Annotated in this window: 100 protein-coding genes, 2 tRNA genes and 1 other annotated feature (2 of these 103 running past the window's edge); of the genes, 75 read left to right on the forward strand and 27 right to left on the reverse strand. The window is 40.1% G+C overall.

Annotation, left to right across the window (positions count from 1 at the left end):
- Both tyrA and GW828_RS05240 read left to right on the forward strand, forming a co-directional pair.
- Nucleotides 1–775 carry the 3' portion of a bifunctional chorismate mutase/prephenate dehydrogenase gene (gene tyrA, locus GW828_RS05235; protein ID WP_182698334.1) on the forward strand. 365 nt of this gene lie to the left of the window's left edge, so 775 of the gene's 1140 nt are visible here — the last part of the coding sequence; its start codon lies off the left edge, out of view; it ends in the stop codon at nt 773–775.
- A gap of 293 nt (nt 776–1068) precedes the next feature.
- Nucleotides 1069–1413: a hypothetical protein gene (locus GW828_RS05240; RefSeq protein ID WP_124017124.1), complete on the forward strand. Its 345-nt coding sequence runs from the start codon at nt 1069–1071 to the stop codon at nt 1411–1413.
- Between the two features lie 119 nt (nt 1414–1532).
- Here GW828_RS05240 and pheA read toward each other — a convergent pair whose 3' ends face one another.
- Together pheA and hpf are read right to left on the reverse strand one after the other, a co-directional pair.
- Nucleotides 1533–3479, reverse strand: a complete 1947-nt coding sequence (pheA, locus tag GW828_RS05245; protein ID WP_182743164.1) for a prephenate dehydratase — start codon at nt 3477–3479, stop codon at nt 1533–1535.
- 58 nt (nt 3480–3537) lie between these two features.
- Nucleotides 3538–3659: a sequence feature (Phe leader region), on the reverse strand.
- A 124-nt stretch (nt 3660–3783) separates the two neighbouring features.
- Nucleotides 3784–4137: a ribosome hibernation-promoting factor, HPF/YfiA family gene (gene hpf, locus GW828_RS05250; protein ID WP_124017126.1), complete on the reverse strand. Its 354-nt coding sequence runs from the start codon at nt 4135–4137 to the stop codon at nt 3784–3786.
- A gap of 394 nt (nt 4138–4531) precedes the next feature.
- On the opposite strand from hpf, the gene GW828_RS05255 reads away from it, so the two are divergent.
- Nucleotides 4532–5197, forward strand: a complete 666-nt coding sequence (locus tag GW828_RS05255) for a cytochrome b/b6 domain-containing protein (RefSeq protein WP_182742464.1) — start codon at nt 4532–4534, stop codon at nt 5195–5197.
- 390 nt (nt 5198–5587) lie between these two features.
- On the opposite strand, the gene GW828_RS05260 is transcribed toward GW828_RS05255, so the two are convergent.
- Entirely contained in the window at nt 5588–6037 is a 450-nt protein-coding gene (locus GW828_RS05260; RefSeq protein WP_124017128.1) for a c-type cytochrome, read from the reverse strand.
- A 267-nt stretch (nt 6038–6304) separates the two neighbouring features.
- Here GW828_RS05260 and trpR point away from each other — a divergent pair, with 267 nt between their 5' ends.
- On the forward strand, nt 6305–6583 hold the full coding sequence (trpR, locus tag GW828_RS05265; protein ID WP_124017129.1) for a trp operon repressor: 279 nt from the start codon (nt 6305–6307) through the stop codon (nt 6581–6583).
- A 297-nt stretch (nt 6584–6880) separates the two neighbouring features.
- Here the strand turns inward: trpR and GW828_RS05270 are convergent, their stop codons facing one another.
- Together GW828_RS05270 and slyD are read right to left on the reverse strand one after the other, a co-directional pair.
- Nucleotides 6881–7258: a hypothetical protein gene (locus tag GW828_RS05270; RefSeq protein WP_182742466.1), complete on the reverse strand. Its 378-nt coding sequence runs from the start codon at nt 7256–7258 to the stop codon at nt 6881–6883.
- 268 nt (nt 7259–7526) lie between these two features.
- The gene (gene slyD / locus GW828_RS05275; protein ID WP_182742467.1) at nt 7527–8093 is read right to left on the reverse strand and encodes a peptidylprolyl isomerase; all 567 of its coding nucleotides are present in this window, start codon (nt 8091–8093) and stop codon (nt 7527–7529) included.
- 727 nt (nt 8094–8820) lie between these two features.
- Here slyD and thrA point away from each other — a divergent pair.
- The 4 genes from thrA (at nt 8821) to GW828_RS05295 (ending at nt 14299) form a co-directional block, all read left to right on the forward strand.
- Entirely contained in the window at nt 8821–11289 is a 2469-nt protein-coding gene (thrA, locus tag GW828_RS05280; RefSeq protein WP_273057691.1) for a bifunctional aspartate kinase/homoserine dehydrogenase I, read from the forward strand.
- On the forward strand, nt 11286–12245 hold the full coding sequence (gene thrB / locus GW828_RS05285) for a homoserine kinase (RefSeq protein ID WP_273057692.1): 960 nt from the start codon (nt 11286–11288) through the stop codon (nt 12243–12245). Before thrA ends, thrB begins: the two co-directional genes overlap by 4 nt.
- Before the next feature lie 48 nt (nt 12246–12293).
- Nucleotides 12294–13577 carry a threonine synthase gene (gene thrC, locus GW828_RS05290; protein ID WP_273057693.1) on the forward strand — a complete coding sequence of 428 codons (1284 nt, stop codon included), beginning with the start codon at nt 12294–12296 and terminating at the stop codon, nt 13575–13577.
- A 179-nt stretch (nt 13578–13756) separates the two neighbouring features.
- Nucleotides 13757–14299 (forward strand): hemerythrin domain-containing protein, encoded by a 543-nt coding sequence (locus GW828_RS05295; protein ID WP_124017135.1) that lies wholly within the window; start codon nt 13757–13759, stop codon nt 14297–14299.
- 134 nt (nt 14300–14433) lie between these two features.
- Here GW828_RS05295 and GW828_RS05300 read toward each other — a convergent pair whose 3' ends face one another.
- The 5 genes from GW828_RS05300 to GW828_RS05320 form a co-directional block, all read right to left on the reverse strand.
- Nucleotides 14434–14619: a DUF3545 family protein gene (locus GW828_RS05300; protein WP_124017136.1), complete on the reverse strand. Its 186-nt coding sequence runs from the start codon at nt 14617–14619 to the stop codon at nt 14434–14436.
- Between the two features lie 254 nt (nt 14620–14873).
- On the reverse strand, nt 14874–16511 hold the full coding sequence (gene pgi / locus GW828_RS05305) for a glucose-6-phosphate isomerase (RefSeq protein ID WP_124017137.1): 1638 nt from the start codon (nt 16509–16511) through the stop codon (nt 14874–14876).
- 15 nt (nt 16512–16526) lie between these two features.
- Nucleotides 16527–17480, reverse strand: coding sequence for a transaldolase (gene tal, locus GW828_RS05310; protein WP_182742471.1), 954 nt, complete (start codon nt 17478–17480; stop codon nt 16527–16529).
- Nucleotides 17481–17776: 296 nt separating this feature from the next.
- Nucleotides 17777–18895, reverse strand: coding sequence for an OmpA family protein (locus GW828_RS05315; RefSeq protein ID WP_165870136.1), 1119 nt, complete (start codon nt 18893–18895; stop codon nt 17777–17779).
- A gap of 394 nt (nt 18896–19289) precedes the next feature.
- Nucleotides 19290–21656: a phosphoketolase family protein gene (locus GW828_RS05320; RefSeq protein WP_273057694.1), complete on the reverse strand. Its 2367-nt coding sequence runs from the start codon at nt 21654–21656 to the stop codon at nt 19290–19292.
- Nucleotides 21657–22177: 521 nt separating this feature from the next.
- On the opposite strand from GW828_RS05320, the gene GW828_RS05325 reads away from it, so the two are divergent.
- Both GW828_RS05325 and yaaA read left to right on the forward strand, forming a co-directional pair.
- Nucleotides 22178–23614, forward strand: coding sequence for an alanine/glycine:cation symporter family protein (locus GW828_RS05325; protein ID WP_124017221.1), 1437 nt, complete (start codon nt 22178–22180; stop codon nt 23612–23614).
- Nucleotides 23615–23730: 116 nt separating this feature from the next.
- Entirely contained in the window at nt 23731–24507 is a 777-nt protein-coding gene (yaaA, locus tag GW828_RS05330; RefSeq protein WP_273057695.1) for a peroxide stress protein YaaA, read from the forward strand.
- A 101-nt stretch (nt 24508–24608) separates the two neighbouring features.
- On the opposite strand, the gene GW828_RS05335 is transcribed toward yaaA, so the two are convergent.
- Nucleotides 24609–26054: a M28 family metallopeptidase gene (locus GW828_RS05335; protein ID WP_273057696.1), complete on the reverse strand. Its 1446-nt coding sequence runs from the start codon at nt 26052–26054 to the stop codon at nt 24609–24611.
- A gap of 133 nt (nt 26055–26187) precedes the next feature.
- Between GW828_RS05335 and GW828_RS05340 the strand changes: the two genes are divergently transcribed.
- Complete coding sequence (locus GW828_RS05340; RefSeq protein ID WP_124017143.1) at nt 26188–26484, forward strand: ArsR/SmtB family transcription factor; 297 nt, start codon at nt 26188–26190, stop codon at nt 26482–26484.
- A gap of 519 nt (nt 26485–27003) precedes the next feature.
- Here the strand turns inward: GW828_RS05340 and rpsT are convergent.
- Nucleotides 27004–27270: a 30S ribosomal protein S20 gene (gene rpsT, locus GW828_RS05345; RefSeq protein WP_124017144.1), complete on the reverse strand. Its 267-nt coding sequence runs from the start codon at nt 27268–27270 to the stop codon at nt 27004–27006.
- 258 nt (nt 27271–27528) lie between these two features.
- Here rpsT and murJ point away from each other — a divergent pair, with 258 nt between their 5' ends.
- The 12 genes from murJ to GW828_RS05405 all read left to right on the forward strand — a co-directional run bounded on the left by murJ (nt 27529) and on the right by GW828_RS05405 (nt 41481).
- Entirely contained in the window at nt 27529–29088 is a 1560-nt protein-coding gene (murJ, locus tag GW828_RS05350) for a murein biosynthesis integral membrane protein MurJ (RefSeq protein ID WP_124017145.1), read from the forward strand.
- A 136-nt stretch (nt 29089–29224) separates the two neighbouring features.
- On the forward strand, nt 29225–30160 hold the full coding sequence (gene ribF, locus GW828_RS05355; RefSeq protein WP_124017146.1) for a bifunctional riboflavin kinase/FAD synthetase: 936 nt from the start codon (nt 29225–29227) through the stop codon (nt 30158–30160).
- A 33-nt stretch (nt 30161–30193) separates the two neighbouring features.
- The gene (gene ileS, locus GW828_RS05360; RefSeq protein ID WP_273057697.1) at nt 30194–33016 is read left to right on the forward strand and encodes an isoleucine--tRNA ligase; all 2823 of its coding nucleotides are present in this window, start codon (nt 30194–30196) and stop codon (nt 33014–33016) included.
- A 21-nt stretch (nt 33017–33037) separates the two neighbouring features.
- The gene (lspA, locus tag GW828_RS05365) at nt 33038–33541 is read left to right on the forward strand and encodes a signal peptidase II (protein WP_182722571.1); all 504 of its coding nucleotides are present in this window, start codon (nt 33038–33040) and stop codon (nt 33539–33541) included.
- A 2-nt stretch (nt 33542–33543) separates the two neighbouring features.
- Nucleotides 33544–33987, forward strand: coding sequence for an FKBP-type peptidyl-prolyl cis-trans isomerase (fkpB, locus tag GW828_RS05370; RefSeq protein ID WP_124017148.1), 444 nt, complete (start codon nt 33544–33546; stop codon nt 33985–33987).
- Between the two features lie 41 nt (nt 33988–34028).
- Entirely contained in the window at nt 34029–34958 is a 930-nt protein-coding gene (gene ispH, locus GW828_RS05375) for a 4-hydroxy-3-methylbut-2-enyl diphosphate reductase (RefSeq protein WP_273057776.1), read from the forward strand.
- Nucleotides 34959–35241: 283 nt separating this feature from the next.
- A complete protein-coding gene (gene pilV / locus GW828_RS05380) occupies nt 35242–35799 on the forward strand; it encodes a type IV pilus modification protein PilV (protein ID WP_273057698.1) in 558 nt (185 codons plus the stop codon).
- Complete coding sequence (locus tag GW828_RS05385) at nt 35796–36740, forward strand: PilW family protein (protein ID WP_273057699.1); 945 nt, start codon at nt 35796–35798, stop codon at nt 36738–36740. Before pilV ends, GW828_RS05385 begins: the two co-directional genes overlap by 4 nt.
- Before the next feature lie 62 nt (nt 36741–36802).
- The gene (locus GW828_RS05390) at nt 36803–37237 is read left to right on the forward strand and encodes a pilus assembly PilX family protein (RefSeq protein WP_273057700.1); all 435 of its coding nucleotides are present in this window, start codon (nt 36803–36805) and stop codon (nt 37235–37237) included.
- Nucleotides 37238–37239: 2 nt separating this feature from the next.
- Nucleotides 37240–40758 (forward strand): pilus assembly protein, encoded by a 3519-nt coding sequence (locus GW828_RS05395; RefSeq protein WP_273057701.1) that lies wholly within the window; start codon nt 37240–37242, stop codon nt 40756–40758.
- 1 nt (nt 40759) lies between these two features.
- Nucleotides 40760–41164: a type IV pilin protein gene (locus GW828_RS05400; RefSeq protein ID WP_273057702.1), complete on the forward strand. Its 405-nt coding sequence runs from the start codon at nt 40760–40762 to the stop codon at nt 41162–41164.
- The gene (locus GW828_RS05405; protein ID WP_273057703.1) at nt 41164–41481 is read left to right on the forward strand and encodes a TapY2 family type IVa secretion system protein; all 318 of its coding nucleotides are present in this window, start codon (nt 41164–41166) and stop codon (nt 41479–41481) included. The genes GW828_RS05400 and GW828_RS05405 overlap by 1 nt, the downstream gene beginning before the upstream one ends.
- 42 nt (nt 41482–41523) lie before the next feature.
- Here GW828_RS05405 and GW828_RS05410 read toward each other — a convergent pair whose 3' ends face one another.
- Both GW828_RS05410 and GW828_RS05415 read right to left on the reverse strand, forming a co-directional pair.
- A complete protein-coding gene (locus tag GW828_RS05410; protein ID WP_273057704.1) occupies nt 41524–42048 on the reverse strand; it encodes a GspH/FimT family pseudopilin in 525 nt (174 codons plus the stop codon).
- Nucleotides 42049–42176: 128 nt separating this feature from the next.
- Nucleotides 42177–42698: a GspH/FimT family pseudopilin gene (locus GW828_RS05415; protein ID WP_273057705.1), complete on the reverse strand. Its 522-nt coding sequence runs from the start codon at nt 42696–42698 to the stop codon at nt 42177–42179.
- Between the two features lie 379 nt (nt 42699–43077).
- Between GW828_RS05415 and glnB the strand changes: the two genes are divergently transcribed.
- Together glnB and GW828_RS05425 are read left to right on the forward strand one after the other, a co-directional pair.
- On the forward strand, nt 43078–43416 hold the full coding sequence (gene glnB / locus GW828_RS05420) for a nitrogen regulatory protein P-II (protein WP_124017158.1): 339 nt from the start codon (nt 43078–43080) through the stop codon (nt 43414–43416).
- A gap of 76 nt (nt 43417–43492) precedes the next feature.
- Nucleotides 43493–44779 (forward strand): NAD(P)/FAD-dependent oxidoreductase, encoded by a 1287-nt coding sequence (locus GW828_RS05425; RefSeq protein WP_182698351.1) that lies wholly within the window; start codon nt 43493–43495, stop codon nt 44777–44779.
- A gap of 55 nt (nt 44780–44834) precedes the next feature.
- Here GW828_RS05425 and GW828_RS05430 read toward each other — a convergent pair whose 3' ends face one another.
- Entirely contained in the window at nt 44835–45848 is a 1014-nt protein-coding gene (locus GW828_RS05430; RefSeq protein WP_273057706.1) for a LacI family DNA-binding transcriptional regulator, read from the reverse strand.
- Between the two features lie 393 nt (nt 45849–46241).
- Between GW828_RS05430 and GW828_RS05435 the strand changes: the two genes are divergently transcribed.
- The 9 genes from GW828_RS05435 to nagP all read left to right on the forward strand — a co-directional run bounded on the left by GW828_RS05435 (nt 46242) and on the right by nagP (nt 61262).
- Nucleotides 46242–48854 (forward strand): TonB-dependent receptor, encoded by a 2613-nt coding sequence (locus GW828_RS05435; RefSeq protein WP_124017161.1) that lies wholly within the window; start codon nt 46242–46244, stop codon nt 48852–48854.
- A 72-nt stretch (nt 48855–48926) separates the two neighbouring features.
- Nucleotides 48927–50450 carry a tryptophan halogenase family protein gene (locus tag GW828_RS05440; RefSeq protein ID WP_182742111.1) on the forward strand — a complete coding sequence of 508 codons (1524 nt, stop codon included), beginning with the start codon at nt 48927–48929 and terminating at the stop codon, nt 50448–50450.
- Between the two features lie 194 nt (nt 50451–50644).
- Nucleotides 50645–51346, forward strand: coding sequence for a SapC family protein (locus GW828_RS05445; RefSeq protein ID WP_182742110.1), 702 nt, complete (start codon nt 50645–50647; stop codon nt 51344–51346).
- A gap of 1118 nt (nt 51347–52464) precedes the next feature.
- Nucleotides 52465–55155 carry a family 20 glycosylhydrolase gene (locus GW828_RS05450; RefSeq protein WP_273057707.1) on the forward strand — a complete coding sequence of 897 codons (2691 nt, stop codon included), beginning with the start codon at nt 52465–52467 and terminating at the stop codon, nt 55153–55155.
- A gap of 257 nt (nt 55156–55412) precedes the next feature.
- On the forward strand, nt 55413–56333 hold the full coding sequence (gene nagK / locus GW828_RS05455; protein WP_124017165.1) for an N-acetylglucosamine kinase: 921 nt from the start codon (nt 55413–55415) through the stop codon (nt 56331–56333).
- Between the two features lie 92 nt (nt 56334–56425).
- Nucleotides 56426–57427 (forward strand): glucosamine-6-phosphate deaminase NagB-II, encoded by a 1002-nt coding sequence (gene nagB-II, locus GW828_RS05460; protein WP_273057708.1) that lies wholly within the window; start codon nt 56426–56428, stop codon nt 57425–57427.
- Nucleotides 57428–57463: 36 nt separating this feature from the next.
- The gene (nagA, locus tag GW828_RS05465) at nt 57464–58615 is read left to right on the forward strand and encodes an N-acetylglucosamine-6-phosphate deacetylase (protein WP_273057709.1); all 1152 of its coding nucleotides are present in this window, start codon (nt 57464–57466) and stop codon (nt 58613–58615) included.
- Between the two features lie 39 nt (nt 58616–58654).
- Complete coding sequence (gene nagX, locus GW828_RS05470) at nt 58655–59815, forward strand: transmembrane glucosamine N-acetyltransferase NagX (RefSeq protein ID WP_273057710.1); 1161 nt, start codon at nt 58655–58657, stop codon at nt 59813–59815.
- 142 nt (nt 59816–59957) lie between these two features.
- Nucleotides 59958–61262 (forward strand): N-acetylglucosamine MFS transporter NagP, encoded by a 1305-nt coding sequence (gene nagP, locus GW828_RS05475; protein WP_371697520.1) that lies wholly within the window; start codon nt 59958–59960, stop codon nt 61260–61262.
- A gap of 308 nt (nt 61263–61570) precedes the next feature.
- On the opposite strand, the gene GW828_RS05480 is transcribed toward nagP, so the two are convergent.
- Nucleotides 61571–61646 (reverse strand) — tRNA-Thr (locus tag GW828_RS05480).
- Between the two features lie 6 nt (nt 61647–61652).
- Nucleotides 61653–61728 (reverse strand) — tRNA-Phe (locus GW828_RS05485).
- A gap of 932 nt (nt 61729–62660) precedes the next feature.
- Between GW828_RS05485 and GW828_RS05490 the strand changes: the two genes are divergently transcribed.
- The gene (locus GW828_RS05490; RefSeq protein ID WP_273057711.1) at nt 62661–63218 is read left to right on the forward strand and encodes a cytochrome b; all 558 of its coding nucleotides are present in this window, start codon (nt 62661–62663) and stop codon (nt 63216–63218) included.
- A 95-nt stretch (nt 63219–63313) separates the two neighbouring features.
- A complete protein-coding gene (locus GW828_RS05495) occupies nt 63314–63889 on the forward strand; it encodes a YceI family protein (protein ID WP_124017171.1) in 576 nt (191 codons plus the stop codon).
- Between the two features lie 84 nt (nt 63890–63973).
- Here GW828_RS05495 and GW828_RS05500 read toward each other — a convergent pair whose 3' ends face one another.
- Both GW828_RS05500 and mutY read right to left on the reverse strand, forming a co-directional pair.
- Nucleotides 63974–64252 (reverse strand): oxidative damage protection protein, encoded by a 279-nt coding sequence (locus GW828_RS05500; RefSeq protein WP_101086395.1) that lies wholly within the window; start codon nt 64250–64252, stop codon nt 63974–63976.
- A gap of 37 nt (nt 64253–64289) precedes the next feature.
- A complete protein-coding gene (gene mutY, locus GW828_RS05505) occupies nt 64290–65363 on the reverse strand; it encodes an A/G-specific adenine glycosylase (RefSeq protein WP_182698361.1) in 1074 nt (357 codons plus the stop codon).
- Between the two features lie 238 nt (nt 65364–65601).
- Between mutY and trmB the strand changes: the two genes are divergently transcribed.
- The 5 genes from trmB (at nt 65602) to GW828_RS05530 (ending at nt 69989) form a co-directional block, all read left to right on the forward strand.
- Nucleotides 65602–66318 (forward strand): tRNA (guanosine(46)-N7)-methyltransferase TrmB, encoded by a 717-nt coding sequence (gene trmB / locus GW828_RS05510; RefSeq protein WP_273057712.1) that lies wholly within the window; start codon nt 65602–65604, stop codon nt 66316–66318.
- Nucleotides 66319–66353: 35 nt separating this feature from the next.
- Nucleotides 66354–66680: a YggL family protein gene (locus GW828_RS05515; protein ID WP_182698363.1), complete on the forward strand. Its 327-nt coding sequence runs from the start codon at nt 66354–66356 to the stop codon at nt 66678–66680.
- A 6-nt stretch (nt 66681–66686) separates the two neighbouring features.
- The gene (gene glsB / locus GW828_RS05520) at nt 66687–67601 is read left to right on the forward strand and encodes a glutaminase B (RefSeq protein WP_124017175.1); all 915 of its coding nucleotides are present in this window, start codon (nt 66687–66689) and stop codon (nt 67599–67601) included.
- 227 nt (nt 67602–67828) lie between these two features.
- A complete protein-coding gene (locus tag GW828_RS05525; RefSeq protein ID WP_124017176.1) occupies nt 67829–68641 on the forward strand; it encodes a YggN family protein in 813 nt (270 codons plus the stop codon).
- A gap of 406 nt (nt 68642–69047) precedes the next feature.
- Nucleotides 69048–69989: a LysR family transcriptional regulator gene (locus tag GW828_RS05530; RefSeq protein ID WP_124017177.1), complete on the forward strand. Its 942-nt coding sequence runs from the start codon at nt 69048–69050 to the stop codon at nt 69987–69989.
- A 647-nt stretch (nt 69990–70636) separates the two neighbouring features.
- Here GW828_RS05530 and GW828_RS05535 read toward each other — a convergent pair.
- The 8 genes from GW828_RS05535 to GW828_RS05570 form a co-directional block, all read right to left on the reverse strand.
- Nucleotides 70637–72493: a DUF885 domain-containing protein gene (locus tag GW828_RS05535; protein ID WP_273057713.1), complete on the reverse strand. Its 1857-nt coding sequence runs from the start codon at nt 72491–72493 to the stop codon at nt 70637–70639.
- Nucleotides 72494–72669: 176 nt separating this feature from the next.
- A complete protein-coding gene (gene hemW, locus GW828_RS05540) occupies nt 72670–73809 on the reverse strand; it encodes a radical SAM family heme chaperone HemW (RefSeq protein ID WP_273057714.1) in 1140 nt (379 codons plus the stop codon).
- Nucleotides 73810–74481, reverse strand: coding sequence for an RdgB/HAM1 family non-canonical purine NTP pyrophosphatase (rdgB, locus tag GW828_RS05545; protein ID WP_124017180.1), 672 nt, complete (start codon nt 74479–74481; stop codon nt 73810–73812).
- Between the two features lie 266 nt (nt 74482–74747).
- Nucleotides 74748–75146, reverse strand: a complete 399-nt coding sequence (locus GW828_RS05550) for a DUF4426 domain-containing protein (protein ID WP_371697567.1) — start codon at nt 75144–75146, stop codon at nt 74748–74750.
- Between the two features lie 91 nt (nt 75147–75237).
- A complete protein-coding gene (yggU, locus tag GW828_RS05555; RefSeq protein WP_273057715.1) occupies nt 75238–75552 on the reverse strand; it encodes a DUF167 family protein YggU in 315 nt (104 codons plus the stop codon).
- A gap of 20 nt (nt 75553–75572) precedes the next feature.
- Entirely contained in the window at nt 75573–76121 is a 549-nt protein-coding gene (locus GW828_RS05560; RefSeq protein ID WP_124017182.1) for a YggT family protein, read from the reverse strand.
- A gap of 231 nt (nt 76122–76352) precedes the next feature.
- Nucleotides 76353–77171, reverse strand: coding sequence for a pyrroline-5-carboxylate reductase (gene proC / locus GW828_RS05565; RefSeq protein WP_182698369.1), 819 nt, complete (start codon nt 77169–77171; stop codon nt 76353–76355).
- 198 nt (nt 77172–77369) lie between these two features.
- Entirely contained in the window at nt 77370–78056 is a 687-nt protein-coding gene (locus GW828_RS05570) for a YggS family pyridoxal phosphate-dependent enzyme (protein ID WP_273057716.1), read from the reverse strand.
- Nucleotides 78057–78083: 27 nt separating this feature from the next.
- Here GW828_RS05570 and GW828_RS05575 point away from each other — a divergent pair, with 27 nt between their 5' ends.
- From GW828_RS05575 to GW828_RS05740, 34 genes are all read left to right on the forward strand, one after another.
- Nucleotides 78084–79121: a type IV pilus twitching motility protein PilT gene (locus GW828_RS05575; protein ID WP_011638307.1), complete on the forward strand. Its 1038-nt coding sequence runs from the start codon at nt 78084–78086 to the stop codon at nt 79119–79121.
- Between the two features lie 12 nt (nt 79122–79133).
- Nucleotides 79134–80246 (forward strand): PilT/PilU family type 4a pilus ATPase, encoded by a 1113-nt coding sequence (locus GW828_RS05580; RefSeq protein ID WP_124017185.1) that lies wholly within the window; start codon nt 79134–79136, stop codon nt 80244–80246.
- Nucleotides 80247–80505: 259 nt separating this feature from the next.
- Complete coding sequence (locus tag GW828_RS05585; RefSeq protein WP_182698371.1) at nt 80506–81609, forward strand: hypothetical protein; 1104 nt, start codon at nt 80506–80508, stop codon at nt 81607–81609.
- A gap of 110 nt (nt 81610–81719) precedes the next feature.
- Nucleotides 81720–82253: a glutathione peroxidase gene (locus GW828_RS05590; RefSeq protein ID WP_182698372.1), complete on the forward strand. Its 534-nt coding sequence runs from the start codon at nt 81720–81722 to the stop codon at nt 82251–82253.
- A 252-nt stretch (nt 82254–82505) separates the two neighbouring features.
- Nucleotides 82506–83519: a ferrochelatase gene (gene hemH, locus GW828_RS05595; RefSeq protein ID WP_273057717.1), complete on the forward strand. Its 1014-nt coding sequence runs from the start codon at nt 82506–82508 to the stop codon at nt 83517–83519.
- A gap of 254 nt (nt 83520–83773) precedes the next feature.
- Entirely contained in the window at nt 83774–84103 is a 330-nt protein-coding gene (gene yciH, locus GW828_RS05600) for a stress response translation initiation inhibitor YciH (RefSeq protein ID WP_124017189.1), read from the forward strand.
- Between the two features lie 204 nt (nt 84104–84307).
- Entirely contained in the window at nt 84308–84868 is a 561-nt protein-coding gene (locus tag GW828_RS05605; RefSeq protein WP_273057718.1) for a YqgE/AlgH family protein, read from the forward strand.
- Between the two features lie 157 nt (nt 84869–85025).
- Nucleotides 85026–85445, forward strand: coding sequence for a Holliday junction resolvase RuvX (gene ruvX / locus GW828_RS05610; RefSeq protein ID WP_011638297.1), 420 nt, complete (start codon nt 85026–85028; stop codon nt 85443–85445).
- A gap of 631 nt (nt 85446–86076) precedes the next feature.
- Complete coding sequence (locus tag GW828_RS05615) at nt 86077–86937, forward strand: HAD-IIB family hydrolase (RefSeq protein WP_273057719.1); 861 nt, start codon at nt 86077–86079, stop codon at nt 86935–86937.
- A 1-nt stretch (nt 86938) separates the two neighbouring features.
- Complete coding sequence (locus tag GW828_RS05620) at nt 86939–88159, forward strand: glycosyltransferase family protein (protein ID WP_273057720.1); 1221 nt, start codon at nt 86939–86941, stop codon at nt 88157–88159.
- A gap of 25 nt (nt 88160–88184) precedes the next feature.
- Nucleotides 88185–89921 carry a sugar phosphorylase gene (locus GW828_RS05625; RefSeq protein ID WP_273057721.1) on the forward strand — a complete coding sequence of 579 codons (1737 nt, stop codon included), beginning with the start codon at nt 88185–88187 and terminating at the stop codon, nt 89919–89921.
- Between the two features lie 268 nt (nt 89922–90189).
- Nucleotides 90190–90747 carry a DUF4136 domain-containing protein gene (locus GW828_RS05630; protein WP_273057722.1) on the forward strand — a complete coding sequence of 186 codons (558 nt, stop codon included), beginning with the start codon at nt 90190–90192 and terminating at the stop codon, nt 90745–90747.
- A gap of 922 nt (nt 90748–91669) precedes the next feature.
- A complete protein-coding gene (rfaH, locus tag GW828_RS05635; RefSeq protein ID WP_273057723.1) occupies nt 91670–92182 on the forward strand; it encodes a transcription/translation regulatory transformer protein RfaH in 513 nt (170 codons plus the stop codon).
- A gap of 488 nt (nt 92183–92670) precedes the next feature.
- The gene (locus tag GW828_RS05640) at nt 92671–95403 is read left to right on the forward strand and encodes an SLBB domain-containing protein (RefSeq protein ID WP_273057724.1); all 2733 of its coding nucleotides are present in this window, start codon (nt 92671–92673) and stop codon (nt 95401–95403) included.
- 159 nt (nt 95404–95562) lie between these two features.
- Nucleotides 95563–95940 carry a four helix bundle protein gene (locus tag GW828_RS05645; RefSeq protein ID WP_273057777.1) on the forward strand — a complete coding sequence of 126 codons (378 nt, stop codon included), beginning with the start codon at nt 95563–95565 and terminating at the stop codon, nt 95938–95940.
- A gap of 224 nt (nt 95941–96164) precedes the next feature.
- Complete coding sequence (locus GW828_RS05650; RefSeq protein ID WP_420542417.1) at nt 96165–97145, forward strand: Wzz/FepE/Etk N-terminal domain-containing protein; 981 nt, start codon at nt 96165–96167, stop codon at nt 97143–97145.
- A gap of 250 nt (nt 97146–97395) precedes the next feature.
- The gene (rfbB, locus tag GW828_RS05655; protein ID WP_273057725.1) at nt 97396–98466 is read left to right on the forward strand and encodes a dTDP-glucose 4,6-dehydratase; all 1071 of its coding nucleotides are present in this window, start codon (nt 97396–97398) and stop codon (nt 98464–98466) included.
- Nucleotides 98467–98526: 60 nt separating this feature from the next.
- Complete coding sequence (rfbA, locus tag GW828_RS05660) at nt 98527–99402, forward strand: glucose-1-phosphate thymidylyltransferase RfbA (protein WP_273057726.1); 876 nt, start codon at nt 98527–98529, stop codon at nt 99400–99402.
- A 5-nt stretch (nt 99403–99407) separates the two neighbouring features.
- On the forward strand, nt 99408–100835 hold the full coding sequence (locus GW828_RS05665; protein WP_273057727.1) for a lipopolysaccharide biosynthesis protein: 1428 nt from the start codon (nt 99408–99410) through the stop codon (nt 100833–100835).
- Nucleotides 100836–100866: 31 nt separating this feature from the next.
- A complete protein-coding gene (gene vioA, locus GW828_RS05670; protein WP_273057728.1) occupies nt 100867–101976 on the forward strand; it encodes a dTDP-4-amino-4,6-dideoxy-D-glucose aminotransferase VioA in 1110 nt (369 codons plus the stop codon).
- A 3-nt stretch (nt 101977–101979) separates the two neighbouring features.
- A complete protein-coding gene (locus GW828_RS05675) occupies nt 101980–102546 on the forward strand; it encodes an acyltransferase (protein WP_273057729.1) in 567 nt (188 codons plus the stop codon).
- A gap of 42 nt (nt 102547–102588) precedes the next feature.
- A complete protein-coding gene (locus GW828_RS05680) occupies nt 102589–103542 on the forward strand; it encodes a glycosyltransferase family A protein (protein WP_273057730.1) in 954 nt (317 codons plus the stop codon).
- Nucleotides 103543–103556: 14 nt separating this feature from the next.
- Nucleotides 103557–104780, forward strand: a complete 1224-nt coding sequence (wzy, locus tag GW828_RS05685; protein ID WP_273057731.1) for an oligosaccharide repeat unit polymerase — start codon at nt 103557–103559, stop codon at nt 104778–104780.
- Between the two features lie 158 nt (nt 104781–104938).
- Nucleotides 104939–105322: an acyltransferase gene (locus tag GW828_RS05690; protein WP_273057732.1), complete on the forward strand. Its 384-nt coding sequence runs from the start codon at nt 104939–104941 to the stop codon at nt 105320–105322.
- A gap of 13 nt (nt 105323–105335) precedes the next feature.
- Nucleotides 105336–106253, forward strand: a complete 918-nt coding sequence (locus GW828_RS05695; RefSeq protein ID WP_273057733.1) for a hypothetical protein — start codon at nt 105336–105338, stop codon at nt 106251–106253.
- A gap of 79 nt (nt 106254–106332) precedes the next feature.
- Nucleotides 106333–106893 carry an acyltransferase gene (locus GW828_RS05700; protein ID WP_273057734.1) on the forward strand — a complete coding sequence of 187 codons (561 nt, stop codon included), beginning with the start codon at nt 106333–106335 and terminating at the stop codon, nt 106891–106893.
- Nucleotides 106880–107983 (forward strand): glycosyltransferase, encoded by a 1104-nt coding sequence (locus GW828_RS05705; protein ID WP_273057735.1) that lies wholly within the window; start codon nt 106880–106882, stop codon nt 107981–107983. Before GW828_RS05700 ends, GW828_RS05705 begins: the two co-directional genes overlap by 14 nt.
- Nucleotides 107980–109104: a GDP-mannose 4,6-dehydratase gene (gmd, locus tag GW828_RS05710; RefSeq protein ID WP_273057736.1), complete on the forward strand. Its 1125-nt coding sequence runs from the start codon at nt 107980–107982 to the stop codon at nt 109102–109104. Before GW828_RS05705 ends, gmd begins: the two co-directional genes overlap by 4 nt.
- A gap of 82 nt (nt 109105–109186) precedes the next feature.
- Entirely contained in the window at nt 109187–110146 is a 960-nt protein-coding gene (gene fcl / locus GW828_RS05715; RefSeq protein ID WP_273057737.1) for a GDP-L-fucose synthase, read from the forward strand.
- A gap of 8 nt (nt 110147–110154) precedes the next feature.
- Nucleotides 110155–110637 (forward strand): GDP-mannose mannosyl hydrolase, encoded by a 483-nt coding sequence (locus tag GW828_RS05720; protein WP_273057738.1) that lies wholly within the window; start codon nt 110155–110157, stop codon nt 110635–110637.
- Nucleotides 110638–110639: 2 nt separating this feature from the next.
- A complete protein-coding gene (locus tag GW828_RS05725; RefSeq protein ID WP_273057739.1) occupies nt 110640–112049 on the forward strand; it encodes a mannose-1-phosphate guanylyltransferase/mannose-6-phosphate isomerase in 1410 nt (469 codons plus the stop codon).
- Between the two features lie 12 nt (nt 112050–112061).
- On the forward strand, nt 112062–112820 hold the full coding sequence (locus GW828_RS05730) for a glycosyltransferase family 2 protein (protein ID WP_273057740.1): 759 nt from the start codon (nt 112062–112064) through the stop codon (nt 112818–112820).
- Nucleotides 112821–112833: 13 nt separating this feature from the next.
- Nucleotides 112834–114252 (forward strand): phosphomannomutase, encoded by a 1419-nt coding sequence (locus GW828_RS05735; protein WP_273057741.1) that lies wholly within the window; start codon nt 112834–112836, stop codon nt 114250–114252.
- Nucleotides 114253–114283: 31 nt separating this feature from the next.
- Nucleotides 114284–115343, forward strand: partial view of a nucleotide sugar dehydrogenase gene (locus GW828_RS05740; RefSeq protein ID WP_273057742.1) — the 5' portion only. It continues 107 nt past the right edge of the window; 1060 of the gene's 1167 nt are visible here — the first part of the coding sequence; it begins with the start codon at nt 114284–114286; its stop codon lies off the right edge, out of view.

The following is a 115343-nucleotide window of genomic DNA, read 5'->3' on the forward strand; positions in this document are numbered from 1 at the left end:
AGTTCTTTCTGGTTATGAAGTTAAAAGTATCGATAAAAATGATTGGCAAGAGGCCGCAGCTATTTTTGATGGTGCTGGACTGGTGATTGTTACCGTGCCTATAAATGTGACTTGCGAGGTTATTCGAGAAAAATTAACTCAGTTACCTGACAATTGTATTTTAGCTGATCTTACTTCAATTAAAGAAGAGCCCGTAGCAGCAATGTTAGCAGCCCATAGCGGTCCAGTGGTTGGTCTACATCCTATGTTTGGTCCTGATGTTGGCAGTCTTGCTAAACAAGTGGTGGTAGTGTGTCATGGTCGTCATCAAGAGGCCTACCAATGGTTGCTACAGCAGATTGAGATTTGGGGGGCTCGTATTGTCGAAGCTGAAGCCGAACGTCATGATAAAGCCATGCAACTAGTGCAAGCTATGCGTCACTTTTCAACCTTTGTATATGGTGTCAACCTGTGTAAAGAAGAAGCTGATATTGGAAACCTACTGCAATTTAGCTCACCTATTTATCGCTTAGAGTTGGCCATGGTTGGACGTTTATTTGCTCAAGATCCTGAGCTTTATGCCGATATCATATTTGCACAAGCTGGTAGTCAACATGCGATAAGTGATTATCTTGATAATTATCGTGATGCATTAACCATGTTGCAAACTGGAAATAGACAAGCCTTTGTTGAGCAATTTCAGCGAGTGGCAAAATGGTTTGGTGATTTTGCTCCTCAGTTCCAACACGAAAGTCGCGCCATGTTGCAATCTGTTAACGATATGAAAAGCAGTTAACTTGTATTTGGGGTACTAAACCGTTTTCAAATTTGTTTTACCCCATCATTATTGTTGTATTGAACAGTAGAAAACAAACAGATGCAGTGGTGTAGGGCTCGGTAAAATCACTTACTTTTATTTCTTTACTGTCTTTTTGTATTCCGAGTCGAAGTGAATTGCTGTTAAATGAAGCATTATTAATTAATCTAAATATTGCGAAATAGTGACACAAAGCTTATGTTTAACTAGCACTGTAGTGTAATAAAACCGTGTTAGCTCAGTAAACGTAGTTGCATTTGGAGGATAACCCTATGTCGATGATGCCATCGAATACACTGCCTATTCAACAGGTTGAAGATAATTCCTTAGGGCATTTTCTTTATGGTTTAATGAGTGCCTTTCCATTGTTTTTTGTTCCCGTATTATTGAGCCTTTGGTTTAATTTGATCCAGAAAAATATTAATCCAGATTCTGTGCTAGGTAGTCATTTACGCTGGCAACGCATGAGTATAATCGGCCTGTGTCCATTTTTTATTGCCGGTTATTGGTTAAGTCCATTATGGTTAAGTTTACCAATGTACATCCTAGGTGTTAGTTGGTTTAGTTATCGTATTTTCAAAGGCTGGATCAGTCTTAATGATGGTCTTGCCGTTTAAGTAAAAGAAGCGACTAGTGAAGCAAAATGCCGAGATAACATCTCGGCATTTTTATTGGCTTGAGTGAAGGTCGGCTCAAGATAAAATAGTTGGATAACCTTTAACTCATAGTAGATGTTTTATTTTATCTGGTATAAATCGTGGAGCAACTCAGCATATGACAACTGCGTTTGATGGATAATAATGATGCCATCGGCTTTTAGCTGTTTTACGGCAATCGCATTAGTGCTCAGCAGCGCAGCATTACTGCTAAAACAAGTATTAACAATAACGGGTAAATGACTGCGTAATTTAACTTCAACTAGCCCCGCTAAATCGAGGCTTAACTGCTCAGGATGAGTAAAACTTCGCACTCCTGACTCACATAGGCCTAATTGTTGATTACCGTGGCTAAGGACCGTATCGGCGGCTTGTAGCCAATCGTCAACACTAGCCATGGTATTTCGTTCTAATATCACCGGCAAATTGACTGAACCAATTAAGGTTAACATGTCGGTGTTATACATTTGTTTACCGCTCAAAATTAACATGTCTGCTAATTGGCTTGCGATACTAAACTCTTGTTCATGATCTACTTGCATTATACATACTAAACCGGCTTGCTCAATCACTTGTGCATGCTGTTTTAGCTCTTGTTCATTCAGTTGTTGCTTTAAATCGTTGAGCAAAATAGCTTGAAAACCTGATTCTTTGATAATCTTAGCTTGGGTGGCTAGTTCGGTATTATCTATCGGCAAATTAATTTGCTGTAATGCGCTAAACTGTCCGGCACCTATTTGTAAATGTTGACAAAATAACTGAGTGTCTTGTGATTTATAGTCGCGTGAATGCTTTGCTTGGCTATTGGGTAAAGCCTTGATTGGTTGTTGTTTTGAACTGCCTGGTTCAATCAATAGCTGGGCTTGCGATAGCTGGGTTGGTTTAACCGTTTCACAGGGGTAGCAGCCTAATACTTTAATAAAACGGGTAAGGCGTTCTAGCTCTTTAATCGCTTGTTGAACTTCTGCTGTGGCTAAGTTGCCATCAATGTCGAGATAAAACATCTCTTCCCATGGCGTTCCTGGAATAGGGCGAGATTCTAATTTGCTCATATTCAAGTTATGCGCTTTAAGAACCAGTAATGCCTCTACTAATGCACCAGGCTTTTGTCCTGTTGCCATGATTAAGGTGGTTTTAGCGGGTAATTGAGACGGTACTGCAGAGGCTTTGCGGGCGACAACGATAAACCGACTTTGGTTAATCTTTTGGTTTGCTAAACCTTGTTCCATTGCAATCAGTTGATATAAGGCTCCGCCTTCTGCACTGCCTATTGCTGCGACAGTGTTATTCTTCGCTTCGATAACTTTTGTCATTGCCTCAGCACTACTGGAGCAATATTCAAGTTTAATATTAGGATGTTGGCTTAAATAACGACTACATTGGCTAATTGGCTGCGGATGCGCATAGATAGTTTCTATATCAGCTAGCTTACTGTCAGGTTTCGTGAGTAAACAGTGACTGACTTCAATGGTTGTTTCGCCGACAATCGATAGCGTTGTATGTTGCAGCACGTCATACACTTCATTGATAGATCCTGAAGAGGTATTTTCAATCGGCAGAAAGCCGTAATCAGCATGACCAGATTCGACGGCATTAACGATGTCATCAAAACTTTTACAGCCAAAATCGAGCATTTCTACTTGGCGACGAGAGCAGTAACGGCTAGCTGCTAAGTATGAATAAGAGCCTCTCGCTCCTAAATAAGCCACAGTATATTGTTGTTTTTGAGTGTCTGGATTTGCTCTGCCGTGAAGATAGGTTTGTTGAAATAACACTGAGTCTTCAATAATACTTTGATAAAGGGAGATGACAAAGTGAGCATCAAGACCTTGTTCTCGACCTTGTAGCACGAGTCTTTCGAGCAGTTCTTTTTCTCTTTGGGTGTCTCGTATTGGCCTAACATCAATTTCTTTACTGCGAGCTACATTTAAGCTTAATTGGCGGCGTTTAGATAATAACTCTAATAGCGCTTTATCAAGAGCAGTGATCTGTTCGCGAGTTTGACTTAACGCGGGTGGTTTTTGCATATAGACCTCAATATAACGCTACATACTGGTGTATTGATTCATACAGCAGTGCTTATAAGACAAAAAAGCCTCCCATTTGGGAGGCTTTAGAATTTTCATTTTCGTTTTTACACAGAAAATCCGCCTCCAAGGGTGGGCTGAATAAAAAAGAAAATAAAAAGGCTGAATATATTTTTGTTCATGGGTTAAAACTAAAGCCCTAGCAGACTGCTGTCAATGTAATTTTATTCATTAATACAGACTTGCGTTAATTACAGACAAAAGAAAGCGCACCCGAGGGTGCGCTGGTGAGAGATAAATAACATCAAGCTGCGTTTTCCTCCTTATAGACATACTCAAATTCGCTTTCTGTGTCATTTGGTAATGATACATGGCGTTGAGCCTGGGGTTTATGGGTCAGGCGATTTAGCTGTTTTTCCAGCTTTTGTCCCATTGCAGTTATCGCTGCGTATAGGTTTTCACTTTTTGCCTGGGCGAATAAATCTCCACTAGGTAATCCAACTGATGCCTCTATTTTAAACAACTGCTTTTCTTGATTGATAATAATGTGCGGATTAATTAATTGAATATCATGTCGACTTAATTTTTCTAATCGTCCTTCGATACGTTCACGGATAAGGGCAGTGACTTCAAGTTGTTTGCTAGTGATTTTCAGCATATTTAGAACCTTCTTGTTGTTTGCTTAACTCCAGATTACCAAGATTAACCATAAGTATTGTGATCTTGATCACGTTTTAGATGGCAAAAAACATCGAACACAGCTTATTTGATCTCTTAGACATTTTTCAATAAGAAGCATTAAAATCTACTTGTGGTACGGTATAAATTGCGCCATATTTGAATAGATAAGTTGATGATATATTATTTATTTTGCTGGTATTTTAAACAAAACAGCCAAGCATCTGCCCTCAATCTCCGTAATCCGCTCAAAATGCTTATTTTGCTGAGCAAATATTTCCCACATTAAACACAATACTCTTAATGATGTGATTTAATTCATTTTTGATTGGCTTATAATCGACTTATAAGCAAATTTATAAGGGCTGTTATTAGTGAGTATAGAACAACAAAAAATAAAGGTATGGGATTTTCCAACCCGTTTTTTTCATTGGGCCATGGTGTCTTTAGTTGGCGGATTATGGTGGACAGCTGAAATAGGAGAAATGCAGTGGCATCAGATACTAGCGTACCTGTTGATGACACTGATTATATTTAGATTAATTTGGGGCTTTATAGGAAGCGATACCGCTAAGTTTACACATTTTTTTGTAGCACCTAAAAAAGTTATTGCTTACGCAAAAGCACAGCCTAAACCCAAGTCGATAGGCCATAATCCATTAGGTGGGTATATGGTCATTTTATTGTTAAGCATCATTATGCTGCAATTAATTAGCGGATTATTTGCTACCGATGATATTTTTACCGAAGGTCCATTGATGTATCTTGTATCGTCAGATATAGCAGGATGGTTAACTTGGTTACATAAAACCAATTTCAATATTATTTTAGCTATGGCCGCGATTCACATCATTGCGGTAGTTGTCCATGTCGCTAAAGGTGACAATATACTTAAAGCAATGTTTAGTGGTTATAAACTGGCTAGCAAGCAGATAACCCCACCTCGCTTACGTTCGCCTTGGATAGCGTTAATTATCGTATTAGCCATATTTGTCTGTGTATGGTGGTTGTTGCTTGAACCTGTAGTCAGTTATTTATAAATTTATATTAGGGTTTGTTGATTTTTAGTTTTTTGCTGCGAATTGTTAGTATGTAGTTGAAGTTGTCAGTGATTAAGCTGTGAGCTTTGTTGTGTCGTTATTTCACATGAAAAGCCAATACCCTAGTAGATATGACCAATAAACATTGCCCTAAGGTGTAGGTTAAAAGCGTATTATTCTGTGTTGAGCGAAATGCTGCTTAGATTGCTAGGTAGTGTTCCACTCGCTTGATTATCTCACGTTTATCTCGAACGAAATCGAACCAAAAACTCATTAATCAGCAATAAAAAAGCCCATATGCATGGGCTTTACTCTTTTGGGTTACAGGTCTGAACGACTTATTGCTTGCTTAAACTAATCGATTTAAATCTTGTTCAGCTCCAGGTAACTTTAGTCTTTTTTGTAAACGTCGTGACAACCTTTACAACTTTTACCAGTGTTAGCAAAAGCTTGTTTAATACTGTTCTCATTACTTGTTTTAGCTGCAATAGCTAACGCTGCGGCATTATCTTGGAATGCAGTCATTTTGCTATCAAAGTCAGCCTTATCTTGCCAAATTTTTGCAAGAGCTTCAGTATCGCCTTTATCAGAACCGTCAATAAAACCTTCATGTGGTAGTTTTGATAGTGCGGCAACATTATCTGCACGAGAACTAAACACCGCTGCATCAAAAGGTTTTTTACCTTTTAGCATCGCGCCCATATCACCAAAGTTATAAGCAATTAAGCCGAAAGCAGCTTGACGGTATTCAATGGCATCAGCTGTTTCTTTGAAATTATTCGCAAATACTGCTGGAATCATCATTGCGGTAACCGCAACTGTTAGTAATATCTTTTTCATCGTTATCCTTCACTTTTTGTTGATGGTACCGGTTCCATAAGCACTAATACTCATTAGTCATGCTTAATATTAAGCTAGCGTGTTCTAACGTTTGCCACTTAGCCAAATATTTAGTGCTAAGTTTCAGTGTATTAGTCTTTATTCTACACAATTTCATTATCATTTTGCGATATGTTTTATTACATGTTTATCAACGTCTGTTTTGCTAATTTGCGTAGTTCCTTGATACACTTGTAATGTCTAGGCATTACTATAAAGAGAAATACAATGCGTGCCAATTGGAATTTAGTGGTAGAAAAAATTTTAACTCATGCTAACGAAGATGATTTATCTGTGTTGTTTCAATTATTATTAACGGAAGAAGAGCGCAGCGCTGTTTCTGGGCGTTTACAGGTATTTCAAACCTTATTGGCGGGGAAATTAAGTCAAAGACAAATCGCAGCAGAGCATCAGGTCAGTATTGCAACCATTACGCGTTGTTCAAATTATTTGAAAAATATGTCAGTAAAACAAAGAGATTCAGTCAAAAAGTTAATTTTAGACTAGTTTGTTTTGATAGAAATATTCTTTATTAATCATATTATCAGAGCTTTTTTGTTATCGATAACAGATAGCATTGCTGTTCAATGGTTATTCATATCATTAATTTTAGAATTATCAAATTGACCAGCACAAATAAATAGTCTCATTAATTTACTGTGCCTAATTGGGGGAGGATCACAGCTCATTGGTATTCGAATTACTTTCATTATCTTGAATGTGCTTAGCTCAGATTATAACGAGATAACTAATTTCTCGCCCCAATTGAGCGGTTCTATTTTATCCAGTATTTACCAATACAGCTTATTGACTGATGCTTCTCGGGAGTCTGTGGTGACGATAGCTTGAGCGTCTCAAGATTAGATAAACACCATAAGTGATTAAACACAACGCAAACAGTGTGCTGGAGTCTCTAGGGTAAAAGCGATAAAGGCTCACAGCGGTTAACACATAGATAAATGGCATCAATCCATAGAGTGTTTCAGGGATTAAGCCTGATTTTCTCTTACGTTTAGCATCAGTGCGACGGTTTTTGGACCTCAGGTTATAGATATATGCACCATACAAATACACAACAACAGAGGCAATCAGGGCATAGTTGGGTTCAAGCAAAAAAATACTGACACAGCCTATAACCATGTAAGAGAAAGGTAATAATTCGTATAGCGGTTTAATTAACATAAGCACTCCGTCGCTACGTATTAATTATTATATTGGTAGTCAACTAGTGAGGATTGCACTCCAAATAATCCATAAAGGGAGTTGCAATAAATCTAACTAATTGATGCGAGTAAATTAATGCTACTAATCTGTTAGTATAACCTAAATAAAAAGGCACTGACTAGTTAATAGACAATGCCTTGAGTTTTTTCAATCTTTCTACTGACAAATAGACTTTAAACATAACACCAGATAAGGTCTATTGATCAAATAATTTATGCGTAACGAATTAACGACAGCCGCAACCGCCATTACCATCACAGCCAGGTTTTTCTGAACCACATGATTCATGACCGTGGTCATGTCCGTGCTCATGGCTGCCACAACCGCCTTCAGCATGGATATGACCATGAGAAAGTTCTTCAGCTGTCGCTTCTCTTACTGCAATGACTTCAACACTAAAATGCAGTGACTGACCTGCTAATGGATGATTTCCATCAACAACAATGACATCGTCTTTGACTTCAATCACTTGAACTGGGCGTTGGCCCATTTCAGTTTCAGCGATAAAACGCATACCCGGAACAATGTCTTCGACATCACCAAATGCACTGACAGGAACTTCTTGCTTTAAGCCAGGATGATATTCGCCATAAGCTTGTTCAGCAGGGATTTTCGCCTCGATAGTTTCACCAACAGTTTTACCTTCTAAAACTGATTCAAGTCCAGGAATTAAATTTTCAGTACCATGTAAGTAAACCATAGGCTCACTTTCAAATGAACTTTCAACTAATAAACCTTGCTCATCAGATAAGCGGTAATGAATAGTGACCGCCGCATGTTTTGTAATTTTCATATCGCCTCCAATTGTGATGTGTGCATGATAGCGTATTTTGCTATCAAGCTGCGATGGCTAACATCAGTTTTTGCTTATTCAATCACAGCTTTTTGTATTTTGTCTTATGCTGCAGGTTTAATTACCTGAATGCTGAAAATAAATCAGTATGTTTGTCATAGCGTTGCAAAGGCTTCTCGTTCACTTTTCTGGTATCTCTATCGACAGTCGACTATTGGGGTTTTAATCATTTTGTTAATTCTATAGCACTGTATTTATTATATTTTATTGTTTTTTCCTTTTCTGTTGACGTTTACGTTAAGGTGGGAAATCGCTATTGATTATCGTTACCAGTAGTGACTTGTGACGCTATGACACCTCTTTACTCAGAAAATCAACTTAGCCTAAAAAATAACTTGTAAATAAACTGTAAGCAGGGGTTGACAACCTTAGGTAAAAAAAGTGATTCTGTTAGCCAAGGAAAATCAGATTGTTGAATCTGATTCAATAATTATCAGCAGTTAACATTTATTATAAAAAGAGAATCATCAAATGTTTACCCTCATGCTCGTTGTAATTACTACCATTACAACCACCACTATTACCATAGTGGGGGCGGGCTGATTATACCCTAAAAGATTTGTACAACAAGCCCGCTTCTAACATCTGAAGCGGGCTTTTTTGTTTTAATTCTAATCATTTGGTTTTAATTTAATGTTGTCACTCTATTAGTGACATGGAGATTGACATGAAAGTAATGAAATTTGGTGGAACATCACTAGCGAATTGGCCTCGTTTTTCTATGGCGGCAGACATTATTGCTGATACTGCATTAACGGAATCTGTTGCGACTGTACTTTCTGCTCCTGCCACTGTGACCAATGCGCTTTTAGAAATGGTCGATATTGCCGTTAATCAGCAAGATTACCAGTCAGTATTAGACCATATTAGTTCAGTTTATAGTGGACTCTTTTCAGATGCCGCAGCATCACTGATCACGTCTTCTCAGCATCAGTTGCTGGTTGAAAAACTAGCCGTACAAATGCAAATTTGGCAAGACAAACTATATGGGATTAAATTACTAGGTGAATGCCCTGACAGTGTCCGCGCTGAAATCGTAGTCACAGGTGAACGATTGTCGGCGGCATTAATGGAGCAAGTGATGTTGGCAAAAGGCATCACTTCAGCACAACTTGATCCTGTTGCGCTATTTTTAGCTCACGGACAGCCGTTGGAGTCTGTGGTTGATATCACAGTCAGTAAACTACGCTTTGCTTTACTTAAGCTTGAACAATGTCGCGTATGGGTTATGCCTGGTTTTACTGCTGCAGATGCTCATGGCAAAGTGGTGACATTGGGTCGCAATGGTTCTGATTATTCCGCTGCTGTGCTGGCGGCCTGTTTAGATGCCTCTAGTTGTGAGATTTGGACTGACGTTGATGGGGTTTATAATACTGACCCGCGAGTAGTTGCTGATGCTAAATTATTATCACAATTAAGCTATCAAGAGGCGATGGAGTTATCTTATTTTGGTGCTAAAGTGTTGCACCCTAAAACTATTGCACCGATTGCTCAGTATCATATCCCTTGTTATATCAAAAACAGTTTTAATCCATCTGCCCCTGGCACGTTAGTGTCTAATGACGATGATAAAACTGGTTTACAAGTTAAAGCGATTTCAAACCTTGATAATCAAACCATGTTTAACGTTTCTGGTCCTGGTATGAAAGGCATGGTTGGTATGGCAAGCCGAACATTAGCGGTTATTTCTCGCAGTGGTATTTCAGTATCTCTAATTACTCAAAGCTCATCTGAGTACAGTATCAGTTTCTGTGTAGCCACTTCAGATGCCAATAAAGCGAAATGGGCATTAGAGCAAGAGTTTGAACTAGAAATTAAGAGTGAATTACTTGAACCAATAGAGTTACGTCATGACCTGTCGATTGTGTCTCTGATCGGCGATGGCATGAAAACCCACAAGGGAGTCGCGGCTAAGTTTTTTACCGCGTTAGCTAAAGCCAGTGTCAATATTGTTGCGATTGCGCAAGGTTCATCAGAGCGTTCTATTTCAACGGTTATCCAACAGAAGAAAACTAAACATGCCATTGGCGCATGTCATCAAGCCTTTTTTGATGTACAGCAGTATCTCGATGTATTTTTAGTTGGCAGCGGTAATGTGGGGGCGGGTTTATTAGAACAAATTAAGCAACAAGGCTCGATGCTAAAAGATCAGCACATTAGCATTCGTGTTTGTGGCATTGCTAACTCTCGTCAGATGATATTAAGCAGTGAAGGTTTTGAGCTTACTGAATGGCAATCATTATTGGCCGAAAAAGGTCAACCATATGATTTAGCTAAGTTGCTGCAGTGGGGTCAAGAACAACAATTGCTCAACCCTGTGCTGGTTGATTGTACTTCGAGCGAGTTAGTGTCAGATCGTTATCTTGATGTCATGAATGCCGGCTTCCATGTTGTGACACCCAATAAAAAGTCTAATACTCGTGATTATGCTTACTATCAAGAACTGCGTAAAACAGCGTTAACTCAGCGCCGTCAATTTTTATATGAAACCACGGTTGGTGCTGGTTTGCCTGTCATCGATAACCTGAAAAAGCTTATGTACGCGGGAGATAAACTACATAAGTTTAACGGTATATTATCTGGGTCGTTATCGTATATCTTTGGCATGTTAGATGAAGGTATGAGCTTATCGCAAGCAACAGCCATTGCTCGTGATAAGTGTTTTACTGAACCCGATCCTCGCGATGATCTCAGCGGTATGGACGTTGCGCGTAAGGTATTAATTTTAGCCCGTGAAGTCGGTCTACCTTTAGAGCTTGAGGACATTCATGTCGAGTCGGTATTGCCTGTAGGTTTTGATGACTCTGGTGATGTAAATCAATTTATGGCTAATCTGCCTTCATTAGATGCAGAAATATCAGCCCGAGTCGCAGCAGCAAAAGCCGAAGGTAAAGTACTGCGTTATGTTGGCCAAATCGATGAAGGCCAATGCCATGTCAGAATTATTGAAGTGGATGCAACTAATCCGCTTTATAGTGTTAAAGGTGGCGAGAATGCCCTAGCATTTTATAGCCGTTATTATCAGCCGATCCCGTTCGTGTTAAGAGGGTATGGTGCAGGAACTGAAGTGACAGCAGCTGGCGCCTTTGCAGACGTGCTAAGAACCCTAAATTGGACTCGTGAGGTTGGGTTATGAAGCAAACGTTAAAGGTAAGCCAAGACACGCTTACGGTTTATGCGCCTGCATCAATGGGCAACGTGGGGGTGGGATTTGATTTGCTTGGTGCTGCCTTAGCGCCAATCGATGGATCGTTACTGGGTGATAGGGTAATAATTAGTAGTGCGGTTAGCGGCATCAGTTATAGTCAAGTGGGTGAATGGGCGCATAAGCTACCCGCTGACGGCAAAGACAATATCGTTTATCAATGTGCGGAGTTCTTTTTAGATAAATTACAAAGACATGATGGAGTGACTATCTGCCTAGAAAAAAACCTTCCTGTAGGCAGTGGCTTAGGCTCAAGTGCAAGCTCTGTTGTTGCCGCATTATATGCTCTAAATGAACATTTTGGACTGCCGTTTGACCAGCAAGCTTTGTTAGCTTTGATGGGCGAATTTGAAGGTAAAATATCGGGTAGTGTGCATTACGACAATGTTGCACCTTGCTATTTAGGAGGCATGCAATTGATGCTTAACTCTGATAAGCAAGCATGTGCAACCATCCCGAGCTTTGACAATTGGTATTGGGTGGTCGCGTATCCTGGTATCTCGTTATCGACTGCCAAAATGCGCGCATTACTACCTCTACAATATGATAAATCGGTTGCGATTGATTTTGGTCGATACTTGAGTGCTTTTGTTCACGCAAGTTATCAGCAAGATGCAGTATTAGCGATTGAAATGCTAAAAGATGTTTTAGCTGAGCCTTATCGTGCCGCGGCGATTCCAGGTTATACGGATGCTCGGGCAGCATTAACTGACTTAGGCATGCTCACAACAGGTATCTCTGGCAGTGGTCCAACACTGTTTAGTGTGACTGACGATTTAGCCACGGCAGAAAAAGCCAAAGTTTGGTTAATGGAGCATTATATCTCTGAGCCAGGTGGCTTTGCTCATATTTGTAAATTAGATCAACTCGGCACGCGCTGCGTGTAACGTTTAATTTTTAGCATTATTTATATTGAAATTTAAAAGGCAGTCGCAATGGAATTATATAACTTAAAACACCCATCGCAGGTAGTAAACTTCAGCCAAGCCGTCCAGCTTGGCTTAGGTAAAGACAGAGGATTATTTTTCCCAACATCGATTCCGGTGTTAGCCGATATGGATGCATTATTGGCGTTACCTTTTGCTGAGCGCAGTAAAAAAGTGTTGGGTGCATGGTTAGCCGATGAGTTGGGGCAGGACAGTGTAGATACACTGGTTGATAAAGCATTTACCTTTGATGTGCCACTCGTTATGGTGGACGACAAGCGTGCTTGTTTAGAGCTTTTTCATGGCCCAACCTTAGCATTCAAAGATTTTGGTGCTCGATTTATGGCGCAATGCATCGGCTTACTTGCTGAAAACAAAAAACTGACTATTTTAACGGCGACATCCGGTGATACTGGTGCCGCAGTAGCGGATGCATTTTACGGTTTAGATAACGTCAACGTGATGGTGTTGTATCCCAAAGGTAAAATCAGTGAACTGCAAGAAAAAATGTTTACTACTTTAGGTCAAAATATCCATACGGTGGCGGTAACCTCTGACTTTGATGCGTGTCAGGATCTTGTAAAACAAGCATTTGATGACAGCAATATTCGCGAAGATTTAGCCTTAAATTCGGCGAACTCAATTAATATTAGCCGTTTGTTAGCCCAGATCTGTTATTACTTCGAAGCGGTAGCGCAAGCCAAGCAAGCTGGACAAGATGATATTGTATTGTCTGTACCCAGTGGTAACTTTGGTAATTTAACCGCAGGTTTATTTGCTAAAGCTATGGGCCTCCCCATTAAACGCTTTATTGCCGCCACTAACAGTAATGATACTGTACCGCGTTACCTTGTCGACGGAGAATGGCAGCCGCATAAAACAGTGGCAACCATGTCAAATGCTATGGATGTGTCTGAACCGAGTAACTGGCCTCGTGTTGAGGCTATTTGCGCGCAGATGGGGTGGCCGCTATCATTGGTTACTGGTGTTGCACTTTCAGAGTTTGATACTCGTGCCGCATTGCTTCAGTTATATCAGGCTGGCTATCAATCTGAGCCACATGCCGCTATCGCAGCCCATGCATTAACTATCGGTCTGGAGAGTAACGAAACCGGTATATTTCTTGGTACCGCCCATCCTGCTAAGTTTAAGGATGTGGTTGACCGTGAGTTATCGATTAATTTGTCCTTGCCTCCTGAATTGGCTGCAGTTGCACAAAAAGATATCTTGTCAGCGCAGTTACCAGCAGACTTTGAACAGCTTAAGTCACATATGTTTGCAGTATTAAAATAGTTTTTTGCAATATCTAGGACCTTATATCGATTAGATCGCTATAAGGTGCTTTTTTATATTTCAATAATATGATCTTAATCATACCCCAAAAGCTTTATACCAGTGTAGATTAGTAAATAGTGCATTTTTGACTATTATTTAAACATTATCGTTTGGTAAATAGATTACGGGAGAAGACTATGTTGCAACGTTTAATGCACGACCATAAGCATATTGCTATTTTGTTGAATATTCTTTCCAATAAATTGACTCGATTGGCAGATGGCCAAGGAGTCAATTTTAATCTGGTTAGAGATATTGTTGAGTACATGCAGAGTTATGCAGAACACAGCCATCATCCTTTGGAAGACATTATTTTCGATTACTATAGTAATAAAACCGGCCAGGCAAATAGTGGCCAGTTGTATAATGAACATCATCGTTTAGCTGAAGCATCTAGCGCGTTAGTTTATAGCTTGAACATGATCTTATCTGATGTGGTGATTTCACGAGATCAACTTGTTAAAGATCTGCAAGAATATATCGAACTTCAAGAGAAGCATATGCAGTACGAAGAGCGGGATGTGTTTCCGAATTTTGTTAACGTGTTTGATGAAAAGGATTGGCAAAAAGTCACCGTATTATGTGAAAAACGCTTAATTGAAGACCCATTATTCAATGACAGCAATAAAACGGTTTTTGAAGATTTACGTGCCTATATTGAGCATGCAGACAATAAATAAAATGTTTTACTTTGATGAAGATATATTGAAAGTTATCAATGCCTAATCTGACACGATTTTGTTAAACAAAAAGAGCGCATTAAGCGCTCTTTTAATTGATTTTATCGTTAGGCTTTAATGGTGATATAACCCAATTAAAGCACTAGTGTGTTAACATCAAAATCGAATGAATCATCAATATCTTGCAGTTCCCTAAGCAAACGCTGTTTATCCTTAATGGCTTCAATCTCACGCCATTTGCGTTTTTTAGGCGAACTTTTTGAGCGGCTTGGTCTTTCAACAACTTCGTCTAGCGCACCACCATAGTCTAATCGATCCATGGTAACCTCCCTTTTATTATGATGTCTCTGCAGATAAATATCATATAACAGCTATAGGATGCAACACTTGTGTTTCATTAGTGTTACATGTCAGCTGTTTTTTTGTGCTTCATATTGATGTTTTTAGCTAGTGATTAACGATGTTAATAAATGATCAATAAATACATATCCTGAACATAAAAAAACACCCTCAAGACTATTGAGGGTGTTTTGATACAAAGGCTTTGTGGGCGAGCATTAATTTGCCTCAGGCGTTAAAGCTTCCCCTGACGATAAAGATTGATCAACGCATTACTTGATGAGTCTAATTGTGTTGCCTCTTCTTTAGCACCAATACGCTCCAATACATCATTACCTAGCTGCTTGCCGAGCTCCACTCCCCATTGATCAAATGAGTTGATTTGCCATATTGCACCTTGAACAAATGTTTTATGTTCATATAGCGCAATCAACGCGCCTAAGGTCGTTGGCGTCAGTTTATTCATTAATAAAGTATTACTGGGTTTGTTACCTGACATGACCTTATGTTTAGCAATAAGCGGTATTTGAGCCGCGTCTAATGAACTATTACTCAGTTCTGCTAGTGCTTCATCATAAGTTCGGCCTTGCATTAACGCTTGAGTTTGTCCAAAGCAGTTTGATGCAAGTTGGTCATGATGCTCACCTAACGGATTATGGCTCTGAAGTGGCATGATAAAGTCCGCAGGGATAAGTGATGTTCCTTGATGCAGCAACTGGTGGTAAGCATGTTGTCCATTAGTACCTTCACCCCCCCAAATAACAGGACCCGTGCTGTAATCAACATCACTACCGTCTAAGGTGACTGATTTTCCATTACTTTCCATATCTAATTGCTGGAAATAAGCAGGCAGACCGCGTAGATAATGATCATAAGTCAAAATGACGTGTGCTTGAGCACCATGGAAGTTGCCGTATAAAACCGATAGCATTGCCATGATCACTGGCATATTCTGTTCGACAGGTGTATTGGAAAAATGCTCATCCATTTGATGTGCGCCATCCAGCAAGGCTTTAAAGTTATCCATGCCAATAAGTAGCGCAATAGGTAAACCAATCGCTGACCATAAAGAGTAGCGGCCGCCAACCCAGTCCCACATTGGGAATATGTTGCTAGCGTCCATACCAAACTCTGTTGCTTTAGTCACATTTGATGTCACGGCAACAAAGTGCTTAGCGACATCTTGTTGGCCTGCACCTTGAGCTAAAAACCAGTCTTTAGCGCTCAGAGTATTAGTGAGTGTCTCTTGGGTACTGAATGATTTCGATGACATCACAAACAAGGTTGTTTCAGCGTTGAGATTTTTTAGCTTTTCACATATAGAGGTCGCATCAACATTGGCAACAAAATGACAGTTAAGTCCTTCTTGCCAATAGGGTCTTAGCGCTTGTGATACAATTTTGGGGCCAAGGAATGAACCTCCAATACCAATACTCACAATGTCAGTAATCGCTTTACCTGTATAACCTTTCCACTCTCCAGATTGAACAGAGCCAACAAATTTAGCCATTTTAGCTAATGTTTGTTGTATTTCAGGAACGATGTTCGCCCCTTCAGCCATGATAGTTTGAGTTGATTTACTGCGCAGTGCAGTATGTAATACCGAGCGTTGTTCAGTGTTGTTAATCACATCACCATTAAACATCGCGGTAATTTTATCACTCAGTTTTGCTTCTTTAGCGAGAGAGAATAGCAGCTTAAGTGTTTCATCGTTCACACGGTTTTTAGAATAATCTAAAAACAGACCACAAGCCGCAACGCTCATTTGTTCAAAACGTTGTGGGTTTTGGGCAAATAATTCGCGCATGTGAGGTAGTTGACTTGAATGCGTTTGTAGCGCTTTCCAAGTCGTGCTTTGAGTCAGTGTAGTCACGAGTAAAGCCTCCAACTAGCTTAATTTTGTCTTTAGCATAACTTCTAGTTTGCCTTGATCGATGGCAAAGTTACGAATCCCTTCAGCTAATTTATCCACAGCCATTGGATCTTCATTAAATGCCCAGCGGAACTGTGCTTCAGTGAGTGCTGCTGGAGCCGAATGTGTTGCTGCTGTTGCCACTAACTTTTCGCTGATTTCAATATCAGTATTCGCTAACTCTTCTAGTAACGCAGGGCCAATCGTTAGACGATCACAACCAGCAAGCTCAATAATTTCACCGATATTTCTGAAACTGGCACCCATTACAACAGTGTTATAGCCGTGCTGCTTGTAGTAGTTATATATCTCAGTAACAGAGACTACACCAGGATCGGTTTGTGCTGTGTAATCTTGGCCTGTGTCTTTTTTATACCAATCTAAGATGCGACCAACAAAAGGTGAAATCAAGTATACGCCAGCTTCGGCACAAGCTCTTGCTTGAGCAAAGCTAAATAGTAATGTTAGATTGCAGTTTATCCCTTCTTGTTCAAGTTCTTTTGCAGCGCAAATACCTTCCCAAGTTGAAGCTAGTTTTATCAAAATACGCGATTTGTCTATACCAGCGTCTTGGTATAATTTGATTAGCTTGTGCGCTTTGTCAATTGAGCCTTGTTTGTCAAATGATAAGCGTGCATCGACTTCCGTTGAGATACGGCCTGGTACTAGCTTTAAAATTTCAACACCAATATTGACAGCCAGTTTATCACCAGCATCTTCGATCTGTTGTTCAACATTTTGGCTTTGGTTTTTTGCCCATTCAATCGCATTTTCGATAAGAAAAGCGTATTCAGGGATTTGTGAGGCTTTCAAGATTAGCGACGGGTTAGTTGTGGCATCTTCAGGCTGATAACGCTTAATTGCCTCTATGTCGCCAGTATCAGCAACGATGGTAGTGAATGATTTGAGTTGCGCGAGTGCATTGGCCATGGAAATTTCCTCTCGATAAGCAATGAAAATAGATCAATGCCTTTATTAGAAGCGATTTTAGGGATTATTCCAACTTTATTTGTAAAAAAATTACCAAATTTTCCGTTATTTTCGCTTATTTAAAGCCATTATTGTCGTTAAATAGACAGAATTGGTTAGTTTATACGGTGCAGAGTTCCAATTCTATTACCTGAATGTCAGTGTCAGCCACTGTTGTAAGGCTTATTAGGTTGTTCTTAAAATAAAAAAGCCGCTGCAAGCAGCGACTTTTAAAGTATAGCGTATCAATATTACAATTAACGTAATACTGCGCGTTTTTCGGTACCCGTCACGATAGCTTCGATACGACGGTTAACACGGTTAGCTTCTGCTGAACTACCTTGCATAACAGGTTGAGTGATACCGTAACCAACAGCATTGATTCTGCTTTTGCTAATGCCATACTTTGTGTTCAGTGCATTTGCAACCGCTACAGCACGACGCTCAGAAAGCTTCATGTTGTATTCTGCTTTACCTACGTTAGACGCATGGCCTCCGATAGATACAGTATGTTGTGGGTATTTGTTCATGAAATCTGCTAGTTTTTCTAAATCAGCAAATGAGCCGGCACGGATCTCTGCTGAGTCATTAGCAAACAAAATACCACCTAAGTCATGCTTAGTGGTGATGTTTTCATAAACAGTACAACCTGTAGCATCAACTTTGTGTGTTAAAGGAGTATTTGGACATTTGTCCATGTTATCTTTAACACCATCTTTGTCAGCATCACCAGGTGTTACAGCAACAATTGGAGCCACTACTGGAGCAACAACTGCAGCAGGAGCGCTAGTACCAAAACGATAACTTAGCTCAAGACCCCAGTAGTTACTTTCCATTGAAAGTGTATTCCACTTTTCTTCGTCAAGGTTTTCATAACGACGGTATTTAGCTTGTAATTTTAGGTTATCAGTAAAGTTATAACCAACACCAGCACCTAAATATGGTGCAATACCGCTATCACTGTAATATTCAGTGTTGTACTCTTTTTTGTTGGAGATTAAGTAGTTTAATGCACCGGCTTCAGCAGATAAACTCCACTTGTCAGCTAATGGGTAAAAACCAACAAAACCTAATGACATACCACGAACACCAACATCATTACGTTTGTTTGAATAATCAGTCCATTCAGCGCGGCCAAGGTCACGATAACCTAATTCAATTCCGACGTATTCGTTAAATAAATAACCACCAAATACATCCCAAGCATATGGGTCATCTTCACCACACACTTTCATGGTTTTTTGGTCACAGTTTGGTTCATAGTTATTGACGCCTAAACCACCACCAACGTACCAAGGTGTTAATTCTTGAGCAGCTGATGCAGCGAAAGGCAACATAGATGTGAGTAATACTACTTTTAATGTGTTCTTCATCATATTTTTATAGTCCATTGTTATTTTACTCCACCAAATATGCATGTAACGGAGTTGTTATCTTCATGCATTGCTGACGCTTAATGTGGTGTTCCTTTGTATTTTAGTCAGCGGCGCAAGTATGGGTGGTAATTAGATGTTTTTCCATAGTAAAAAAGATTAATTTTTGGTAATGGTCGGTAAAATACCAGTGCAATAAAATTGAAGCGACATAGAAAAAGTAAGTAAAATCATAAGCTAAGTGTGATTGTTTTATTTTGGCATTGATTGGGGAGTAATTGTGAATATAGTACTGATTTTTAATGTTTTTGCTTTTTATGCCTCTAATGAGCATATTTGGGGGGTGAAAATAAAAATACGCCCAGAAGGCGTATTTTTGGTCTAATAATAAGTTAGTTTAACGAGTCCATACCCAGTTTTCGATTTCTTCTGGATCCACACCATTGGCTTTGATGTAGTTCTTATGGTCAACTAATCGTTGCAACATATCTGTGGTGATGGTCACATGTTGTGTTTCATCAATCACACCTTGCTGGAATAATTTGTAAGCCATATCGATCACTAAGTGATAGCGAGATGTACCGTTACGCACTCCCATATCAAATGGTGTCGTCGTTGAACCTTCTTCTTCATAACCTTTAATACGGAAACGACGGTTACCTTTATAATCAAAGACCAATTTCTTGATGGTATTTGGATAACCATGGTAATTAAATACCACACCTTTATCTTGGGTAAATACTTCATCCATCATCCAAGGTTTGCTTTGAAATTCAAGGCTGCCTAAACCGCTACTGTGAAGTTCTGACACGCTGACAAAACGGATACGTACTCTTGGTAGTATTTCACGAATGAGAACTAAAGAAGCCATACATTCTTGAGTTGCATAATCACCACAACCAGCTAGTACCACATCAGGATTGGTATCTGAGGCGAAATCCCATACCATCATGCCATCTTTAGCTTGTTGACGAGCTTCAGCTAAAGATAACCATTGAGGTAAAGATTTTTTACCCGCAACAATAATATTCAGTTTGTCTCTGTCAGCATAAGCTTTTTCGGTATATACCAAGGTGCTGTTTGCATCTGCTGGCAAGTAAGCAGAGATAATTTCTGGGTGCTTCTCTAACATCGCGCCTAGGAATGATGGGTTCTGATGAGAGTAACCGTTGTGATCTTGACGTTCTAATAACGATGACAATACTACGTTACATGCTGGAATTGGCTTACGGAAATGGATCCCTTGGCTGGCATGGACATATTTACAGTATTGGTCAGCCATTGATGACACTACCTGAGAAAAAGATTCATAAGTAGGGAACATACCGTGACGGCCGGTTACTGTGTAGCCATGTAACATACCAAATAACAAGTTTTCAGATAACAACTCAATCACGCGGCCATCGCGCGACATATCTTGGTCCCAGCTTTCTATAGGCCATTGCCATGAACGATCTGTTTCTTCAAATACAGCTTGTAACTGATTTGAATAAGTTTCATCTGGACTGAAAATACGCAGGTTGCGTTGATCGCGGTTCAGTTTGAATGCATCACGCATCCATTCTCCCATTTTCAACATTGAAAAACCACGATGGCCACGAGGTGTTTCAGCACCATAACCCAGTTTGCTTAAATCTGGATTCGTTAAAGCGCGAACGACTTCACCGCCATAACTTAAACGTTGGCGACCACAGCATAAATCCTTTGGTGGCATTAATGACATGATGTCTTTATCAAATATCAGTTCGCCGCTTTCAGTCGTTTGTACTAGCTCATCAAACTTATAGCTGGCTAACCATGTATTGAGTGCTTCTAAATGGCCTTTATCTTTAGCACAGTTGCTGACAATCACTTGATGAGATTCACAGTTACCGGCTAACTTTTTGCCATCATATTCAGCTGTACCCGTCCAACCTTTAGCTGTTCTCATTAAAATAACTGGCCAACGAGGTTTCACAACGTCTTCACCAGAACGAGCGCGACGTTGAATGTGAGTGATCATTTCATAAGACAAGTCCATTGCCGCTGTCATTTGTTCAAAGATATCTGTTTCCATTTCATCATCAACTATGATGGGGTGATAACCAAGGCCACGGAATTCGAGATCCAGTTCTTCATGGCTCATGCGGCCCATACGGGTTGGACCTGAGATCTTATAACCGTTAATATGGACGATTGGCAGAACCGCACCGTTATGCTCAGGAGAGACTAAGCGGTTAGCATACCAAGATGCCGCTAATGGGCCGGTTTCCGCTTCACCGTCACCGATCAAGCAAGCGGCAATAAGATTTGGGTTATCTAATACAGACCCCCAAGCGACAGAAAGTGAATAACCAAGCTCACCACCTTCTAATATTTGGCCAGGAGCTTCTGGGTTTGCATGTGATGGATAGCCGTAGGCTGCTGAGAATTTTTTACAGATATCTTCGATACCGGTTTCTGTGAATGGAATGGTCTCAGGATAGAAATGACTAAGTGAACCTTCAACAAATAAGTTAGCTTGCACAGCTGGGAAACCGTGGCCAGGACCAACAAGGTAAATGAATTCACGCTTATGCTTAACAATAAGACGGTTAACGTTCGCGTAGACAAAGTTAATACCAGGACATGTTCCCCAGTGACCGAGTAGACGAGGTTTGATATCTGTATGTTGTAACGGACGCTTAAAAAGTACGTTTTGCTTCAGATAAATCTGCGATGTCGCAAGGAAGTTCGTTGCTCTTACGTATTTTTTTAGCGCGATGATTTCATTTGGGTTAGTCATAGTGACCTCTATTAAAAGTGAAAAACTTATTTAACCTTCTTTGAGAACACTGTATCTGTAATTTAGTTACAATAATGTGGCCTTTATCTAATTTCTGAGTAATGAGGTTTGGTTTCGATCGCATTTATTGTTGATTTGTCGCTAATTACTTGAAATTTAATAACGATTCAAATGCTTTTTAAACATAGAGCATTAATAGTAGAAATGATAAAGTGTGACTGAGATCACTTGTTAATTTTTGTTTTGTTGATGTTATTGCAACGTTTCATTTACTTAATCGATGTGTATGCTAGGTAACGTAGCTTTAGCATTCGTAGTCCTGAGTGATCAATACCTATTAATCCACGACCATAACCTTTTATAATGGCGACTTTATATAGGTACTTTTATTAGTATTACCGTTTTACACATAGCAGCTTGCACATGACGTGCTTGGTCTGTGCCTTATGTGTTTTATATTCAGTGCAATGGCCTGATACAGAAAAATAACCTTATAACGGGGAAGATTAGACAATATGGCAATGTTAGAGACGATTGTTAATTTCATGAATAGCTTGCTTTGGGGCAAATTATTGGTTTATGGGTTGGTGGGAGCAGGGTTATTTTTTACTATTCGTCTTGGTTTTATTCAAATTACCCATTTTGTGCACGGTATTAAAGTACTCGCGATAAGCCGCCGTCCAGGTAAGCATGGCTTATCATCATTTCAAGTTTTTTGTACCAGTATGGCTGCACGTGTCGGAGCTGGTAATATGGCTGGTGTCGCGGTTGCAATTGGAACAGCAGGGCCAGGTGCCGTGTTTTGGATGTGGGCTATAGCAGTATTGGGTATGGCTACTGCGATGATAGAGTCGACTCTTGCTCAGGTTTATAAAGTCAAAGATGGTGATGGTCAATACCGTGGCGGTCCAGCTTATTATATGGAGAAAGGCCTTGGTCAGCGTTGGATGGGCGTGGTTTTTTCTATCTTCCTAATTTTAGCATTTGGTCTTGTATTTAATGCTGTTCAAGCCAATACCATTACAGGTGCAATGACTCAAGTTTTTGGTTTTGAACCACTATATATCGGTATTGGTATTGTTATCTGCAGTGCGTTTGTCATTGTAGGTGGCCTTAAAAAAGTTGCTAAAGCATCTGAGCTCATTGTACCTGTCATGGCGATTGCTTATATTGCTATAGCATTTGTTGTTGTTGGGATGAATATTGAGAAGTTACCTGACATATTCATGTTAGTTATTAACAGTGCATTTGGTTGGCAAGAAGCCGCTGCTGGTGGTGTTGCTTATAGTGTTGCTCAAGCAATGCAAGCCGGTATTGCTCGAGGATTATTTTCAAACGAAGCCGGTATGGGAAGTGCAGCAAACGTGGCTGCCAGCGCATCTCCAAATCCTAATCACCCTGCATCGCAAGGTTTTGTGCAAATGATGGGTGTATTTGTCGATACTATTGTTATTTGTACTGCAACGGCTGCAATTATTTTATTGTCTGGTGATGCAGCATCTAGCTCAGATGGCATTGCGAAAACGATTAGTGCACTTACCAGCCATGTGGGTGATTGGGGGGGAGCATTTATTGCCTTTGCCATTTTACTTTTCTGCTTTACGTCTATTATTGCGAACTATTCTTACGCAGAAACTAATGTCATGTTCCTGTCTGGTAATAGTAAAAAAGCTTTGCCTATATTTCGCGTAGTTGTTTTAGGTATGGTGATGTTCGGTTCACTGGCTAAAATCAGTCTAGTATGGGATTTAGCCGATGTATCAATGGGATTAATGGCTATTGTTAATATTGTGGCCTTATTGTTGTTGTCTGGCCTAGCGATTCGAGTTATTAACGACTATCGGGAACAGATTGATGCGGGTATCGATCCAGTATTTGATACCAGTAAATTTCCAGAGTTAGCCGATCAATTAGAAGAAAAAATTTGGCCTAATTCTTCAGAGCCTATAAAGAAATAAACTCGGGTATAGAGTGTTTACTCGAATAGCTCAATCGAAAAAACCATGCTAATGCGGCATGGTTTTTTTATATCAGTTCAGTATGATGACGTTATGATTTTATCCGGAGCTTACTTATGTTGGTTTTAGTTTCACCTGCGAAAACATTAGATTTCGAACATTCACCTATTTCTAATACCCATACTCAGCCGCGCTTTTTAAAACAAAGCCAAGCGTTGATTGATGTTTGCCGTGAATTAACTCCCATGGATATTGCCAGCTTGATGAAGGTGAGTGATAAAATAGCAGGGCTGAATGCCGCTCGGTTTGCTGATTGGCAGCCACAGTTTACCTTAGATAATGCTAAGCAGGCCATTTTTGCCTTTAGAGGAGATGTGTATACAGGCTTTGATGCAGATAATTTATCTGAGTCACAAATGGCTTCTAGTCAAAAACATTTACGTATTTTATCTGGTTTGTATGGCTTACTTAAACCACTAGATTTAATCCAACCGTATCGCTTAGAAATGGGCACTAAACTGGCAAACCCTGAAGGTAATAACTTGTATGCTTTCTGGGGAGAAACGATTACAGAAGCTGTTAATCAAGCATTGAAAGAGCAGGGCGATGATATCATTGTTAACTTAGCCTCTAATGAGTACTTTAAGTCTGTCAAAGTAAAACAACTTCAAGGTCAGCTAATTACCCCTGTGTTTAAAGACTGCAAAAAGGGCCAATTTAAAGTGATTAGTTTTTATGCCAAAAAAGCTCGTGGTTTGATGGCGCGCTATATTATTGATACTAATCCCACTTCTGTTAAGCAATTAACTGAGTTTGATCTTGAAGGCTATTACTACAGCGAAGCGCAGTCGACTCCCACAGAGCCTGTATTTTTACGCGCCGAACAAAAGTAAAACTTTAAGTCCATAGCCTTAGCCAATAAAAAAGCCCTTAAACAAGGGCTTTTTAGTCATCAAATTCTGAGCTCAATTGAACTTAATAGCGCTACAACTCGCTAGTGTTGGTCTTTTTGCTCGGTAACAGGTCTTAAATCAATTTCTGATTGTGCCATCATGTAGGCAAATTGGACATAAGCTGCTGCACTTTGTGCCAGTTTCTTAGGATCAATTTTATCTAATGTATCATTCGGCGTGTGGTGATAATCAAAGTAGTCTGTGCCATCTTGGTTCAATGAAGCAACCGGTACACCTAATGCAGGTAGCATCGACACATCCGGTCCGCCTGAAGCGTTATTATTGCCAAGCTCAACCCCATTAAGTGTTATGGCAGAGTGTTGTTGTTTCACTTGCTCGAATGTGGCGGGGTTAACATTAAAATCAATTTTATAAATAGGTCCTGCACCAAAATCAGATTCCGCCGCAATATAATGCTTGCCTAACTCATCAGCATGTTGCGCTGCATAGGCTTTACCACCAACTAAACCCACTTCTTCAGCTGCGTATAATACCACTCGAATAGTACGTGCAGGTTTTTGCGGTAAGTCTTGAATGAGTTTAGCTGCGGTGGTAACAATCGCCACACCCGCACCATTATCAATTGCACCTGTGCCTTCATCCCACGAATCAAGATGAGCACCGATAAGAACGATTTCATCTGGTTTACTGCTTCCAGTGACTTCGGCTATAACATTATAAGATGTCGCAATACCTAAATTTTCTGAGGTCATATTCAGTGATAGGGTGATGTTAGGATTACGCTTTAACATGGCATTAATCAAATCTGCATCAGGGTTAGACATTGCTGCGGCAGGAATTTTAGGCGTTCCTTCTTCGTAACGCATCATTCCTGTGTGTGCCATTCTGTCATGATCTGTGCCAATGGAACGGATAACAATTGCTAAGGCTCCTTTCTGGGCCGCAACAATGGCTCCTCGAGAGCGGCCACCAACAGCCTCGCCATAACCTTTACCTGTAATGTGGCGTTCAGTTTTACGGTCAATAAACACTATTTTGCCTTCAATGCGCCCCGGCGATGCGTTGGATAACTCTTCTAAACTGTCAAAGCGTACAATCTGTGCTTGAATTCCGTTAACTGGGGTTGCAACACTGCCACCTAAGGCTGTCACAACTAAAGGTTGCTCATAAGGCGCTACGATACTCGCGTGTGCGCTGCCTCTAGACCAAGCAGGAACTTGAACCGATTCTTTATATACTTTATCAAATCCGAGCGACCACAGTTTTTCCATCGCCCAATCAACGGCCATGATGTCTTTGTCTGTACCCGCTAATCGTGGACCGACTTCTACGGTAAGCGATTCAACAATGTCATAACTTAAACGTGATGATAAAGCTTGCTTAGCCAATTGTTGACTGATTTTGGCATCATCTGAATTATTGATAACTAAACTGGCATCACTCATTTTAGTGGGTACGGGGGTTTGACACCCGAGTAGAGTGGTAAATATGGCTCCGACGAGTGTTGCTCTTTGATAGTTTTTCATGAGTTTCCTTTGATTATTTTAGCTAAGTCTCATTTTTTACAACAATCTACCAAAAAGTGTGCTTTATGTCCCGACTCTATTTGTAAGGGAACGCTATATTAGTGCGGGGTTAGATGAAGGAGAAGAGCGCGTGATGGATATAGATAAAATGCAACAGCAAGCAGATCATGCGGTCGTATTGCTAAAAGCATTAGCAAATGAACGTAGACTGTTTATTTTGTGTCATCTTCTTAATGAAGGTGAAATGTGTGTTGGTGAAATGAATAAGAAGTTGGGGCTAAGTCAATCTGCTTTATCTCAACATTTGGCATGGCTTCGTAAAGACAAATTAGTCTGTACTAGGAAAGAGGCGCAAACCGTTTTTTATTCGTTAAAAAGTGATGAGGTAAAAGAGTTAATTCAAGTATTAAATAATATGTATTGTTATTAAACTGACTCCGCAAACGTCTTAACGGGCACATCTTATTTATTGATGCCTTAGTTAAGACGTTTAGTTTTTGCTACTAATATTATGCTTTACTCTTTCACATCAATCGAATACTGCCTTTTCTTACAAGCCTTATATTCTATAGCATGATGATTACTACCATTGAATATCGTTATCAATGAGATCAAATCAATTATCTCTTACTCCAATAAATTCAATATCTTTGCAGTATTTAGCGTTGCTATTTACCATCTGTTATCCGTTCAATGAGTCTGTATATCATTCTTTTGAGAGCGCTTAGGTCAAAGTGTCTGTTAGATCTGTTAGAAATGAGTAAATCAATTTAGCGCTAAACAATGAGTGGTTATTTTTAGATAAGTGTTAAAGAGGCTGCGGATACTCATGGTGAGCGATTGTATTAATTGAGGTGTGTTAAATTATCATAAGGAAAAACAAGCGGGTAAAATGTAGATATAAAAAAACCGGCCTGAGCCGGTTTTTGGAAACTTAAACTACAAAAAACTAAGCTGCAATAGCTTTGATCTTTGCGTTTAAGCGTGCCTTCTGACGAGCGGCTTTATTCTTGTGAATAAGACCTTTAGTCGCCATACGGTCAACAATTGGTTGTGCAGTAGCGAATGCTTCTGTAGCCGCTTTATGGTCACCACTTTTGATAGCAGCGATGACTTTTTTAACGTATGTACGTAACATAGAGCGACGGCTAGCGTTATGCTGGCGACGCTTTTCAGACTGAAGCGCGCGCTTCTTTGCAGACTTGCTATTAGCCAAGGTGCAACTCCTAAAAACTGGATTTGATACTTTTAAGGCCGAGGAATATGCCTGCTTTTTGTCGCCTTGTCAACGACTACAGCTGAATAATCATCATAAAGATAAATTAATCCAACCTAGCATGCCAAACTTCAACCCAACTCGTGTAATATGTGGCGCAATTCTACCAGCTCTTTGGTCTGTGTGACAGGGTTAGAATAGAATATTTGTTATAAATCCCATTAATTTCTTAGAAGTAACCACGTTTCAGGGGGCTGTTTGAGCAAAAAATTATTTAAATCAGGTCTAATAGTTAGTGTTATGACATTGATTTCTCGAGTATTAGGCTTGGTCCGTGATGTGGTTATTGCGAATCTTATGGGAGCCGGTAGTAGTGCTGATGTGTTCTTTTTTGCTAATAAAATCCCTAATTTTTTAAGACGTTTATTTGCTGAAGGTGCTTTTGCGCAGGCGTTCGTGCCGGTACTGACTGAGTATCAGGAAAAAATGACTCCAGAAGATACTCGTGAGTTGTTAAGTAAGGTTGCAGGTACTTTAGGGGTACTGGTTACGATTGTAACCTTAGTTGGCGTTGTGTGTTCACCAGTGCTTGCAGCACTTTTTGGCGGTGGCTGGTTTGTCGATTGGCTAAATGATGGCCCCAATGCTGAAAAATTTGAACTTGCTTCAGTGATGTTAAAAATTACCTTTCCTTATTTATGGTTTATTACCTTCACTGCATTAGCCGGCTCAATTCTCAATACTCGCGGGCGCTTTGCAGTGTCAGCGTTTACGCCGGTTTTCTTAAATGTGGCCATCATTACCGTGGCTTTATGGTATGCACATACGTTAGAAAATCCTGAGATTGGCTTAGCTTGGGGGGTATTTTTTGGCGGCCTTATTCAATTTTTGTTCCAAATCCCATTTTTGATCCGCGAGAAAGCGCTCGTTAAACCTTCATGGGGATGGAATCATCCTGGCGTAGTGAAAATCAGAACTTTGATGATCCCTGCATTATTCGGGGTGTCGGTATCACAAATTAATTTATTGTTTGACACTTTTATTGCCAGTTTTTTGATGACAGGGTCGATAAGTTGGCTCTACTACGCCGATCGACTATTGGAGTTTCCTTTAGGCTTATTTGGGATTGCGATCGCGACTGTTATTCTCCCTGCACTGTCACAAAAACATGTGAATGCCGAAGGCAGTGGCTTTAATCACACTATGGATTGGGGGGTTAAAGCCATTTTGCTACTGGGGACTCCGGCTATGTTAGGATTAATCGTTCTGGCTAAACCCATGTTAATGGTGCTGTTTATGCGAGGTGCATTTAGCGTTAATGACGTTGAAATGGCATCGTACAGCTTGGTTGCATACGGTTGTGGTTTATTAAGTTTTATGATGATTAAAGTGTTAGCGCCGGGATACTATTCGCGCCAAGATACTAAAACACCGGTTAAATATGGCATCATTGCCATGGTGAGTAATATGGCCTTTAACCTTATTTTTGCGATTCCATTTGGTTATGTGGGGTTAGCTATTGCGACATCAATGTCTGCGTTATTGAATGCTGGCTTGTTATACAGAGGTTTGCATAAGGCGGGCGTTTATCAAATGAGCCGACAAACCTTGTTTTTCTCATTTAAAGTGATCATCTCTACAGCATTGATGACTATTGCACTTGTGTATTTTATGCCACAACAAAGCATATGGCTTGAATGGCACACTTTTGAGCGGATGTTTATGTTAATTGAGCTTATTGTTGGCGGCGCAGTTATTTATCTGTTGAGTTTGCTTGTGTTGGGTGTTCGACCTTGGAAAATTAAACGTCAGAGATAAATTATCCTATTCTAATTGCAGGGCGAGTATCGGCAGAATATCCTAAATCGGCTGTAATAATCTCAGGTTGAAACTCGCATCTGACATTGGTTTGGGTATATAATCTGCCGATTTGCAATAGGCAGTATTGAGCGTAATGGAATTAATCCGCGGTATACACAATATTTTAGCTTCTCATCATGGTTGTGTTTTGACCATTGGGAATTTTGATGGTGTCCATCGTGGCCATGCGCAAGTGATCAGTAGCTTGGTGAGTAAAGCACATCACTTTCAATTACCCGCAACGTTAATGACGTTTGAGCCTCAACCGCAAGAACGTTTCCGAGGTGCTGATGCGCCGGCTCGACTTAGCCTCCTTCGCGATAAAATGAGGTTACTAGACGAGCTGAAGATTGATCGGCTACTTTGTATCAATTTTACTGAAGCTTTTGCTAATCAACCTGCTGAAGCCTTTATTGAAGAGTTATTAGTCAATAAGCTTGGCGTTAAATATTTGGTTGTTGGTGATGATTTTTGCTTTGGTAAAGGTCGCTTAGGTAATTTCGAAATGCTTGTTGCAGCGGGTAAGAAGTTTGGCTTTACCGTTGTCAGTACCCAAAGTTTTGTTGTTGGCTCGTCGCGAGTAAGCTCTACTGCGGTAAGAGAGCAACTGGCGTTAGGGAACTTGGAGCAAGCAAGGCGTTTACTTGGCCATCCTTTCATTTTAAGTGGTAAGGTTGCTCACGGACAAAAATTAGGCCGTACGATCGGTTTTCCAACCGCTAACATCGCGTTAAAGCGACATGTGGTACCGATTCGAGGCGTCTTTGCCGTTCGTTTGTACTGGGATGGCAGTGATATATATGATGGAGTGGCTAATGTGGGCTTCAGGCCCACTGTCAATGGTCAAACCTGCAGATTAGAAGTCCACTTGTTTGATTTCACCGGTGATTTATACGGTAAACGAGTGGAAGTAGAATTAGTAGCAAAGATCCGTGATGAACAACCTTTTGAGTCATTGGACGCGCTAAAAAAACAGATTTTAAATGATGCAAATGAAGCTCGCGCTTTGTTTAGCAACGATGCTAGCTGAAATGAATCAGCTTTAAATAATGGTATGGGATCAATGAGCGACTATAAATTTACTTTGAATTTGCCGGAAACAGAGTTTCCGATGCGCGGTAATTTGGCAAATCGCGAGCCAGAAATGTTAAATAGCTGGACGCAAGATGGACTGTATCAACAGATCCGTGAAAGCCGTATCGGCCGTAAACCTTTCATTCTGCACGATGGCCCTCCATACGCCAATGGCAGCATTCATATTGGTCACTCTGTAAACAAAATTCTTAAAGACATCATTATTAAGTCAAAAACCATGTCTGGTTTTGACGCGCCTTATATTCCTGGGTGGGATTGTCATGGACTACCTATTGAGCTAAAAGTTGAGCAAAAAGTCGGTAAGCCTGGCGTCAAAATTTCTGCGGCAGAGTTTCGTGAAGAATGTCGTAAATATGCTGCTATTCAAGTTGAAGGTCAGCGTGATGACTTCATTCGTTTAGGTGTATTAGGTGATTGGCAAAACCCATATCTCACAATGGATTTTTCAACTGAAGCAAATATCGTTCGTTCATTGGCAAAAGTGATTGATAGCGGTCATTTGCACAAAGGTGTTAAGCCTGTGCATTGGTGTACCGATTGTGGTTCAGCGCTAGCTGAAGCAGAAGTTGAATACGAAGATAAAACATCTCCAGCCATCGACGTGGCTTTTGTGGCTGTTGATAGCCAAGCAGTTGCAGCTAAATTTGGCGTTGAAAATTATGCTAAACCAGTGGCAATGGCTATTTGGACTACAACTCCTTGGACGATTCCTGCTAACCGTGCGTTAGCATTAAGCCCTGAGCTAGATTATAGCTTGGTGGAATTTGTTAAAGACGGCAAAACCACCACATTGATTTTGGCCCAAGTTTTAGTCGAGTCTTGCCTTGAGCGTTACGCTGCAGAGTCACACATCATTTTAGGTGAAGTAAAGGGCGCTGAGCTTGAGTTAATGCGTTTTAGCCACCCATTTTATGCGTTCGATGTGCCAGCCATTTTAGGCGATCACGTTACGACTGACGCGGGTACTGGTATTGTACATACCGCACCAGGGCATGGTCAGGACGATTTTATTGTTGGTCAAAAATACGGTTTAGAAGTGGCAAACCCCGTTGGCGATAATGGGGTTTATAAAGCTGATACTGAATTTTTTGCCGGTCAGCATGTCTTTAAAGCCAACGCCAATGTGGTTGCGCTGTTAGAAGAAAAAGGCGCGTTATTGCTGCATGTTGCTTATCGTCATAGTTATCCACATTGCTGGCGCCACAAAACACCGATTATTTTCCGTGCTACGCCACAGTGGTTTATCTCTATGGATAACCATGGTTTACGCTCGCAAGCATTAAAAGAAATTGAGCAAACCAAGTGGATCCCTGATTGGGGTCAAAGCCGTATCGAAAAAATGGTTGAAAATCGTCCCGACTGGTGTATCTCTCGTCAGCGTACTTGGGGCGTACCGATCACCTTATTTGTTCACCGTGAAACCGATGAATTGCATCCAGACAGTGTTTCACTAATGGAACGTGTCGCGCATCGCATTGAACAACAGGGTATTCAAGCTTGGTGGGATTTAGATGCCAGTGAGTTACTCGGTGATGAAGCAGATCAGTATCGTAAAGTAACTGACACATTAGATGTATGGTTTGACTCAGGTTCATCATTCTCATCTGTTGTTGCTGCACGCCCAGAGTTTCATGGTCATGGCGTTGATTTGTATTTAGAAGGGAGCGATCAGCATCGCGGTTGGTTTATGTCATCATTGATGATTTCAACGGCGATGAATGGTACAGCACCTTATAAGCAAGTGCTGACTCATGGTTTTACCGTTGATGGTAAAGGCCGTAAGATGTCAAAATCTGTTGGTAACGTGATAGCGCCACTACAAGTGATCAATAAGCTTGGGGCTGACATTTTACGCTTATGGGTTGCCGCAACGGATTACAGTGGCGAAATGACCGTATCTGATGAAATTTTAAATCGTAGTGCTGACGCATATCGTCGTATTCGTAATACTGCTCGTTTCTTGTTAGCGAATCTAAATGGTTTTAACCCAGAAACAGACATGATTGCCTCAGAAGACATGGTCGCATTAGATCGTTGGGTTGTTCGCCGTGCAGCGGTACTGCAACAAGAAATTATCGAAGCGTATGATCAATACAACTTCCACCAAGTGACCCAAAAATTGATGCAGTTCTGCTCTGTTGAGCTAGGCAGTTTTTATCTTGATATTATTAAAGATCGCCAGTACACCGCGAAGCAAGAAGGTCATGCTCGTCGTAGTTGTCAATCTGCGCTTTATCATATTGCCGAAGCTATGGTTCGTTGGATGACGCCAATCTTAAGCTTTACCGCCGACGAAGTTTGGCAGCTGCTACCAGGTAAGCGTGAAAAGTATGTGTTTACTCAAGAATGGTATCAAGGCCTAGAAGCGGTAACGCTTGACAGTGATTTAAGTGATGATTATTGGGAAAAACTATTAACTGTGCGTAACGAAGTCAACAAAGTGCTTGAACAAGCGCGTCGTGACAAGCGTATTGGTGGTTCATTAGAAGCTGAAGTTACATTGTTTGCTGATGCTGATTTAGCGGCTGAACTCGCCAAGGTGGGTGATGAGTTGCGTTTTATCCTTATTACTTCAAAAGCGGCCGTGGCGGATATGTCACAAGCCGGTGATGACGCCATCGAAACAGAATTAAGCTCACTTAAGCTAGTGGTAGCCAAAAGTTCGGCAGAGAAGTGCGAGCGTTGCTGGCACTATCGTGAAGAAGTTGGCACCATTGAATCTCACCCAACATTGTGTCAACGCTGTGTGACCAATATTGAAGGTGAAGGCGAACAACGCAATTTTGCTTAAGGAAGTAACACAATGAGTACTGTGCCATTAACATGGAAAGACAGTGGCTTGCGTTGGTATTGGGTAGCTGCATTGGTGTTTTTAGCCGATCAGCTATCTAAACAATGGGTTTTGGCCAATTTTGAATTGTATGAGTCTATCAAACTGCTGCCATTTTTTAATTTCACTTATGTGCGAAACTATGGCGCTGCGTTCAGTTTTTTAAGTGATGCTGGTGGCTGGCAACGTTGGTTCTTTACTATTATAGCTCTCGGCTTTAGTACTTTACTCACCGTATGGCTTCGTAAACAGTCACACACGATATGGCGGAGTAATTTAGCCTTTACCTTAGTTATTGGTGGCGCACTGGGCAATTTAGTTGATCGTTTAATGCATGGCTTTGTCGTTGATTTTATCGATTTCTACTGGCAAACCAGCCATTATCCAGCGTTTAACATTGCCGATTCAGGTATATTTGTGGGTGCAGTACTGATCATCTGGGAATCATTTAGACCAGATGCAAAGTCACCAAAGGAGCAAGATTAACTGTGACAGATTTAACTAAACAAGATGGTCGCTCATTGGTGTGCCATATGAATATTGTATTAGAAGACGGATCGACCGCTGACAGTACTAAAGCATCGGGCAAACCGGCGCGTTTTAATATTGGTGACGGTAGCTTAAGTCCGGCTTTTGAAGATGAACTTAAAGACTTGAGTGAAGGTGATAAGCACAAGTTTACCTTAGCGGCAAAAGATGCTTTTGGTGAGTCAAATCCAGATGCAATCCATTATATGGACAGAAGCCGTTTTCCAGCTGATATGAAGCTTGAAGACGGTGTCATCGTCAGTTTTGCAGGCCCAGGTGGTAGTGAAATACCGGGTATCGTTCGTGATACTGCTGGTGACTCAATTACTGTCGATTTAAACCATCCACTTGCTGGACGCACGCTTACGTTTGAGCTTGAAGTGGTCAGTGTTATAACTGATTAAAAAGGTATCACATGTTAAAAGTTGATCCGACGTCTCCTGAACTGAGTATTTTGTTGGCTAATCCTCGCGGTTTTTGTGCTGGGGTTGATCGTGCAATCAGTATTGTTGAGCGTGCTTTAGAATTATTTGAACCACCAATTTATGTTCGCCATGAAGTGGTACATAATCGCTATGTGGTTGAAAATCTAAAACAGCGTGGTGCGCTTTTTATCGATGAACTTGATCAGGTTCCAGATAACAGCATTGTTATTTTTAGTGCCCATGGTGTATCTCAGGCAGTAAGAAAAGAAGCCAAAGATCGCGGTTTAAAAGTATTTGATGCTACCTGTCCTTTAGTAACAAAGGTGCATTTGCAAGTCACTCGTGCAAGTCGTAAAGGTATCGAGTGCATTTTGATTGGCCATCAAGGGCACCCAGAAGTTGAAGGCACAATGGGACAATACGATAACCCTAAAGGTGGTGTTTATCTTATTGAATCACCTGAAGATGTTAATAATCTTCAGGTTAATAATCCTGAGAACTTATGTTTTGTTACTCAAACCACACTGTCTGTTGATGACACTTTAGATATCATTAGTGCATTACAGCAACGTTTTCCCTCAATTGAAGGGCCCCGTAAAGATGACATATGCTACGCAACTCAAAATCGTCAAGATGCAGTACGTAGTATGTCTGCAGAAGTGGACTTACTGATTGTTGTTGGTTCTAAAAACAGTTCTAATTCAAATCGTTTGCGTGAACTTGCTGAAAAAACTGGTACTCAATCTTATTTAGTTGATACCGCTGCTGATGTAGAAGCAGCATGGTTTAACGGCGTAAAGAAAGTCGCTGTCACAGCCGGTGCTTCAGCGCCTGAAGTGTTAGTTCAACAAGTTGTTAACGCGATAGCGACATTAGCACCGAGTGTGATAACTGAAGTTGAAGGACGTAAAGAAGATACCGTTTTCGCCGTACCTGCAGAATTGCGTTAATTGTTACGTTCACAATAACGTTAGTTATTTGTTTAATTTCAATACGATAAAAATATTAACCCGCAATTTAATTTAGGTTGCGGGTTTTTTGTACTTAAAAAATGAACCGAGTATAATACCAATAAAATATTTCGAGCTATTAATCATGCTTAATATACAAAATTGATACTATCTGATTACATTTAACTCAGCTATCATCTATATATTAAGTAATACTAGCTTGGCGCAACAAAATTTAAGGTCGTATTCTCTAATATTGATCTTTGCAGGAGGTTTGACGCTTATGTCACCTAAAAGGAATGGATTTTCCTTGATTGAAGTTATGGTCTCACTGGTTATTCTGGTGATAGGCCTTATTGGCATTTTTAATCTTCATATTATTTCTAAACAAGGCAGTTTTGAGTCTTTTCAGCAAACTCAAGCTTCGTATTATGCCAATGATATTATTAATCGAATGCGCATCAATAGTAGTCAATTAGCCACTTACAATGGTACCTATACTGGCAGTACGATTGCATCGGCAAAATCTTGTGATGTTGCTGTGGGAGCAAACGTTATTTGCACCAATATTGAAACTAGAAATTGGGACTTGTTTCAATGGGAGCGTGCATTTTTAGGCACAAGTGAAAAGTCGTCAGACAATATAAATGTCGGCGGTTTGGATTCACCTACAGCTTGTATCGCTGTTGATGGAGCGAATAATGTTATCGTTGCCATAACGTGGAAAGGTGTCCGAGCTTCATCTGATGGTGCCGAGGGGCAAACCAGTTTTGTTAAAGGATGTGGTTCTACTAGTGATCGACGACGTACATTCGTCGTTAATACGGCGATTATAAGATGATAATTTTATTTGATAAGCAACGAGGTTTGTCGCTCGTTGAATTAATGGTCGCAATGTTGATCAGCTTATTTCTCACCGCTGGCCTTTTTACCATGTTCAGTATGTCTTCCAGTAATGTCACAACCACCAGTCAATTTAACCAACTGCAAGAAAATGGGCGTATCGCATTAGCTATATTGGAGCGAGACCTTAGCCAATTAGGTTTTATGGGCGACTTTACTGGAACTCCAGGTAATATTACTGTTAGTTCAACAGCCGTAACAAATGACTGTGTTGGCGCAGGTTTAAATAATGCTAGTTTTCCCAATGCTCAGCCTACAGGTTTTCGTTACCTATGGGGTTATGAACAGGGCGTGAGCCCTCAATCTTTAGCTTGTATTTCTCCTAATAGTAAAACCGATGTGATTCAAATTAAGCGTTTAATTGGCCCGCCAGCAACCTTTCTAACAGCTACTCGTTATTATGTAGCCTCTACTTTAAAAGCTATCGTTTTTTTTGATGGCAATGCTGCAGCGCCAGGGCTTGTAAATAGTCGGAATTGGGAATATCAACATCATGTCTATTTTATTCGCGATGATGGTGACATTCCGGTACTAAGACGACGTACATTGTCGATAAATAATGGTATGAATAATGAGGAGCAGCTAGTTGAAGGCATCGAAAATATGCGAGTACTGTATGGTGTCGATAGCAATGCTGACGGAACTGCAGATAGCTATATGCCCGCAGAAAATGTGACCACATTAATGTGGGATAATGACAATGAAATCGTCTCTTTAAAAGTTTTTTTATTAGTACGTTCAAGTGATAAAGATCGCAGTTATACCAATGACACAACGTATCAACTCGGTGATAAAAAAATTGGCCCATTAAAAGATAATTATCGTCGTAAAATTGTTTCAACAACGATTGTATTAGAAAACCGTATACTTAATAACTAGTAAAAATATGGATTCGGGCCAATATTATGGTCCAAATAGTGAAAAAATTTTAAGGTGACAATATGATAAAATCTTATCAAAAACAGCAAGGTATTGTGCTATTTTTCTCTTTAATTATATTGGTGTTGATGACAATTATTGGTGTCGCTTTAGCGGTTAATTCTACGCAGTCATTAAGAATGGCTGGTGCCGGAGCTGAACGTATAGATGCTATGGCATCAGCACAAGGTGCTCAAGACAAAGCTATTTTAGCCAATTCAGGCGTTATGGCTACAATGACTGCGGTGTTAACCACTGTCGATAATGATTTAGGGGTGTCAAGTACATTAACTCCTTTGGCTGATGGTGATACAGATTGTCAACCAAGCATTACGCCTACTGAAGGTATCTCTTGTCGTCGAGTCGAAATATCAAGTGCCGCAACATTTGGCCGCAGTAATATGGGGCAAGTTACTGTGGTTGTTGGTGTAGAAAAAGAATTGATGGGGGATAACTAGTCATGATTTTTAAACAATTACAGTCGGCATTACTATTTGCTATTTTGGTTTACTCATCAATCAGTTTTGCTGATGATACTGAGTTATATGTATTTGAAGCTTCAGCTAGATCTGGCGCGAGACCACAAGTACTGATTATTTTCGATACATCAGGAAGTATGGGGAATAACTTTTATACTGAAGACTCTTATCCTCGAGGTAATGAGGACGTGAATAATAATGGTACCAAACTGACCAATAATACCAATCTATTCTATACAAGAAGCAGTACAAACATACCAACTTCGGCAAGTAAACAAACATTTAAAAACTCGGTAAATATGTGCGCTACCTCTCAAGAGTATTTGATTAACTATGGGATGTTTACCGGCTTTCTACGCGAGCATCGATATACTGGTGAGAGTGGTGCTTGGGAAGAATTACCATTAACGGATGGTAGTGCGATTTCTATCATAGACTGTTATGAAGATATAGCGGAACAAAGTTACAAAAATCCTGGGGTTCAAAATGGTTTTCCTGTTGATGGTCTAGGCACCAGTGCTGCACCGGTTATGTATACCCCAATTAATAACTCATCAACTCAGTCTGAAATCGATGACGCGATTGCTAAATCTAAATTGACCAATTTTGGTATTGGTCAGCCCATCACGATTTATACTGAAAAGTATATAAATTGGTATAATTCGACTAAAAGTAAGCATAACTATTCTCGAATGTCTGTGGCACAACGAGTAATTGAAGATACTATTGTTACGACTCCTGGCGTTGATTTTGGTTTAAGTGTATTTAATTATAACACCAACAATCGTAACGGAGGACGGATTGTTTATGGTATTTCAACCACCACCAATGCAACCAAAGAGCGGTTATTAACTACCATCTCGTCATTATCACCTGGCGGTAATACTCCGTTGTGTGAAAATCTGTATGAAGCCTATCGATATTTTGCTGGTGGAGGTGTTTATTATGGTAATGATGATCCAACTCGAATTCCGTTGAGAGATACTACTATAGAAGTGAATGGTAAATATACTTCACCTTTTGTAGGTAAACAATGTCAAAATGATGCTTATATTATCTATGTTACTGACGGTGAGCCGACATCTGATACCGATGCTGACAGTGAGGTGTTAAAACTATCTGGTTTGAAAACATCTGATAGGTACGCTAGTAACTATCTTCCCGCTTTAGCTGGTTGGATGCATAAAAATGATGTCAATCCAAATATAACGGGTGATCAGTTAATTACTACTTATACCATTGGTTTTAGTGATGGGGCTGATAGTGCCGCACCTATACTTAAAGAAACAGCTAAAAGAGGTGGCGGTGACTATTATTCTGCAAAAAGTGCTCAAGCGCTTCAAGGTGCATTACAAAAGATTTTCTCAAACATATTAGAAGTTAATTCAAGTTTTACCTCTCCCTCTATTGCCAGTAATAACTTTGACCGTACTCAGAGTTTAGACTCTGTTTACTATGCGATGTTTTTACCGAACAAGGGCCCCCGTTGGATAGGCAACCTTAAAAAATTCAAAGTTACCAAGTCTGGAGATATTGTCGATAAAAATGGTAATCCAGCACTTGATGCCACAGGGAGCTTAAAAAATTCAGCATGCTCATATTGGACATTACAATCTATTTGTGATGCGACAAGCTCCGGCGGTGATGGTAATAATGTTGATATTGGTGGAGCGTCATCAGTGCTGCAAGTTACCGCGAATCGTAAGCTTTTGGGAAATTTTGGCAGTGGTGGAGCATTGACAGATTTCACAAAGAATACTGCCATAAACATTCCAAATATTGGTAACGAAGACAAATTAGCTTTATTTATGGGGGTAGATAAAACTGAGTTATCTGGTTTGTTTGATTGGGCTAAAGGTGTCGATGTCGATGATGAAGATTCCGATGGTTCAAAAATCGATAAGCGTGTTGATATTATGGGCGATCCATTGCATTCTAAGCCACTTGCTATCAATTATGGTACTGCAGGCTCACCTGATTTACGGATTATAGTTGGAACTAACGCTGGCTTTGTACACATGTTTAAGGATGCTGGTGATACCGTAACTGAGTCTTGGGGATTTATGCCCTATGAATTATTGCCCAATTTACGTGAGCTTAGGGCAAATGTGCCAACCGGGGTTCATTCTGTATATGGAATGGATACGCCACCTGTGACATATGTAAAACGGTCTGCTTCGGGCGCAATACAAAAAGCTTATTTATTTATCGGGATGAGACGTGGTGGTCAGTCATATTATGCACTTGATATTACTAATCCCGACTCACCTTCTTTTAAGTGGAAAATAGACTCAAGTTCTGCCGGTATGGCTGAGCTTGGTCAAACTTGGGCTGAGCCTATTGTTACTTTTATTCCAGGTGTGCCAAGTGGTAATACTTCAGCGAGCACAGCATCACCAGTGCTTATTTTCGGTGCAGGTTATTCTCCATCTACCAAAGATAGCTCTGCTGTTGGTTCTGATGATACAAAAGGTCGTGGAGTATTCATTGTCAATGCTGACACTGGCGCATTAGTGCATCAATTCGGTCCAGCAAGCGGGACTGGAATGACAAAAATGGCCGGTATTGTTGATAGTATCCCAAATAGTGTCGCAGTTCTTGATAGTAATAATGACAGATTGACTGATCGTATATACGCAACAGATACTGGAGCCAATATTTGGCGAATGGACTTACCGACAGCAAACCCAAGTGATTCAACTAATCCGTGGACAGCGTTTAAATTTGCCAGTTTAGGTGGTGATACTCCGGCAACTGATCGTCGTTTCTTTGCGGAACCGACGGTTGTGCAAACCTATTTTAATAATATATCAGAAGTAACATCAACCGTATCAGGGGTAACCACAAAAACAAATGCTTATCAAAAGATTGCATATGATGCTGTGGTTGTAGGCTCTGGTCACAGACCACATCCATTAGACAAAGCTCGAAATGATAAGTTTTTTGTGTTGCAAGATCGTAATATTCTTACAAAGTCATTTACGGGGGCAACGGGTAAAGAAATCCCCGCGGCATTAACCATTAATGATCTTTATGATGTAACAACCACTCCGCCAAGCACCGAAGCACAAAATATTGCTTTTGGTACTAAAAGAGGTTGGTATTATAGCTTTCCAGGTACCGGGGAAAAAAGCTTATCCGCAGGCACTATTATCCAAGGGCGGGTGTTTTTCACTTCTTATGAACCAGGTACAGCACAATCAACTAACCAATGTTTAGTTACTGGTCAGGGGCGTATTTATGGATTTGATTTACATAAAGGGACTCGTTCATACTCTCAGACAAGTTATGAAACTGGCTATACTATTCCAGATACTCCGCAGGTAATTATTCCGCCCCATAGTTCTAGTGAGGATGGATATATGTATCTGGTAGGTGCAGGCAGTGAGTTATTTGTTAAGCTTAAACCAGGTCCAGATGATGGATGTGCTGATGGTGACAACAAGTGTGTTCGTGGCGGTTTAAAAGTCAATAAAATTTATTATCATATAGATGAATAGAATGAGTAAAAATGTAATGAAATACCAGCAAGGATTCACATTAATTGAGGTGATGATTACCGTTGTTATCGTAGGTATTTTGGCTTCGATTGCTTACCCTAATTACACTCAATTTGTTGCTAAGGGGGCGCGTGCTGACGGTTTAGCTGGCGTTATGCATGTTGCTAATTTGCAAGAACAATACTATTTAGATCATCGAAGCTTTGCAACTGATATGACTAAACTTGGGCTGAAAGCAGATCCTTGGATTGTTGAAAATACCTATTATAAGGTTGATACAACTTTGAGTGGGGATGATTACACCGTGACAGCAACAGCTGTTGGTGTACAAGCAACACGTGATTCCGCTTGTGCAACGATATCGTTAACCTCAACAGGTACCAAGTCACCTACGGAGTGTTGGTAATGAAAATAATTACAGGTTTAGTTGTTTTGTTAATATCGACTAGTTTTTACTCTACTGCTGAACAGAGTACTTATTTGTCACTGTCGACTTTTAAATGCCATATTGAAACGGCTAATGGACCAAATGTTGCTGTATTTAGTTGGGATCCTAAATTGCTTATAGAAGAACAAAGCCGACTACTCGCAAATTCTGTTGCAACGGTAACTAATGAACGTTTAATGGTTAAGCGTGTTATTGAATGCATTACAGAAGATAAAAAGTTTAAAGATAAGTTTGTTCGGCACCTTGATGAACAAAGAACTGACTTAGACGATTGATTTTTTAGTTTGAAGGGGGCTTACGATTATAAGCCCTCTTTACTAGCTACAGGTTACGGTACCACTCATTTTAGAAATCCTGCCTGACGAGTTCATACTTATGGCCTCAGAAGAGCTGTTGTCTGCAGTGCTAGGGCAATATCGCAAAGTGCCGCTGTTGCCATTCGCCACCATACCATCAGGGTTAAAACTGTATCGTGATAAATCTGATTTAATAATATCGTTACTGTTAAATGCATCTACCTTGCGTAATAGCACATCAGCAATACCATTGGTCGTATCCATAGTGCCAATAGTGCCATTATCAATGAATATGCTAAAACCCTTGCTCCAGTCACTGCCACATGATGTCGATGCCATTGGGCAGACTGAGACTCTACTGCCATAACTAACTGCTTGGCTACGCGCAAATACAAATGATGATTCAATTGTACTGATAGCGCTTCTTGCTCGAATACCTTCATAAAGGCTAGTTAACGAAGGAACTCCAATTGCTAACAGTATTGCAGCAACTGCAACAGTGACCATCAATTCTACTAGGGTAAATCCAGATTGTATTTTTTTCATGCGAGAGTCCTCTGCCATATAAGCAGAGTATAACCAAGCACAACCTGAATAACAGTGTTTTATTGACTATTTGCGGACATCAGTCGCAATCAATTTCTTACGTGTAAAATTTGTCATTTTACGATTCGCTAAAGTTTACATGTTATATTTTTCTTCTTTGATATCCTTACCCTACCGGCTTGATTAACAATAACCGCTTTTGCATATTCACTATCAACCTTTCCAGGGCAGTAAGTTAATGTGCCATTAGTGCCAGAGGCAAGTCCATCAGGTTGAAAGCGGATCGCCGGGCGGTTATATCTAATATAATCATTTTCATTAAACGGTGATGTCTGTTGGAGTAGTTGGTCATTCGCATCAAGTTGATTTTTTTCACCTTGGTCAATAAAAACACTTAGCCCAAGACTCCAATCCTCAGAACACACGTTTTCAACTAAAGGGCAAACCGTTACCCTTGCACCGTAACTTATGGCCATATTTCGGCCTAATTGAATAGTTTGTTGAATAACTTGAATAGTACTTCTGGCTCTGATTTGTTCAATCACGTCATTTAATGGGGGGATAGCTATCAATGACATAATTGAAGCGACTAGCGTGGTGATAATAACTTCAATCAAACTGAAGCCATTGTCTTGAATAGAAAATCTCATCGTTGTTCATCCTTAAACGTTGTCAGCTGCGTCCTGCAGCAAGATTAAGTTAGTATAGAAAATGAACAGTGGATTTGCTGCGAAATATCTTTTCATAAATACGTAAAATAGCCGCGACAATTGGCAGCGCTTTCAAGTAAGATATTTGAATGACGTTAGCAAGCATATAAACTGTAATTAGGACATATGCTTAATCATCCTCTGCAAAGGATAACAATAATTTTCAAACAGTCTTTGCCATGTATTAGCGTGCAAATACCTGTTGTAACACAAATGGTGAGTTTTATATTGCAGACGTGAAGCGATCTTTATATCGATTTATCTCATCTCTTATACCGAGTAGGGTTAATCAACAAATTAGCGATGACAGGAGTATTTAATGAAAAAAGTCGAAGCGATTATTAAACCGTTTAAACTTGATGATGTGCGTGAGTCACTTGCTGAAATTGGCATTACGGGTATGACAGTATCTGAAGTTAAAGGTTTTGGCCGTCAAAAAGGTCATACAGAGCTCTATCGTGGTGCAGAATACATGGTGGATTTTTTACCTAAAGTAAAAATCGAGCTCGTTATTCAAGATGAGCTTTTAGAGCGTGCAATCGATGTCATCGTTGATACTGCTAGAACTGGAAAAATTGGTGATGGTAAAATTTTTGTAACCGATGTAGAGCGTGTTATTCGTATTCGTACCGGCGAAGAAAATGAAGAAGCAGTTTAAGGCCCATAGGGCCTTTTTTTATACGTGTATATTTTTGTAGTTAAGTTGTTGGAATAAGGTATCTCTGAGGTAATGTATGGTTCAGCGAATTGTTATCGTAGGTGGAGGGGCGGCAGGGTTAGCGTTGGCTTCAAAATTGGGACGAAAATTTGGTAAAAACCCGTTAGTTGATATTAGTTTAATAGATAAAAATACCGTTCACATTTGGAAGCCAAAATTGCACGAAGTGGCAGTTGGTGTCATTGATCAATCAATTGAAGGGCTACAGTATCGAGATCACGGTTTAAAGAACGGTTACCGGTATATTCGTGGCGCTATTGATCAATGTGATCCGAATACCAAACAAATCCAGCTGGCTCCAGTGTACAACGATGAAGGTGAGATCATTATTGCTGCGCGCAATATTGAATATGATACGCTTGTTTTAGCATTGGGAGGCGTTTCAAATAGCTTTAATACACCAGGCGCTGAAAAACATTGTATTTTCTTAGACAGCTTAGATAGTGCTAATCTGTTTCATCATAAGCTCATGGATGCACTATTACAGCTTAATGAAACCCAAGACCAGTTAGGTATAGGTATTGTAGGAGCTGGCGCCACAGGCGTTGAGCTTGCAGCTGAACTTCATCATGTTATTGAATCAGTAAGAGAGTATGGCTACCAAAATATTTCTAAAGATCATTTAGACATAAACTTAATTGAAGCATCAAGCAAAATCCTCCCGCAATTACCAGAGCAAGTCAGTACAAGAGCACAAACTGTACTGTCAAAGTTAGGCGTTAAATTGCATTTAGGTGTGCAGGTTAAAGAAGTCACTAAAGAAGGTTTCGTTACAGCGACTGGTGAGACTATCAAAGCCAACATTAAAGTATGGGCAGCAGGTGTAAAAGGTCCGAAAGTTTTTGAACACTTTACTCAACTTCCGATCACTCCTCGTAATCAAATTGATGTAGATGATTGTATGCATGTTAAAGGCATTGATGATATTTACGCCTTAGGTGACTGTGCGCAACTTATTTTACCATCAGGTAAACCTGTGCCACCAAGAGCCCAAGCGGCAGCCCAAATGGCCGATTGCCTTTATGCCAATATTTGCTTAAAGATGAAACAACAACCAGAAAAGCCTTTCGTGTATAAGGACTATGGTTCATTGGTTTCACTTAGTCGTTTCTCAGCAGTGGGTAATTTAATGGGCAGTCTACGTTCAGGAGACTTTTTTGTTGAAGGTCATATTGCGCGTTTGATGTATATTTCGCTTTATCAGCGTCATTTAGCCAGTTTATATGGCTGGTTCTCGGCTTCGGTATATCGTATTGCGCAAAAACTACTGCGCTGGCAACGTCCTAAACTTAAGTTGCATTAAACGAGTTTATGTTGATAAACACCAGAAAGCCTCTATTGATAGAGGCTTTCTGGTGTTATGTAGGCGAGGTTGTTGAGTTACGAATCACCGGTGTTGGAGTAAAGCATCTGAACGTTTCAGTTGTTTGATTTTTGCGTTTATCAATTAACAGTTGCGTCGCAATTTGAGCAATTTCGATATTGGGTTGATGGACTGTGGTTAATTTAGGCCATGTTTGACGAGAGAATGGGCTATCTTCAAAACCGACAATAGATAGTTCTGTTGGAATATCGAGTCCAGCTAAGCGCGCTGCAAATAATGCTCCAGCGGCGATCTCATCGTTACAGGCAACAATGGCAGTCGGCCGTTTAGCCATAGTAATGAGTTTATTTGCACCAGCTAGACCTGACTCGAATGAGTATTCCCCTTCAAGCACCCAATCAGTATTTAGAGTTAGAGAGTTGTTTTTTAACGCTTTCTTAAAACCAAGTAATCGCTCTTTTGTTGATTCATGTTGTAAATCACCACTAAGAAATGCAATGTGTTTATGGCCCAAATCAATAAGATGTTGAGTAATTTCAACCGCACCTCTTTGGTCATTAACCAATACCGTCAATCCGTTACTATTGATGATCTTTTCACCAGCAATAATTTTAACGTAATTAGCACCTATCTGGTCTAAGGCTGCCAAAATATTAGGGTCTTCGGACATCGGTGGTGTAAGTACCAACCCTGCCAATCTAGCATGTTTAACCATAGTGGTCAGCTCATCACAAATGGTCTCGGATTTTGCATTACATGGATGAATAAGTAATTCAAATCCTCTGTCTTTACAGGCAGATAAAATACCGTTTTGCATATCAATGACATAATACGCATTGGGGTTATCGTAAATAAAACCAATAACATACGAGCTAGTGCTCGCTAAATTTCTTGCTGCTAAATTAGGTTGGTAATTTAATGCTGTTATCGCTTGGTTTACTTTATCAATGGTGGCTTGTTTTACTGAGGGTTCTTTATTTGTCACCCGTGAAACAGTTTTTATCGATACGCCGGCATATTTTGCGACGTCGTTAATCGTTACTTTCATGTCAGAAATGACTCTTCATTCAGGCGAAACACCACTCAACAAGGCAAATTGCCGCAACATTAAATGGGTTATTTGTCTGCTAATAGTGCGAGTTTTTGTATAAATTGGCAATCCTCAATTTCATTTCTACTCATATTACGCCATTTATTACAATTAAAAATACATACTGTCTAAAATCATTTTCCTATCTATATAAATGTTTTTTAATGATTTGTTATTTTTTTTAGGTTGTTTATCAAGCAAAAAAATTAATGAATTAGCAGGATCGGTTATTTTTTTGTGGCGTCATTGTTAATTTTTGTGTAATGTTTGCTCCAGACATGACAGCGTTGTCATTCCTAAGGAATGGTTATGAACTCAAAAACGATAATAAAGTTATGGAAGGGGAAAAAGATGCGACCATCTATCTTTAAAAAAAATGTACTTGCTACTCAAATTGCGATTCTGTTTGGCAGTATAGTGTCAGTGGGTGCTATTGCAGCAGAAGAAATTACTGTTGATGATAACATTGAAAAAATTGAAGTTCGTGGGATGCGTGCCTCCATGAAAGCTTCAATTAACGAAAAACGTTTTGCTAATTCTGTAGTGGATTCAGTAACGGCAGAAGATATTGGTAAGTTTCCTGATGGCGATGTCGGTGAGTCATTAGGTCGTATCCCTGGGGTTGCAGTAAACCGCCAGTTTGGTCAAGGTCAGCAGGTGTCTATTCGTGGTGCCTCGAGCCAATTGACTAGCACATTGTTAAACGGACATTCAGTTGCATCTACTGGTTGGTTTGATCAGCAAGCCATTGACCGTAGTTTTAACTATTCGTTACTACCACCGCAAATGATCAGTGGTATCGAAGTGTATAAATCTTCGCAAGCTGATTTACCTGAAGGTGGTATCGGTGGCACGGTAATCGTTAAGACTCGTAAGCCATTAGACTTAGAGTCAAACACAGTATTTTTAAGTGCCAAAGGTGACTATGGCACGATTTCAGAAGAAACTGATCCTGAATTATCTGGCCTATATAGCTGGAAAAATGAAAACGAAAACTTCGGTTTCTTAATCTCTGGTGCTGGTGCGAACACCCAGTATCAGCGTAATGGTATTGAAACCTTGCTAGGTTGGGGTGAAATTGTTCCTTCTACCTTCCAACAAGACCGTGAACGCACTGCGTTAAACGTCGCCGCGCAATACCGTGCTAATGATGCATTAGAGTTTGGCTTAACCTACACAGGTTTAAGTCTAAAGGCTGATAATGCCAACACATCCATTTTCTTATTCCCAACTCAGCAAGGTGTTAGCACTTGTAATCAAACTAACGCTGCGGGTGTGTGTACAGATATTACTCATACTGGTGTGGATGCTTTCGCTTGGAACCAAACTTGGGCTCGAGAAGCTGAAATGACTTCTGATACCCTTGATTTCAATTTCGCTTATGATAATGAAAATTTCAAAATTGAAGGTAGTATCGGTAATACCAAGGCAGATGGTGGTACCAGTTTAACCTCTAACTACGGTAACTCAATCGGTAAGCCTTCAGATTTTGCTGGCCACTATGATGCAACGGGCAATATCATTGACATCGATATTGCTAATAAAAACTTTAGTGCTGAAGACTACAATGGCCAATTATCTGGCGCGGGTTGGGCATTAAAGAAACAGCCTAATACCGACGAAGAAACCTATGCCCAGTTTGATGTGACAGTGCCAACAGATTTAGGGGCTATTTCGTCAATCAAAACAGGTATTCGTTATGCTGACCACGATGTGACTCAACAAACTGATGCAGCAATCGTTGGTGATATCGCCGTTCATGATGCCTCTTATTATTTTGACGGCACAATGAGCTCGGGTGCTGGTTTTACTTTGCCTAAGCCAAACTTTGATAACATGATTAACGATGCTAAAGCGGCAATTAACGGTTTTACTCGTGACAAGTCTGGTTACGGTACATTGAACGAGAAAAACCTATCAGTGTATGCAATGGCTAACTTCGAGTCTGAAGGCATTCGTGGTAACTTTGGTTTACGTTATATCTCTACCGACATTGAATCTGACTACTATGCACTCAGTTCTACAGGTCAGTTTGCTGATGCAACATCAACAGATTCTGCTAGTTACAGTGATGTGTTACCAAGCTTAAACGTCGCGTTTGATTTAGCTCCAGATCTGATTTTACGTACTTCTGCATCACAGGTAATGTCTCGTCCTAACTATGCAGAGCTATTTGCTACGTCAACATTACCGGGTTTAAACGATGGTACTCCTGGTAACGAGAAGCTTAACCGTGGTTCTGTTTCATTAGACCCATTTAAAGCAACTCAAGCCGACTTAAGTTTAGAGTGGTATTTCAGTGATTCAGGTTTAGCTGCAGCAACTTACTTTATTAAAGATGTAAGTTCATTCATTTCAACTCGTCAAAAGTTAAACCAACAAATCGGTATTAACGATAATGACCTTGCTGCTCAAGGCCAAAGTGCTTGTGGAGTCGGTGTATATGACTGCTGGACGGTAAGTGAAAAATACAATGCTACCGGTGGTCGTATTGAAGGTCTTGAATTGCAACTTCAAGATTCATATGAAAACGGTTTAGGTTACTCTATTAACTATACTTATGCAGATGCAGGTTCTCCTGCAGAAAACTATCCTGATCAAGTGGGTGTGTTCTCTGATTCGTCTAAGCATACAGTTAACTTAGTCGGTTACTATGAGATGGATGCATTTTCAGCCCGCTTGGCCTATAACTGGCGCAGCGAATACATGATGCGTGAATTACCTGGCTTCTATGGTAACCGTCAACATGAAGACTATGGCACACTTGATTTAAGCACAACATACAGCGTGACAGATTGGATGGATATAACGTTTGAAGCTGTTAACTTAACCGAAGAAGACAGCATCCAAACAGGTGTTGCACCACTAGACTCTGAAGTGATTGCTGAGTTTAAAGCAGACTACCCAGTGTGGAGCTTTGAAGGTGAAGCTCGCTATAAAGTGGGTGTCGCATTCCGTTTCTAATCTAATAGATTAATTGAGTCATATACTAAAAGCCCTGCATTTGCCGGGCTTTTTATTGGATTAAGAGGTGATATGAAAATTCAATCAGTTGCGATTGTTGGTGGTGGAACTGCGGGATGGTTGGCGGCCAATCATCTTGCAAAAGCGCTATTTAATCAAAATATTACTATTACTTTGATCGAGTCCCCTGATATTCCAACTATTGGTGTTGGTGAAGGAACCGTACCGACGATCCGTAAAACATTACAAAGTTTTGGCATCAGTGAAACCGAGTTTATTACCCGTTGTGATGTGACATTTAAGCAGTCGATTAAGTTTCAAAATTGGCTTGATAGTCATCGTCATGGCAGAGATAATTTTTATCATCATCTTTTTGACCCTCCGAGTTCAATGGGAGATGATCTATCTTCGTTATGGCTACAAAATCCCAGTGATGCTTACAGTCAGTTAGTCTCCAGTCAATTTGACGTTTGCGAAGCAAACCTTGCCCCTAAATTAATTACAACCCCAGAATATCAGGCCGTACAAGGTTATGCTTATCATCTAAATGCAGCAAAGTTTGCTTTGTTGTTAGCTGAAAATGCCAAACAGAAATTTGCGGTTAATCATGTTAAAGCCAATGTGATCGATACCCGTTTGCACCTCGATGGTAGTATTGCATCATTGGTTTTAGATAAATGTGGAGAGCAGGAATTTGATTTTTATATCGACTGCAGTGGTTTTGATTCAATCTTATTAGCAAAAGCACTGAAGGTTCCGTTTGTGGATAAATCTCAGGAGCTATTTGTGAACAAAGCCGTTGTTGTGCAAGTGCCAACTGATCCTGATGCCATTATTCCCCCTTATACTAAGGCAACGGCTCATCAAGCTGGTTGGATATGGGATATCGCTTTATCAAATCGCCGTGGGGTAGGGTTAGTGTATTCAAGTGCTCATCTCGATGATGAGCAAGCCGAACAAAAGCTCAATCGGTATCTCAGTGGCCAATTAGATCAATACTCGTATCGCACTATTCCAATGAAAGTGGGTTACCGTAAACAGTTTTGGGCTAAGAACTGTGTCGCTTTAGGCTTGGCTCAAGGATTTTTAGAGCCCATAGAGGCAACATCAATCATGCTAACGGATTTTGCAGCAGGTTACTTGGCAAGTCGTTTTCCTAGTGATAGTAGCCAATGTGAAAGTTTATCCGAGCGATTTAATCAGACTATGTCGTATGCATGGGAACGGGTCGTTGAGTTTGCCAAAATGCATTATTGTCTTTCTGATCGTCATGATTCAGATTTTTGGATAGATAATCGCGACCCACAGACTATCCCGGCAGGATTAAGTAACAAACTGGCGTTATGGCAAGAGTATGTGCCCTTGAGTGAAGACCTATTTTCTAAGTTTGAAGTGTTCAATGTAGAAAATTACCTCTATGTATTGTATGGCATGAAATTTTTGACATACAAGAAAACAATGTCTGAGTCCTCATTAGTGCTCGCTAAACAGCATGCAGCAAGGATTCGGCGGCACAGCGAACAGTTATGCCAACATTTACCTGCTCACCGAGAGTTACTCAGTAAAATACATCAATATGGTCTGCAGAAAATATGATGACAAATCTATTTGCTGGTGGATATTTAAGCAAGTGGTAAGTTAAAGCGCAAAATCGTTATATTCGTGCTTGTAAAAATTGGTTAACTTGGTAGTTTCAATACTAATTTATTGTAAACAGGTTATAACCAACCTGTGAACGTTTTATCTATCGTCGCGATTACCTGCACAGAGCCGCACCCAAAGGAGCCAAGATGTCCAACCAAATTACTCTACTCGACCCAGCTAAACACAGTGATCTCAAAATAGTTCCTAGTGATTACACACATATAGCAGAACAACATATTGTGCCTGTGACCTTGCATGAAATTGGCCGTGCTGCGACAGAGTACCCCATTGTATTTGTTAAAAATAGTGACACCGGTGAGTTTCAATCGGTGGCAATGCTCGGTCTTAAACCCGGCCAAAACCTAAGTGTAAAAGACGGTAAGTGGTTAGGCTTATATATTCCTGCCGTAATCCGTGACTATCCGCTTGGCTTAGTGTTGAATCCAGACGTAAAAGACAAAGTGTGGATTGGTATTCGTGAGCAGTCTAAAGATGTCAGCACTACTGAAGGCCAAGCGCTATTTGAATCGGAAAAAGAGACCCCATTCTTAGAGGCTCGTAAGCAAGAGTTAATTAGCCATTATGAGCAAGACCAAGCGACAAGAGGCATTTTAGGCTTTTTAGCGGAGCAGGGATTACTCGTAAGTCAAACATTAACCGTAGATGTTGCAGGCGAGAAACGTAATATTAACGGCTTATATCTCATTGACGAGCAAAAATTAAATCAGCTATCCGATGAGGCATTTTTAGAACTAAAAAAACGTGGCATTTTAGGGCCTATTTATGGCCATCTCGGCTCGTTAAATCAAGTTAATCGACTTGCGCGCATGGAAGTCTTAGGCCGCTAGTCAACTGATTATAAAAATGGCGCCTAAATGGCGCCATTTTTAGATAACATGCTTAGTTAAGTCAGCATGATAATGCCTGTTAATATCATTCTAAACGAAATAGTTACTTAAGCTTAACGGATTAAAAAAACACCTCAATATCCACCATTGTTGCGGGTTCTAAAATCACTGACGATACGGTGCACATACTCACATACTCACATACTCACTATCATGCAGTTACAATGGATTACTTTGTATAACATTCCGCCTCAATAACAGATAAATAGCCACTATTCATTAATGCCAATAAATAACTGAGCAGTCACTAGACTGCGATAAAATGCAGTACCATTAACATAGTATTGCTTAATAATGGGCTTTACTGAATGTTGTAACAGTCATTTATTATAATTTTTTGAGTACTGTTATGAATAATAAAACTGCTGCATAAAATAGAAAACTCAATAAAACTTGCCATTTTGGTCTTATCTGTGCCGCTGAGCATAATGAACCCCTATCGAACTACACTAACCGACATTCAAAAACATTAGTTAAAAATAATATTCAGCAGGAGTAAAGGCCAAATCTACAAATTCGGCGGGGGATAACTTTAGTTTGATTATGAGTTTATGGGGATTTTACGATGCACAGAGCCTTATCTTATTTGTAACAAGCATGTTTGTCATAAATCGAAGTTGAATTTTGTATATCAAGGCGCTCAGTTTTTTTAAAGCATTGATACATATGGTCTTTAATATAATTGTGTTTGTTTTTGTCGGCTAATGTAAAAAAGCTGGATCTCATTGGTTAAAATTGGTAACTTATGTATGACAGCGCTGTCATTGGCGATTGTAACGTTGTTTCAGTTTAACGTGATGAGGAGTAGCTCTCCCATTCACGTTTAATAGTGGCACTTCAGGTTGAATCATCACTATCCCTTAAGATACTTTTTACTTTCTCCCAAGAAAAAAGTATGGGCTGGTGCATATCTTAACCGATTTATGTTCCAGCTTTTTTACTGGTAATAAGCAAGTAACCTGATATTAAATAAAGGCTAACTGACACTAAAAATTATGTCAGTTAGCTAAACCGATAACGGTAAATTAGCTGTACTTCTACATGATAACGAGGACGCAATGAAAACAACTTGGACGTTTAGTGCCATAATTATGTCTTTCTACTTAGTCGCATGCACACCATCACAATCATCAGCGCCTATGTCGGAAATGGCTTTGCAGTCTTGGAGTCAAGATGATTTAGCCAAATTTGCAGATGACGTGAGCGTAACATATCGCTTAGTGTCTAATTTAACCGACGAAGCCTGCGCTGATGGTGCCAAAGCGACTGAGCGTTGTTTTATTGCTGAGATTGATTTCACCAGTTCATACGATATTTTGCTAGCTGATTGGGCTATTTACTTTAGCCAAATGCGACCTGTACAAGCAGTATTAAGTGATGAGTTTACGATTGAGCAAATTAAAGGTGATCTTCATCGAATAACCCCTACTGCCGCTTTTACTGGTTTTCATGCAGGACAAGCCAACACACTGCGTTTTCGTGGCGAATTGTGGCAACTCTCTGAAACTGATGCCATGCCCAATTACTATATTGTGGCTAACGATGCTCAAGGTGTTGAGCTGACCCCGCAAGTGATTAATAGTACTCGTGTACATCAAGACCCTGAAACCAATATGGAAGTTCGACCTTATGCTCAAGCATTTACCGATGCTAAAAGACAGTATCAGCGTAGCCCAACAGACAAATTAGTCTGGGCTAAGCCGGAAATACTGTTTACCCAAAATAATAGGGTATCTGCCGATGCCAGTTTAAGCGTTGATTCATTACTACCGACTCCTAAATCGCAAGTTATTGTTGCTAATGGCAAGGCGATATCCTTGCATCAAGGTATTAATATTAGTCGCCAAAACCTGGTCGATGTTCAGCTTGAACTACACGATATTCAAGCCGCATTAGCCCGCCTGGAGCGCATTGGTGTCAGGCAGTCGAGTGCAGGCGTCCCGTTAGTATTCGAGCGATTATCTCAGGACAATAACCAAAGCACAGATCGCTATGAGTTAATTATTAATCAACAAAATATGATCATTAAAGCCGCTAATGCTAGTGGATTTAGTTATGGTATTTCATCGTTAAGTTCATTACTGAATATTGACTCGTTAACCGTTAACCCTATGCAGATAAAAGACAGTCCTCGATACGTTTATCGAGGGATGCACGTTGATGTGTCTCGTAATTTTCACAGTAAGCAGTTTATTTTAGATTTGCTAGATCAAATGGCAGCTTATAAATTAAACAAACTGCATTTACATATGGGCGATGATGAAGGATGGCGATTAGAAATTGACGGTTTACCGGAACTTACCGATGTTGGCAGTAAACGTTGTCACGACTTGTCTGAAACTCGTTGTATTTTACCACAGCTAGGCAGTGGGCCTTTTTCGGATACTAAGGTGAATGGTTTCTATAGCAAAGAGGATTATATTAATATTATTAAGTACGCCAATGCTCGACAAATTCAAGTGATCCCTTCAATGGACATGCCTGGTCATTCACGAGCAGCGATCAAATCGATGGAGGTTCGTTATCGAAATATGATGGCAAAAGCGGATAAACATGCGGCAAATGAGTTCATATTAGCGGACTCAAACGATACAACACAGTATTCATCGGTACAGTATTACAACGACAACACATTAAACGTCTGTATGGAGTCAACTTACCGTTTTATAGATAAAGTGATTACTGAAATCGCTAAGTTACATGAACAAGCGGGGCAGCCGTTAGAGACCTATCATATCGGTGCAGATGAAACCGCAGGCGCTTGGCTTGAGTCGCCTATTTGCCAAGCGTTTATAGCGAGCAACCAATACGGTGTCACTGATATCAATCATGTTGGCGCTTATTTCATTGAACGTGTCGCTAATATGTTAGCAGACAAAGGTATTCAACCAGCAGGTTGGAGTGATGGCATGAGCCACACTAATCCAGCTCGCATGCCTGCTCATTCTCAAAGTAATATCTGGGATCTCATATCACATAAAGGCTATGAACGCGCTCACCAACAAGCTAATAACGGTTGGACGACGGTATTGTCCAACCCTGAAGTGCTTTACTTTGATTTTCCCTATGAAGCAGACCCAGAGGAACATGGTTACTATTGGGGAGCTCGAGCTTTGAATAGCCATCATGTTTTTAGCTTCATGCCAGGTAACTTACCCGCTAATGCCGAACAATGGTTCGATATAGAAGGGCAACCTTTTGAAGCCGATGACCGTCCTCAATTAGACGATACAGGCAAGCAAACTAGTGGCCCAATGAAGGCTGGTGAAACTGTTGACGGTATACAAGGGCAAATATGGAGTGAAACGTTACGCAGTGATCAAACCGTTGAGTATATGATTTATCCGCGACTATTAATGTTAGCAGAGCGAGCATGGTATAAACCTGAATGGGAAGTGCCATACCAATACGCAGGGGCTGTGTATAACCAAACAACAGATCATTTCACTACTACAATGCGTCAACAGCAAGCACTTCAATGGCAAAAAATCGCCAACCACCTAGGCAATAAAGAACTGGCAAAGTTAGATAATGCAGGTGTTAATTATCGTGTTCCCACCGTTGGTGCAGTAATTAACGACGGCATATTAAGTGCGAATATTGCTTTTCCTGGCTTACAGATAGAATATCGGGAAGGTGATAAGCCTTGGCAAGTATATACCTCGGCGGTGGCGGTGAAACGTCCTGTTGATGTTAGAGCAGTAGCCGCTAATGGTAAGCGAAAAGGCCGAACTCTGCGTGTAGACTAATTGTTAAACCAGTAGACACCCGCGTCGTCAGTATCATATGCGCTGGCGACGTGTTACCCCCTAATCTCAGTAGACAATTTAGTTATACAACCTACTGTTAAATATGATGTAAATATCATTTTTGTTGATTATTAGTGTTTTTTGTTAAAAATTAAATGACAGCGTTGTCATTTCTGGTGTAACATGGCGTTAACTTATTAACAGGCTTGATGACTATCAAAAATAGTAGCGTTAAACAGAATACCAAGAGGACAGTCATGGGTAACAAACAGCCTAACGAACAGCAACTTTATATCGGTATTGATGGCGGTGGCAGTAAATGTCGTGCCACGATTTACTCCGATGACGGTCAACAACTTGGCACCGCAGTGGCTGGTCGTGCCAATCCACTACATGGTTTAGAGCAAACGTTTCAATCAATGATTGAGTCATCACAGTTGGCTTTAGTCGATGCCGGTTTTGCACCTGACACTTGCCATCAGTTAGTCGCTGGTATTGGTTTAGCAGGAGTTAATGTTGGCCAGTTTTATCAGCAAATTATTCAGTGGCAACATCCATTTAAAGCCATGTATCTTACGACTGACTTGCATACAGCCTGTATTGGTGCTCATCACGGTGAAGATGGTGCGGTTATTATTACTGGTACTGGTTCATGTGGTTATGCGCATGTTGGTCAGCAAAGTATTATTTTAGGCGGGCACGGATTTGCATTAGGTGACAAAGGCAGTGGTGCATGGCTTGGTTTAAAAGCGGTTGAGCACGTGTTACTTGCTCTGGACGGTTTTGCATGTTCAAGCAAGCTGACCGAGAGCTTACTGAATTATTTTAACGCTAAAAATGCCATCGATATTGTTGAACAGCTCGCCGGTCAATCATCTAGCGCTTATGCAAAGCTAGCTCGTATCGTATTGATGTGCGCACAGGATGGTGATGCTGTTGCAATCGCTATTGTACAAGATGGAGCAAATTACATAAGCGAGCTTGCTCGAAAACTATTTGTTCTTAACCCAAGTCGTTTTTCTATTATTGGTGGATTAGCAGAACCACTAACACCTTGGTTAGACAATGAGATAGCAAGCAAGATTTCACCCTCTATTTCGCCACCAGAATATGGGGCGTATTTGTTCGGCAAAAAGCAATTTTTAACTCAACCAATAGCTAATGTAAATCATCAGTAGAGTGTTTGTTGACGTTAATTGGCGTTAATTGACGTCAACTCAATACCTACAAGGTTACTGGTTAATTCAACATTATTTTATCAAGGTTTATTATGACAATTCTTACAGTTATGGAACAAGAAGCTCGTACCGCACCTCAGAAAATTGCCGAGCAATTGATTGCCAACCAGACTATTACTGACACATTGGGTCAGACCTTACGTGAACTTAAGCCTAAATTTGTCATGATTGTAGGTCGTGGTTCTTCTGATCATGCAGGTGTATTTGCTAAATACTTATTTGAAATCGAAGCGGGTGTTCCTACGTTTGCTGCTGCTCCTTCTGTTGCCAGCGTATACGGTAAATCATTACAACTTGAGGGAGCATTAGTCATCGTGATTTCACAGTCTGGCCGAAGCCCTGACATTCTTGCACAAGCAAGAATGGCTAAAGCGGCGGGCGGATTTTGTGTGGCATTGGTCAATGATGAGTCAGCGCCTATTAAAGACATTGTTGATGTTGTTGTGCCATTACGTGCAGGTGAAGAAAAAGCCGTTGCTGCAACAAAAAGCTACCTAGCCACTCTATCCGCTATTTTACAAATTGCCGCTAAGTGGACTCAAAGTGAATCATTAGCGCAAGCGGTAAACACGTTACCCCAAGCTTTACAAACCGCAGTTGATGCTGAACCGCAACTCACTGCTGAATCATTGGACGGCGTTAAAAACTTAGTGGTTCTTGGTCGCGGCTTAGGTTATGCAGTTTCAAAAGAAATTGCATTAAAAATGAAAGAGGTCTGTTCAATACACGCTGAAGCATTTAGTAGCGCAGAATTTTTACATGGCCCAGTGACATTAGTTGAAAAGAAATTAGCGATTGTTGATGTATGTATTAACGATGAGTCGTATGCCAGCCATGTAGAACAAATTGCTAATTTTAGGCAGCGAGGTGCTGATTTAGTGCATCTAAATCAAACGTCTGCAGATATTCATCCACGAGTTGCGCCTTTAGCATTACTGCAGCGTTTTTACATTGATGTTGCCGCAGTCGCAATTGCCCGTGGCATTAATCCTGATCAACCCGCGGGCTTAAAGAAGGTCACTCAAACACTATAGTTGCTTCATTAAAATTGATATAGAGCAGAGAGTATTATGAAACAAATCCTGATTGTTGAGCGATTATTTGATGGTGAGTCATTTCATAAAAATATGGCCGTAACCATAGATGCAGGCAAGATCACTGCTGTCATACGTGCTGAAGATGTAATTGATGTCGAACACCATACCGTAACAAAATTAGCGGGTACGCTCACACCAGGGTTTATCGATGTGCAAGTGAACGGTGGTGGCGGGGCGTTATTTAATGCTGAGCCTAGTACCGAGTGTATTGAAATTATTGGCCGTGCTCATGCACGATTTGGGACCACAGGTTTCTTACCCACATTAATTACTGATGATGTAAGTATCATGACAAAAGCAGCCGATACGGTTGCGGTGGCTATTGCAAATCAACAAGCTGGTGTTTTAGGTATTCATTTTGAAGGTCCACATTTAAGTGTGCCTAAAAAAGGTGTGCATCCACAGCGCTATATTCGGCAAATTAGTGAAAGAGAACTGAGTATTTTTAGTCGTCAAGACTTAGGCATTAAAGTGGTCACGCTGGCGCCTGAAAATGTGTCAACCCAGGTTATTAAGGCACTGGTGTCAGCAGGCGTCAAAGTCTGTTTAGGTCACTCAAATGCAGACTATGACACAGTGAATGCAGCATTAGAGGCTGGAGCTACAGGATTTACCCACTTATATAATGCGATGTCTGCTTTAGGTTCACGCGAACCTGGCATGGTCGGTGCTGCGCTGGAAAGTCAAGATGCATGGTGTGGCTTAATTGTCGATGGACATCATGTTCATCCTGCGGCAGCAAAAATAGCCATAAATGCTAAGCCTAAAGGTAAAGTCATGCTGGTAACCGACGCTATGCCGCCTGTTGGTATGAGTGATGATGCCAGTTTCAAATTATTTGGTACTCAGGTTACTCGTCAGGGGGACAGGCTTAATGCAGCCACGGGAGAATTAGCCGGTTGTGTTTTAGATATGGTTGGGGCGGTGAATAATAGCGTGGCTATGCTTGGATTATGTCATGAAGAAGCTTTACTAATGGCATCGTTATATCCAGCAACATTTCTCGGTTTAGAGCAACAACTAGGTTTAATTAAACCAGGTTATAGAGCAGATCTAGTGTTATTAAACCCAGCCAATAAAGTCAGTCGCACCTATATTGCTGGCAACGTCGTTTTTGCGCAGTAAAGCTTACTGTCTAATTGTGTAAATATGAAAGAGACTATGATGTCAGTTAATCGCAAAATTGAGTCTAATACTCAACGTGATAAGCCCAGCAAACCCAGACTTATGTCACTTGATGCATTACGTGGCTTTGACATGTTTTGGATTATCGGTGGCGAAGGCATTTTTGCCGCGTTATTTGCTTTAACGGGGTGGGCGGGATGGCGTGTTGTAGAAGCTCAGACCCAACATAGTCAATGGCACGGCTTTACCTTTTATGACTTAATTTTCCCTTTGTTTATTTTCTTATCGGGTGTGGCGCTCGGTCTATCACCTAAGCGTATCGACTTATTGGCTTTTCGTGAGCGAATTCCGCTATACCGTTATGCATTAACACGTTTACTGTTACTGATTGCATTGGGAGTGTTATATAACCATGGATGGGGGACAGGGATCCCTGTTGACCCTGAACAGATTCGATTTTCAAGTGTGCTAGCGCGTATTGGTTTTGCATGGTTTTTTGCGGCAATGGTGGTGTGGCACACCTCGCTGCGAGTTCAAATATTAATCACCATATCGATGTTCATTTTTTATATTTTATTACAGTGTTTTGTTGGTTTTCCTGGCGGCCAAGCAGGAGTATTTACTGCAGATGGAAGTCTTAATACTTATATAGACAATATATTACGACCGGGTATGGCTTATCAGCATCGCGCACTTGATCCTGAAGGCGTGCTATCGACATTCCCCGCTGTCATTAACGCATTATGTGGTGTGTTTGTGGGCCAATATATTGTTAAGCCACACCCCAAAGGCGATTGGGCCAAAGTGAGCATTATGATGCTCTGTGCGCTACTTCTGTGGTCCGGCGGGTGGTTACTCGACTTTATTATTCCTGTAAATAAAGATCTGTGGAGCAGTAGCTTTGTACTCGTGACATTAGGGTGGAGCTTACTATTTTTTAGCGTATTTTATGCCATTATCGATGTATTAAAATGGCAAGATTGGTCTTATGTATTTGTTATTATTGGTGTTAACTCCATTATTGTTTATTTAGGAACAAGTATCCTTGATTGGTCTTATATCACTCAAAGCTTGTTAGGTGGAGTGATACGTTCAGCACCAGCTTCCAGTCAGTTAATGATCAGTGTCATAGGTTTAGTCACAGTGCAATGGCTCGTACTGTGGTGGATGTACCGTCGAAAAATATTCATAAGAGTATAAGGTTAACTCAGCTATTAAAGTGAGTTGTTAGTTATGGATGACAAGGCTGTCTTAGTGGTGAGTGTGTATTAATATTCCTCAATTAATATTGATATTTCTAAACCACTAAGTCCTCCCTATAAATATAATAATGAGCAGGTTTATGGAAATGACAACAACAAAAACATCGGCAGAAAATAGTGTTGTACCAATGACAATTGTGGCAATTTTATTTTTTATTCTTGGCTTTGCTACCTGGTTAAATGGCTCCTTAATGCCTTACTTAAAGCAAATATTACAGCTAAGCCCTTTTCAAGCTTCGTTAATCCTCTTTTCATTTTATATTGCGGTAACGTTTACCGCATTACCCTCAGCCTGGGTTATTCGTAAAGTGGGTTATAAAAATGGTATGGCATTAGGCATGGGAATAATGATGTTGGCTGGTTTATTATTTATCCCAGCAGCCCAAACCCAAGTGTTTATATTATTTCTAGTGGCTCAGCTTGTCATGGGGACAGGGCAAACACTATTACAAACAGCGGTTAATCCTTACGTGGTTCGCTTAGGTCCTGAAGAGTCAGCCGCAGCACGTGTAAGCGTAATGGGTATTTTGAATAAAGGCGCCGGCGTGATTGCACCTATGGTATTCACAGCACTTATTTTAGATAGTTTTAAAGAGCGAGTCGGTACTGAATTAACCTCTATTCAAATTGATGAAATGGCCAATAGCTTAATTTATCCTTATCTTGGCATGGCTATCTTTATTGGTGTTCTTGCTTTTGCAGTGAAAAAATCACCTCTGCCTGAATTGGAACAAGATCAAGCAGAAATCGATTCAGAAAAAGGCCAGATCAAACAAGCTTTGTCTCATCCAAGTTTGGCATTAGGTGTTATTGCTTTATTTGTTTATGTGGCTGTTGAGGTTATTGCTGGCGACACGATTGGAACATTTGCATTGACGCTAGGTGTTGAGAATTACGGGGTAATGACATCCTATACCATGCTGTGCATGGTGCTAGGTTATACCTTGGGCATTATTTGTATTCCCCGTTTTATTTCCCAACCTAATGCATTAATGCTCAGTGCTATTTTAGGACTGATATTAACTGCCGGTATCGTGTTTGGTGATAGCCAGTCTTATGTCATAGCTAACGCTTTATTAGTTCCTTTTGGTGGTGCCCAACTTCCCGATACATTATTGATGATTGCATTTTTAGGCTTAGCCAATGCCATAGTATGGCCTGCTGTGTGGCCATTGGCGCTTTCAGGTATGGGTAAACTGACCAGCACAGGTTCTGCATTGTTAATCATGGGGATTGCCGGTGGCGCTTTTGGACCACTATTTTGGGGACTAACCAGTTCAGCGACATCCTTAGGTATGCAGGGTGGGTATATGGTGATGTTTCCATGCTACTTATTCATTCTATTTTATGCCGTTAAAGGTCATAAGATGAGACGTTGGAAATAGCGTTTACCGTTTAAAGCGATTTTATCAACCGAAAAAGGGAGCCTAGGCTCTCTTTTTGCTTATAGTATGTCTCTGAAACGCTGCCGGGGATGCGGGTTAATCTAAGCTGTTATATCTTTGATTGTTTATTTGAGGTTAAGTTAATCTGATAAGGCAAACTCTTAATCATTTATCCAGTAATATTGATATAGCTGAATTCGTTGTGCTTTATGGGCGAATACCGGGCTTAATGTGAGCTTGTATTATTTAGTAGGTGGGGATAATTAGATACAAAAAAGCCACTCATTGAGTGGCTTTTTTGTTTTTTATGGTGCCGGCACCAAGAGTCGAACTCGGGACCTACTGATTACAAGTCAGTTGCTCTACCAACTGAGCTATGCCGGCTAATTGTGGTGCCCGAACCCGGAATCGAACCAGGGACACGAGGATTTTCAATCCTCTGCTCTACCAACTGAGCTATTCGGGCAACTAACTAAGTGTTAGTTATCTACTGCAAACTAGGTATTAACTTGGTAATCAATGCCTGTCTCGTCTGGAGTGCGCACATAGTATAGTGATGGATTTTATCGTGCAAGTGGTTTTTTAAATGTTTTCACTCGTTCGGCTAGTTAATGTGCAAAATGATGCTTTTTTATCGATTTTAACCCCAGAAAGTGGTTTATCAGCATTAATCACCAAGAATAAAGTCATAGATACTTGCTGACGATTACATAAAAAGTAATCAGAAAATTGAATTTGTCGTTTCTTGATCTGCATTAGACCGATTTTTAACTAAATAGTTAGAGTTTTGGCTTTAACGGCCAGCTCGAGTCGTTGATAGTTCACTTCTTTACATGTAAAGAAGTGAACTTTTTATAGCGCATTTTATCTTAATTTAGGTTCACTGAAATGCGAGGACATTTACTCAACGGGAGAGAAGTGATTCAGATAGGTCTGAATTATGCCTGCTAATCTAACAACATTAATTGTCCAGCTATGTATAGCCGTTTAATTCAAGGCTGTGTTTATGGCATGTCGTTATGCTACATCAGTAAGCGATAACGCAATTTGCACTCACCACAAACGCTGCCCGAAGCTCTTTTAATCTTATAAATTTTTTACCAGATATTAGCGCAGCTAGAGACAGAGTCTTTAACACTTGTGTCGCTTTGTTTCATAAAAATTAAACCGGTTAGTTTGAAGAATGTTAACGACGGACGAACAACCGGGCTTGATGATATTTGATCAGTAGTGACTACAATTGATATATGTTTAATTAGAGCTTGCTTAATTATGCGGTCATTCTCTATCTTAAAATCTATTAATTCTATTTTATAGAACGATTTTGGCTATTTTTACTGATTTTCTTTCCCAAAATTAACGTTAAAATGTTGTGACTTGTTTAGAGGAAAGTAAGACATGTTAAAAAACACTCCGACTGGCTATGGTTTAGTGACCATTATGATTCATTGGTTGTCCGCCATCGCTGTTATTGGTCTATTTAGCGTCGGCTATTGGATGGTAGATCTTACCTACTATAGTAGTTGGTACCAAACGGCACCACATTTTCATAAAAGTGTCGGTCTGCTTTTACTTGGATTAACACTATTGAGGTTTGTTTGGCGGACCATATCACATGCTCCTAGTCCATTATCGAACCATCAGCCATGGGAAAAACGTGCGGCTAAGTGGGCGCATACTGCTCTTTATACGTTAATGTTACTCATTATGTGTTCAGGAATTATGATTTCGACAGCTGATGGTCGAGATATTTGGATTTTTGATTGGTTTGCCGTGCCATTTCCTGACGCTTTTATTGATGATCAAGCCGATACCGCTGGAGTGATACATCAATACCTTGCTTATAGCTTAATGGGGTTGGTTGTGTTGCATGCCGCAGGTGCGATTAAGCATCATGTTATTGATAAAGACAACACGCTTAAAAGAATGTTGCTGCCAAGTCGTATCAGCAAATAATCGAATGGTTTAACCGTCGAACCGATTAACCGTTATGTTCGATGTATATCACTACCTATTTATCTACTTGTTATTAACTTAAAGGAATAAAAGTCATGAAAAAACACCTTATAGCAGCACTCATGGGTGCAACGTTTATGTTACCTGTTGCTGTTAACGCTGCCGACTATGTTATCGACACTCAAGGTGCACATGCATCAATTCAATTTAGTGTAAGCCATTTGGGTTATAGCTTTGTGGTGGGACGCTTTAATGAGTTCTCTGGTGACTTCAGTTTCGATGCAGCCAAAGTAGCAGACGGCAAAGTGAATGTTAAAATTAATACTAACAGTGTTGATTCTAATCATGCTGAACGTGACAAGCATTTGCGCAGCGCGGACTTTTTAAATACCAGCAAATTCCCTGAAGCCTCTTTCACATCAACATCGATTGTCGATAAAGGTAATAACCAGTTTGTTATTAATGGTGACTTTACCTTAAATGGTGTAACCAAACCGTTAACCATTGATGCTGTTGCTATTGGTGAAGGTAAAGATCCATGGGGTGGTTACCGTGCAGGTTTTACTGGCACAACCAGTTTTGCGATGAAAGATTTCGGTGTCAAAATGGATTTAGGTCCAGCTTCCGCTAATGTTGAATTAGCCTTGGTAGTAGAAGGCGTTAAACAATAATCTGTCGGATTAGTGATGAATAAAACAAAGCCGCTAAGTTAAGCGGCTTTGTTGTTTAATACTGTTATCGATTATATTGCTAGGTTATTCATCTTCCGCTGGTGGAACATAACCTTCGATTTCAACGTCTTTACCTTCAAATAAAAAGTGAGTCATTTGCTCTTCAAGAAACTTGCGGTCATCAACATTCATCATATTGAGTTTTTTCTCGTTAATGAGCATGGTTTGCTTCTTTTGCCATAAGCCCCAAGCTTCTTTACTGATATTGTCAAAAATGCGCTTACCCAATTCGCCTGGGTAAAGCTGAAAATCTAAGCCATCAGCTGATTTGTTGAGATGTTGACAGTGAACTGTGCGAGCCATGATGATTCCTTACTAACTTTATTAATTACTGTAAACACTAATGTGTCGCGAAAAGTACGGCTAAATTAGCCAAAATGCGTTCTGTGGCTGCTGCCAAGCCGACTTTCGCAGGTTGCTCTATGTTATACCAGAGAGCCGAGGTTTGTTCCATGATGCCAGTAGCTTGAGCAACAGATAGTTCAACTAATACGGGTTGAATATCAAGATGGAAATGACTAAAGGTATGCCTAAACCCTGCAAGCCCTTGTTCAGATTGTGTCAAATTATGCAGGGTTAAATAATCATTTAATTCTGCTTGATGCTCAAATTGTGGAAAACACCATAACCCTCCCCATATACCTGCTGGTGGGCGCTGGATTAACTGAACTTTGATAGAATCTTCGCTGTTATCAACTAAAACCACCATAAAGGCTGATTTTTCGGGCGTCACTTTTTTAGGCTTTTTACCTGGATATAGGCTTTGATGGCCACTTTGTTGCGCTACACAATCAATTGCCACAGGACAGGCTGCGCAATTAGGTTTGCTGCGAGTACAAACACTTGAACCAATATCCATCATCGCTTGGTTAAACTTTTCAACATTTTTGGCAGGTGTTAACGCATCCGTTAATTGCCATAATTGCTGCTCAACGTTTTTTTGTCCTGGCCAACCTGCAATAGCACCATGTCTGGCCAATACTCGTTTAACATTTCCATCTAAAATAGGGTGGTGTTGACCAAGTGATAATGACAGTATCGCCCCAGCGGTAGATTTACCTATTCCAGATAAAGCCACAACATCTTCAAACTGAGTGGGAAACTTGCCATCAAAGGCATCACGTATATGCTGTGCCGCTTTATGTAGATTACGGGCTCTGGCGTAATAACCTAAGCCGGTCCACAAATGCAGCACTTCATCTTGATGCGCATTAGCAAGATCGACAACGCTTGGGAAGCGCGCCATAAATTTTTCATAATAGGGAATCACCGTCGCAACTTGAGTTTGCTGGAGCATGATCTCCGACACCCAAACACGGTAAGGCGTTTTATTGAGCTGCCAAGGCAGTGATTTGCGACCATGCAGGTCGTACCAAGCGATAATACGCTCAGAAAATGGGCTTAGATTTTTCATGGGAGCAGTGTAGCCATAGGCATTTTATTACACAAGTAGCCGCGCTATTTAAAAACATAAATTAGCATAAACATGTGCGATCAGTTTAGGTATAATGCGCAACTGACTTTATAAATGATCTATTACAGATAGCAATTGCGTAACGTGCTAGTTAAGAGTGGCTTAATGGCATATAGCCACTAGCTGATTTTATCACTAGTTACACAGCACAACAGAATACGCAGACAACGAGGCAAAAATGAGCGACGTTACCACAGCTGAATTTAACGAAGAAGGTAAGTATATTCGTAAAATCAGAAGTTTTGTTTTACGCGAGGGCCGTTTAACTAAAGGTCAATCTCAAGCAATTGAAGCATATTGGCCAACAATGGGGCTTGATTACACTCCACAAGCGTTGGAGTTAACTCAAGTGTTCGGTCGTGATGCTGATACCGTTTTAGAAATCGGTTTTGGTATGGGCGCATCATTAGTGCAAATGGCAAAAGCTGCCCCAGAGCAAAACTTTATTGGCATAGAAGTTCATAAGCCAGGTATTGGTACGTGTCTTGCTGATGCTGGTGCTGCTGAAGTCACTAACTTACGTGTATATCATCACGATGCAATGGAAGTGTTAGAGCACTGCATTGTTGATGGTTCACTTGAACGCGTTCAATTGTTTTTCCCAGATCCTTGGCATAAAAAGCGCCATCATAAGCGCCGTATTGTACAAGCTGAGTTTGTACAGCTTATCCGCCGTAAGCTTAAGATTGGTGGCGTGTTTCACATGGCAACCGATTGGGAAAATTACAGCGAGCATATGTTAGAGATAATGAATGCAGCAGAAGGTTATAAAAATCAATCAACAACTGGTACAGTTGTCGAACGTCCAGACCATCGTCCGCTAACAAAGTTTGAAGCAAGGGGCCACAGACTTGGTCACGGCGTATGGGATATCATGTTTGAGCGTATCGCTTAATCACAACTACACTTTCAGCAATCGGAGAATACACCATGGCGCAAAATCGTAGTCGTCGTTTACGTAAAAAATTACGAGTTGATGAGTTTCAAGAGCTAGGTTTTGAAATTAACTGGACCTTTGATGAGTCAGTTTCTGAGCAAGATATTGATAACTTAGTCGATCAGTTTCTTATTGAAGTTATTGAACCTCGTCAATTAGGTTTCCACGGTGGTGGACACAAGCAATGGGAAGGTATTATTGCTACCCAAGCTATTGGTAAATGTACTGATGAAGATACTGCAGCAGTCAAAACATTCTGGAAAGATAAGCCTGTTTCTAACCTTGAAGTCAGTGATTTATATGATATTTGGTGGGGTTAAGCTAAATTGCCAGAGCAATTATTACTTCAGCAAGCTGTCGATAAAGTAAAATCGCTTTTGGGTAAAGGCAAGGTGGCAGGATATATTCCTGCTCTTGCCTGTGTTGACCCTAATAAAATAGGTATTGCAGTCACCACCATTGATGGTCAAACAATTGGTGCCGGTGATTACCTCGAACCTTTTTCAATTCAAAGTATTTCTAAAGTTTTTAGCTTAACTCTGGCACTGAATTTATATACCGAAGATGAAATCTGGAGTCGGGTAGGCAAAGAACCCTCAGGACACTCGTTCAATTCCCTCGTGCAGGTTGAATTAGAGCGCGGTAAACCTCGCAACCCTTTTATTAATGCTGGTGCACTGGTAATTGCCGACTTGCTGCAAGCGCGTCTTGGGGCACCTAAGCATCGTATGTTGGAAGTGGTCCGCCAATTAAGCCAAAACCCAATACTCACTTACGATAAAGTCGTCGCGGACTCTGAGTTCCAGTTCAGCGCCCGCAATGCATCTATTGCTTATTTGATGAAGTCATTTGGTAATTTTGACGGCGACGTTAATACCGTGCTTAAAAGTTATTTTCATTATTGTGCATTAAGAATGAATTGCGCTGATTTGTCTCGGGCTATGTTCTATTTAGCTAATCGTGGTAAAACGCTCGATGGCGACAGTTTAGTATCGCCTGTGCAAACTCGGCAACTCAATGCATTACTGGCAACATCGGGACTATACGATGGTGCAGGTGAGTTTGCTTACCGCGTGGGTATGCCGGGTAAAAGTGGTGTGGGCGGCGGGATTATTGCGGTTATCCCTGGTGACATGTCAATTTGTGTCTGGTCACCTGAGCTTGATGTTAATGGCAACTCACTTGCCGGTACTGCGATGCTTGAGCACCTCAGTCAGCAACTCGGTCGATCTATTTTTTAGTTTGGTGCAGATAAATTAATTATTATTGAGATTCGTAAAATAGACTACTTTTTGGTTTATTTTACGAATACACTTCCGCTATTGTTTCTCTACTCGCCCATCTTTTTTGTTTCTAAGCTTTTAATTCAATATAAATCATAATCTTATATTTGTTGGCATAACTTATGCTTTATACCTTTCATATTCGACCTAATTATTGATATTCGTATACCAAAAGGATTTTTATCATGACTAAGCAAAAGTTGATTTGTGGTTTAGCGTTAACGAGTGTGTTATTCACCGCTGGGGCGTTAACACCTGCAATGGCAAAAATGTCATTGAATGATGAGAAGTGTAACGTAACTCTAAACTACGACGTAACGGTTGAGCCGACTACGCTACAAATTAGCGATAATGGAATCGAAAAGTATCGTGTTGAGTTAGGTCAGCTTTATGTTGAGGGTAAGAAAGTGACTCTTAATGATAAACAACAAAAATTACTCACCCAGTACTCTGAAGAACTTTCTCGCCAAGTGCCAGATGTGATAGACCTTGTTGGAGATGTTGTTTCTGTGGCTACTCAAGCGGTTAATATGGCGTTAACACCTATTTTTGGTGATGCAGCTAATGTTCATATCGATAAATTAATGGTCGGTATTCAAAAGCGTGTTGATACCATGGCATATCAACAAGGCGATAAATTTTATTTAGGCTCAACAGAAGCATCAATTGAGCAAGCTTTTAACAAAGAGTTTGAGCAAGAAATGGAACAAATGGTTACCAGTTCAATGGGATCATTAATGATGACACTTGGTAGCCAAATAATGTCTTCAGAAGGTGGGTCATTTGAAGAGAAAATGAATGCTTTTTCACAAAAGATGGACAACGTCGGTGCCGACATCGAAAAGCAACTTGAGTCGCAATCGCAAGGTCTTGAAGATCGTGCCGATAAAGTATGTGATAACTTTGCCACTTTATTAGTGCTTGAAAATCAAACCCGTCAGGCTATTCCTGAATTAGCTCCTTACACCTTAGCTAAGTTAGGTGAAGCAGCAAAGTAACCTATATCGATTTACTGTCAATATGTCTCCCCGACACCTGACCTTCCCCTGTGCTCTTATTAAGACACAGGGGCTTTTTTTTGCGCCTATTTTAACGATTATGCCGCTATAGCTGGTGTTGCTTTGTTCTGATAAAGAGATTGTCAATTATAAATATAGAACCATATAGGCTTTTTTTGCTATACTGGTGCCAATTATAACAAAGTTACACTCTACTTTAGATGTGGTTATATTTTAGAATCTTCAATTGTTGATGTTGATTGACAGTATTCATGTGTTTTGGTGCTTATTTAGCAGTAAAAAAACATAACAAGTGAATATTGATTTTGATGCTTGGCAAGGTTTAGTTACTAGAACAGATATCTGAAATTATTATTAATGTCGTAACCAGCTTAAGGCGACTTTCATGTTAGAACTGTTAGAACCTATCGCAATTTTTACTCACGTTGCACGAGCAGGAAGTTTTAGTGCTGCAGCCAGACGTCTTGGCATTTCTAAATCTAAAGTGAGCACTCAAGTTGCAGATCTTGAACATAAACTTGGTGTCCAGTTGATCCAGCGTACAACACGTAGTTTAAGTCTTACTGAAGCCGGTAATTTATTGTATCTTCAGGGTGAAGAATTACTTCGCGATGCAGAGCAGGCCGTATCGAGTGTGCACAACTTGAATGATGCAACTCGTGGAGTATTGAAGGTCGGGATCTCGCAATCATTTGGTACTATGCATATTATCCCCGCTTTACCAGAGTTTATGGCAAGACATCCTGATCTTGAGCTGCAAGTCAGTTTACTTGATCATAAAGTTGATGTTGTCAGCGAAGGCTTAGATTTATTGTTAACCATGTCTGAGCAATTGCCGCTAGGTATGGTGGCAAGACCGCTAATGAAGTGTCAATTTTTGTTAGTCGCATCACCGGGGTATATTGCCCAACATGGTAACATTAGCCGCCCTGAGCAATTAGTCGAACACAATTGTTTGGTGTACCAAGGCGAGTGGCATGAACACAGCATGTGGCAATTTAGAAAAGGTGAAGATTATTGCGAAATTGGCGTGTCAGGCAATTTCCGTGTTGATAATGCTCCAGCATTAAAATCGGCAGCGGTGAGTGGTTTAGGCATTGTGTATTTAGCCAGTTATTTGATGGAAGATGAGATTGCTCAAGGGACTTTAGTACCTTTATTACCCGATTGGCAGTTGACACATAACCTTCCATTACAAGCTGTATATCCTCGTCGTAAACACTTGGCTCCTAAAGTCAGTGCATTTATTGATTTTATTAAAACGCATATTAGCAGCCCGCCATATTGGGACGCTAAGTTCGATCACCTGTATAAACTGCGTAAATAACATCAACGCCGGATAATAAGGGCTTATCAAATAGCCATTTTTCCGCGAGCAGGATGATATCTACTCACAATAGGCGTATTGATTTTTCAATAAGCCTATTGTGAAAAAGATATGACAAGTTTGATGCTGCAAACTTAAAACAAATCGCCTTATTCATATTTACTCCCTCTCTTATTTAGCGTTAATGTTAAGCAAAGTGGAAACATTGTTTTATTTTTAAAACAAAGCTTTGCTTGTAGGTTATGTTCTATTTTTATCCTTTTTATATCAAATATTTAAGCTATGTCTTTATTAGTTGATCCGTAACCTGCTAATCAAGGGGTTAGTGATTTACGCTGCTTTAGTGGTTGAAGTCTGTTCTGATATCAATACAATGGTTGTGTGTTGATTCGAAATGATTTGAAGCATGCGTTTGGTTGAGAAATGACCCCTTTTCAATTAAGCGTACAAATCTGCAAGGTAGCAAATTTTGGATCAGAGTTGGCAATGCTTTTCGAACTAAAACAATGCCGGCCTTAAAACCATCATCCTAGTTTATTTGGTTTACCCCAGACTTTGTTCTGGGGTTATTTTTTTGTGGTAATGGTGACATGAAAACGGCAACCTTAGGTTGCCGTTTTACGTTGGTGCAGATGACCCATTGTCAGTTACAGTGAGTTCACTTGTTTAATCCATTTGTTGACTTGCTCTTCAAGTATGTCTAATGGCAATGGACCATTTTTCAAAATTAAAGTGTGGAACTCGCGAATATCAAACTTTGAGCCTAACTCTTTTTTGGCTTGTTCACGCAGCTGTAATATTTTTATCATACCGACTTTATATGCGGTAGCTTGTGATGGCATCACAATATGGCGCTCGACCATTTTAATCGCATCGGATTCAGCATTTGGCGTATTTTCAACATAATAGGCAATGCCTTGTTCACGAGTCCACTTTTTAGCGTGGATCCCTGTATCAACCACTAAACGGCATGCCCGCCATAACTCCATCGATAAACGACCAAAGTCAGAGTATGGGTCAGCATATAAGCCCATTTCCTTAGGGAAATATTCTGAATAAAGTCCCCAACCTTCAATATAAGCAGTATAACCACCAAACTTACGGAATTTTGGAATGCCTTGCAGTTCTTGTGCTATAGCAATTTGCATATGATGACCAGGGATCCCTTCATGATAAGCCAGCGCTTCCATTTGGTACTTTGGCATCGCATCCATTTTGTATAAGTTAGCGTAATAAGTCCCTGGGCGAGAGCCATCTGGTGCAGGTTGATCGTAAAATGCTTTACCTGCGGATTTTTCTCTAAATGCCTCAACTTTTTTAACAACTAAATCGGCTTTAGGTTGAATGGTAAACACTTCATCTAGTCGAATCTTCATATTATCTATGATTGACTTAGCTTGAGCTAGATACTCTGCTTTACCGGCATCAGAATCAGGATAATAAAACTGTTTGTCATCACGCATGAATGCAAAAAATTCTTTTAAGCTACCCGCAAATTGAACCTTTTTCATAATGACACGCATTTCGTCATGAATACGCTTAACTTCAGTTAGACCGAGATCATGAATGGTATCTGCACTCATGTTAGTGGTGGTAGTGCGGGCGAGGGCGTTATTATAAAACGCTTCTCCATTAGGTAGCTTCCATACTCCGTCTTTAGTATCGGCACGTGCTTCGAGCGTCTTGGTATAAGTGATTAACTTTTCATAAGCCGGTTTGACGTTAGTGAGCAGGGCTTGTTTTACTTCATTTAATAAGAGGTCTTTTTTATCATCAGTGATATCGAGTTTATTGATTTTGCGTTTAGCGTCAGCCCATAACGCACTGTCTTTACCTGTATCGCTAAAAGGAGCACCACTAATAATATTTTTGCTGTCGGAAATCACATAAGGGAAAACAAACTTTGGCGCTATGATGTGTTTTTGCGCTCGCGTTTCTAATGATGTTTCTAATTGCGAGAATAGTGTCGGTACCGCGTTTAATCGGCTGATATAGGCTTTAGCATCACTTTCATCTGTTATTTGGTGTTGATTGATAAGAAATGATGCCACCATTGAATGAACACCGTACATTTGGTTCATCGGATAGTTGTAATAACGCCACTGATCGTCGCTTATGGTGTTTTCTAAATCGGCCTTTAATAGTTCATAACTTAGCAGTGCTTGCTGATCCAGTTTTGCTGTATCAAGCTGGGTTAGTCTGTTGAGTTGCTCTTTGTTGCGAGCGATGTCGGCATCGGCAGCAGCATCTGATAGGTCATTCCATTTGCCGTAATCTTGTTTGATACCAAGGTAAGTTTGATTAATCGGATTTGCCATGACGTTTTCCATAAAAATGGCTTCAAACAATGCATTGGCTTTTTCAGATTCACTATGTTGTGTGGCTACAGCTGTACTTTCTTGTGGGCTAGACAGCGGCGCATTTTGTAATTGTGCAAGGGCCGATGTACTTAATAAGCTTGATAAAGCAACAGCAACCAGAGTTGTTTTTGTTTTTATAGACATGGATATCTTCCCAAAGTACCTAAATGTAGGAGCACATCCTAATAAAGCTTTGCCTAAAAGTGTGAATAGAAATGTTAGAGGATGTGTATTTGCGGTCGAAGATTTATACATTAATTGATAAGGATTAACTCGCAGTTAACTGTTTATTAAAGTAAACCGCGAGTTATATTGTGCAGTTAAATAAATTGAGACAGTAAATCATTTACAAACATATGCCCTTTAGGCGTCAGCTGCCAGTGTGTTGTGGTCTCGGTTAGTAAGCCTCGTTCAATGGATTTTTGCATGCCTTGCTGTACCACTTCTGCCGCTTGCCCGGTGCGCTGTTCAAACTCAGATTTAGGAATTGGGATCATCAATCTAAGGCGATTCATTAAATACTCTAATGGGCGGTCCTCTTCGACGACATCTGTGGTTTCAAAGGTATATTTATCCGCAGCAAGATAACCTTTTGGATGCTTTATTTTAACGGTACGCACAATCTGATTTGATTCGGGCAGGGTGATTTTGCCGTGAGCTCCACAGCCAATACCAAGGTAGTCGCCAAATTGCCAATAGTTAAGGTTATGACGGCATTGGTAACCAGGCTTTGCATAGGCCGATATTTCGTACTGCTCATAACCTAATGCCGCCAAGCGCTGTTGGCCTTGTTCATAAATTTGCCACAGGTTCTCATCGTCCGGTAATTGAGGCGGCTTTGAATGAAATAAGGTATTAGGTTCAATGGTAAGTTGATACCACGAAAGATGTGGTGGAGCTAATGCCGTGGCGGTATCGATATCATGCATGGCTTCATCAAAGCTTTGATTCGGTAAACCATGCATTAAGTCGAGATTAAAACTCAAATAATCTGCTTGCTTAGCTTTTTGTGCCGCTACTTTAGCTTCATCTTCATTATGGATCCGACCAAGCAAGTTAAGTTTTTCTTTAGAGAAGCTTTGCACCCCAATGGAAAGCCGCGTTACACCCGCTGCGCGATAAGCACTAAAGTCATCATGCTCTAATGTGCCAGGATTAGCTTCCATAGTGATTTCAATGTCATCTTCAAAAGGGATTAATGCTTGTGCACCATCAAGTATGCGTTGAATTTGGCTAGCATCAAATAACGATGGTGTGCCACCACCGATAAAAATAGTATGGATTTTTCGACCTTGAACATAAGCCAAGTCTTGTGTTAAGTCGTTTAATAACGCATCAACATATTGCTGCTGTGGCAACTCACCATTTTGACCATGGGAGTTAAAATCACAATAAGGGCACTTTTGTACGCACCAAGGTATATGAATATATAAACTCAGTGGCGGTAATTGCAATGTCATTTATGATTGCTCATCCATTGTTATTGTATTGCTCGACGAACTGTTCGATGTGTTAGTCGATAAGATTATGCCTTGGGCTTGCATGGCGCTCACTAACAGTTTCAGTGCTTTACCTCGATGACTGTGAGCATTTTTCTGATCGCCAGTGAGTTCAGCTGCAGAGCAGTCAAAGCCTTGAGGAATAAAAACGGGGTCATATCCATGGCCTTGTTCACCTTGCGGGGCATGGTTAATGGTGCCTTCCCATGATGCTTGGCAAATAATGGGGGTCGGATCTTTTGCATGGCGCATGTATACCAGCACACATTGAAACCGAGCGCTGCGAAGCGTTTCACCCTGGAGTGCATCAAGTAATTTAAGGTAATTGCTGGTTTCAGTTGCCCCTTCACCCGAATAACGCGCGGAATATATGCCTGGTTGACCTTGTAGTGCATCAACTTCAATGCCTGAATCATCTGCAATAGCGGCTTTTCCGGTAATTTCAGCCGCATGACGCGCTTTAATAATGGCGTTCTCAACAAACGTTGTGCCTGTTTCAGCCACCTCAGAAACATTAAATTGGTTCTGCGGTAGTACTTCAATGTTAAATGCCGCAAGCATTTGATCAAATTCGGCAAGTTTGCCTTTGTTGCCACTGGCAAGAACAATTTGTTGTTTGATTGGAGTCTGCATAGGTTTGCTTTTGAAATGAAGAAAAATTTGTCGTTATTATACGCTAACAAAGCCGCGATGCGCTACGGCGCTAGGAACTCTCGGGCTCGCCAGAGTGCGGACTGCGTCCTGCTAGGTTGTAACTCGGTCACAGCTAAGGACAAGCTTCGCTGCTAAGATTGAGTTGCTGGGCGACTAGGCTGTTGATGTTATAACCTCTAGCCGCCAAGCGTCCTAGCAGCGCAGCGCTCTAGGCTTTTTATCGCTTGCTATCGAGATTTTAGGCCTTAATCGACATAAAACTTTTGTTTAAACTTCAATGAGGTGTTTAGTTGTTTGCCGTACTTAATGGTAATCGTAAAATTAACTTCTTGGTCGTCACGATAAGGCACTTCTGCTATGTAATAGATTGAGTTTCCTTCACGGATTTCTTTAAAATCAAGCGTTATGCGTGCATCAAGTAGGTTATTGGCGATACCCGATATTTCAACTGGCACTGCAGGGTGTCCATCTTGGCTGGTATTGAGAACGGTAATATTAACTAGACCATTATAACTACTGCGTTCAATACCATAGGTTTTGGCTATTTCTGGTGTAATAAAGGTGCTATTGAGCGCCATGTAGTGAATATCGAAATTACCGACTTGCTGTTTTTGTTCTGCCTGAGCTGTACTCGTCATTGCCATCAATGACAATAATAATATCGGTAAAAGTGAGCGAGATAAACGCAATGATTGAAACATGATCTTGTCCTTAGCGAGCTGAGCAATAGGGTTATTATAGATGAGTGAGCTTTAAAAGTGCGGCTATTTCTGCTGGAATAACTTGCGGCTGGCATATTTGAATTTGCTTATGACGACTATGTTCACCTTTGAGGATATGCACCTGACTTTTTGCCACTCTACAGGCTTTTGCAAGATACTTAGATAAATGAGCATTGGCTTTACCGTCAATTGGAGGTGCAGTTATGGCTATTTTTAATTCGTTACCGTGTAAGCCGATAATTTGATCGCGGCTTGCTTTGGGTTGTAGATAAACAAAAAGCAGCAAGTCACCTTGCTGCTCATCGTTGGAATAGCTTATAGCCGTCATTATTTAGTGATGTCCAACAACTAAATAATCGCCCAAAAAGGAATGTACTGTGCACACAACATATTAATGAAGTTCATGGCAATAAATACTACCAATACAGATAAATCTAAGCCGCCAATTGCAGGCAGTACTTTGCGCACTGGGGCTAAAATTGGTTCTGTTAACTGAGTCATTACCATCACAATTGGGTTGTAACCTTGATTAAACCAACTCAACACCGCTCGAACAAGTAGCATCCAAAAAAGTAATACGCCGGCTTGTTTTACCACAGAAATCACTGAGAACAATACCAAGGTAAGAATGTCTACCGCAGCGCCTGCCATGAAAGTAAGTACTAACATTTTTACCATTACGACGATAAAGGCCAGTAACATCGATGAAGTATCAATACGTCCAATCGAAGGTAATAGTCGGCGCATTGGGGCGATAATCGGTTGTGTCGCCTTAACCACAAATTGGCTAAATGGATTGTAAAAATCCGCTCTTGCAAGTTGTAGCCAAAAACGAAGAATGACGATCATTAGGTATAAGTCAAACAGGGTGTTGACTAAAAAACTCATTGCATTCATGGATATTGCCTTACGTTTATGTAATTTAGTGCTTATGTTTATGCTATCTAGTATTTAACACATACTAGGATCAATGCTTCAATTAACTGAGCTTATGTTTAGCAATATAGTACTAAGCTGCAAATATAATCACTCACCGCTCAGATCCGCGCGATTAAAGCTTAGTTTTACCTAAGCTATTTTACACCAAAGAGGTTAACTTTAAGTTAAATATTAGTTCATCTCATCGCGTTAAAATGTTTTAGCCATTTCTTGGGCGCGGGCAACACAGTTTGTCATTGCTTTATCGACTAATTCCACTAAACCGCCTTGCTGAAAAGTTTCAACGGCTCTGGCTGTAGTGCCGCCTTTTGACATCACATTTTGACGTAATTCTGTCACCGATAATTGCTGGTTTTGAATCACCATCTGCGCGGCGCCTAAGGCAGCTTGTTCTGCCAATAATCTTGCTTTGTCTTCTGCCATGCCCATGTTGACTCCAGAAGCGATCATTGACTCAATAAACAAGAAGAAATACGCAGGAGAACTGCCCGCGAGCGCGATAACTTGATCTAATTCAGCTTCATTATCAACCCAGGTCACTTTGCCGCCACTTTGCATCAAGGTTTCGCAAATCGCTTTATGCTCGGCAGAAATACTGTCATCGGCATAAATACCCGTCATACCGTAACCAATTTGTGTCGGAGTATTGGGCATGGTGCGGATAAGTTTTATTGGCTGTTTAAAATAAACAGCATAACGCGATGCAGGAATACCAGCTGCGATAGTAATGATTAACTTATTGGTTAAATCCAGTGAGCTGAGGTCTTCGCAAACGGTGGCCATTAACTGCGGCTTTACGCTGAGTACAATGACATCAGCAGCTTGTGCTGTTGCATTATTATCATGAGAAACATGAATCGAAAAATCTTGCTGCAAAGCATCCAATTTACCTTTACTTGGATTGGTTGCATGAATAAGGTCACTAGGATAGCCATGTTTAACTAAGCCACTAATAATGCTACGAGTCATATTGCCCGCACCGATAAAACATACTTTTGCTTGAGTCATTGAGTCTGTATCCAATAAATGAGTGAATTTATGTCCAGTTCGTGTGTATGTTACCTAATTCAGTCCTAGGACGCCACGCTTCTGGGTTCTAGGGCTAGGCCGCTGCACGGATAGATCACTTCGCTTCTAGGGCGGACTACGTCCAGCTAGGCGCTACGCTGCTAGGTTCTAAGGGCGCTTTGCTCTAGGCTATCAGCTTTATCTCTCGCCAAAGATCGCACTACCGATACGCACCATGGTCGAACCATTCGCGATGGCGATGTCCATGTCATTGCTCATGCCCATAGAAAGGGTATCAACGCTAGGATACTGTTGCTTGAGCTGATCAAATAGCTGCTTTAACTGCGCAAATTCTTGTTGTTGGATCTGCTCGTCATTAGTGGCGGTAGGAATCGCCATTAATCCACGTAATGTCAGCTTAGATAAAGAGTTGATAGTAAGCGCTAACGTGGCAACGTCTTCAGCATTGACGCCCGATTTAGACTCTTCTTGGCTAATATTAACTTGAATACACACGTTTAATGGCGGTTTGTTACTCGGGCGTTGTTCATGTAAACGCTGGGCAATTTTATCGCGACTTAAGGTGTGCATCCAATCAAAATGCTCGGCAACAATTTTGCTTTTGTTTGATTGCAATGGGCCGATGAAATGCCATTCGATATCTGGGTAATCTGCCTGTAAGGCGGTAATTTTAGTTTCGCCTTCTTGAACATAATTTTCACCAAATAGACGCTGTCCAGCTTGATAAGCGGCAATGATGTCACTGATAGGTTTAGTTTTACTCACCGCCAGCAGGCTTATTTCAGCTGATGATCGTGAACAATTTTGCGCCGCTTGATTAATTCTACTCTGGGCGATTGATATTCTGTCTGCTATTGTTGTCATAATGTTGGTTAAATGGATGTCTCTACAATGGAAATCACTGAATTACTCGCCTTTAGTGTAAAACACAAAGCATCAGATCTACATCTTTCAGCAGGCGTATCTCCTATGATCCGCGTTGACGGTGAGGTAAGGAAAATCAATTTACCTGCGTTAGATCATCAAGGCGTCCATAGTCTTGTCTATGACATCATGAATGATAAACAACGTAAAGACTATGAAGAACATCTAGAAATCGATTTTTCATTTGAAGTGCCTAATTTAGCGCGTTTTCGTGTTAACGCATTTAATCAGTCCCGTGGCGCTGGCGCAGTATTTCGTACCATTCCCTCTGAAATTTTATCCCTTGAGCAACTTGGCGCCCCAGAAATATTTAAAAAAATTGCCAGTTACCCACGTGGATTAGTATTAGTTACAGGGCCTACTGGTTCGGGTAAATCAACGACACTTGCTGCGATGGTCGATTACGTTAATGAAAATCGCCATGACCATATCTTAACCATCGAAGACCCAATAGAATTCGTCCATCAAAATAAGCAATGCTTAATCAACCAGCGTGAAGTTCATAAACATACCCATAGCTTTAATGCCGCATTAAGAAGTGCATTACGTGAAGATCCCGATGTGATTCTTGTGGGTGAGATGCGCGACCTTGAAACGATCCGCTTAGCTATGACAGCAGCAGAAACTGGTCACTTAGTGTTTGGTACTTTGCATACCACCTCAGCCGCCAAAACCATTGACCGTGTGGTCGACGTGTTTCCGGAAGGTGAAAAAAGTATGGTGCGCACCATGTTGTCTGAATCGCTTCAGGCGGTTATTTCGCAAACATTAATCAAGAAGATTGGCGGTGGCCGAGTTGCTGCTCACGAAATTATGATGGGTACTCCAGCAATTCGAAACCTCATTCGTGAAGACAAAGTGGCGCAAATGTACTCCGCTATTCAAACGGGTATGTCTCATGGCATGCAAACCCTTGATCAATGTCTGCAAAACTTGGTCAATAGAGGCTTAATTACCCGTGAAGATGCAATGCAGAAGAGCTCGAATAAACAAGCTAATTTCTAAGGAGCTGGGATCATGGATGTTCGTCCATTTTTAAATTTGATGGTGGAAAAAAAAGCGTCTGATTTATTCATCACTGCCGGTTTTCCACCCAGCGCCAAAATTGATGGTGAGTTACGTCAGTTATCCGAAGATAAATTAACCCCAGAGCAGTCGCTGGTGTTTGTTGAATCTTTAATGAGTGATGTACAAAAGAAAGAGTTTCACGATACTAGCGAGTGTAACTTTGCTTTTGCGGCAAAAGATTTAGGCCGTTTTCGTGTCAGTGCCTTTTGGCAACGCGAATCAGCCGGTTGCGTTATGCGCCGTATCGAAACCCAAATTCCTGAAGTTGACGACTTAAAACTGCCGGCGATTTTAAAAGATTTGGTGATGAGTAAGCGTGGTCTTATCATCATGGTAGGTGGCACCGGTACTGGTAAATCGACATCGTTAGCTGCATTGGTGGGGTACCGCAATGCACATGCTCGCGGACATATTCTGACCATTGAAGATCCTGTTGAGTTTGTCCATAACCACCGTAAAAGCATTATTACGCAACGTGAAGTGGGCATTGATACCGAATCATTCGATGCCGCGCTTAAAAGCTCATTGCGCCAAGCACCTGATGTGATTTTAATTGGTGAAATTCGTACTCAAGAAACCATGGAGTTTGCATTGTCATTTGCTGAAACTGGCCACTTATGTATGGCAACTTTGCATGCCAACAATGCTAACCAAGCACTTGATCGTATTATGCATTTAGTACCAGAAAGTAAGCACAACCAACTACTATTTGATTTGTCATTAAATTTACGCGGTATTGTCGCGCAGCAGCTTATCCCTAAATCAGATGGAACCGGGCGTCGTGCAGCCATTGAAGTGTTAATCAATACTCCTCGAGTGGCCAGCTTGATCGCCAAAAACGAGTTACATTTACTTAAAGAAACTATGGGTAAGTCACGCGAACAAGGCATGCAAACATTCGACCAAGCCTTGCTCGATTTGTATGTAGAAGGCGAAATCAGTTATGCCGACGCATTACATCATGCCGATTCACCTAATGATTTACGCTTAATGATTAAATTACAAAATAATGAAGCCGCGTCGTCAGGGACAATGGAAGGCATTACTCTAGACATGGATTAGTGATTATCTTAGTCAGTCAATAAGCTGATAATTCATCAAGCTGTTTATTATTAAAGGCCGTAAGTCACATCTTACGGCCTTTTTTGTTACCATGGTCACCATTATTGTTATCATTACTGTGGTTATCATGACTATTGTTGTGAAAGTTGCGATAACAAAAATACATTAAAAATCTTTTTTCAGTAACCTTATTCGTATTTTTACGTTGTCTGTTACACATTTTTTCACGTTATATAAAATTGTTTTTCAAGGATGTTTCATGCAGTTATGGCAAAAAGTCACCGTCTTATCTTCGCTAATCTTGTTTCCATTCGCGGCCTCAGCAGTACCAGTCACAGATGAAGTCGATATCGGCGGTGCAGTGCGCGTGAACTACGGTTGGAAAGATTACGACAATAACTCCAAACTTGAGTTTGAACTGTTCCGTGCAGATGTTAACTACAAGAGTAAAGATGGCTTATTCGCCTCTGCTCAGTATCGTTGGTATGAAAATATGGACGTAGTGCATCATGCCTACATGGGTTATCAATTTGATGAAGCCCAATCAGTGCAAGTGGGTGTAACCCAAGTGCCATTTGGATTATTACCTTATGCCGCCCATTCATTTTGGTTCGGCGCAACCTATTATCTTGGTTTTGAAGATGATTATGATGCTGGTATCCATTACAAAAATGAACAAGATGGTTGGCGTTATGACTTAGCGTATTTTGCTAATGACGAAATTGGCGACGGTTCTAATTATGATCGTTACTCATTTGATGCGGCCACAACAGCCGATTCACCATATGAAGAGGCTGGACAAATCAACGCCCGAGTTGAACGAGAATTTACCTCTGGTGAAGTGACTCATAAGTTAGGTGGTTCATTACAATACAGCCAATTAGATTTTATGGCTGATGCCGCTACCGTAGTAGGTGAAGACACCAATGGTCTTGCCGCTGCAGCGCATTGGCAACTTGACTGGAAACAATGGCAATTACAATTACAGTATATTCATTATGACTATGATATCGACAACAGTGAACGTATTGCGCTGAGTGCATTTCAATATCCATTTGAAATTGCTGCTGAAGCCGATGTCGCTACCGTTAACATTGCTAAATCGATTGACGTTGATTGGGGTCCAATCTCTAATGTAAATTTTTACAACGATTACAGTCAGGTAATGGCATCGGGTCAAGGGCTTGATGATTCTATCCAGAATGTGACTGGTGTTGCCATCACTGCAGGTAAATTTTATTCTTATGTAGATTGGATTGCCGGTAAAAATATGTGGTTTGTTGATGGTCCAGGCGTTGGTATCAATAATGGTGATACATCATGGCATTCTCGTTTAAACATCAATATTGGTTTCTATTTCTAAAAGGTTTTGATCTCAATAAAAAAGTATCGCGTATAATGTATTGATACTTCATTAGGCACCGATAAATTTATTTAGCGGTGCCTATTCACTTTGAGAAAAGGACACTTAACATGATTAAATTTATTGCCGCAGCAGGCTTGTTTACCCTCAGTGCAGGAGCTTTCGCTGCAAGTTGTCCTGATTATCTCAATGTTGAAGCCCGCAAATTACACTCTGAAGAAAACGTCAATCTATGTGAACTCACCCAAGGTAAAGCAGTATTAATTGTTAATACCGCCTCCCATTGTGGCTTTACACCTCAATTTGAAGCACTTGAAGCCTTGCACAAGCAATATGCCGACAAAGGTTTAGTGGTTATTGGTTTTCCATCAGATGATTTTTTTCAAGAAGAAAAAGACGAAGCTAAAACCGCAGATGTATGTTTCATCAACTACGGTGTCACGTTTACCATGGTGTCAACATCACCCGTGAGAGGTAGTGAAGCCAACTCAGTGTTTAAATATTTAGGTGATAAAAGTGGCCAGCCAAAGTGGAACTTCTATAAATATGTTGTTTCAGGTGATGGCAAAACGGTAAAAGAATTTAGCTCTCGTGTTAAACCCGATAGCGATGAATTGATAAAAGCGATTGAGTCCGTTCTATAAATGGTTAGCTTATCCAAATGAGTTAGCTAGGATAATTAGTTAACTTAGGATAGCGTTAACTAATATAGCTATTTAATCGAGATAATAGTTTAATTGAAATAGACGTTTTAGAGCGCCGATCGATTTGATCATCAAATCGATAACTAGCGCTCTTTTTGTGTTAATCGAAAGCGATATAATTATAATTTCATCTCACAAGTTACTCATACTGTGATGTATTTATAAATCCATACTAATAACGGAGAAGATACTTTGGCTAGATTTTCAGGGCTAGATAAAGAAACCGGTCACAAAGCGCGTGGCAAAACCGGTGTATTATTATTAAATCTAGGTACACCAGATGCACCAACCGCATCAGCTGTTCGCATCTATTTAGCTGAGTTTTTGGCGGATCCTCGAGTCGTCGAAATTCCAAAACTGATATGGATGATTATTCTTCATGGGATTATTTTACGTATTCGTCCAGCTAAATCAGCAGCCTTATACAAACAAGTGTGGACCGAAGCCGGTTCGCCTCTACTCGACATTAGCCAACGTCAGCAAGCCAAACTAGCCGATAATTTACACGCGCAAGGGCATGATGTGAGCGTCCATTTGGCTATGCGTTATGGTTCTCCATCAACGGCCAGTACCCTGCAAGCAATGCACAAGCAAGGTGTAGACAATTTAGTGGTTTTGCCTTTATACCCACAGTACGCGGCTCCAACAACGGGTTCGGCATTTGATGCTTTAGCCAAAGAATTAATGAAATGGCGTTATATTCCCGCACTGCACTTTATTAACACCTACCATGACAACCCTGATCTTATCGATGCGCTTGCAGCATCGATTGAAAAAGATTTTGAACAACACGGAAAACCACAAAAACTGGTGATGTCTTATCATGGTATGCCTGAACGCAATCTGCATTTAGGCGATCCTTATTATTGTTTTTGTATGAAGACAACTCGCTTAGTGGTAGAAAAATTAGGCCTAACTGAAGATGAGTATGTGGCAACATTCCAGTCTCGCTTTGGCAAAGCTAAATGGTTACAACCATACACAGACGTAACCATTGGTAGTCTTCCTGAAAAAGGTGTTACCGATATCGCGGTTATCTGCCCAGCATTTAGTGCCGATTGTTTAGAAACCTTAGAAGAAATTAAGGGCGAAAATCGTCACGTATTTGAAGATGCAGGTGGCAAAAACTTTAGATACATCGAATGTTTAAATGACAATGATGATCATATCAATATGATGGCAAACCTTGTTAAACCTTTTCTATAATTATAGGGCGTGACTCCGTCACTGCTAGGGCGCTTCGCTTCTAGGGCGGACTGCGTCCTGCTAGGGACAGCTTCGCTGCTAAGATCCTTGGCCGCTATGCGGCTAGGCTGTTGATTTTATAGAATCTAGCCGCGTAGCGTCCTAGCAGCGCAGCGCTCTAGGCTGTTGCGTACCTAGGCTTTTAGCTTTATATCCTCGCCTCTGCTTTTATGATTTGTTAAACTCAAATAAAGTTTTATCGCTAAAGAAATAATATGAGAATAGATCCTAATATCGCATTAGTTTATAGCACTGATAAAGGTCGTATTGAACAACCTAAACCGCAAGTTGAAGTACCAAGCGGTGATGGTATCGTGCGGATTCACAAAGACAGTAAAGGCCGAAAAGGTAAGGGCGTTAGTGTGATTAAAGGGCTCGAGTTAGATGAAAAAGCCCTAAAAGAGTTAGCGCAAAAACTTAAGAAACAATGTGGCTGCGGTGGTACAGTGAAAGACTTCTGCATTGAGGTACAAACCGACAATCGCGAACAAATAAAATCCATATTAGAAAAGTTGAATTTCACCGTGAAATTGGCGGGTGGATAATACTAGTGCTTGTTGGTCTGTGGTGGTCAATATTTATTCGAACCCTTCGGGCAATCTTTTTAGCGGCTTTATACTGCATTATCGCTTGTTGATCTAGTATAACTACATCAACAAGCCTGCCTTGTGTGACATGGCTACAAATCGCGGTAAAAATCATCTTGAAAGACCAACAAGCCCAGGCTAACGCACTATTGGGGAGAGAATATGGATAGCTTAAAAGACCACTTTTTAATTGCCATGCCATCGTTAGATGATACATTTTTCGAACGCTCAGTGATCTACATTTGCGAGCATGATCAAAAGGGGGCGATGGGCATCATTGTTAACCGTCCAATAGGTTTGGAGATTGAAGAGCTGCTTGAGCAAATGGAGTTGTATTTATCGCCTGAGTTTTTATTCTCCCTCGACAGCCAAGTACTCATTGGTGGCCCTGTTGCTCCGGATCGAGGCTTTGTACTGCATACGCCGCAAAAACATTGGCTCAATAGTACTGAAATCAGTGAGGAGACAATGCTAACATCTTCGCGAGATATATTGGCCTCGATTGGCTCAGACAAGTCCCCAGAAAATTTTGTGGTAGCACTTGGTTACGCGGGTTGGAGTAAAAATCAACTGGAACAAGAGATTGCCGACAATACCTGGTTAACAATCAAAGCTTCGGCCGAGTTATTATTTAACGTAGAACCTGAACAAATGTGGCAGTCGGCCACCCAACAACTCGGTTTCGATATTTGGCAAATGTCGAGTCAAATAGGCCATGCTTAACAATAGTTCGCTGCGCTTCTAGGGCGGACTATGTCCTGCTAGGGGGCAGCTGCGCTGCTAAGATTTATAGAATCTAGCCGCGAAGCGTCCTAGCAGCGTAGCGCTCTAGGCTGTTACTTTTAAAGCGTCCTCTAAAGATTCAAACAAAGAGATACACATGCAACCACAAACCGTTTTAGGCTTCGACTATGGCACCAAAAGTATCGGTGTCGCTATCGGTCAAGCCATCACTGCCAGTGCCACGCCTTTATTATCGATCAAAGCGGTTGATGGCATTCCTAATTGGGATGATATCGACAAATTATTGAAAGAATGGCAACCTGATCTTGTGGTCGTTGGCTTGCCATTAAATATGGACGGCACTGAGCAAGAGATGACTCAACGAGCTCGAAAATTTGCTAATCGAATTAATGGTCGATTTGGTGTCAAGATTGCCACTCAAGATGAACGCCTAACCACTGCAGATGCCAAAGCGCGCTTATTCGAATTAGGTGGTTTTAAAGCATTAACCAAAGGCCAAGTGGATGCCGTGTCAGCGGTGTTAATTATCGAAAGTTATTTCGAAAACCAATTCTAACTTAATGCCCAGATGCTAGTGTCGCTTCGCTGCTAGGTCGTGACTGTGTCACTGCTAGTGTCGCTTCGCTGCTAGGTCGTGACTGTGTCACTGCTAGTGTCGCTTCGCTGCTAGGTCGTGACTGTGTCACTGCTAGGGTCGCTGCGCTACTAGGACGTGACTGCGTCACAGCTAGGGTTGCTTCGCTGCTAGGATTTTATAGGATCTAGCAGCGTAGCGTTCTAGCATCTAGGCTCTATAGCTTGCCATCACTTCATTTGCCCCAAAATGGTGCATTTTTTATTCATCGTTGCACATATCTTCTTATCTTGTTCAATACACCTTTCTACCTCATCTTTATTTTTAAATTAATAAAACCAACTATATCAATGATTAAAGTCTATTTGTGCTATTAAGGTGCAAACTTATTACGTTTGGCACATATCCTGAATCTATCTTAAGTAAATCGGATTAGATTAAGCGCGATAATGACTCATTCGCTATATTTATTACTTGTATAGCACTTAGCCGCGTAGCGTTCCTAGCAGTGACGAAGTCACGCCCTAGCGCCTAGAACCTCGCAGCGCAGCGATCTAGCAGGACGCAGTCCGCTCTATGCTTAGTTTCGTTCAATGATTGAAAAGGACTGGATATGACAACACGACCACTTATCTTTACTGACATAGATGGCACTTTACTTGATCATTTTGACTACAGTTTTAGCCATGCGATTGAAGTGATTGAAGCATTGAATGAACGGAAAATTCCGATTATTGCCAATACTAGTAAAACCTTTGCCGAAATGGAAAAGCTGCAACAAACCATTGGTTTTAATTCACCGTTTATTTCAGAAAATGGTGCGGCAATATATATCCCTATTGGTTACTTTGACCAACAACCACAAGACACATTTACCCAAGGGTATTATTGGGTAAAAGAGTTTTGTCAGCCGCGAGAATACTGGCTTGATTTGTTAACACAACATGCACAAGCATTTAACGATGACTTTATTGGTTTTTCATCTCTATCAGTTGAAGCATTATGTGAGATCACCGATTTATCGCCAGATAATGCCAGGTTGGCTTTGATTCGGAATTATGCCGAGCCAGTACTTTGGCAAGGCAGTGAAGCTAATAAACAAGTCTTTATTGAATTAATGACCCGTGTTGGTGCACATATTCTGCAAGGAGGACGCTTTCTTCATGTTGGTGGCGATACTGATAAAGGCAAAGCGATGCAATGGTTAGCTGGTGTCTATTCCAAGCAATATAACACTCCAGTGACCACCATTGCACTCGGTGACAGTGGTAATGACAACGCCATGCTCGAAGCTGCTGATCTGGCAATCCAGATCAAATCCCCTGTTCACGAGTTTCCTTCATTAGCGACTAAAAATCCCAGTATCAAAAGTAGTGAATTTGGCCCTAAAGGTTGGGCTGAATGCATTAAACAAACTCTACTGTCGTCATCGGCTGAATCACCTGTAAAGCAACTATCACTAGGAGGGGCGTAATATGGCCGATTTTTACCAAAATGGCATTGTTACCACAATGCATAATTTAACCCGACGTAGCCATGAAGAGCTGGAGCAAGATTTAATAACGTTTTCAAAAACGCGTCCGTTGGGACTCATTTTGCCATCCTTGTATTCAGAGCTAGAAGGTGATGCCCTTAAAGATATCGTCAGCAAATTAAAACAGGTGCCGTATTTATCCGAAATCGTGATTGGCTTAGATAGAGCCGATCTTAAGCAGTACAAACACGCGTTAAGCTTTTTTGGAGAATTACCACAGCATCACCGCATTTTGTGGAATGATGGCCCACGCTTACAAGCGCTGGATGCAAAATTACAGGCATTAGGATTAGCCCCCAAAGAGTTGGGTAAAGGTCGTAATGTATGGTATTGCATGGGCTATATTTTGGCTTCAGGCAAAACGGAATCGGTTGCGTTGCATGATTGCGATATTGTCACTTACGAAAAGTCATTGCTGGCTCGTTTACTTTATCCTGTAGCCAATCCACAGTTTAATTACGAGTTTAGTAAAGGCTATTACGCGCGAATTTCAAATGGGCAAATTAATGGTCGAGTGTCACGCCTATTAGTTACGCCGTTGATTAAAGCGCTTAAAAAAGTAGTCGGTTATAACGAATATTTAGAATACATGGACAGTTTTCGTTATCCATTAGCAGGTGAGTTTTCATTTAGACGAGACGTGCTCAATGACCTGCGTATTCCAAGCGACTGGGGCTTAGAAATTGGTGTGCTATCAGAAATGCAGCGCAATTATTCCCATAACCGCATTTGTCAGGTCGACATTGCTGATAATTACGACCATAAACATCAAGACTTATCATTGGATAATGAAGAAGCTGGTTTGTCTAAAATGTCGATTGACATTACCAAAGCCTTTTTCCGTAAACTGGCGACGCAAGGACATACTTTCAGCAACGAATCCTTTCGAACAGTCAAGGCGACGTATTACCGCATTGCACTCGATTATGTCGAAACCTACCATAACGATGCCATCATGAATGGCCTGACCACGGACATTCATTTAGAAGAAAAAGCGGTAGAAATGTTTGCCCAAAATATCGTTACAGCAGGGCAACGCTTTTTAGATAATCCAATGGAAACTCCGTTTATGCCAACCTGGAGCCGAGTGGTGAGTGCCATGCCCGATGTACTTGAGCAGCTTAAAGACGCAGTTGAGGCCGACAACGCTGAGTTTAGTTAACGTAAACGATTAACTAGGACACTTTATGTCAGTAATGGATGGATTACAGCAAAAGCTGCAGCAACAACTTAGCTGCATTTATAATGATATCGACATTAATATCAGCCTGTCAGCATTGGCAACTCAGCTTATTGATATCATGCGTATCACAGAGTATTGCCAAGTACCTGAGCCTTTTGCAAATCATTGGTCTGAAAAAGACATCATAATGATCACTTATGGTGACAGTGTGATCCAACAAGGCGAGCGACCACTCACCACACTGGCACAATTTATCGACAGCTATCTAAGTTGCATCAATGCAGTGCATATTTTACCCTTTTTCCCTTACAGTTCAGACGATGGCTTCTCAGTTATTGATTATTCAAGCGTCAACGAAGGGCTAGGTTCGTGGGCAGACATTAGTGCTATTGCCAGTAAACGGAGGTTAATGTCAGATTTAGTGATCAATCATTGCTCTAGTCGGAGCTTATGGTTTGAGAATTTCTGTAAAGGTGAGGGTATAGGTCATGATTACTTTTTTACTGCCAATCCAAATGATGACTTAAGCGCTGTCGTTCGGCCAAGAACCTCAGCATTATTAAGACCAACAGAAACACCTAACGGGACTCAACATGTGTGGTGCACCTTTAGCCATGATCAAGTTGATTTTGATTTTCGCAATCCACAAGTATTAATCGAGTTTGTGCGCATCATTCGTCAATATTTAGATGCCGGCGTGAGTATTTTTCGCCTCGATGCGGTGGCTTTTTTATGGAAAATAGTCGGTAACAAATCCATCAACTTAGCGCAAACCCATGAGGTGGTGCGTTTATTGCGGACCCTGATCGAGCATGCGCAGCAAGATGCCATTATTATTACCGAAACCAATATCCCCAACACTCAAAACTTAACTTACTTTGGTAATGCTAACGAAGCACATTGCATATATAACTTTTCCTTGCCACCTTTGTTGATCAACAGCCTTATTACTGGTAGCTGTTTGTATTTAAAGCGTTGGCTTATGAGCATGCCGCCTGCTCAAGATGGCACCACTTATTTTAATTTTATTGCTTCTCATGATGGTATTGGTTTACGTCCAGCGGAAGGCTTACTAGAAGATGATGAGATTGATACTCTGGTCGAGACAATGAAACTGTTCGGTGGCCAAATTTCATCCAGAACCACAGAAGATGGCCAGCAAAAACCTTATGAAATGAACATCGCCCTGTTTGATGCACTTCAAGGCACCACCAAAGGCAAGGACTCATGGGGGATGCAACGTTTCGTGTGCGCGCATAGCATTATGTTAGCCCTAGAAGGTATTCCAGGTATTTATATTCACAGTTTATTGGGAACTCGCAATGATTATGAAAAGCTGGCCAATACTTCGCATAATCGGGCTATCAATCGTCACCGTTGGGATCTCAACCAATTAACAGAGCAACTGAGTGATACTAACAGCGACCACAGCCAAGTGTTAACGACGCTCACTCATCTAATCAATATTCGTACCCAACAAATTGCATTTCATCCTAATGCGACTCAATTTACCTTACACCTTGGGTTACAGCTATTTGGTTTCTGGCGTCAAAGTCGTAATCGTAAACAAAGTATCTTCTGCATCAGTAATGTATCGGACCAAATTACTGATCTGCCCATTAATGAACTTAACCTTATTATTGCAGAATACTGGGTCGACCTATTAACCGGGCAGCAAATAGAAGACATCACCCAACCCATGCAACTGCAACCATATCAAACAGTGTGGATTAGTAATTAGGGCGCTACGCTGCTAGGTGCTAGGTGCTAGGTGCTAGGTTCTAGGAACTCGCAGGCTCGCCAGAGAGCGGACTGCGTCCTGCTGGGACAGCTTCGCAGCTAAGATTGAGTTGCTTCGCGACTAGGCTGTTGATTTTATAGTATCTAGCCGCGTAGCGTCCTAGCAGCGAAGCGCTCTAGGCTCTTCAACTATGAAATCTTGTTAACTTGACAACGCCTTTGCTCTCTATAAGCTAATAACAATTAACGTCTTGTTTTTTGGAGCCTGTATGAAAACCCTATTTATCGCTGCTGCAGTATTGGCATTGAGCGCATGTAGTACCTTAAAATCATCTTCAGACTTCGATCCGTCGGTATCATTTAATCAATATAAAACCTACTCATGGGTAGAGAAGAAGGTTGATGATGCGGGCTATCATCTCGATGGGCTCATGGATCAACGTGTTCGTGCTGCAATCGAAACCCAATTGAGCCAAAAAGGTATCAGTAAAACAGACAAGCAAAATGCAGACTTGCTGGTCAACTACATCACCAAAGTAGATAAAAAGATCAATATAGACACCTTTAATAGCCACTTTGGTTATAACCCATATTATGGTCCACGCTGGGGATTAGGTGGTAGTCTGCAAACTGAGACCACAGTTCGTGAATACGATGTTGGTACCTTAATGGTCGACTTAGTCGACAACAAAACAGGTAAGCTTATTTGGCGTGGCACAGTAGCTGATACTGTTCGAGATCAAAACACCCCTGAAGAGCGGATCCAGATTATCAATCATGCTATTGACACTGTTATGAAGGATTATCCACCTAAGCCGACACAGTAAACGTTGACGTTAAATAAACAACGCTAGTAAAAGCCTCGATTACCGAGGCTTTTTTGTTGCATAAACCTTTTTTTCATCAATGTTTGAGCATAAAAGACTTATTGTGATAAAGCGCATAAGGTTAACGATTTACACTTCAAAACAAGATTATACTGTGAGCATGCATAGAGTCAGTGACCTTTACTGATTAAGTTTTGTTCGATGTAAGAATATTAATCGAGGTGAGTGGATGTCGCCTAGCAATCTAAGCAACTATCACTTCGAGAAAATGCACTCAACAAAGAGTAAAACGTTTTAGCTGATCCTTCGAGCTGCGTTAGTTGGCCATTTCAAGGGGTTTATTGGCTTTTATGTGGCATAACGCTACCGCAAAGGCCCAGTGTTATCATTTATGTTTTTTCATAAACCAATAATGTGCAGCTACAACAAGCTTGGAAGATCAACAGAGCCTAACCTAGTTGGATCCTTACACTCGCAATGATGACATTATCGACTCAAGCTATAGGCCGTAATAGTTAATACCCTAAATGACACTGGCGAATCTTTCATTCGCTGTCTTGATTGATTTATCACTTTGTTAATACCTCAGATGTAGTGACAAAAATGGCACTTTTGACTCTCAAGTAAATCTTTTGCTGTGAATTACTGTTAATTACCACTTTTTAGAACACATAAATCAAAATTAACCGAATACCATATGTTAAAATTGTTTTTTCAACGTCGAATGATAAATCAATTAGTTACTCAATAACGACTTGTGTTTTTGATGAAAATAAAATCAACCGATGATTTAAACGCTGTATTTATAGGCATTAAGGCTTAAATACCCATTCAAAAGGATAGGGAAGTTTGCTAGTATCCTAAGCCGTGAATGGGACGTCACTTGTTCAGACTGATGAGCAAATATAAAAAGAGAGAGATAATGAAATCTTGGTATTTACTGTATTGCAAGCCACGGCATGAAGTCCGTGCTCAGCAAAATTTGGCTTTGCAAGAAGTCGAAAGCTACTTACCAATGATCACCCAACAAAAAACAGTGCGTAACAAACAGCAACTGGTTACCGCGCCTCTGTTTCCTAGCTATCTGTTCATCTATTTCGATCCTCAAATCACTAGTGTCAGCAAAATCCACAATACCCGTGGTGCTAACCGTATTGTGGGTTGTCGAGAAGACATGACTCCCATTGACGATAGAATTATTTCGGCACTTAAAAGACGTGTCCAAGGCTATGTGCCAGAAGAGATCAAGCCGTTAGACAAAGGCGATAAGGTCAAATTTATCGACGGACCGTTTAAAGATCTTGAAGCCATATTTGACGAGAACAATCCTGATAAGCGTTGCCATGTGTTATTTAACATTATGGGGCAGCAGAAACGAATTCTGGTTGAATTGACAAGTTTACAAGCAATATCAGCAACCGATAAACCGACTTAAACAAACTCTTTGTCAGAGAATAGCTGTTTTTGTTGTAGGAAATTGTCCATTTGTAAATTTAGGACTAATGTTTAAAAAGACTTTTTTACCCTTAAACGGTTAAATATTGTTCGTTTAAATAGTGTTTTTACTCTTTTGCAACATTATACAAACGTTTAGGTATTTTTTACTTGAGCATCCTAATCTGTTTTTGAGTATAATTCCGCGCTTGATTAGCGCTTGTTTCAGTTTAAAGCTAATAGAAAAATTAAAAATTCGTACAGCGAAGGGCATGTTGGAAGCCGTAATCCATGGGCGGTAGCGTGTCTTAAATAGGACGCTTCGCTACTAGGACCTAGAACCTAGAAGTGACGAAGTCACGCTCTCTGGCGAGCCTGCGAGTTCCTAGAACCTTGCAGCGCAGCATCCTCGCATGACGAAGTCACGCTCTCTGGCGAGCCTGCGAGCTCCTACAACCTTCTTATAAAAAATAATATTGGAGATATCTGGTGCTACATAAAACCAAAAACGTGTTACTAGCTGGCTTATCGGCCTTTATTATTTTAACCACCCAAGTGCAGGCTATTACCCCAACACCGCAAATGATTGAGCAGTTTAAACAATTGCCTAAATCTGAACAGGAAAGAGTTGCGCGTCAGTATGGAATAGATCCTTCAATGTTATCAGGCAGTGCCAATAGCGCTGTTAACGTAAGCAACCCTACTGTTGTTGAACCTCGTCAAAATCAATCAAATGAACAGCAAGAAAGCGCTAGAAAGAGTGAGTTTGATTTCAACCAAGACAGTGATAAAAACCAATTAAAACGTTTCGGCTACGAAATGTTTGCTGGTGAGCCAACCACCTTTGCACCTGTCACAGACGTACCTGTACCAAGCGACTATATGGTCGGCCCTGGCGATGTGATTAAAGTTCAACTTTATGGCAAAGAAAGCAACGAATACAGTTTAACCATTAATCGTGATGGCACAGTGCAAATTCCCGATTTAGGCCCAGTATCTGTTGCTGGACTAAGCTTTGCCGATTTACGTCAAGAATTATCTAAACGCATAAAGCAGCAAACGATTGGTATCGAATCTAATATCACCATGGGTGAATTACGTTCAATTCGCATCTTTATTGCTGGCGATGCTTACAAACCAGGCTCATATACTGTATCGAGTTTATCAACCATTACTCAGGCGTTGTTTGTCGCTGGTGGTGTTAACGAAATCGGTAGTCTTCGTAATGTGCAAGTTAAGCGTGGCGGTAAGTTAGTCGGCTCATTTGATTTATACGATTTACTGCTGCGAGGCGATGCTTCTGGAGACATCAATCTTCGTTCTGGTGATGTAGTGTTCATTCCATCGATTGGCGGGTTAGTAAGTGTCGCTGGTGAAGTGCAACGTCCTGCTATTTACGAGTTGAAAAAGCATGAAACTATTGCCGATGTCATCAATATGGCTGCCGGTATCAAGCAAGATGCCTATCCTAAAAATAGCAGTATCGAACGTTACAATGCTAATGGTTTGAAAACGATTATTAATGTTGATTTAACCTCAGATAAAGGCAACAACACGCTAGCCAAAGCTGGTGATTACATTCGGGTTAAAAGTGCTTCAAATCAATATGAAGACGCTATCACTGTGGTCGGTGCCGTGGTTCGCCCGGGTAAATATCAGTGGAAGCAACAACGTATTAGCGATGTATTACCTTCAATTTGGGGCGATTTATTATTATCTGCTGACCTCGACTACGGTTTAGTGGTTCGTGAAATCAACAAACATGGTGACATCGAAACATTGCAGTTTGCTCCAGGTGAAGCGATTACATCACCTAATTCTATTCAAAACATTGCTTTACAGCCTCGTGATAAAATTATCATCTTTAACTTCAGTGACGATACTCAAAACCGTTTTGAATTGAATTCATTAGTTAAAAAGCGTGTCAGCAAAGTTAAATCACTGAAAAGTGACTCACTACTGGATGCCGATCTGTTTAAAGCTGGATTTGAAACCTTAGACAATACCGTAACAAGCAAATATACCAATCAAATAGCCGGTGTCGCAGTAAATGTGCAATCATCTGAAGAGCAAACGCTGGTTAGCAGCGAAGTGGCTAAAATGCTGTCTAATTTATTTGAAGATCGTGATTTAATCAAACTCAGTAATGTTATGTCACGTAAAGAACTGCTGTATCCCATTGTGACCAAGCTAACTCAGCAAGGAAATTCACAACATGGCATTTTGATTGTTGCTATCGCGGGAAAAGTTCGCCATCCAGGTGTGTACCCGTTAACAAATTCAGCAAAAGTGACCGACTTAGTTAAAGCGGCAGGCGGCCTACTCGAAGGCGCTTATATTGAACGAGCTGAACTAACACGCACTCATACCACCTCAGCGGTATCCGATATTATTCACCAACAAGTTAACCTTTCTGCTGCGCTTAATGGTAACCAACAAGACAATATCGAGCTGAAAGGGCGCGATATGATGACGATTCTGACTACGCCAGACTGGCAAGAAAGAAAAGTAGTCGAAGTTAAAGGGGAAGTTAAGTTCCCAGGTACTTATAACATCAGGCGTGGTGAGACATTATCAGATGTTATCGCTAGAGCTGGTGGCTATACTGAGTTCGCTTATCCTTCTGCGGCAGTATTTGTCCGTGAATCAGTGCGGATGCAAGAACAGATTGAAATTAAAAAGTTAGCCGATCAACTGCGCCGAGATATCGCTACTCGTGGGGTATCAAAAGATGGCTTAAGCATTAATTATTCCGAAGCACAATTAATGTTAACTGACTTAGAAAACATCAAAGCCGTTGGCCGATTAGTTATAGACTTAAATGCGCTTAAGTTAGGTATTAAAGAAGCTGATGTTCAACTTGAAGACAGCGACGTATTGTATGTGCCAACCATTAAGCAAACCGTTGCCGTTATGGGTGAGGTTCAACATCCTTCAACTCACAGATTTAAAGATGGTTTAACCCTTGGCGACTATCTAGATATGTCTGGTGGCCCAAGAGAGCGCGGTGATGAAGACCGAGTTTATGTTATCAAGGCTGATGGTTCAGTGATGATGCCAACACAAAGTATTTGGTTTAATACCGACTCGCAAATTTCGGCCGGCGATACTGTGATTGTACCGCTAGACACTGAGTACAAAGATAACTTAACCCTTTGGTCGCAAGTCACGCAGATTATTTATAATACCGCGGTCGCATTTGCAGCAGTTTCAGGTATCTAAGAACTGGAGGTTCTAGAAACTCGCAGGCTCGCCAGAGGGCGGACTACGTCCTGCTAGGACGCTACGCTTCTAGGGTTTTATCGCAGGCCGTAGGCCGCTCTAGCAGCGAAGCGCTCTAAGATTCTAGATACAAGATACTCAATGTCAGAAGGAACTGATATGCGTTTCGAGCAATTGGATGTGTGGAAAAGAGCTTCTAGATTGTCTTGTGAAATTTATCTGTTTACTGAGTCAGTCAGTAATTGGGGCTTCAAAGATCAAATTACACGTTCAGGATTATCTGTTCCCTCAAACATAGCGGAGGGAGAGGAACGTGAAACCCTAAAAGAAAAGATAAGGTTTTTGTATTACGCAAAAGGGTCTCTAGGTGAGCTTGTAACTCAGTTATATATCGGAGCGGAAATCGAATACCTTGATAAACAAATAGCTATGTCGATGGTAAAAGAAGCCAAAGAGTTAGCTAAAATATTAGGTGCTCTTATTAAACAAAAACAAGCACAGATTAAAGAAGATAATGCCGATTACCAAACAAAGTGACTAATACGCAAGCTTGTGATTTCCGCTTGTATAGCAGCGAAGCGCTCTAACCAGTAATAAACTTAACATTTAGCAGATTTCTGCTGGTATCTTTTGACCTTATAGCAGCGCAGCGCTCTAGCCGCAAAGCGTCCTAGAATCTAGGCTTTTACTTTGCTTGTATAGCAGCGAAGCGTCCTAGAACCTAGAAGCGTAGCGCTCTTCTTTCAAGAAAAATAAGACTTATGACTAAACAAAACCTGCAACCTACTTATGACGCCAATTTTGCTTCATCACAGCCAATGGGCAGCGTTGAAAATGACGAAATCGATTTGCGCGAGCTTTTTGCTGTTATTTGGCAAGGAAAATGGCTAATCATCGCCATCACTGCAGTGTTTGCTGTAGGTGCGGTTATTTTTGCCATCAACCAGCCTAATATCTATAAGTCCGAAGCGCTGTTAGCACCTGCGGATGCTGATCAAGGTGGCGGTGGGTTAGCTGCACTTGCAGGACAGTTTGGTGGCTTAGCTAGCATGGCTGGCATCAATTTAGGCGGTGGCGGTGGTGTTGATAAAACCCAAATGGCCATCGAGGTGATGAAATCTCGTCAATTTACCAGTAACTTTATTCAAAAACACAATATTTTGCCTGACTTAATGGCGGCAAAAAAATGGAATATGGCCGATAACACGATTAGTTACGATGATGAATTATATAACCAAGCCGATAAAAAGTGGCTTCGTATAGTTGATGCACCGTTTAAGCCAGAACCGTCAATGCAAGAAGCCTATAAAGAATTTAGTAAAATCATTGTCGTTAATGCTGCTAAAGAAACGGGCATGGTAACCGTCTCTGTCGAACACATTTCACCAGCAGTGGCTCATCAATGGGTTAATTGGTTAGTGCAAGACATTAATAAAGAAATGAAAGACCGTGATGTTGCTGAGGCTACTCGCAGCACAACTTTTTTGAAATCTCAAATCGAACAAACAAATATTGCCGACATTCGTTCAATTTTATATAAGTTAATTGAGGAGCAAGCAAAAACGATTATGTTTGCCGAAGTTCGCGATGAGTACGTATTTAAAACCATCGATCCGGCATTAATACCAGAAGAAAAATCAAAGCCTAAGCGGGCATTAATCTGTGTGTTAGGCACTATGCTAGGTGGTATGCTAGGTGTCATGTTGGTATTAATTAGATATTTTGTTAGAAAAGAAAGTTAACTTCGTCGTCATTCCGGCAAAGCTTTTGAGCCGGAATCGAACGGTTATATGAGCCTATTGGGATGGTTTTCAAGAAAACCATAAAACCTAGGCTCTATGCAGGTTAGCGAATGTTGACCTGTCTCAAAATGGATAAAAAGTGTCTCAGCAAGGTTTTTAAGGCTGAGATGAAAAATTGATAATATTCAATTCATTTAACCTATACCCACGCTTAAATAGACAATTCTAAACGTCTCGGAAACATCAAATAATGAAAATTTTAGTTACAGGTGGAGCAGGGTTTATTGGCTCTGCTGTCGTTCGTCATATCATTAACAACACTAATGACAGTGTGATCAATCTAGATAAATTGACCTACGCAGGTAATTTAGAATCATTAGTAAGTGTTGAATCAAACGAGCGCTATTCTTTTGAGCAAGTTGATATTTGTAATCGGTCAGAATTAGACAGAGTATTTAGTACCCATAAACCTGATGCGGTAATGCACCTTGCTGCAGAGTCTCACGTTGACCGTTCAATTACAGGCCCTGCAGATTTCATCCAAACCAATATCGTTGGCACTTATACACTTCTTGAAGCAACTAGAGCTTACTGGAACACGTTAGCGGATGATGCTAAAAAAGCATTTCGTTTTCACCATATCTCAACTGACGAAGTATACGGTGATTTACCTCATCCAGATGAAGTACAAAGTGCTGAAGAGTTAACTCTTTTTACTGAAACTACTTCATACGCACCAAGCAGCCCATATTCTGCATCTAAAGCATCAAGCGACCATTTGGTGAGAGCCTGGTTACGTACTTATGGTTTACCAACCATTGTGACTAACTGTTCTAACAACTACGGTCCGTATCATTTTCCTGAAAAGTTAATCCCTTTAGTGATCCTCAATGCGTTAGAAGGCAAGCCACTTCCTATCTACGGTAAAGGTGATCAAATTCGAGATTGGCTCTATGTAGAAGATCACGCGCGAGCACTCTTTAAAGTGGTTACTGAGGGGAAAGTAGGTGAAACCTATAACATTGGTGGCCATAACGAAAAACAAAATATTGAAGTGGTAAACACCATTTGCAGTATTTTAGATGCCCTAGTACCTAAAACTACGCCATACGCGGAACAAATTACTTATGTAATAGATCGACCAGGCCACGATCGTCGCTATGCAATTGACGCAGGTAAAATGAGCCAAGAGCTTAACTGGCAACCAGAAGAAACATTCGAAACTGGCTTACGTAAAACAGTTGAATGGTATTTAGCTAACCAAACCTGGTGCCAGCATGTACAAGATGGTAGCTACCAACGCGAACGTTTAGGCATTTAATATTTCACTCTAGAGCCCTAGTTTTCCTAGGGCCAGTTTTACCTAGGAACTTATTTACTTATGAAAGGCATCATTTTAGCCGGTGGTTCTGGTACTCGTTTGTATCCGATTACAATGGGCGTTTCAAAACAGTTATTACCTGTTTATGACAAGCCAATGATTTACTACCCCATCTCAGTGTTAATGCTTGCAGGTATTCGTGAAATATTAATTATTACTACACCTGAAGATCAATCCGCATTCCAACGTTTGTTAGGTGATGGCACCAGTTTCGGCATTAAGCTAGAGTATGCGGTGCAACCAAGTCCTGATGGGCTGGCTCAAGCCTTTCTTATTGGGGAAGATTTTATTGGTGATGATGCTGTTTGTTTAGTCTTGGGTGATAATATTTTTTATGGTCAAGGCTTTAGCTCTAAACTTAAAAAAGCAGTTGATATAGCGAATAACCATTCAGGAGCAACTGTGTTTGGTTATCAAGTAAAGGATCCTGAACGTTTCGGTGTTGTAGAATTTGATATTAATCAAAAAGCGATATCAATAGAAGAAAAACCTAAGAAACCGAAAAGCCATTACGCAGTGACTGGCCTATATTTCTATCCAAATAATGTAGTAAAACAAGCGAAATTAGTTACACCTTCGTCACGTGGAGAGCTTGAAATTACCACATTGAATGAAATGTATCTTAATGACGACAATTTACATGTAGAAATGTTAGGTCGAGGATTTGCTTGGCTAGATACCGGTACCCATGAAAGCCTCTTAGAAGCAGCACAGTTTGTGGAAACGCTAGAAAAACGCCAAGGTTATAAAATAGCCTGTTTAGAGGAAATTGCTTATTTACAGCATTGGCTAACAGAGGAACAATTAATAGCGCGCGGTGATTTGATGAGCAAAAACAGTTATGGCCAATATCTGTTAACCTTAAGTAAGCCCTAATTTACATGAGTGATCTTGCAAGCAAAACTAAAAAAGGTCTGCAATGGAGCGCCTTGGAACGCTTTTTAACCCAAGGTATACAACTCGCAATCACCTTATATTTGGCGCGATTATTAGGGCCAACTGCTTTTGGCTTGGTGGGGATGTTGGCAGTGTTTATTGCTATTGCTAATGTATTTGTTGATAGTGGTTTTACATCGGCGTTAATTCGTAAAAACGAGCGTACAGAAAGTGATTTGGTAACTGCCTTTTATTACAACATTGCAATGGCGGGATTCTGCTACCTTGCTTTGTTTATCTGTGCACCATTCGTAGCAGATTTTTATCAACAAGCCGAGCTGCAAACTCTGTTGCGGGTCTTAGGTTTAACGGTGCTAATAAACGCATTTACGTTAATTCCGCGCGTTAAACTTAATGTGGCGATGGACTTTAAGACCCAAGCTAAAATATCAGTACTGAGCGTGATCATTAGTGGGCCAACAGCGATAATATTAGCAATTAACGGTTATGGAGTATGGGCGTTGGTAGTGCAAGCCTTGCTTAATGCTATTTGTACTACATTATTATTTAATATTTTTGTCCCTTGGTTACCCAGGGGCAATATTACTAGGCACGCTTTTAATTATCTATTTGGTTATGGCAGCAAATTGTTATTATCTGGCTTATTGGATGCCATCTACAACAATTTGTATCAAATCATTATAGGCAAAAAATTTAGCCCTGCCGTAGTGGGGCAATATACTCAAGCCAATCAATTAGCCAGTGTACCAGTGACTACCTTAACGGGCATTATTCAGCGCGTTACTTTCCCGTTGTTTAGTCAGTTACAAGACGATCCAGATAGAATGGCAAACGCCTATCGTCAAACCTTAATATTATCATCGATAGTGATCTTCCCATTAATAGTTGGTTTGGGGTTAATTGCCAAGCCATTGTTGACTAATTTTTTAGGCGAGCAGTGGCAGGGTGCCGCAGCGCTGCTTAGTGTGTTGTGTTTGGGGTATATGCTATACCCAATCCATTCCATCAATTTAAATTTATTGCAAGTCACTGGCCGCAGTGATCTGTTTTTAAAGCTTGAGGTGATGAAAAAAATTATTGGCGTTTCTGTGCTACTGTTGAGCATTCCTTACGGCGTGCTGGCGATGTGCCTCGGTTTTACCTTGACTTCCTATTTAGCCTTATTACTTAACACCTATTACACCGGCAAGTTAACGCATTTAAGCCAATGGCAACAATGTAAAGATATTTTACCTATTTGGTTTGCCGTATTAGTGGCCGCTGCATTGGGGTATGGCGCTGGTTTATATTTTTCGCAAGCTTGGTCGCAAATAGTGGTTAACTTGAGTGTGGCTTTATTAGCGTATGGCATGTATTTAGTGTTGGCGCAAAAGCCACTGCTGCTGCAACTGCGCGATACCTTATACCGTTAATGGTTTAATTATTTTTACTTTGGATGTAAATATGACGAATAAAACAATCCCCGTCACTCAGCCATTTTTGCCAGAATTAAGTGAATTTGTGCCTTATCTTGAACAAATTTGGGATAACCGTTGGTTAACTAATAATGGCCCGTTTCATCAAGAGTTAGAAGCCAAGTTGGCAGAATATTTGGGTGTTGAGCATGTCTCTTTATTTAATAATGCCACCATTGCGCTTATAACAGCCTTGCAGGCGATGCGCATTCACGGCGAGGTAATTACCACACCCTATTCGTTTGTGGCAACCAGCCATTCGATCCTCTGGAATGGCTTAGAGCCAGTGTTCGTCGATATTGATCCAACCACTTTTAATATTGATCCTGCCAAGATAGAAGCAGCCATTACTCCACGCACCACTGCCATTATGCCGGTACATTGCTACTCTAACCCGTGTGATGTAGAAGCCATTCAAAAAATTGCTGATAACTATGGCCTTAAGGTAATTTATGATGCGGCTCATGCTTTTGGGGTCAAATATAAAGGTGAGAGTTTACTTAAGTGGGGTGATTTGTCGATTTTAAGTTTCCACGCAACTAAGGTATTTAATACCTTTGAAGGTGGAGCTATCATCAGCCCAGATGCCAAAACCAAGCAGCGTATTGATCGCTTAAAAAACTTTGGTATAGCCGATGAGCTAACTGTAACAGCGCCTGGTATTAACGGTAAAATGAGTGAAATCAATGCCGCTTTTGGTTTAGTGCAGCTTAAACATATTGATGATGCAATGGCGCAGCGCCAAGCCGTCGATTCGCGTTATCGCAGAGAGCTTGCTGAGGTTATCGGCATTACCCTGTATCAGCATGATATCAATGCTAATAGCAACTTCTCTTACTTCCCAATATTAGTGGAGGCAGAATACCCACTAAGCCGAGATGAGCTTTACGAAAAGTTAAAAGCTAATGGTATTTTATCGCGCCGTTATTTTTACCCGCTTATTAGTAATATGCCTATGTATCGGGGTTTAACTACTGCCGATACTGCGCATTTACCTCTGGCCAATACCTTAGCTGAAAAGGTATTGTGTTTACCTATTTTCAATGAGCTAACTATTGAAGATCAGCAACAGGTGGTTGCATTAATTAAAGGTAATTAACCGATGGCATTTCTTACTGATCAACAATTAAGCACGATGGGCTTTGCTGAACTGGGTACTAATGTATTGATTTCTGACAAGGCCTCGATTTATGGTGCCCACCGCATCAAAATTGGTAATAATGTACGCATTGATGATTTTTGTGTGCTATCGGCAGGCGAGGGCGGTATTGAAATTGGTAGTTATATCCATATCGCTGTTTATTCATCAATAATTGGTGCAGGTAAAGTTACTCTATCTGATTTTTGTAACATATCATCCCGAGTTTCTATTTATTCAAGTAATGATGATTATAGTGGTCAATACATGACGAATCCAATGGTGCCAAGTGAATTTACAAATGTCACACATTCTCCAGTTTATTTAGGAGAACATGTGATTATTGGAAGTGGGACAGTAATTTTGCCAGGCGTGTCTTTATATGAAGGTGTTGCAATAGGTGCTTTATCATTTGTAACAAAAAATTGTGAAGAATACGGCATATATACAGGGGCACCTGCAAGGTTACTAAAGTTGAGAACAAATAGGATAAAAAGTTTAGGAAGTAAAATAAAAAAGTCAAATTTCTAACTATTAGTATCTTTTAAGTTGAATTGTATTTTGTAGGTTTTTATGGATTATGGCAAGATTTTAGATAAAGATGAAAGTGATATATTACTTAACTGGAAAGATAGAGATGAAATAAAAGTTACTGTGATCTGCTTGAGTTATAATCACGAAAATACGATTGTAGAGTGTTTGAATAGTATTTTGTCCCAAGACTTCCCTTATCCATTTGAAGTAATAGTTAATGATGATTGTTCTACAGATGGTTCTAGAGAAATAATTAATTTATATGCGTCAAAGTATCCTAGAATAGTAAAGCCTGTATTTCAAAATTCAAATCAGTATTCTAAAGGGGCTTTATGTAGTATGATTTTTGAACTAATATCTAATGCTAACGGAAGGTATATTAGTTATTGTGAGTGCGATGATTTCTGGGTTATTAAAAATAAGTTAACTTATCAGTATGATAAGTTAAAAGAGAATGAAAATATTTATATGCATATTATGGATGCTCAAGCAATTGATATTAATAATGATTATCTTTATTTATCAAAGTTGAGTATGTTAGGTGCTAGTTTTAAGGTTTATGATAATAACGAACTTCAAAATAAAACTTTTTTAATGTTGTTGACAACTATGCACTTAAAACCTAAGCAAATAATCGTAAACAGATATTATAATAAAACAATATCTTTTGATTCATTGTTGCAAAAAATACTGAGTAACTCTAATTGTTTTTCTGATAAGCAAGTGATAACGGACCGCAAAGTGTCATCTGTTTATAGAGTGTTGCCGACCGGTATTTGGTCTGGTTTGGAATGTAAATCTAAATATTTCGAGACTACTTATCATCATTTAGTAAGTGCTCAGTTTTACTTTGATAAAAACAAAGATGAATTATCTCGTAATGAGGTATGTAATAGTGTTTTAGGTTCAATTCGTTTTGTTGGTGTTTTTTTCTTTTTTAAATTTATATTTTTCAATATAGTGAAAAAGCTTTTTGTTAAATTGAAATTTTAACTTTCGAGGTGTAATTGAAAGGTACTAGGTTATATTTATTATCAATATACATCATTTCAAATGTATTCTACTGTTATTATTTTTCGAAAAAAGGATATTTAGGCGGTGACTTTTTTGAATTTGATGTTCCTGCTAACTATGAATCTTTGTCGGTTGCATTATTTCTCATATTGTTTTCATGGACGTTAATTGGTACTAGTTTTTTTATTTTTGAAAAAATAAAGATAAATAATTTAAAGTATGATGCAGAAAAATCTATAGATCTTATTTTTTTGTTTTTTTCATTATTTTATTTATTTTGTATTCTTAAGGGCTATGTTACTGTGGTGCATGGGGAGAAACCAAACACCCCATCAATTATTAAGTTTATGTTGTTTGCTTTTCCGGTTTTGGAGTTGCTACCAATTTATTTATTTTATAGGATAAATAATTTCAACTTTACTTATTTACTAGTGTTGTTTTTGACTTTTTTGATAAATATTTTGTTGGCAAAAACATTTGTTTTAATTGTGCTATATGTATTGGTCAATGTTAAGCTTTATCTGTACTATGGTAAAACCTTTATTCGGTTTAACTTTTTTTCTATTACCCTTGGGATATTACTATATCCATTTTTAAGAGCTTTTAAGGTTTTTGTTATTTCTTTTGTCTTGATTTCCGGTTTTGAACCAAAGTTAATTGCTGTTGGATACTTTGATTATATATATAATGGTGGAGTGGAATTATATATTGATTACCTCTTGGTTTCATTGGAACGCTTTCAACATGTTGCTAACGTAAGCTACTTGTTAGATAACTCATTTTCGGTTTCATCTTTTTTTTCTAAATTTGATTTATTATTGTTTGACACTAACATTGTCGGTTTATTTAATAAATACATTTTTTATTATAATGGTTTTTCTGTTAATACTTTGTTCGCAAGTTTTATATCTAAAGAAAATGTTACTTGGAATGCGCATACAGGTTTGGCTGGATTATTATTCGTTGATATAACATTCTTTTTAGCAACATTACTTTTTAGTGTGCTTTTTATATTTCTTTCGATTTTTTTATCAAAATCAATTCAAAGTAATGGTCCGTTAAACGAATTAAATTGGACTTTTACTGTTATATTTTTGTTTCATGGTTGGATTTCTGCATATCTTTCCCATATATTGGCTTTGGTGTATTTTGTTTTGCTACTAATATTTTTGAAATCCTTAAATTTATTAAGAGGTTATAAATGTATAATATCTTAAAGGTCATTAGATATGTAAAATTTGTTTTTCAATCTTTGAAGCTGTATTTTTGGAATCATTTTTTTACAAATATACCTTTCAGTGCAATTAGAATGTTCATTGTTAGATTTTATTTAAAAAAAATCGGTTGTAACTCAAATTTTCTAATTGGTGTCCAATTGAAAGAACCAGGAAACATTGTTATTGGTAATCGTGTAGTTGTTAACTCCAATGTTTTATTAGATGGTCGTGGTGGCCTTGAAATATATGATAATGTAGATATTGCTAGAGGCGTGACAATTTGGACAATGTCACATGATTACGACAATAATCATTCACTTTATTCTTTAAAAGTAATAATTAAAAGCAATTGCTGGATCGGTTCAGGTGCGCAAATTACACCAGGTGTAGTTTTGAATGATAATATTGTAGTAGGTTGTGGTAGTGTAGTTACTAAGTCGTTTCCTGAAAATTCGGTTATAGCTGGTGTACCAGCAAAATTTATTAAGTCTAGGGTTAACGCTATAGATTATCAATTATTTTATTTCCCTTGGTTTCTCTGATGAGAGTTGTGTTATGACAAAATTATTTTATTTTCCTGAAAATGCTGGTCGAAATAAATATATTTTAAATTCTGTTCGTGTATGGGAAAAATGCGGGTATCATGTTCTACCTTTAAATAATATTTTATCATATTTGTTTTCTTCAAACAAAGTTGTAGTCTTTAACTGGCTTGAGGATGCTCCTTCAATTGCAAGGTTTCCTTTAATCTCGACTTTGAAGTGTTTGAGTGCTGTACTTTTTTGTTTTTTTATTTGTGATAAAATAATTTATGTTAAGCATAATATTGCTCCGCATAATTCTAGATCCTTTTTCTCAAGGTTATACTTTCGTTTAATATCATTCATACTTACAAAATTGTCTGACGATATTGTTACTCATAGACCGCTTGCTCATATTGACTCCAAGTTTATAAATCACCCTTTGTATAACAACCAAAAAAATATAGAAACCATCAGGGATATTGAATTTTCATGGGTTGGAAAAGTTATGAGCTACAAGGGGCTTGATAAATTATTAATGACATGGCCAATTGACAGATATTTAGTTATCTCAGGTAAATGTGATGATAATGAATATTCAATCTTAATAAGAAGTATTATACAGAACAGGTCTTTAAATGTTAATTGGATTGATTCTGAACTTTCTGACAACGAACTTGAAAGTATTTTACTTCGAACTAAGTATTTGGTTTTGTCTCATATTGATAATACAATGATAGTAAGTGGTATGTTTTATCATGCAGCTACATTTGGCTGTAATATATTGCTCTCTGATGGTTATTTTGCAGACTTTAGTATTAATGAATTTTCTTTTGCAAATTCCGTTGATTCAGATTTAGTTTATGTAAACCCCGATGAAGTAATTTATGAAATAAATGAAACTTGTTCTGATGATTCCCTTGCTTCTAAATGGCGTCAAGTAATAAATTAAATTTTAATAGGATGGCTTATTAAATTTGTGTTTTCAATTTATCTTATTCCTTTTTGAAATTCTAATAGGAAATTGTTAAATGTTTTCTTTGAGTAAACTAAGTGAGTTAAAAGTTAATTTTAAGGCATTCCTAAATTTTATACGAAATTTTATTAATTTCAATTTAAGATATCGTTTCGTTAAATACGGTGTAGACGTTCATGTTCAGTGGAATGTTGAAATATTTTCACCTAACAATATTGTTACTTTCGGTGATCATGTTGGAATTAATAGTGGTACTGTTATATTGAGTGATGTTAATATTGGTAATTATGTTTTAATCGCACCAAGATGCGGGTTAATTAATAGGGGAGAGCATATATACAATAAACCCTGTCAGACTATTTACGACGGCGGCAGATCTCGTTCTGAAATGATAGTGATTGAGGACGATGTATGGATTGGATATGGTTCTACAATTCTCGGTGGTGTAAGAATTGGTGAAGGTTCAATTGTAGCAGCTAATTCATTAGTTATAAATGATGTTCCTCCATATTCTATTGTTGCAGGGAATCCTGCAAAAATAATTAAGGAAAGATTTAGTTTGGACGAAATTCTAAAGCATAGAGAAATGATAAGGAATAAAGTTGAAAAAACATAAACTTTTAATTGTGCAGCCAGCTTTGGGACGATATCGAAAAGGTTTTATTGAAAGCTTGGTTAAGATAAATGAAGTTTTTCATATTTCTATATTCTGTTCTCCTGTAGATGATTTGGGTGTAAAGTCAATGGATGTTCTTGACAAGAGTATTAATTACGTGAAAGCTGAATACGTCTCTTTTTTTGGTGTTTTTTTTTGGCAATCTTTTGTTTTGAAAATACTTTCTATGGGACTCAGTAGAGGAGATGTTTTTGTTTTCAATGGTAATCCTCGCTTTTTGAGTAGTTTGTTTTTGGCTTTTTATTTTAAGTTAAAAGGAGTCGATGTAATATGGTGGGGACATGGAAGATCTTCGACTAGTACCAAATTTGGTTGCTATGTAAGATTTAAGTTGATGGGTTTTTTTCGAGTTATCCTCTATACCGAAGAGGAAATGAAAGATTTATCTCATTTTATTAGTTCCCCTATGTGTGGACTCAATAATGGGCTTGACGTTGATGCAATTCGAGCTTCATATTCGCATAGCCTTTCTAAATATGACTCGGATGTTTTAAATTTGGCATTTATTGGTCGTGTAACTAATAAATCTCAATTTCATCTTTTAATTCAGGCTCTCCTAGCATTGCCCATTGAAATATCCAATAAATATAAACTGAATATTGTTGGGGACGTAAATCATGAAAAATTGCTTGTGGAATTTCCTGATGCTAATAGGATCGATATACAATGTTTTGGAGAACAATGGGAAGAGAGTAAAATTACAGAAATTCTTTCTGACTGTCATGTCTTTGTTTATCCAGGTTCGGTAGGTCTTAGTATAATTCATGCCTATGCATTAGGACTTCCAGCAATAGTTCATGATAATAGAGCATTACACATGCCAGAAATAGGTTGTTTCAAAAATGGATTTAATGGTGTTCATTTTGAACACGACTCTTATTTATCTTTAACTGAACGTTTGATTGATATCTTCGAGGATAGAAGTTTATTAAAAAATTATTCTTTGAATGCATTCGGTACAGTCACTAATACTTTCAATACTAAAGATATGGCTATTAGATTTTACAATTTTATTAGGAACAGAGAATGAATAATACAAAAGTAGCCTTAATTACAGGTGTAACAGGTCAAGATGGATCATATCTTGCCGAGTTATTATTAGATAAAGGTTATGAAGTTCATGGTATTAAACGTCGAGCTTCTTCTTTTAATACTGAGCGTGTCGATCATATTTACCAGGATCGCCACGAAACAAATCCTAAATTTTTCCTTCATTATGGTGATCTAACCGATACTTCTAATCTAACTCGTATTTTAAAAGAGGTTCAACCCGATGAAGTATACAACTTAGGCGCACAAAGTCATGTAGCGGTTTCGTTTGAAGCACCAGAATACACAGCAGATGTTGATGCTATAGGAACGTTACGTTTGTTAGAGGCGATTCGTTTTTTGGGTATGGAAAAGAAGACTAAGTTTTATCAAGCTTCTACTTCTGAACTGTATGGTGAAGTGCAAGAAATCCCACAAAAAGAAACCACACCTTTCCATCCTCGCTCTCCATATGCTGTAGCTAAAATGTATGCTTATTGGATTGTAGTTAACTACCGAGAGTCCTACGGCATGTACGCCTGCAATGGTATTTTGTTTAACCATGAATCACCTCGTCGTGGTGAAACTTTTGTGACTCGTAAGATTACCCGTGCATTAGCTAATATTTCACAAGGGTTAGAAAAGTGCCTGTACCTCGGTAACATGGATGCCTTACGTGATTGGGGCCACGCCAAAGATTATGTGCGTATGCAGTGGATGATGCTTCAACAAGATGTTGCTGATGACTTTGTTATCGCTACAGGTAAACAAATTTCAGTACGTGAGTTTGTTCGTATGTCGGCAGCTGAGTTGGGTATTACTTTAGAATTCAACGGTAAAGGAGTTGATGAAGTCGCAACAGTTGTCGCGATTGAAGGTGACAATGCTCATGCAGTAAAAGTTGGTGATGTGATTGTTAAGGTTGATCCTCGTTACTTCCGACCTGCAGAAGTTGAAACCTTGTTAGGTGACCCTTCAAAAGCGAAAGCAAAACTTGGTTGGGAGCCTGAAATCACAGTAGAAGAAATGTGCTCTGAGATGGTTCAAAATGATTTAGGTAAGGCTAAACAACACGCTATTCTAAAAAAACACGGGTACAATATTAGTTTATCTGTAGAATAAATATCACTTATTTAATATCAAGGTTGTGCGCCTGTTATTTACGGGAATACGTGCGACCTTTATTTTTAATACAGGATTGATGATGAAAAGAATTTTTGTAGCGGGTCATAATGGAATGGTTGGTTCGGCCATTGTTCGCCAAATTAGTCAGCAGTCTGATGTGACTATCGTTACTCAAAGCCGTGCTCAATTGAATTTACTTGATCAGCAAGCAGTGTTTAGGTTTTTTACCGATCAAAAAGTTGATCAAGTTTATTTAGCTGCAGCTAAAGTGGGTGGTATTGTTGCGAACAATACTTACCCTGCTGATTTTATTTATGAAAACCTAACTATACAAAACAATATCATACATGGCGCCCATATAGCTGGAGTACAGGACTTGTTGTTTTTAGGCTCTTCGTGTATTTATCCAAAGCTTGCTCTGCAACCTATGGCCGAAAACGCCTTGCTTACCGACACATTAGAGCCAACCAACGAGCCTTATGCAATTGCTAAGATAGCCGGCATTAAAATGTGCGAGTCTTATAACCGCCAATTTGGGCGCAATTATCGTTCGGTGATGCCCACTAACCTGTATGGCGAAAATGATAATTTTCACCCAGAAAACTCTCATGTTATTCCTGCATTATTACGCCGTTTCCATGAGGCTAAACTCAATGGTGATTCAAAGGTAGTGGCTTGGGGTTCTGGCAAGCCCATGCGAGAATTTTTACATGTTGACGACATGGCCGCAGCATCTATTTATGTGATGAACTTGGACCAAGATACTTATAACGCTAACACACAGCTTATGCTGAGTCATATTAACGTTGGTACTGGTGTTGATTGTACTATTCGTGAGTTAGTCGAAACTGTCGCAAAAGTAGTTGGATTTAAAGGTGATATTGAATTTGATCCGAGTAAGCCTGATGGTGCACCTCGTAAGTTAATGAATGTTTCACGCTTAAGCGCGCTTGGCTGGAGTGCAAAAATTGGCTTAGAACAAGGCCTCGCAACCACTTACGACTGGTTCTTAGATAACCAAGATAATTTTAGAAAGTAGGTTTATTAATGTTTTTAGATGAGACTACGTTTTCTACTGTTATTGAGAGTACACCGCTCGTCTCGATTGATTTAGTGGTCATTAATGCAAAAGGTCAGGCCCTATTAGGGAAGCGTTTAAATCGCCCAGCTAAAGATTATTGGTTTGTTCCTGGAGGTCGTATTTTAAAGAATGAAGCGTTAGCGGATGCTTTTAAGCGACTAACCTGTGTTGAACTCGGTCAAGTATTTACTATTGATCAAGCCTGTTTATTAGGTCCGTTTGACCACTTTTATAATGACTGTGTTTTTGGTGATGACATTACGACTCATTATGTAGCTATCGCTTTTATTTTGAAACTTGAATGTGAGTTGAATAGTTTACCCTTGCACTTACAGCATGGCGGCTATCAGTGGTTTGATATCCCCCACTTATTGTCTGCAGATGAGGTGCATACTCATACCAAGTGGTATTTTAATGCTCAAAAAATCGAATTATTTAAAAAGGATTAACAATGATTTTACCTGTAATTATGGCTGGCGGTTCCGGATCACGTTTATGGCCATTATCACGTCAACAGTTTCCAAAGCAGTTTCTTACTCTGCTTGGTGATGACTCAATGTTGCAAACCACTGCGCAGCGTTTAAAAGGGATTGAGCATATACCGGCTTTAGTTATTTGTAATGAAGAGCATCGTTTTTCGGTGGCTGAACAATTTCGTGCCAACGCGATTAAAACAAGTGGTATTATTTTAGAGCCGATAGGTCGCAATACTGCACCTGCTATTGCATTGGCCGCTATGCAAGCTTTAAAAAGTGGCAATGACCCGCTTTTATTGGTGTTAGCTGCTGACCATGTGATTAAAGATGAAGCGGCATTTTGTGCATCTGTCGAACAAGCAGTTCCTTTTGCACAGGCTGATAAGTTAGTGACATTTGGCATTGTACCAACTGCGCCCGAAACTGGTTATGGCTACATAAAGCGTGGTGATGTTCAAGGTACCGTAACTGGCTTTACTGTCGCGCAGTTTATTGAAAAGCCAAACTTAGCAACAGCGCAAGATTATCTTGCGTCAGGTGAATACTACTGGAACAGTGGTATGTTTTTATTTAAAGCCAGCACATATTTGGCTGAACTTAAAGCTTATCGCCCTGATATGTTTAGCGCATGTGAGTTAGCAATGGCAGCCACGCAAGTCGACTTAGACTTCATTCGTGTGAATAAAGCCGCTTTTGAAGCGTGTCCTGATGATTCGGTAGATTACGCAGTAATGGAAAAAACCACTCAAGCGGTTGTGGTGCCAATGGATTGTGGCTGGAGTGATGTAGGCAGTTGGTCTGCGCTTTGGGACGTGTCTGATAAAGATGAGCATGGTAATGCTTGTCGTGGAGATGTAATAAATGTTGATACACGCAACACCTACGTCCATGCTTCTGAAAAATTAGTTACCACTATAGGTTTAGATAACGTTATCGTTGTCGAAACCAAAGATGCGATTTTGGTCGCGAAACAGTCAGAAGTTCAGCAAGTTAAAAAAATCGTTGAACAGCTAAAAGCAGAAGTTCGTAATGAATGGCAACATCATCGCGAAGTTTATCGCCCTTGGGGTAAATATGATTCCATTGATAATGGCGACCGTTTCCAAGTTAAGCGTATTACGGTTAAACCGGGCGAGAAATTATCTATTCAAATGCATCATCATCGAGCTGAGCATTGGATTGTTGTAACCGGTACAGCAAAAGTGACCAATGGTGATAAGGAAATCTTACTGACAGAAAACCAATCCACTTATATTCCTGTAGGCGTAGTACATGCACTGGAAAACCCAGGTAAAGTGCCATTAGAGCTAATTGAAGTGCAATCAGGCTCTTACTTAGGCGAAGATGATATTGTGCGCTTTGAAGACAGATATGGCCGCAATTAATTAGGATCAATCATGAAAGTAAGCGTCATCACCGCGACATATAATAGCGCTCGAACGATCCAAGATACACTTCGGTCATTAGAGCAGCAGACCTACCATGACATTGAATATATAATTGTTGATGGGGCATCATCTGATGAAACATTAGAGCTCGTAAAACGTGAGTGTTCAAGAGTTACAACAGTAATTTCTGAACCTGATCGCGGTATATATGACGCCCTTAATAAAGGCATTTTGGCAGCCACAGGAGATGTTATAGGTTTTTTACACTCCGACGATGTTTTCGCCACCAAAGAGTCGGTACAACAAATAGTCAATGCGTTTGTTAAAAACAAGACTGACGCTGTTTATGGTGATTTACAATACGTTTCAGCTAGCGACCCATCCAAGATTATTCGATTGTGGAAGAGTGGTGAATATTCAAAAAATAAGTTAAAGCGAGGCTGGATGCCCCCTCATCCCACTTTTTATATGAAGCGTGAGATATATGAAAAGTTAGGTGTGTTTGATTTGAGTTATAAAATTGCTGGTGATTATGATTCTTTGCTCAGATATCTATGGGTTGGAAATGTATCAATGTCCTATTGCGAAGATGTCTTAATTAAAATGAGAATTGGCGGTGCTAGTAACCGGAGCTTGAAAAATATTTGGCTAAAATCTTGTGAAGATAGTCGAGCACTTAAAAATAGTGGATTGTCAGTAGTGCCGGCATTGTTTTGGAAAAACGTTTCTAAAATCCCTCAATTCATATTTAAAAAACAATCAAATTGAACAGATATTAATTATGATAGATTCCCAAAAATTAATTCGCGATAGTAATATTGCCTTTGGCACAAGTGGTGCGCGTGGCCTAGTCGTTGACTTTAAACCTGAGGTTTGTGCTGCATTTACCTTTGCATTTATCCAAGTGATGCAGCTAAACTTTAATTTTAATCGACTCGCCTTGGCAATTGATAACCGCCCAAGTAGCCCTGAGATTGCTGCATCTTGTATTGCGGCGGCACAATCGTTAGGTATAGAGGTTGATTATTATGGTGTTATTCCAACGCCAGCACTGGCTTTTACCTCAATGTTGGATAACGTTCCTGCAATTATGGTTACTGGTAGTCATATTCCATTTGATAGAAATGGCCTTAAGTTTTACCGACCAGATGGTGAGATCACAAAGGCCGACGAGCTTGCTATATTGGCTGTTGATGGGACTATTCCTGAGTTGATTGTTTCAGATCTGCCTGCTAGCTCAAAACGTGCTTGCGATAAATATTTAGCCCGATATCTTGATTTATTCAGTCCCACGTTGTTGGCAGGAAAACGGATCGGCATTTATGAACATTCTAGTGCAGGTCGCGATCTCTATGCTACGTTATTTAAACAGCTAGGTGCTGATGTTGTGAGTCTTGGCCGTAGTGATCAATTTGTGCCAATAGATACTGAAGCGGTTAGTGTTCAAGATATTGAAATGGCAAAACGCTGGCAAAAAGACTATAGACTAGATGCGCTCTTTTCAACTGATGGCGATGGTGATAGGCCTCTGCTATCTGACGAGACAGGTAATTACCTTCGCGGTGATATTTTATGTTTACTCGCGGCTCTGTTTTTAGAGATTGAGGCACTTGCTATTCCTGTTAGTTGTAATTCTGCGGTCGAAGCTTGTAATTCTTTTAAACAAGTTTTACGAACTAAAATTGGTTCTCCCTATGTAATTGAGGCATTTGCAGATCTGAAAGCTCAATACAACAGTTTTGCAGGTTTTGAGGCTAATGGTGGTTTTTTACTGGGCTCGAATATTGATGTTGGAGGGGTGCGGTTAAGTGCCTTACCTACACGAGATGCATTGCTGCCAGCGCTTTCAGTTTTAGCCATGGCTCGTGATTGCCCAATTTCTTCCTTGATAGCAAAGATACCAAAAATTTTTACTGCAAGTGATCGTGTCCAAAACTTTGAGAAACAGCGAAGTATAGCGCTTATAGAGTTGGGAATTGAGGCACCTAAAGAGTTTTTAACTAAGCTATCACTCGGTCAGTTTGATGTTGCTTCAATTGACACTACAGATGGACTTCGTATTACGCTCAATAATGGTGATGTCGTTCACTTACGTCCTTCAGGTAATGCGCCTGAGTTACGTTGTTATGCAGAGTCACATTCTGTTGAAAGTGCCACAAACCTTGTTAATAATGTTTTAGCTTGTGTAGTAGAACTTTAACTACCAGGATTTTGATTTATATGGATTTAAAATGAAAATTGCAATCGCCGGTACCGGTTATGTTGGTTTATCAAACGCAATGCTTCTTGCACAATACAATGAGGTGGTTGCTGTTGACGTTGTTGCCGAAAAAGTTGAGTTATTAAATAAAAACCAATCCCCCATTGTTGATACTGAAATTTCTGAATTTTTATCTAACAAAACGTTAAATTTCACTGCGTCCTTGGACAAAAATCTAGCCTACGATAATGCTGATTTTGTGATTATTGCTACACCGACTGATTATGACCCTCAGACTAATTACTTTAATACCAAGTCTGTTGAGTCGGTGATATCTGATGTGTTGTCAATAAATCCAAATGCGGTAATGATTATTAAATCTACTGTCCCGGTGGGTTATACTAAAAGCGTTCGAGAGAGGTTTAATACTAAAAATATTCTTTTTTCACCAGAGTTTTTACGCGAGGGTAAAGCACTGCACGACAATTTGTATCCGTCACGAATTATTGTTGGTGAACGCAGTAAGCGAGCAAAAATCTTTGCAGACTTATTATTGCAAGGCGCGGTTAAAAAAGATGTCGAAGTACTGTTTACAGACTCTACTGAGGCTGAAGCGGTTAAACTGTTCTCAAATACTTATCTTGCAATGCGTGTTGCCTATTTTAATGAGCTTGATACTTATGCTGAGTCTCATGGGCTTGATGCAAAGCAAATTATTGAAGGTGTGTGTTTAGACCCTCGCATTGGTAATCATTATAATAATCCTTCGTTCGGTTATGGCGGTTATTGTTTGCCTAAAGATACGAAGCAACTACGTGCAAACTATGCTGACGTGCCGAATAGTATTATTGGTGCGATTGTGGATGCTAACTCAACTCGCAAAGATTTTATTGCTGAGTCAATTCTAAAGCGCAATCCACAGCGTGTTGGTATATATCGTTTAATTATGAAAGCTGGCTCAGATAACTTTAGAGCATCTAGTATTCAAGGGATTATGAAGCGAATTAAGGCCAAGGGTGTTGAAGTCGTTGTGTATGAGCCTGTACTTGATGACGATGAGTTTTTTCACTCAAAAGTGATTAAAGATTTAA

It is taken from the genome of Shewanella vesiculosa, from assembly GCF_009994065.1.
Classification (GTDB): domain Bacteria; phylum Pseudomonadota; class Gammaproteobacteria; order Enterobacterales; family Shewanellaceae; genus Shewanella; species Shewanella vesiculosa.

What these genes read in the sequence shown, in the direction of transcription:
- GW828_RS05240 (WP_124017124.1), top strand. Translation starts at nt 1,069, where the DNA reads ATGTCGATGATGCCATCGAATACACTGCCTATTCAACAGGTTGAAGAT.
- pheA (WP_182743164.1), bottom strand. Translation starts at nt 3,479, where the DNA reads ATGCAAAAACCACCCGCGTTAAGTCAAACTCGCGAACAGATCACTGCT.
- hpf (WP_124017126.1), bottom strand. Translation starts at nt 4,137, where the DNA reads ATGCTGAAAATCACTAGCAAACAACTTGAAGTCACTGCCCTTATCCGT.
- GW828_RS05260 (WP_124017128.1), bottom strand. Translation starts at nt 6,037, where the DNA reads ATGAAAAAGATATTACTAACAGTTGCGGTTACCGCAATGATGATTCCA.
- trpR (WP_124017129.1), top strand. Translation starts at nt 6,305, where the DNA reads ATGCGTGCCAATTGGAATTTAGTGGTAGAAAAAATTTTAACTCATGCT.
- GW828_RS05270 (WP_182742466.1), bottom strand. Translation starts at nt 7,258, where the DNA reads ATGTTAATTAAACCGCTATACGAATTATTACCTTTCTCTTACATGGTT.
- slyD (WP_182742467.1), bottom strand. Translation starts at nt 8,093, where the DNA reads ATGAAAATTACAAAACATGCGGCGGTCACTATTCATTACCGCTTATCT.
- thrA (WP_273057691.1), top strand. Translation starts at nt 8,821, where the DNA reads ATGAAAGTAATGAAATTTGGTGGAACATCACTAGCGAATTGGCCTCGT.
- thrB (WP_273057692.1), top strand. Translation starts at nt 11,286, where the DNA reads ATGAAGCAAACGTTAAAGGTAAGCCAAGACACGCTTACGGTTTATGCG.
- thrC (WP_273057693.1), top strand. Translation starts at nt 12,294, where the DNA reads ATGGAATTATATAACTTAAAACACCCATCGCAGGTAGTAAACTTCAGC.
- GW828_RS05295 (WP_124017135.1), top strand. Translation starts at nt 13,757, where the DNA reads ATGTTGCAACGTTTAATGCACGACCATAAGCATATTGCTATTTTGTTG.
- GW828_RS05300 (WP_124017136.1), bottom strand. Translation starts at nt 14,619, where the DNA reads ATGGATCGATTAGACTATGGTGGTGCGCTAGACGAAGTTGTTGAAAGA.
- tal (WP_182742471.1), bottom strand. Translation starts at nt 17,480, where the DNA reads ATGGCCAATGCACTCGCGCAACTCAAATCATTCACTACCATCGTTGCT.
- GW828_RS05315 (WP_165870136.1), bottom strand. Translation starts at nt 18,895, where the DNA reads ATGATGAAGAACACATTAAAAGTAGTATTACTCACATCTATGTTGCCT.
- GW828_RS05320 (WP_273057694.1), bottom strand. Translation starts at nt 21,656, where the DNA reads ATGACTAACCCAAATGAAATCATCGCGCTAAAAAAATACGTAAGAGCA.
- GW828_RS05325 (WP_124017221.1), top strand. Translation starts at nt 22,178, where the DNA reads ATGTTAGAGACGATTGTTAATTTCATGAATAGCTTGCTTTGGGGCAAA.
- yaaA (WP_273057695.1), top strand. Translation starts at nt 23,731, where the DNA reads ATGTTGGTTTTAGTTTCACCTGCGAAAACATTAGATTTCGAACATTCA.
- GW828_RS05335 (WP_273057696.1), bottom strand. Translation starts at nt 26,054, where the DNA reads ATGAAAAACTATCAAAGAGCAACACTCGTCGGAGCCATATTTACCACT.
- GW828_RS05340 (WP_124017143.1), top strand. Translation starts at nt 26,188, where the DNA reads ATGGATATAGATAAAATGCAACAGCAAGCAGATCATGCGGTCGTATTG.
- ribF (WP_124017146.1), top strand. Translation starts at nt 29,225, where the DNA reads ATGGAATTAATCCGCGGTATACACAATATTTTAGCTTCTCATCATGGT.
- ileS (WP_273057697.1), top strand. Translation starts at nt 30,194, where the DNA reads ATGAGCGACTATAAATTTACTTTGAATTTGCCGGAAACAGAGTTTCCG.
- pilV (WP_273057698.1), top strand. Translation starts at nt 35,242, where the DNA reads ATGTCACCTAAAAGGAATGGATTTTCCTTGATTGAAGTTATGGTCTCA.
- GW828_RS05385 (WP_273057699.1), top strand. Translation starts at nt 35,796, where the DNA reads ATGATAATTTTATTTGATAAGCAACGAGGTTTGTCGCTCGTTGAATTA.
- GW828_RS05390 (WP_273057700.1), top strand. Translation starts at nt 36,803, where the DNA reads ATGATAAAATCTTATCAAAAACAGCAAGGTATTGTGCTATTTTTCTCT.
- GW828_RS05395 (WP_273057701.1), top strand. Translation starts at nt 37,240, where the DNA reads ATGATTTTTAAACAATTACAGTCGGCATTACTATTTGCTATTTTGGTT.
- GW828_RS05400 (WP_273057702.1), top strand. Translation starts at nt 40,760, where the DNA reads ATGAGTAAAAATGTAATGAAATACCAGCAAGGATTCACATTAATTGAG.
- GW828_RS05405 (WP_273057703.1), top strand. Translation starts at nt 41,164, where the DNA reads ATGAAAATAATTACAGGTTTAGTTGTTTTGTTAATATCGACTAGTTTT.
- GW828_RS05410 (WP_273057704.1), bottom strand. Translation starts at nt 42,048, where the DNA reads ATGAAAAAAATACAATCTGGATTTACCCTAGTAGAATTGATGGTCACT.
- GW828_RS05415 (WP_273057705.1), bottom strand. Translation starts at nt 42,698, where the DNA reads ATGAGATTTTCTATTCAAGACAATGGCTTCAGTTTGATTGAAGTTATT.
- glnB (WP_124017158.1), top strand. Translation starts at nt 43,078, where the DNA reads ATGAAAAAAGTCGAAGCGATTATTAAACCGTTTAAACTTGATGATGTG.
- GW828_RS05425 (WP_182698351.1), top strand. Translation starts at nt 43,493, where the DNA reads ATGGTTCAGCGAATTGTTATCGTAGGTGGAGGGGCGGCAGGGTTAGCG.
- GW828_RS05430 (WP_273057706.1), bottom strand. Translation starts at nt 45,848, where the DNA reads ATGAAAGTAACGATTAACGACGTCGCAAAATATGCCGGCGTATCGATA.
- GW828_RS05435 (WP_124017161.1), top strand. Translation starts at nt 46,242, where the DNA reads ATGCGACCATCTATCTTTAAAAAAAATGTACTTGCTACTCAAATTGCG.
- GW828_RS05440 (WP_182742111.1), top strand. Translation starts at nt 48,927, where the DNA reads ATGAAAATTCAATCAGTTGCGATTGTTGGTGGTGGAACTGCGGGATGG.
- GW828_RS05445 (WP_182742110.1), top strand. Translation starts at nt 50,645, where the DNA reads ATGTCCAACCAAATTACTCTACTCGACCCAGCTAAACACAGTGATCTC.
- GW828_RS05450 (WP_273057707.1), top strand. Translation starts at nt 52,465, where the DNA reads ATGAAAACAACTTGGACGTTTAGTGCCATAATTATGTCTTTCTACTTA.
- nagK (WP_124017165.1), top strand. Translation starts at nt 55,413, where the DNA reads ATGGGTAACAAACAGCCTAACGAACAGCAACTTTATATCGGTATTGAT.
- nagB-II (WP_273057708.1), top strand. Translation starts at nt 56,426, where the DNA reads ATGACAATTCTTACAGTTATGGAACAAGAAGCTCGTACCGCACCTCAG.
- nagA (WP_273057709.1), top strand. Translation starts at nt 57,464, where the DNA reads ATGAAACAAATCCTGATTGTTGAGCGATTATTTGATGGTGAGTCATTT.
- nagX (WP_273057710.1), top strand. Translation starts at nt 58,655, where the DNA reads ATGTCAGTTAATCGCAAAATTGAGTCTAATACTCAACGTGATAAGCCC.
- nagP (WP_371697520.1), top strand. Translation starts at nt 59,958, where the DNA reads ATGGAAATGACAACAACAAAAACATCGGCAGAAAATAGTGTTGTACCA.
- GW828_RS05490 (WP_273057711.1), top strand. Translation starts at nt 62,661, where the DNA reads ATGTTAAAAAACACTCCGACTGGCTATGGTTTAGTGACCATTATGATT.
- GW828_RS05495 (WP_124017171.1), top strand. Translation starts at nt 63,314, where the DNA reads ATGAAAAAACACCTTATAGCAGCACTCATGGGTGCAACGTTTATGTTA.
- GW828_RS05500 (WP_101086395.1), bottom strand. Translation starts at nt 64,252, where the DNA reads ATGGCTCGCACAGTTCACTGTCAACATCTCAACAAATCAGCTGATGGC.
- mutY (WP_182698361.1), bottom strand. Translation starts at nt 65,363, where the DNA reads ATGAAAAATCTAAGCCCATTTTCTGAGCGTATTATCGCTTGGTACGAC.
- trmB (WP_273057712.1), top strand. Translation starts at nt 65,602, where the DNA reads ATGAGCGACGTTACCACAGCTGAATTTAACGAAGAAGGTAAGTATATT.
- GW828_RS05515 (WP_182698363.1), top strand. Translation starts at nt 66,354, where the DNA reads ATGGCGCAAAATCGTAGTCGTCGTTTACGTAAAAAATTACGAGTTGAT.
- GW828_RS05525 (WP_124017176.1), top strand. Translation starts at nt 67,829, where the DNA reads ATGACTAAGCAAAAGTTGATTTGTGGTTTAGCGTTAACGAGTGTGTTA.
- GW828_RS05530 (WP_124017177.1), top strand. Translation starts at nt 69,048, where the DNA reads ATGTTAGAACTGTTAGAACCTATCGCAATTTTTACTCACGTTGCACGA.
- GW828_RS05535 (WP_273057713.1), bottom strand. Translation starts at nt 72,493, where the DNA reads ATGTCTATAAAAACAAAAACAACTCTGGTTGCTGTTGCTTTATCAAGC.
- hemW (WP_273057714.1), bottom strand. Translation starts at nt 73,809, where the DNA reads ATGACATTGCAATTACCGCCACTGAGTTTATATATTCATATACCTTGG.
- rdgB (WP_124017180.1), bottom strand. Translation starts at nt 74,481, where the DNA reads ATGCAGACTCCAATCAAACAACAAATTGTTCTTGCCAGTGGCAACAAA.
- GW828_RS05550 (WP_371697567.1), bottom strand. Translation starts at nt 75,146, where the DNA reads ATGGCAATGACGAGTACAGCTCAGGCAGAACAAAAACAGCAAGTCGGT.
- yggU (WP_273057715.1), bottom strand. Translation starts at nt 75,552, where the DNA reads ATGACGGCTATAAGCTATTCCAACGATGAGCAGCAAGGTGACTTGCTG.
- GW828_RS05560 (WP_124017182.1), bottom strand. Translation starts at nt 76,121, where the DNA reads ATGAATGCAATGAGTTTTTTAGTCAACACCCTGTTTGACTTATACCTA.
- proC (WP_182698369.1), bottom strand. Translation starts at nt 77,171, where the DNA reads ATGACTCAAGCAAAAGTATGTTTTATCGGTGCGGGCAATATGACTCGT.
- GW828_RS05570 (WP_273057716.1), bottom strand. Translation starts at nt 78,056, where the DNA reads ATGACAACAATAGCAGACAGAATATCAATCGCCCAGAGTAGAATTAAT.
- GW828_RS05575 (WP_011638307.1), top strand. Translation starts at nt 78,084, where the DNA reads ATGGAAATCACTGAATTACTCGCCTTTAGTGTAAAACACAAAGCATCA.
- GW828_RS05580 (WP_124017185.1), top strand. Translation starts at nt 79,134, where the DNA reads ATGGATGTTCGTCCATTTTTAAATTTGATGGTGGAAAAAAAAGCGTCT.
- GW828_RS05585 (WP_182698371.1), top strand. Translation starts at nt 80,506, where the DNA reads ATGCAGTTATGGCAAAAAGTCACCGTCTTATCTTCGCTAATCTTGTTT.
- GW828_RS05590 (WP_182698372.1), top strand. Translation starts at nt 81,720, where the DNA reads ATGATTAAATTTATTGCCGCAGCAGGCTTGTTTACCCTCAGTGCAGGA.
- yciH (WP_124017189.1), top strand. Translation starts at nt 83,774, where the DNA reads ATGAGAATAGATCCTAATATCGCATTAGTTTATAGCACTGATAAAGGT.
- GW828_RS05605 (WP_273057718.1), top strand. Translation starts at nt 84,308, where the DNA reads ATGGATAGCTTAAAAGACCACTTTTTAATTGCCATGCCATCGTTAGAT.
- ruvX (WP_011638297.1), top strand. Translation starts at nt 85,026, where the DNA reads ATGCAACCACAAACCGTTTTAGGCTTCGACTATGGCACCAAAAGTATC.
- GW828_RS05615 (WP_273057719.1), top strand. Translation starts at nt 86,077, where the DNA reads ATGACAACACGACCACTTATCTTTACTGACATAGATGGCACTTTACTT.
- GW828_RS05620 (WP_273057720.1), top strand. Translation starts at nt 86,939, where the DNA reads ATGGCCGATTTTTACCAAAATGGCATTGTTACCACAATGCATAATTTA.
- GW828_RS05625 (WP_273057721.1), top strand. Translation starts at nt 88,185, where the DNA reads ATGTCAGTAATGGATGGATTACAGCAAAAGCTGCAGCAACAACTTAGC.
- GW828_RS05630 (WP_273057722.1), top strand. Translation starts at nt 90,190, where the DNA reads ATGAAAACCCTATTTATCGCTGCTGCAGTATTGGCATTGAGCGCATGT.
- rfaH (WP_273057723.1), top strand. Translation starts at nt 91,670, where the DNA reads ATGAAATCTTGGTATTTACTGTATTGCAAGCCACGGCATGAAGTCCGT.
- GW828_RS05645 (WP_273057777.1), top strand. Translation starts at nt 95,563, where the DNA reads ATGCGTTTCGAGCAATTGGATGTGTGGAAAAGAGCTTCTAGATTGTCT.
- GW828_RS05650 (WP_420542417.1), top strand. Translation starts at nt 96,165, where the DNA reads ATGACTAAACAAAACCTGCAACCTACTTATGACGCCAATTTTGCTTCA.
- rfbB (WP_273057725.1), top strand. Translation starts at nt 97,396, where the DNA reads ATGAAAATTTTAGTTACAGGTGGAGCAGGGTTTATTGGCTCTGCTGTC.
- rfbA (WP_273057726.1), top strand. Translation starts at nt 98,527, where the DNA reads ATGAAAGGCATCATTTTAGCCGGTGGTTCTGGTACTCGTTTGTATCCG.
- GW828_RS05665 (WP_273057727.1), top strand. Translation starts at nt 99,408, where the DNA reads ATGAGTGATCTTGCAAGCAAAACTAAAAAAGGTCTGCAATGGAGCGCC.
- vioA (WP_273057728.1), top strand. Translation starts at nt 100,867, where the DNA reads ATGACGAATAAAACAATCCCCGTCACTCAGCCATTTTTGCCAGAATTA.
- GW828_RS05675 (WP_273057729.1), top strand. Translation starts at nt 101,980, where the DNA reads ATGGCATTTCTTACTGATCAACAATTAAGCACGATGGGCTTTGCTGAA.
- GW828_RS05680 (WP_273057730.1), top strand. Translation starts at nt 102,589, where the DNA reads ATGGATTATGGCAAGATTTTAGATAAAGATGAAAGTGATATATTACTT.
- GW828_RS05695 (WP_273057733.1), top strand. Translation starts at nt 105,336, where the DNA reads ATGACAAAATTATTTTATTTTCCTGAAAATGCTGGTCGAAATAAATAT.
- GW828_RS05700 (WP_273057734.1), top strand. Translation starts at nt 106,333, where the DNA reads ATGTTTTCTTTGAGTAAACTAAGTGAGTTAAAAGTTAATTTTAAGGCA.
- gmd (WP_273057736.1), top strand. Translation starts at nt 107,980, where the DNA reads ATGAATAATACAAAAGTAGCCTTAATTACAGGTGTAACAGGTCAAGAT.
- fcl (WP_273057737.1), top strand. Translation starts at nt 109,187, where the DNA reads ATGAAAAGAATTTTTGTAGCGGGTCATAATGGAATGGTTGGTTCGGCC.
- GW828_RS05720 (WP_273057738.1), top strand. Translation starts at nt 110,155, where the DNA reads ATGTTTTTAGATGAGACTACGTTTTCTACTGTTATTGAGAGTACACCG.
- GW828_RS05725 (WP_273057739.1), top strand. Translation starts at nt 110,640, where the DNA reads ATGATTTTACCTGTAATTATGGCTGGCGGTTCCGGATCACGTTTATGG.
- GW828_RS05730 (WP_273057740.1), top strand. Translation starts at nt 112,062, where the DNA reads ATGAAAGTAAGCGTCATCACCGCGACATATAATAGCGCTCGAACGATC.
- GW828_RS05735 (WP_273057741.1), top strand. Translation starts at nt 112,834, where the DNA reads ATGATAGATTCCCAAAAATTAATTCGCGATAGTAATATTGCCTTTGGC.